Source organism: Enterobacter sp. 01-M-03-SI-ECC (genome assembly GCF_047530215.1).
GTDB classification, from domain to species: Bacteria; Pseudomonadota; Gammaproteobacteria; order Enterobacterales; family Enterobacteriaceae; genus Enterobacter; species Enterobacter chengduensis.
Genome location: NZ_JBLKDA010000003.1, coordinates 1 through 114288, shown reverse-complemented (window position 1 = coordinate 114288; position 114288 = coordinate 1). Strand labels below are relative to the sequence as shown.

The 114288-nt window shown below is 58.3% G+C and carries 102 protein-coding genes and 3 pseudogenes (1 of these 105 only partly in view); 54 read left to right on the top strand and 51 right to left on the bottom strand.

What is annotated here, in order from left to right:
* Both ansP and ACMWKK_RS04155 read right to left on the bottom strand, forming a co-directional pair.
* A protein-coding gene (gene ansP, locus ACMWKK_RS04160) for an L-asparagine permease (RefSeq protein ID WP_112780165.1) crosses the window boundary here: on the bottom strand, window positions 1-616 show its 5' end (the start). The gene continues 881 nt to the left of window position 1, outside the view; only the first 616 of its 1497 coding nucleotides appear in the window; it begins with the start codon at window positions 614-616; its stop codon lies beyond the left edge, outside the window.
* A 304-nt stretch (window positions 617-920) separates the two neighbouring features.
* Window positions 921-1835 carry a LysR family transcriptional regulator gene (locus ACMWKK_RS04155; protein WP_161656300.1) on the bottom strand — a complete coding sequence of 305 codons (915 nt, stop codon included), beginning with the start codon at window positions 1833-1835 and terminating at the stop codon, window positions 921-923.
* Window positions 1836-1943: 108 nt separating this feature from the next.
* On the opposite strand from ACMWKK_RS04155, the gene ACMWKK_RS04150 reads away from it, so the two are divergent.
* Window positions 1944-2342, top strand: coding sequence for a cupin domain-containing protein (locus ACMWKK_RS04150; RefSeq protein WP_032643255.1), 399 nt, complete (start codon window positions 1944-1946; stop codon window positions 2340-2342).
* Here the strand turns inward: ACMWKK_RS04150 and ACMWKK_RS04145 are convergent.
* Window positions 2339-2638, bottom strand: a complete 300-nt coding sequence (locus ACMWKK_RS04145; protein ID WP_406542750.1) for a hypothetical protein — start codon at window positions 2636-2638, stop codon at window positions 2339-2341. The two genes, ACMWKK_RS04150 and ACMWKK_RS04145, sit on opposite strands and share 4 nt — an antisense overlap.
* Before the next feature lie 363 nt (window positions 2639-3001).
* Here ACMWKK_RS04145 and ACMWKK_RS04140 point away from each other — a divergent pair, with 363 nt between their 5' ends.
* The 12 genes and pseudogenes from ACMWKK_RS04140 (at window position 3002) to ACMWKK_RS04085 (ending at window position 14089) form a co-directional block, all read left to right on the top strand.
* The gene (locus ACMWKK_RS04140; RefSeq protein WP_112780167.1) at window positions 3002-3541 is read left to right on the top strand and encodes an AAA family ATPase; all 540 of its coding nucleotides are present in this window, start codon (window positions 3002-3004) and stop codon (window positions 3539-3541) included.
* 110 nt (window positions 3542-3651) lie between these two features.
* Window positions 3652-4653 (top strand): LLM class flavin-dependent oxidoreductase, encoded by a 1002-nt coding sequence (locus ACMWKK_RS04135; protein WP_112780168.1) that lies wholly within the window; start codon window positions 3652-3654, stop codon window positions 4651-4653.
* A complete protein-coding gene (locus ACMWKK_RS04130) occupies window positions 4650-5771 on the top strand; it encodes an amidohydrolase (RefSeq protein WP_045326529.1) in 1122 nt (373 codons plus the stop codon). Before ACMWKK_RS04135 ends, ACMWKK_RS04130 begins: the two co-directional genes overlap by 4 nt.
* A gap of 16 nt (window positions 5772-5787) precedes the next feature.
* Window positions 5788-8051 (top strand): annotated as a pseudogene (locus ACMWKK_RS04125) (NtaA/DmoA family FMN-dependent monooxygenase).
* A gap of 9 nt (window positions 8052-8060) precedes the next feature.
* Window positions 8061-8570 carry a GNAT family N-acetyltransferase gene (locus ACMWKK_RS04120; protein ID WP_045326525.1) on the top strand — a complete coding sequence of 170 codons (510 nt, stop codon included), beginning with the start codon at window positions 8061-8063 and terminating at the stop codon, window positions 8568-8570.
* 9 nt (window positions 8571-8579) lie between these two features.
* Entirely contained in the window at window positions 8580-9506 is a 927-nt protein-coding gene (locus ACMWKK_RS04115; protein ID WP_112780170.1) for an amino acid ABC transporter permease, read from the top strand.
* Window positions 9490-10263, top strand: coding sequence for an amino acid ABC transporter ATP-binding protein (locus tag ACMWKK_RS04110; RefSeq protein WP_112780171.1), 774 nt, complete (start codon window positions 9490-9492; stop codon window positions 10261-10263). The genes ACMWKK_RS04115 and ACMWKK_RS04110 overlap by 17 nt, the downstream gene beginning before the upstream one ends.
* 9 nt (window positions 10264-10272) lie before the next feature.
* Complete coding sequence (locus ACMWKK_RS04105; RefSeq protein WP_045326519.1) at window positions 10273-11160, top strand: ABC transporter substrate-binding protein; 888 nt, start codon at window positions 10273-10275, stop codon at window positions 11158-11160.
* 41 nt (window positions 11161-11201) lie between these two features.
* A complete protein-coding gene (locus tag ACMWKK_RS04100) occupies window positions 11202-11819 on the top strand; it encodes a glutathione S-transferase family protein (RefSeq protein ID WP_112780172.1) in 618 nt (205 codons plus the stop codon).
* A 37-nt stretch (window positions 11820-11856) separates the two neighbouring features.
* A complete protein-coding gene (gene pptA, locus ACMWKK_RS04095; protein ID WP_112780173.1) occupies window positions 11857-12087 on the top strand; it encodes a tautomerase PptA in 231 nt (76 codons plus the stop codon).
* A 190-nt stretch (window positions 12088-12277) separates the two neighbouring features.
* Window positions 12278-13279: a Kdo(2)-lipid IV(A) acyltransferase gene (locus ACMWKK_RS04090; protein WP_112780174.1), complete on the top strand. Its 1002-nt coding sequence runs from the start codon at window positions 12278-12280 to the stop codon at window positions 13277-13279.
* 168 nt (window positions 13280-13447) lie between these two features.
* Window positions 13448-14089, top strand: a complete 642-nt coding sequence (locus ACMWKK_RS04085; RefSeq protein WP_112780175.1) for a helix-turn-helix domain-containing protein — start codon at window positions 13448-13450, stop codon at window positions 14087-14089.
* Here ACMWKK_RS04085 and ACMWKK_RS04080 read toward each other — a convergent pair.
* The gene (locus ACMWKK_RS04080; RefSeq protein ID WP_045326510.1) at window positions 14082-14381 is read right to left on the bottom strand and encodes an ArsR/SmtB family transcription factor; all 300 of its coding nucleotides are present in this window, start codon (window positions 14379-14381) and stop codon (window positions 14082-14084) included. The genes ACMWKK_RS04085 and ACMWKK_RS04080 overlap by 8 nt on opposite strands.
* A 160-nt stretch (window positions 14382-14541) precedes the next feature.
* Here ACMWKK_RS04080 and fusA point away from each other — a divergent pair, with 160 nt between their 5' ends.
* Window positions 14542-16644 carry an elongation factor G gene (gene fusA / locus ACMWKK_RS04075; protein WP_045326508.1) on the top strand — a complete coding sequence of 701 codons (2103 nt, stop codon included), beginning with the start codon at window positions 14542-14544 and terminating at the stop codon, window positions 16642-16644.
* 55 nt (window positions 16645-16699) lie between these two features.
* Here fusA and ACMWKK_RS04070 read toward each other — a convergent pair whose 3' ends face one another.
* The 3 genes from ACMWKK_RS04070 to ACMWKK_RS04060 form a co-directional block, all read right to left on the bottom strand.
* Complete coding sequence (locus ACMWKK_RS04070) at window positions 16700-17125, bottom strand: DUF3828 domain-containing protein (protein WP_112780176.1); 426 nt, start codon at window positions 17123-17125, stop codon at window positions 16700-16702.
* Window positions 17125-17487 (bottom strand): hypothetical protein, encoded by a 363-nt coding sequence (locus tag ACMWKK_RS04065; protein ID WP_045326505.1) that lies wholly within the window; start codon window positions 17485-17487, stop codon window positions 17125-17127. The genes ACMWKK_RS04070 and ACMWKK_RS04065 overlap by 1 nt, the downstream gene beginning before the upstream one ends.
* 126 nt (window positions 17488-17613) lie before the next feature.
* A complete protein-coding gene (locus ACMWKK_RS04060) occupies window positions 17614-18186 on the bottom strand; it encodes a flavin reductase family protein (RefSeq protein WP_112780177.1) in 573 nt (190 codons plus the stop codon).
* Window positions 18187-18294: 108 nt separating this feature from the next.
* On the opposite strand from ACMWKK_RS04060, the gene nhoA reads away from it, so the two are divergent.
* The gene (nhoA, locus tag ACMWKK_RS04055; RefSeq protein ID WP_112780178.1) at window positions 18295-19140 is read left to right on the top strand and encodes an N-hydroxyarylamine O-acetyltransferase; all 846 of its coding nucleotides are present in this window, start codon (window positions 18295-18297) and stop codon (window positions 19138-19140) included.
* Window positions 19141-19270: 130 nt separating this feature from the next.
* Here the strand turns inward: nhoA and ACMWKK_RS04050 are convergent, their stop codons facing one another.
* Window positions 19271-19846 carry a TetR family transcriptional regulator gene (locus ACMWKK_RS04050; protein ID WP_045326500.1) on the bottom strand — a complete coding sequence of 192 codons (576 nt, stop codon included), beginning with the start codon at window positions 19844-19846 and terminating at the stop codon, window positions 19271-19273.
* A gap of 116 nt (window positions 19847-19962) precedes the next feature.
* Between ACMWKK_RS04050 and ACMWKK_RS04045 the strand changes: the two genes are divergently transcribed.
* Window positions 19963-21450: an MFS transporter gene (locus ACMWKK_RS04045; protein WP_406542749.1), complete on the top strand. Its 1488-nt coding sequence runs from the start codon at window positions 19963-19965 to the stop codon at window positions 21448-21450.
* 77 nt (window positions 21451-21527) lie between these two features.
* Window positions 21528-23411 carry a potassium transporter Kup gene (locus tag ACMWKK_RS04040; protein WP_112780179.1) on the top strand — a complete coding sequence of 628 codons (1884 nt, stop codon included), beginning with the start codon at window positions 21528-21530 and terminating at the stop codon, window positions 23409-23411.
* Window positions 23412-23450: 39 nt separating this feature from the next.
* On the opposite strand, the gene ACMWKK_RS04035 is transcribed toward ACMWKK_RS04040, so the two are convergent.
* From ACMWKK_RS04035 to ACMWKK_RS04005, 7 genes are read right to left on the bottom strand one after another with little or no spacing between them, the layout of a single operon-like run.
* Entirely contained in the window at window positions 23451-24677 is a 1227-nt protein-coding gene (locus ACMWKK_RS04035; protein WP_161656405.1) for a Zn-dependent hydrolase, read from the bottom strand.
* Window positions 24674-25156 carry an L-2-amino-thiazoline-4-carboxylic acid hydrolase gene (locus ACMWKK_RS04030; protein ID WP_032640754.1) on the bottom strand — a complete coding sequence of 161 codons (483 nt, stop codon included), beginning with the start codon at window positions 25154-25156 and terminating at the stop codon, window positions 24674-24676. The genes ACMWKK_RS04035 and ACMWKK_RS04030 overlap by 4 nt, the downstream gene beginning before the upstream one ends.
* A 17-nt stretch (window positions 25157-25173) precedes the next feature.
* Window positions 25174-26331, bottom strand: a complete 1158-nt coding sequence (locus ACMWKK_RS04025; RefSeq protein WP_112780181.1) for a branched-chain amino acid ABC transporter substrate-binding protein — start codon at window positions 26329-26331, stop codon at window positions 25174-25176.
* Between the two features lie 28 nt (window positions 26332-26359).
* Entirely contained in the window at window positions 26360-27079 is a 720-nt protein-coding gene (locus ACMWKK_RS04020; protein WP_112780182.1) for an ABC transporter ATP-binding protein, read from the bottom strand.
* Window positions 27072-27839 (bottom strand): ABC transporter ATP-binding protein, encoded by a 768-nt coding sequence (locus ACMWKK_RS04015; protein ID WP_112780183.1) that lies wholly within the window; start codon window positions 27837-27839, stop codon window positions 27072-27074. Before ACMWKK_RS04015 ends, ACMWKK_RS04020 begins: the two co-directional genes overlap by 8 nt.
* Window positions 27836-28942, bottom strand: a complete 1107-nt coding sequence (locus ACMWKK_RS04010; protein WP_032640746.1) for a branched-chain amino acid ABC transporter permease — start codon at window positions 28940-28942, stop codon at window positions 27836-27838. Before ACMWKK_RS04010 ends, ACMWKK_RS04015 begins: the two co-directional genes overlap by 4 nt.
* A 7-nt stretch (window positions 28943-28949) precedes the next feature.
* Entirely contained in the window at window positions 28950-29900 is a 951-nt protein-coding gene (locus ACMWKK_RS04005; RefSeq protein ID WP_112780184.1) for a branched-chain amino acid ABC transporter permease, read from the bottom strand.
* 170 nt (window positions 29901-30070) lie between these two features.
* On the opposite strand from ACMWKK_RS04005, the gene ACMWKK_RS04000 reads away from it, so the two are divergent.
* Entirely contained in the window at window positions 30071-31015 is a 945-nt protein-coding gene (locus tag ACMWKK_RS04000; protein ID WP_112780185.1) for a LysR substrate-binding domain-containing protein, read from the top strand.
* Here the strand turns inward: ACMWKK_RS04000 and ACMWKK_RS03995 are convergent.
* From ACMWKK_RS03995 to yddG, 3 genes are all read right to left on the bottom strand, one after another.
* The gene (locus ACMWKK_RS03995; RefSeq protein WP_045326477.1) at window positions 31005-31445 is read right to left on the bottom strand and encodes a GFA family protein; all 441 of its coding nucleotides are present in this window, start codon (window positions 31443-31445) and stop codon (window positions 31005-31007) included. The genes ACMWKK_RS04000 and ACMWKK_RS03995 overlap by 11 nt on opposite strands.
* Window positions 31446-31522: 77 nt before the next feature.
* Window positions 31523-32605 (bottom strand): porin OmpC, encoded by a 1083-nt coding sequence (ompC, locus tag ACMWKK_RS03990; protein ID WP_045326475.1) that lies wholly within the window; start codon window positions 32603-32605, stop codon window positions 31523-31525.
* A gap of 619 nt (window positions 32606-33224) precedes the next feature.
* Window positions 33225-34103 carry an aromatic amino acid DMT transporter YddG gene (gene yddG / locus ACMWKK_RS03985; protein WP_112780186.1) on the bottom strand — a complete coding sequence of 293 codons (879 nt, stop codon included), beginning with the start codon at window positions 34101-34103 and terminating at the stop codon, window positions 33225-33227.
* A gap of 221 nt (window positions 34104-34324) precedes the next feature.
* On the opposite strand from yddG, the gene fdnG reads away from it, so the two are divergent.
* From fdnG to fdnI, 3 genes are read left to right on the top strand one after another with little or no spacing between them, the layout of a single operon-like run.
* Entirely contained in the window at window positions 34325-37372 is a 3048-nt protein-coding gene (gene fdnG / locus ACMWKK_RS03980) for a formate dehydrogenase-N subunit alpha (RefSeq protein ID WP_406542748.1), read from the top strand.
* 11 nt (window positions 37373-37383) lie between these two features.
* Window positions 37384-38268 (top strand): formate dehydrogenase subunit beta, encoded by an 885-nt coding sequence (fdxH, locus tag ACMWKK_RS03975; RefSeq protein WP_045326467.1) that lies wholly within the window; start codon window positions 37384-37386, stop codon window positions 38266-38268.
* Entirely contained in the window at window positions 38261-38917 is a 657-nt protein-coding gene (gene fdnI / locus ACMWKK_RS03970) for a formate dehydrogenase-N subunit gamma (RefSeq protein ID WP_112780188.1), read from the top strand. Before fdxH ends, fdnI begins: the two co-directional genes overlap by 8 nt.
* A 71-nt stretch (window positions 38918-38988) precedes the next feature.
* On the opposite strand, the pseudogene ACMWKK_RS03965 reads toward fdnI, so the two are convergent.
* The 3 genes and pseudogenes from ACMWKK_RS03965 to ppk2 form a co-directional block, all read right to left on the bottom strand.
* Window positions 38989-39311 (bottom strand): annotated as a pseudogene (locus ACMWKK_RS03965) (CcdB family protein).
* Window positions 39311-39502, bottom strand: coding sequence for a hypothetical protein (locus ACMWKK_RS03960; protein ID WP_139156879.1), 192 nt, complete (start codon window positions 39500-39502; stop codon window positions 39311-39313). The pseudogene ACMWKK_RS03965 and the gene ACMWKK_RS03960 overlap by 1 nt, the downstream one beginning before the upstream one ends.
* A 99-nt stretch (window positions 39503-39601) precedes the next feature.
* Window positions 39602-40420, bottom strand: coding sequence for a polyphosphate kinase 2 (gene ppk2, locus ACMWKK_RS03955; protein ID WP_045326459.1), 819 nt, complete (start codon window positions 40418-40420; stop codon window positions 39602-39604).
* A 165-nt stretch (window positions 40421-40585) separates the two neighbouring features.
* Here ppk2 and araJ point away from each other — a divergent pair, with 165 nt between their 5' ends.
* Window positions 40586-41761 (top strand): MFS transporter AraJ, encoded by a 1176-nt coding sequence (araJ, locus tag ACMWKK_RS03950; RefSeq protein WP_112780190.1) that lies wholly within the window; start codon window positions 40586-40588, stop codon window positions 41759-41761.
* Window positions 41762-41767: 6 nt separating this feature from the next.
* Here the strand turns inward: araJ and ACMWKK_RS03945 are convergent, their stop codons facing one another.
* The 12 genes from ACMWKK_RS03945 to ACMWKK_RS03890 form a co-directional block, all read right to left on the bottom strand.
* Complete coding sequence (locus ACMWKK_RS03945) at window positions 41768-42859, bottom strand: alkylhydroperoxidase domain protein (protein WP_112780191.1); 1092 nt, start codon at window positions 42857-42859, stop codon at window positions 41768-41770.
* 10 nt (window positions 42860-42869) lie between these two features.
* The gene (locus tag ACMWKK_RS03940; RefSeq protein WP_112780192.1) at window positions 42870-43859 is read right to left on the bottom strand and encodes a putative FMN-dependent luciferase-like monooxygenase; all 990 of its coding nucleotides are present in this window, start codon (window positions 43857-43859) and stop codon (window positions 42870-42872) included.
* A complete protein-coding gene (locus ACMWKK_RS03935; RefSeq protein WP_112780193.1) occupies window positions 43856-45463 on the bottom strand; it encodes a dipeptide ABC transporter ATP-binding protein in 1608 nt (535 codons plus the stop codon). Before ACMWKK_RS03935 ends, ACMWKK_RS03940 begins: the two co-directional genes overlap by 4 nt.
* Entirely contained in the window at window positions 45460-46311 is an 852-nt protein-coding gene (locus ACMWKK_RS03930) for an ABC transporter permease (RefSeq protein WP_112780194.1), read from the bottom strand. The genes ACMWKK_RS03935 and ACMWKK_RS03930 overlap by 4 nt, the downstream gene beginning before the upstream one ends.
* On the bottom strand, window positions 46308-47252 hold the full coding sequence (locus ACMWKK_RS03925) for an ABC transporter permease (protein WP_112780195.1): 945 nt from the start codon (window positions 47250-47252) through the stop codon (window positions 46308-46310). The genes ACMWKK_RS03930 and ACMWKK_RS03925 overlap by 4 nt, the downstream gene beginning before the upstream one ends.
* A 10-nt stretch (window positions 47253-47262) precedes the next feature.
* Entirely contained in the window at window positions 47263-48882 is a 1620-nt protein-coding gene (locus ACMWKK_RS03920) for a TIGR04028 family ABC transporter substrate-binding protein (RefSeq protein WP_112780196.1), read from the bottom strand.
* A 149-nt stretch (window positions 48883-49031) separates the two neighbouring features.
* A complete protein-coding gene (gene adhP / locus ACMWKK_RS03915) occupies window positions 49032-50042 on the bottom strand; it encodes an alcohol dehydrogenase AdhP (protein ID WP_045326441.1) in 1011 nt (336 codons plus the stop codon).
* Window positions 50043-50238: 196 nt separating this feature from the next.
* The gene (locus ACMWKK_RS03910) at window positions 50239-51951 is read right to left on the bottom strand and encodes an ABC-F family ATP-binding cassette domain-containing protein (RefSeq protein ID WP_045326440.1); all 1713 of its coding nucleotides are present in this window, start codon (window positions 51949-51951) and stop codon (window positions 50239-50241) included.
* A 377-nt stretch (window positions 51952-52328) separates the two neighbouring features.
* A complete protein-coding gene (locus ACMWKK_RS03905) occupies window positions 52329-54026 on the bottom strand; it encodes an NAD-dependent malic enzyme (protein WP_045326435.1) in 1698 nt (565 codons plus the stop codon).
* Between the two features lie 176 nt (window positions 54027-54202).
* Window positions 54203-54340, bottom strand: a complete 138-nt coding sequence (gene sra / locus ACMWKK_RS03900) for a stationary-phase-induced ribosome-associated protein (RefSeq protein WP_008501714.1) — start codon at window positions 54338-54340, stop codon at window positions 54203-54205.
* A gap of 95 nt (window positions 54341-54435) precedes the next feature.
* On the bottom strand, window positions 54436-54651 hold the full coding sequence (gene bdm, locus ACMWKK_RS03895; protein WP_045326433.1) for a biofilm-dependent modulation protein: 216 nt from the start codon (window positions 54649-54651) through the stop codon (window positions 54436-54438).
* 233 nt (window positions 54652-54884) lie between these two features.
* A complete protein-coding gene (locus tag ACMWKK_RS03890) occupies window positions 54885-55736 on the bottom strand; it encodes a Vmh family MBL fold metallo-hydrolase (RefSeq protein ID WP_112780197.1) in 852 nt (283 codons plus the stop codon).
* A gap of 110 nt (window positions 55737-55846) precedes the next feature.
* Here ACMWKK_RS03890 and ACMWKK_RS03885 point away from each other — a divergent pair, with 110 nt between their 5' ends.
* Together ACMWKK_RS03885 and ACMWKK_RS03880 are read left to right on the top strand one after the other, a co-directional pair.
* A complete protein-coding gene (locus tag ACMWKK_RS03885) occupies window positions 55847-56728 on the top strand; it encodes a LysR family transcriptional regulator (protein WP_112780198.1) in 882 nt (293 codons plus the stop codon).
* 75 nt (window positions 56729-56803) lie between these two features.
* Window positions 56804-57232: an OsmC family protein gene (locus ACMWKK_RS03880; protein ID WP_112780199.1), complete on the top strand. Its 429-nt coding sequence runs from the start codon at window positions 56804-56806 to the stop codon at window positions 57230-57232.
* Here the strand turns inward: ACMWKK_RS03880 and ACMWKK_RS03875 are convergent.
* Window positions 57229-58161 carry a LysR family transcriptional regulator gene (locus tag ACMWKK_RS03875; RefSeq protein WP_112780200.1) on the bottom strand — a complete coding sequence of 311 codons (933 nt, stop codon included), beginning with the start codon at window positions 58159-58161 and terminating at the stop codon, window positions 57229-57231. The genes ACMWKK_RS03880 and ACMWKK_RS03875 overlap by 4 nt on opposite strands.
* Before the next feature lie 115 nt (window positions 58162-58276).
* Between ACMWKK_RS03875 and ACMWKK_RS03870 the strand changes: the two genes are divergently transcribed.
* From ACMWKK_RS03870 to dsbG, 15 genes and pseudogenes are all read left to right on the top strand, one after another.
* Window positions 58277-59026, top strand: a complete 750-nt coding sequence (locus ACMWKK_RS03870) for an SDR family NAD(P)-dependent oxidoreductase (RefSeq protein ID WP_112780201.1) — start codon at window positions 58277-58279, stop codon at window positions 59024-59026.
* A 128-nt stretch (window positions 59027-59154) separates the two neighbouring features.
* Window positions 59155-60635 (top strand): annotated as a pseudogene (locus ACMWKK_RS03865) (alpha/beta hydrolase).
* A 93-nt stretch (window positions 60636-60728) separates the two neighbouring features.
* Window positions 60729-61940: a diguanylate phosphodiesterase gene (locus ACMWKK_RS03860; protein ID WP_161656408.1), complete on the top strand. Its 1212-nt coding sequence runs from the start codon at window positions 60729-60731 to the stop codon at window positions 61938-61940.
* Between the two features lie 88 nt (window positions 61941-62028).
* Window positions 62029-62919 (top strand): aminoimidazole riboside kinase, encoded by an 891-nt coding sequence (locus ACMWKK_RS03855; RefSeq protein ID WP_112780306.1) that lies wholly within the window; start codon window positions 62029-62031, stop codon window positions 62917-62919.
* A gap of 173 nt (window positions 62920-63092) precedes the next feature.
* The gene (locus tag ACMWKK_RS03850) at window positions 63093-64610 is read left to right on the top strand and encodes a carbohydrate porin (RefSeq protein WP_112780203.1); all 1518 of its coding nucleotides are present in this window, start codon (window positions 63093-63095) and stop codon (window positions 64608-64610) included.
* A gap of 66 nt (window positions 64611-64676) precedes the next feature.
* Window positions 64677-66050 (top strand): sucrose-specific PTS transporter subunit IIBC, encoded by a 1374-nt coding sequence (locus ACMWKK_RS03845; protein ID WP_406542747.1) that lies wholly within the window; start codon window positions 64677-64679, stop codon window positions 66048-66050.
* Entirely contained in the window at window positions 66047-67453 is a 1407-nt protein-coding gene (locus tag ACMWKK_RS03840) for a sucrose-6-phosphate hydrolase (RefSeq protein ID WP_112780205.1), read from the top strand. The genes ACMWKK_RS03845 and ACMWKK_RS03840 overlap by 4 nt, the downstream gene beginning before the upstream one ends.
* Before the next feature lie 28 nt (window positions 67454-67481).
* A complete protein-coding gene (locus ACMWKK_RS03835) occupies window positions 67482-68498 on the top strand; it encodes a LacI family DNA-binding transcriptional regulator (RefSeq protein ID WP_406542746.1) in 1017 nt (338 codons plus the stop codon).
* Window positions 68499-68587: 89 nt separating this feature from the next.
* Window positions 68588-70138 carry a methyl-accepting chemotaxis protein gene (locus ACMWKK_RS03830; RefSeq protein WP_161656409.1) on the top strand — a complete coding sequence of 517 codons (1551 nt, stop codon included), beginning with the start codon at window positions 68588-68590 and terminating at the stop codon, window positions 70136-70138.
* A gap of 188 nt (window positions 70139-70326) precedes the next feature.
* On the top strand, window positions 70327-70746 hold the full coding sequence (locus tag ACMWKK_RS03825; RefSeq protein WP_112780208.1) for a hypothetical protein: 420 nt from the start codon (window positions 70327-70329) through the stop codon (window positions 70744-70746).
* 5 nt (window positions 70747-70751) lie between these two features.
* Window positions 70752-71312 (top strand): RNA polymerase sigma factor, encoded by a 561-nt coding sequence (locus ACMWKK_RS03820; protein WP_112780307.1) that lies wholly within the window; start codon window positions 70752-70754, stop codon window positions 71310-71312.
* Between the two features lie 87 nt (window positions 71313-71399).
* Complete coding sequence (locus ACMWKK_RS03815) at window positions 71400-71771, top strand: hypothetical protein (protein WP_112780209.1); 372 nt, start codon at window positions 71400-71402, stop codon at window positions 71769-71771.
* 48 nt (window positions 71772-71819) lie between these two features.
* Entirely contained in the window at window positions 71820-73844 is a 2025-nt protein-coding gene (locus tag ACMWKK_RS03810; RefSeq protein WP_112780210.1) for a protein-disulfide reductase DsbD family protein, read from the top strand.
* Between the two features lie 7 nt (window positions 73845-73851).
* Window positions 73852-74463, top strand: coding sequence for a DsbA family protein (locus tag ACMWKK_RS03805; RefSeq protein ID WP_112780211.1), 612 nt, complete (start codon window positions 73852-73854; stop codon window positions 74461-74463).
* A gap of 41 nt (window positions 74464-74504) precedes the next feature.
* Window positions 74505-75263 carry a thiol:disulfide interchange protein DsbG gene (gene dsbG, locus ACMWKK_RS03800; protein WP_112780212.1) on the top strand — a complete coding sequence of 253 codons (759 nt, stop codon included), beginning with the start codon at window positions 74505-74507 and terminating at the stop codon, window positions 75261-75263.
* A gap of 39 nt (window positions 75264-75302) precedes the next feature.
* Here the strand turns inward: dsbG and ACMWKK_RS03795 are convergent, their stop codons facing one another.
* The 9 genes from ACMWKK_RS03795 to ACMWKK_RS03755 all read right to left on the bottom strand — a co-directional run bounded on the left by ACMWKK_RS03795 (window position 75303) and on the right by ACMWKK_RS03755 (window position 88323).
* Window positions 75303-76595: a glycoside hydrolase family 10 protein gene (locus ACMWKK_RS03795; RefSeq protein ID WP_112780213.1), complete on the bottom strand. Its 1293-nt coding sequence runs from the start codon at window positions 76593-76595 to the stop codon at window positions 75303-75305.
* Between the two features lie 7 nt (window positions 76596-76602).
* A complete protein-coding gene (locus ACMWKK_RS03790; protein ID WP_045326398.1) occupies window positions 76603-76890 on the bottom strand; it encodes a VF530 family DNA-binding protein in 288 nt (95 codons plus the stop codon).
* 93 nt (window positions 76891-76983) lie between these two features.
* Window positions 76984-79155 (bottom strand): glycoside hydrolase family 2 protein, encoded by a 2172-nt coding sequence (locus ACMWKK_RS03785; protein WP_112780214.1) that lies wholly within the window; start codon window positions 79153-79155, stop codon window positions 76984-76986.
* Window positions 79152-81821 (bottom strand): PAS domain-containing hybrid sensor histidine kinase/response regulator, encoded by a 2670-nt coding sequence (locus tag ACMWKK_RS03780; RefSeq protein WP_112780215.1) that lies wholly within the window; start codon window positions 81819-81821, stop codon window positions 79152-79154. Before ACMWKK_RS03780 ends, ACMWKK_RS03785 begins: the two co-directional genes overlap by 4 nt.
* 11 nt (window positions 81822-81832) lie before the next feature.
* Window positions 81833-82258 carry a globin gene (locus ACMWKK_RS03775; RefSeq protein WP_112780216.1) on the bottom strand — a complete coding sequence of 142 codons (426 nt, stop codon included), beginning with the start codon at window positions 82256-82258 and terminating at the stop codon, window positions 81833-81835.
* Window positions 82255-83649: a DUF3131 domain-containing protein gene (locus ACMWKK_RS03770; protein ID WP_112780217.1), complete on the bottom strand. Its 1395-nt coding sequence runs from the start codon at window positions 83647-83649 to the stop codon at window positions 82255-82257. The genes ACMWKK_RS03775 and ACMWKK_RS03770 overlap by 4 nt, the downstream gene beginning before the upstream one ends.
* Window positions 83634-85181: a DUF3131 domain-containing protein gene (locus tag ACMWKK_RS03765; RefSeq protein WP_112780218.1), complete on the bottom strand. Its 1548-nt coding sequence runs from the start codon at window positions 85179-85181 to the stop codon at window positions 83634-83636. Before ACMWKK_RS03765 ends, ACMWKK_RS03770 begins: the two co-directional genes overlap by 16 nt.
* Entirely contained in the window at window positions 85178-86509 is a 1332-nt protein-coding gene (locus ACMWKK_RS03760) for a DUF3131 domain-containing protein (RefSeq protein ID WP_112780219.1), read from the bottom strand. The genes ACMWKK_RS03765 and ACMWKK_RS03760 overlap by 4 nt, the downstream gene beginning before the upstream one ends.
* Window positions 86506-88323 (bottom strand): glycosyltransferase, encoded by a 1818-nt coding sequence (locus ACMWKK_RS03755; RefSeq protein ID WP_045326385.1) that lies wholly within the window; start codon window positions 88321-88323, stop codon window positions 86506-86508. Before ACMWKK_RS03755 ends, ACMWKK_RS03760 begins: the two co-directional genes overlap by 4 nt.
* A gap of 282 nt (window positions 88324-88605) precedes the next feature.
* Here ACMWKK_RS03755 and opgC point away from each other — a divergent pair, with 282 nt between their 5' ends.
* The 5 genes from opgC to ACMWKK_RS03730 are packed head-to-tail and all read left to right on the top strand — an operon-like array spanning window position 88606 to window position 92697.
* Window positions 88606-89823, top strand: a complete 1218-nt coding sequence (gene opgC / locus ACMWKK_RS03750) for an OpgC domain-containing protein (protein WP_112780220.1) — start codon at window positions 88606-88608, stop codon at window positions 89821-89823.
* A gap of 11 nt (window positions 89824-89834) precedes the next feature.
* Window positions 89835-90719 (top strand): hypothetical protein, encoded by an 885-nt coding sequence (locus tag ACMWKK_RS03745; protein WP_112780221.1) that lies wholly within the window; start codon window positions 89835-89837, stop codon window positions 90717-90719.
* 9 nt (window positions 90720-90728) lie between these two features.
* Window positions 90729-91943 (top strand): PP2C family protein-serine/threonine phosphatase, encoded by a 1215-nt coding sequence (locus ACMWKK_RS03740; protein WP_112780222.1) that lies wholly within the window; start codon window positions 90729-90731, stop codon window positions 91941-91943.
* Entirely contained in the window at window positions 91933-92271 is a 339-nt protein-coding gene (locus ACMWKK_RS03735) for an STAS domain-containing protein (protein ID WP_112780223.1), read from the top strand. Before ACMWKK_RS03740 ends, ACMWKK_RS03735 begins: the two co-directional genes overlap by 11 nt.
* Window positions 92272-92697, top strand: coding sequence for an ATP-binding protein (locus ACMWKK_RS03730; RefSeq protein WP_112780224.1), 426 nt, complete (start codon window positions 92272-92274; stop codon window positions 92695-92697).
* A 21-nt stretch (window positions 92698-92718) separates the two neighbouring features.
* Here the strand turns inward: ACMWKK_RS03730 and ACMWKK_RS03725 are convergent, their stop codons facing one another.
* Complete coding sequence (locus ACMWKK_RS03725) at window positions 92719-94209, bottom strand: UbiD family decarboxylase (RefSeq protein WP_045326375.1); 1491 nt, start codon at window positions 94207-94209, stop codon at window positions 92719-92721.
* A 111-nt stretch (window positions 94210-94320) separates the two neighbouring features.
* On the opposite strand from ACMWKK_RS03725, the gene ACMWKK_RS03720 reads away from it, so the two are divergent.
* Window positions 94321-95205: a LysR substrate-binding domain-containing protein gene (locus ACMWKK_RS03720; RefSeq protein ID WP_045326373.1), complete on the top strand. Its 885-nt coding sequence runs from the start codon at window positions 94321-94323 to the stop codon at window positions 95203-95205.
* Here the strand turns inward: ACMWKK_RS03720 and ACMWKK_RS03715 are convergent.
* The 4 genes from ACMWKK_RS03715 to ACMWKK_RS03700 form a co-directional block, all read right to left on the bottom strand.
* Complete coding sequence (locus ACMWKK_RS03715) at window positions 95196-96107, bottom strand: LysR family transcriptional regulator (protein ID WP_112780225.1); 912 nt, start codon at window positions 96105-96107, stop codon at window positions 95196-95198. The genes ACMWKK_RS03720 and ACMWKK_RS03715 overlap by 10 nt on opposite strands.
* A 1-nt stretch (window position 96108) precedes the next feature.
* Complete coding sequence (locus tag ACMWKK_RS03710; RefSeq protein ID WP_112780226.1) at window positions 96109-97095, bottom strand: MBL fold metallo-hydrolase; 987 nt, start codon at window positions 97093-97095, stop codon at window positions 96109-96111.
* 141 nt (window positions 97096-97236) lie between these two features.
* A complete protein-coding gene (locus ACMWKK_RS03705) occupies window positions 97237-97986 on the bottom strand; it encodes a 5'-nucleotidase, lipoprotein e(P4) family (RefSeq protein ID WP_201746537.1) in 750 nt (249 codons plus the stop codon).
* A gap of 86 nt (window positions 97987-98072) precedes the next feature.
* The gene (locus ACMWKK_RS03700; protein ID WP_112780228.1) at window positions 98073-98600 is read right to left on the bottom strand and encodes a GNAT family N-acetyltransferase; all 528 of its coding nucleotides are present in this window, start codon (window positions 98598-98600) and stop codon (window positions 98073-98075) included.
* A 132-nt stretch (window positions 98601-98732) separates the two neighbouring features.
* Here ACMWKK_RS03700 and treZ point away from each other — a divergent pair, with 132 nt between their 5' ends.
* From treZ to glgX, 3 genes are read left to right on the top strand one after another with little or no spacing between them, the layout of a single operon-like run.
* On the top strand, window positions 98733-100520 hold the full coding sequence (gene treZ, locus ACMWKK_RS03695; RefSeq protein WP_112780229.1) for a malto-oligosyltrehalose trehalohydrolase: 1788 nt from the start codon (window positions 98733-98735) through the stop codon (window positions 100518-100520).
* A complete protein-coding gene (gene treY, locus ACMWKK_RS03690; RefSeq protein ID WP_406542745.1) occupies window positions 100517-102985 on the top strand; it encodes a malto-oligosyltrehalose synthase in 2469 nt (822 codons plus the stop codon). Before treZ ends, treY begins: the two co-directional genes overlap by 4 nt.
* Before the next feature lie 15 nt (window positions 102986-103000).
* Window positions 103001-105076, top strand: a complete 2076-nt coding sequence (gene glgX, locus ACMWKK_RS03685; RefSeq protein WP_112780231.1) for a glycogen debranching protein GlgX — start codon at window positions 103001-103003, stop codon at window positions 105074-105076.
* A gap of 2 nt (window positions 105077-105078) precedes the next feature.
* On the opposite strand, the gene ACMWKK_RS03680 is transcribed toward glgX, so the two are convergent.
* On the bottom strand, window positions 105079-105624 hold the full coding sequence (locus ACMWKK_RS03680) for a winged helix DNA-binding protein (RefSeq protein WP_024908533.1): 546 nt from the start codon (window positions 105622-105624) through the stop codon (window positions 105079-105081).
* 199 nt (window positions 105625-105823) lie between these two features.
* On the opposite strand from ACMWKK_RS03680, the gene ACMWKK_RS03675 reads away from it, so the two are divergent.
* From ACMWKK_RS03675 to ACMWKK_RS03665, 3 genes are read left to right on the top strand one after another with little or no spacing between them, the layout of a single operon-like run.
* Window positions 105824-106546 carry a DUF969 domain-containing protein gene (locus ACMWKK_RS03675; protein WP_112780232.1) on the top strand — a complete coding sequence of 241 codons (723 nt, stop codon included), beginning with the start codon at window positions 105824-105826 and terminating at the stop codon, window positions 106544-106546.
* Window positions 106543-107529 (top strand): DUF979 domain-containing protein, encoded by a 987-nt coding sequence (locus ACMWKK_RS03670; protein ID WP_112780233.1) that lies wholly within the window; start codon window positions 106543-106545, stop codon window positions 107527-107529. The genes ACMWKK_RS03675 and ACMWKK_RS03670 overlap by 4 nt, the downstream gene beginning before the upstream one ends.
* Before the next feature lie 9 nt (window positions 107530-107538).
* Entirely contained in the window at window positions 107539-108534 is a 996-nt protein-coding gene (locus ACMWKK_RS03665) for a DUF2891 domain-containing protein (RefSeq protein ID WP_112780234.1), read from the top strand.
* A gap of 59 nt (window positions 108535-108593) precedes the next feature.
* On the opposite strand, the gene ACMWKK_RS03660 is transcribed toward ACMWKK_RS03665, so the two are convergent.
* Window positions 108594-110006 (bottom strand): MFS transporter, encoded by a 1413-nt coding sequence (locus ACMWKK_RS03660; protein WP_112780235.1) that lies wholly within the window; start codon window positions 110004-110006, stop codon window positions 108594-108596.
* A 117-nt stretch (window positions 110007-110123) separates the two neighbouring features.
* On the opposite strand from ACMWKK_RS03660, the gene ACMWKK_RS03655 reads away from it, so the two are divergent.
* Window positions 110124-111029 carry a LysR family transcriptional regulator gene (locus ACMWKK_RS03655; protein ID WP_112780236.1) on the top strand — a complete coding sequence of 302 codons (906 nt, stop codon included), beginning with the start codon at window positions 110124-110126 and terminating at the stop codon, window positions 111027-111029.
* A 164-nt stretch (window positions 111030-111193) separates the two neighbouring features.
* On the opposite strand, the gene ACMWKK_RS03650 is transcribed toward ACMWKK_RS03655, so the two are convergent.
* Window positions 111194-112111 carry an AraC family transcriptional regulator gene (locus ACMWKK_RS03650; RefSeq protein WP_112780237.1) on the bottom strand — a complete coding sequence of 306 codons (918 nt, stop codon included), beginning with the start codon at window positions 112109-112111 and terminating at the stop codon, window positions 111194-111196.
* 245 nt (window positions 112112-112356) lie between these two features.
* Between ACMWKK_RS03650 and ACMWKK_RS03645 the strand changes: the two genes are divergently transcribed.
* Complete coding sequence (locus ACMWKK_RS03645) at window positions 112357-113454, top strand: alpha/beta hydrolase (protein WP_112780238.1); 1098 nt, start codon at window positions 112357-112359, stop codon at window positions 113452-113454.
* A gap of 126 nt (window positions 113455-113580) precedes the next feature.
* Window positions 113581-113952, top strand: a complete 372-nt coding sequence (locus ACMWKK_RS03640; RefSeq protein ID WP_112780239.1) for a DUF2255 family protein — start codon at window positions 113581-113583, stop codon at window positions 113950-113952.
* Window positions 113953-114288: the final 336 nt, after the last annotated feature.

The following is a 114288-nucleotide window of genomic DNA, read 5'->3' as shown; positions in this document are numbered from 1 at the left end:
GGAAGCCGGTAGCATTGCCGTCCAGCGGCTTGCCGCTGCCGAGGAAGACGGTACCCACGACCAGGAACACCACGATGGCCAGCACTTTTACCAGCGCAAACCAGAACTCCATCTCCGCGAACCACTTCACGCCAATCATGTTCATGGTGCCGACAATCGCCAGCGCGCCAAGCGCAAAGACCCACTGCGGCACGTCACCGAACGCGCCCCAGTAGTGCATGTACAGCGCCACGGCGGTGATATCGACGATACCGGTCATCGCCCAGTTGACGAAGTACATCCATCCCGCCACGTAAGCGGCCTTTTCACCGAGGAATTCACGGGCGTAAGAGACGAAGCTGCCGCTGGAAGGGCGATGCAGTACCAGTTCGCCCAGCGCACGAAGAATGAAGAAAGAGAAGATCCCGCACACCAGATAGACCAGGGCGAGAGCCGGGCCCGCCATCTGCAGGCGTGCACCCGCACCTAAAAACAGACCCGTTCCGATAGCGCCGCCGATGGCGATCATTTGAACCTGACGGTTGCCCATCGCCTTGTGGTAGCCCTCTTCGTGGGAGTTCAACCAGCGACGTTTAGCAGCATGATGATCGGCTGCGCTTTTATTGCTTGTTTTCATTGAGTTACCTGTTTGCCTGTCTGAACCATTATCGTGATAGTCCTGCCTGGCAGAGCGCAATACAAACGATTGCTTCTGCGCAAACACATGTCGCCTTCCCAGTCATTCTGCGTATGGATAAGGCGAAACATGGCGAGGCATCCTACCTGCAATTCATAAGCGACGCAAAATATAACCGTGCCGAAAGTGATGCACGTCGAAGGAAATCGTGTGGTCAGAGCAGACGGGGATCACAACACGCTGAATCGTGATGATTTTTTAGACAAAACAATGGCGAGGCTGATGATTTAATCATCAGATTCCCTTAATTATTACCAGATGGTATAAATTTCTGCTGCTGCAGGGCATCGAGAAGTAACCTGAACGCAGTAGTGTGCTGCCGACGGCTCGGATAATAGAGGTGATATCCCTGGAAAGTGGGGCACCACGGTTTTAGGACGCTAATCAGCCGTCCTTCACTCTGCGCCTCCAGAATCGATGCCTCCGGCACGTATGCCAGGCCGAGGCCATTCTCCGCAGCGTCGATGCGCTGCGACAGGTTGTTCAGCGTAAGCTGCCCCTCAACCCGCACGCGAAGCTCGCGCCCGTCGCGTTCAAATTCCCAGTGATACAATCCCCCGCGCGTGGGCAGGCGCATGTTGATGCAGCGGTGGTTGGCAAGCTGTTCCGGCGTCTGCGGCACGCCAAAGCGTGCAAGATAATCCGGGGAGCCGACCACCGCCATGCGCATATCCGGCGCGATGCGTACTGCAATCATATCTTTCGCCACCTGCTCACCCAGGCGCACGCCCGCGTCAAAACGGCCATCCACGATGTCCGTCAGGCCGTTGTCGATCGTCACTTCAACGTTAATGTCTGGATACTGCGCCATAAACGCCCTGAGTACCGGCCAGAGCACGGCGTCCATCGCATGCTCGCCGGCGACGAGGCGAATCGCGCCTGCCGGTTTGTCGCCCGCGCTGCGAAGCGCCGTAAGCGCCTGCTCGATCTCCAGCAAATGCGGGCTTAAGCGCGTAAAGAGCTGCTCTCCTGCCTGAGTGGGAACAACGCTGCGGGTTGTGCGGGTTAACAGGCGAACGTCCAGCCGCGCTTCAAGCTTGCGCATGGCATGGCTCAGCGCCGACTGCGAAACGCCCAGCTGCGCCGCCGCGCGCGTAAAGCTGCGCTCGCGGGCAACCACCATAAATGAAAGCAGGTCATTGACGTTTTCTTTTAGCATCGCGATTCTTTTTATGAATTTCAGTCATGTGTTTTATCTGATTATGCACTCTAATGCGCCGGGCTGCTTTGCGCTACTGTTAAGGCAACAGTAAAAGAGGAGCATAAGATGAAAATTATCCGCAGCGGTTCATTACCTTCAGCAAAGGGGCCGGAAGCCTGGTTTACCGGCACCGTCCGCATAGATGCGCCATTTCAGGCAAGCGAACCCGCCAGCGTCGGCGGAGCAACCGTCACCTTCGAGCCCGGCGCGCGTACCGCATGGCATACGCATCCCCTGGGCCAAACGCTGATTGTGACGCAGGGTCGCGGCTGGTTACAGGAGTGGGGCAAAGCGGCGGAAATATTGAATCAGGGCGATATCGCCTGGATCCCACCCGGCGTAAAACACTGGCACGGCGCAAGCGCGCAAACGGCGATGACGCATATTGCCATCGCCGAATCCGTTAACGGCAGCCCGGTAACATGGCTGGAAAAAGTCACCGACGAACAGTACCCGAACGGCTAACCGCCAAAAACGACAATCGCCTGCGCAAGTTTATCCGGGAATAAATACACCGTCAGGCAGGAGAGTAATCCCGTCGCTGTAATACCCAGGTAGATTCGTTTATCGGTGCTGAGACATTTAAAGAGCGACAAAAACGAAAATAGTCCGCTCCGCACCAGTAATCCTTTATAAAAGCGGTAATGTTTCAACGGGTTATTACGCACTTTTTCATACAGTTTTTCACTGGCCGCGATCTCGTCCCGGGCGGGTATATTTCGCACGGAAATATACCCCGTCCTGGTCTCGCCCTGCTGCAACGGGAGTGTTACGCCTCATGAGTAACTCCATGATGATGTGCAAGAATAAAAAAACGTCCGGTAAATGCGCCGGTAAGATTAATGTGATTATTTTTTATAACTGTTTGATGCTTATTCTCTCTGAAATGATGACTGCCTGAAATACCCGGCGTTAATTATTTTCAATCCCTGATCGTTATTAAATGTAATAAAAATGAAAATATTTTCAGGGCCGTTTTTCGGCGGCGCTGCAAATAAATGACATAAGCCAAATTGAAAGGGGGAGATCGTCTCCCAGTAAAAATTGCCGAGCCGAAATAGCGTTTCGTTAACAGGATGAAAACGCTATGATTTGGTCAGTTTCGTTAACACAGTGGGGCAAAGGTGAAAATTAACGTCATCGGAACCAGCGGGAGCGGGAAAAGCACGCTGGCAAAGCAGATTGCAGCCGAACTGGCCATTCCCTATATCGAGATGGACAGACTCTACTGGCAAGCTGACTGGCAGGGAACCCCGGACGATGTGTTTCAGGCAAAGCTGGAGCAGGCGCTACAGGCGTCGCCTGACTGGGTGCTGGACGGTAACTACAACCGCACGCGGCCTGTCAAATGGCGCGATGTAGATGTGGTGATCTGGGTGGATTACGGGTTTGCCCGTACCCTCTGGCAGGCGGTCACCCGAGCAGTTAAGCGCGCCTGGCATAAGCACGAGCTCTGGCCGGATACGGGGAACAGGGAGAGTTTCCGGCGCGCGTTCCTTAGCAGAGGCTCCATTATCATCTGGACAATAAAGACCTGGCGAAACAACCGCACGCGTTATGCAGCCGATCTGCAAAACCCGCAATACAGACATATTCGCTTTGTGCGTATTACCCGCCGCGAGCAGGTGCAGACGCTGATTGCCTCCTTAAAGTCTTATTCTTAGCATGGTTTTATATATCTGATTTCCGGCAAACCAAATGTAAATTAATTGTTTCTCAGTGGTGAAATGCGCCTTTAATAATGTCGACATGTTAAGTCAAACGAGAACGCAACATGTCATGGCGAATCAGCATTCTGGATAAAAGCCCCATCGCTGAAAACGAAACGGCTGCCGATGCACTGGCGCGTACCCTTACGCTGGCGCAGCAGGCAGAAAATCTGGGCTATCATCGCTTCTGGATTGCCGAACACCACAACACCCCACACCTTGCCAGCCCTTCACCAGAGCTGCTGATTGCCTGGATCCTCGGGCAAACCACGCGGATTCGCGTTGGATCCGGCGGCGTGATGCTCCAGCACTATAGCCCTTATAAAGTCGCCGAGAATTTCAACGTGCTGGCCGCGCTGGCGCCCGGCCGCGTGGATCTCGGCGTCGGGAAAGCCCCCGGCGGCCTGCCGCTCTCAACCCGCGCGCTGCAGCAGGGGCTGAATCAAGAGGAAAAGGGCAGCTTCGCTGAACAGCTGGCCCAGCTCGATCGCTGGATCGGTCCTGAACATCTCTCAACTGAGGATGCCGTCCGCGCCACGCCGCTGCCGCCTTCGCCAGCAGAACGTTTTCTGCTGGGCGCGAGCACCGACAGCGCGCTGCTGGCCGCCAGGCTCGGCTGGCAATTTGTTTTTGCCGCGCACCTGAACGGTGACCCGGACCTGCTGCGCGAGGTGGTATCAACCTGGCGCAAGAGCAGCGAACGGGACGTGATCGTGGCGGTACAGGCGATTGTCGCACCGACGCAGGCCGAAGCGGAAGCCCTCGCGCAGAAGGTTGAAGTGTGGGGCGTTGAGCTGGCAAACGGCCAGCGCGTAACCGTCGCCAGCGAAGAACAGGCCTACGCGTTTGCGCGCCAGGCGGGGAGCGAGCCGGTGCGCATTGCGCGCCGCGCCCAGTCGCTGCTGGCGGGTACGGCAGAGTCGGTACTGGGACAGCTCAACGCGCTGCATCAGCAGTGGGGCATTGACGAATTTATCATCGACACGCCGGTAGCGGAGGGGGCAACGCGCGTCGCGTCGCTGCGTCTGCTTGCCGAGGCGCGTCTTCACAAGGAGGTTACGGTATGAGTTTTGGCGAACAGTTGATTGCCTGGCGCCGCGAGCTGCACCAGAACCCGGAGCTTTCCGGTCAGGAAGTAGAGACCACCACACGCCTGCGCCAGTGGCTGACCAATGCCGGTATTACCCCTCAGCCGTACGATCTGTCTACCGGACTGGTAGCGGAAATCGGTACGGGCGAAAGGCTGATTGCGCTGCGGGCCGATATTGATGCCCTGCCGATAGAGGAGCGCAGCGGCGTGCCGTTTAGCTCGCAGCGTGCAGGCGTGATGCACGCCTGCGGACACGATATCCACACCAGCGTGATCCTCGGCGCCGCGCTAAAGCTGAAAGAGCGGGAGGCCTCGCTTAATGGTCGGGTGCGGATCCTGTTTCAGCCTGCCGAAGAGAACTTTGGCGGCGCGAAGAGCATGGTGCGGGCCGGTGCCCTGCGTGACGTTAGCGCCATCTTCGGTATGCATAACGAACCCGGCCTGCCGGTCGGCGAGTTCGCCACCCGCGGCGGGCCGTTCTATGCCAACGTCGACCGCTTTGTGATCCGCATTACCGGCAAAGGGGCGCACGCCGCACGTCCGCACGAAGGCAACGACGCCATCGTGCTGGCGAGCCAGCTGGTGACGGCGCTGCAAAGCGTCGCCAGCCGCAACGTCAATACGCTGGATTCGGTGGTGCTGAGCGTGACGCGTATTGCAGGCGGTAACACCTGGAACGTGCTGCCGGAAAGCGTCGAGCTGGAAGGCACCCTGCGCACCCATCGCACGGAGGTGCAGCAAAACGTGAAGGCCCGCGTGGGCGAAATCGCGGCCGGGTTTGCCAGCGCCTTTAGCGCGCAGATCGATATCACCTGGTATGCGGGGCCTACCGCGCTGGTAAATGACGAGCGCTGGGCCGATTTCGCCACCTCGGTCGCCCGGGAAGCCGGGTATGAAACCCGTCACGCCGAGCTGCACATGGGCGGGGAAGATTTTGCGGTCTATCTGCAGCAGATCCCGGGGGCGTTTGTCAGCATCGGCAGCAACAGCCCGTATGGTTTACATCATCCGGCCTTCAACCCGGATGAAGCCTTAATTGAGCCCGCTGCCCGCTATTTTGCACAGCTTGCGGAAAAAGCCCTGCAACACGTTTAATTCTGGAGAGGTGAATATGTCTGCACATCGTCAACTGCGGCTGGGGACCATTTTGCATGGTGCATCCGGGAATATGTCCGCCTGGCGTCACCCTGAGGCCGTCGCCGATGCCAGCATCAACTTTGATTTCGTCAAAGCGACGGCGTTAAAGGCGGAAGAGGGCAAACTCGATTTCCTGTTCGTGGCCGACGGTCTTTATATTAACGAGAAATCGATCCCGCATTTTTTAAATCGCTTTGAGCCGCTAACGGTGCTGTCCGCGCTGGCCAGCATCACCTCGCGCCTGGGGCTGGTGGGAACCTTATCCACCTCCTACAGCGAGCCCTTCACCACGGCGCGCCAGTTTGCCAGCCTGGACCACCTGAGCAACGGACGCGCGGGCTGGAACGTGGTGACCTCCCCGCTGGAAGGATCGGCGAAGAACTTTTCCCGCGAAAAACACCCGGAGCACGCGCTGCGCTACCGCATTGCGGATGAATACCTCGACGTGGTGAAAGGGCTGTGGGACTCCTGGGAAGGCGATGCGTTTATCCGCAACAAGGAGAGCGGCCAGTTTTTTGACCCGGCCAAACTGCACGCGCTGAACCACCACGGTGATTTCTTCCAGGTCGCCGGGCCGCTGAATATTGGCCGCACGCCGCAGGGTCGCCCGATTGTCTTTCAGGCCGGCGCGTCGGATGACGGGAAAAAACTGGCGGCGAAACATGCCGACGCCATTTTCACCCACCACGAGACGCTCGACGAGGCAAAAGCCTTTTACCGGGACGTAAAACAGCAGCTGGAAACAAACGGTCGCCGCGCGTCGGATCTCCATATCTTTCAGGGCGTCAGCGTGATTGTGGGTAAAGACGCCGACGACGTGGAAAACCAGTATCAAACCACGGCGGCGCTGGTGTCGATTAACGATGCTCTCAACTACCTTGGGCGTTATTTTGAACATCACGATTTCAGCCAGTATCCGCTCGACGAGCCGTTCCCCGATATCGGCGACTTAGGCAAAAACAGCTTCCGCAGCACCACCGATGAGATCAAACGCAACGCCCGCGAGCGCAGCTTAACCCTGCGCCAGGTGGCGCTGGAAGCCGCTTCGCCGCGCCCGCGCTTTTCCGGTACGCCGGAAGAGGTCGCGGACGGCCTGCAGGCCTGGTTTGAAGGCTATGCCGCAGACGGCTTCATCATTCAGGGCGGTACGCCGGACACCTTCCCGCGCTTTGTTGACCAGGTGGTACCCATTCTTCAGGCCCGCGGCCTGTTCCGTACCGACTATCCGGGCACCACGCTGCGCGAAAGCCTTGGCTTAGACCAACCGAAAAACCAGTACACACAACAATAAAAGAGAACACCGCTATGCAGAAATCATCGCTTATTCTGGCGCTCGCGCTGGCCATTACCCCTGCCGTCTGGGCAGCGAATGTGAATATTAACGGCACCGGCGTGAGCATCGAGGCCAATAAAACGCCGATCAACACCGCCAAAAACGGCGATGCGGTCGCGCAGTTACCGAAGGATTATCGCTTTGCCGTGCCGGGGAAATTTACCGTGGCGGTGGCCGCGCTGAACTCGCCGCCGCTGACGGTCTTCTCGGACGACAACAAAACGCTGCTGGGAAGTGAAGTGGACGTCGCACGCCTGGTGGCGGACAGCCTCGGGCTGGAGCTGAACGTGGTGCCCACCTCCTGGGAAGACTGGCCGCTGGGCGTGGCGTCCGGAAAATACGATGCGGCCATCAGCAACATCACCGTCACCAAAGAGCGTAAAGAGAAGTTTGACTTTGCGACCTACCGTAAGGACTCCCTCGGCTTCTACGTGAAATCCACCAGCCCGATTACGTCCATTGAGAAAGCTGAGGACATTGCCGGGCTGCGGATTATCGTTGGCTCCGGCACTAACCAGGAGGCCATCCTGCTGGCCTGGAACGCCGAGAATCTGAAGAAGGGGCTGAAGCCCTTTACCCCGATCTACACCAAAGACGATGCGGCACAAACCCTGGCGCTGCAGTCCGGGCGCGCGGATGCCTACTTCGGTCCGAACGTGATTGGTGCCTGGAAAGCGGCGCTGAACGGGAAAACCAAGCTGGTGGGCAGCGTAGACGGCGGCTGGCCGAAGGCGGCGCACATTGCGGTGACGCTGAAAAAAGGCAGCGGCCTGGTTGAGCCGGTGCAAACCGCGCTGAACGGCGTCATCAAAAACGGTGATTACGACAAAGTGCTGAACCGCTGGGGGGAAGGAGTGGAGCGCATTCCTCAGTCAGAAGTGAACCCGGCGGGCCTGGGTGATTAAGGAGGCGTGATGAGCGAACGATTTCGTGATGTTTCACCGGAAGATGCCGAACTTCAGCCCATTATCGAGGGGCTGTTCGGAGAATATGCCGCCCGTTACGGGGACTACTTCTCCAAAGATGCTGAGGTAGAACTCACCGAGTGGTATTTAGCGCCGCAGGGGCTGTTTATCGTCCTGGAGCGGGACGGAAAAATTATCGCCACCGGCGCGTACAAGCCTTTCGACGAACGCACCGCGGAAATCAAACGTATCTGGACGGACAAAACCCTGCGTCAGCAGGGGCTTGCCGGACGCGTGGTGCAGGAGCTGGAGCGCAGGGCGGTGCTGGCAGGGTATAGCCACATCTACCTGACAACCGGTTTTCGCCAGCCGGAAGCGGTCAGGCTCTATCTCAGCCAGGGCTATCAGCCGCAGTTCGATCTCAATCGGGATCCGGAAGAGTACAGCCAGCCACCGTTTGACGGTCGGCTGCGCTTCACTAAAACGCTGGTACGCGAAGCGTTCAGTAAAACCGCATGAGGAACGACGATGAGCAACGTTGAAACCATTAAGGTGGTCCCGGCGCGTTATCCGCTGCGGGCCGTCGGCGCCGCGGTGGCGCTGTTTGTCCTGGCTGTCGTGATTCAGTCCGTGGCCTTTAATCCGCGCTGGGAGTGGGCGGTGTTTGCCCGCTGGTTCTTTGACCCGGTGATTCTCGAAGGTGTTGGGCAGACCCTGCTGCTGACGCTGATCGGTACTGCGCTCAGCGTGGTGATTGGCGGCATGCTGGCCCTGGCGAGGCTCTCATCATCCTGGCTGCTGAGCAGCCTGGCGTGGGCGTACATCTGGCTGTTTCGGTCGCTGCCGCTGATCGTGGTGCTGATAATCCTCTACAACTTCTCCTATCTCTACGACACCCTCTCGCTCGGGGTGCCGTTCACCGGCATCACCTGGGGCCGCTTCGAAACCATCAACGTGTTCGGGCAGTTTTCTACCGCCGTGGTGGGGCTCACCCTGGTGCAGAGCGCCTATACCGCCGAAATCATTCGCGGCGGATTCCTCGGGGTCGATCACGGACAGTATGAGGCCGCCGCCGCGCTCGGCCTGCCGGCCTGGCGCCGCACGGTGCGCATCATTTTACCGCAGGCGCTACGTACCATTCTGCCTTCCGGTTTCAATGAAATCATCAGCCTCGCCAAGGGCACGGCGATGGTGTACGTCCTGGCGATGCCGGAGCTGTTCTATACCATCCAGATGATTTACAACCGCACGCAGGAGGTGATCCCGCTGCTGATGGTGGGCGCGGCCTGGTATCTGGTCATCACCACCGTCTTATCCGCTATTCAATATGGCGTTGAACGCGCGCTTGCCCGCAGCGAACGCCGATCTGCCGTTAATCAGAACCGGGCCACCCGTCGCACCCGTTCTGTCGCGACCACGCCAGCACAGGAGCCTATCCATGCAAGCCTCTCCTGAAGGACATATCTCAATAACCGGCGTCAGCAAGTATTTTGGCCGACACAAGGCGCTCGACAACGTTTCGCTTGAGATCCCGCCGGGATCCGTGACGGTGATCCTCGGCCCGTCCGGGTCGGGCAAATCGACGCTGCTGCGCACCATCAACCATCTGGAGCGCGTGGACGAAGGCTTCATTCAGATCGACGGGGATTACATTGGCTACCGTCGTCAGGGAGACAGGCTCTACGAGCTGAAGGAGAAAGAGATCCTCAAGCAGCGCGTTAACGTGGGCTATGTGTTTCAGAACTTCAATCTCTTTCCGCACCTCACGGTGCTGGAAAACCTGATTGAGGCGCCCATCGCGCATAAAAAGCTCAGCAAAAAAGAGGCGGTCGGAAGGGCGTACAGCCTGCTGGATGTGGTCGGGCTGCGGGATAAAGCCGATGCCTGGTCTCGCCATCTCTCCGGTGGGCAGCAGCAGCGCATTGCCATTGCCCGCGCGCTGGCGCTGCGTCCTCGCGTGATGCTGTTTGATGAACCCACCTCGGCGCTGGATCCGGAGCTGGTGGGGGAAGTGCTGGACGTCATTAAAAAACTGGCCAGGTCCGGCACCACGCTGGTGGTGGTCACTCACGAGATCGGCTTTGCCCGGGAGGTAGCGGATCAGGTGGTATTTATGGTCGACGGGAAAATTGTGGAGCAGGGCAGCAGCGACGCGGTGTTAAACCGTCCGTCGCACGCGCGAACGCGCCAGTTCCTGTCAAAAGTGCTGTAAGGAGCGCAGATGAAATATGGACTTCTGGCAGGGCTGCTTTTTACCACCGCGAGCCATGCCAGCATCGATCTCAACGCCAACGAGCAGCCGCTGCCGGTGACGGTGGATCGCCAGGCCGTGGCGAAGATCCCCGCCAGTTACAAATTTGTTGAGCCGGGAACGCTGACGGTCGCCATCTCGATGCTTAACTCCCCGCCGCTGGCGCTGCTGGCCAGCGATAACCGCACGCGGATTGGCAGCGACCCGGATATCGCCCGCCTGCTGGCGGGCAGTCTGGGGCTGAAGCTAAAGCTGGTGCCGACGGCGTGGGAAGACTGGCCGCTGGGGATCGCCTCCGGGCGCTACGACGTGGCGCTGGTGAACATTGCGGTGACCGAACAGCGAAAAGAGAAGTTTGATTTTGCGACCTACCGCGTCGATTCGCTGGCGTTTTCGGTGAAATCCTCCAGCGAGATCCAGTCAATCACGAGCGCGGAAGATCTGGCCGGGAAAAAGGTGATCGTCGGCTCGGGGACCAATCAGGAGCGCATCCTGCTGGGCTGGAACGAAGAGAACAAAAAGGCGGGGCGGGCACCTGCGCTGCCTGTATATCTTCACGATGATGCTTCGGGCAATCTCTATATCCAGTCCGGCAGGGCAGACGTGTTCTTTGGTCCTCAGTCGGTTTCAGCCTACAAGGCGGCGCTCACCGGCACGACCCGCGTGGTTGGCTTAGGGCCGAAAAAAGCCTTTGTCGCGACCACCACAAAAAAAGGCAACGAGCTGGTCTACGCCCTGCAGGCCGCGCTTAACGGTGCGATTAAGCGCGGAGAGTACCAGAAGGTGCTGGCGCGCTGGGGTGAACAGGGGGAAGGGGTGGAACAGTCGGAGGTCAACCCGCCTGGGATAACCTACTAATGGTGCTCTACACTTAGGGTTTTCATCCCGCAGGGGGCAACATGATTAAACTCTATGGCGTACCCGGCTGGGGCTCGGCGATCGGTGAAGTGATGCTGACCCTGGCCGATATCCCTTATCAATTCATCAATGTGGACGGGTTTGACCAGCCCGGTCCACAGCGTGAGCTGCTGCAAAAGCTTAACCCACTGTGTCAGGTCCCCACGCTGGAGCTGGAAAATGGTGCCATCATGACCGAAACGGCGGCAATCGCCCTGATGGTGCTCGACAGATGTCCCGATCTCGCCCCGCCCGTGGGGCAGGGTGAACGCCAGCAGTTTCAGCGTTTGCTGATCTGGTTTGTAGCCAACGTCTATCCCACGTTTACCTATGCGGACTATCCCGAACGCTGGGTGCCGGATGCGCCGGAACAGCTGCAGAAAAACTGCATCGAATACCGGAAATCGCTCTATCTATGGTTCGAAAGCCAGCTCAGGGCGGCCCCGTTTGCGCTGGGGGATAGGCTGACGCTGCTGGATGTATATATTGCGGTAGCGCGCACCTGGGGGCCGCGCCATGACTGGTTTGCGACAAATACGCCGAGGTTTACGGCTATTGCGGACACCGTCTGCCAGCTGCCGGAACTGCACAAGGTGTTAAAGGCCAACGGTATTATCTGATAACGTGGAACTCTTATTCACAAACGGAAGCCTGCACATGCCACACGTCGATATTAAATGTTTTCCCCGTGATTTGAACGATGAACAAAAAACGGCCCTGGCGGCGGATATTGCCGGGGTCATTATTCGTCATCTCAACAGTAAAGACAGCTCAATATCCGTTGCGCTGAATCAGGTGGATCCTGAGGAGTGGAAGGCGCAGGTCTGGGACACCGAAATAGGACCGAAGCTGGACGAGTTAATTAAAAAACCAGGCTATTCAATGTAAGCGCGTATGCCGGGGCGATCGCCTCTCCCCGGTTTTTCCCTTCTTGTTTTCCCGCTTTTCGCAAAAATCGATAAAAAAATATTTTATTTTATCCGCTACACTTTACGTTTATGGCTATATTTCATACCTCTTTAGGAAAGATGTTCAACAGAATCAGTTAAGGACAGATACGTTAAAGGATAATTTTCTGATGACAAAATTACCCCGTTTTTCACCCGCCTTTCTTCACCCGCGTTACTGGCTCAGCTGGGTCGGCATTGCCACGCTGTGGCTGATTATGCTCCTGCCTTATCCGCTGCTGTTCCGTATCGGCCACGGGCTTGGACGGCTGGCGATGCGCCTGCTTCCCCGCCGCGTCGCGATTGCCCGCCGCAACCTCGAGCTATGCTTTCCCGAGATGGATGCCAACGAGCGTGAGGCGTTGCTGCAGCGTAATTTTGAATCGGTAGGAATGGGGGTGATCGAAACCGGAATGGCATGGTTCTGGCCTGCATGGCGGGTGCGGAAATGCTTTACCGTGACGGGTTATGAGCACATGGAAAAGGCGCGGGCGAAAGGCAATGGCGTGGTGCTCGTTGGTATGCACTTTCTCACCCTTGAGCTGGGCGCACGGATCTTTGGCATGCTGAACCCCGGCATTGGGGTGTATCGTCCTAACAATAACGCGCTGTTGGACTGGCTGCAGACGCGCGGGCGCCTGCGCTCCAATAAAACCATGCTCGATCGTCATGATTTAAAGGGCATGATCCGCTCGCTGAAGCAGAATGAGATTTTGTGGTACGCCCCGGACCATGACTATGGCAAAACCAATAGCGTCTTTGTGCCGTTTTTTGCGGTGCCGAATGCGGCCACGACCGCGGGAAGCTATATGCTGGTCAAAAGCGCTAAGCCTGCCGTGATCCCCTTTGTGCCGCGCCGCAGGGCGGATGGCACCGGCTACGAGCTGATTATTCTGGAGGATATTAGCGAGGCGCTGCAGGGAGGAGATAAAGAAACCGTTGCGACGCAGATGAACAGGGCGATTGAGCAAGCGGTACGGATGGCGCCAGAACAGTATATGTGGCTGCACCGGCGCTTCAAAACGCGTCCTGAAGGCGTACCTGACCGATATGCCCGTCCGAAACAGGCGGCAACACGGGATGACATTCTCTCCGCCGGCGATTTATCTGACCGCTCAGGCATACAGCACTAAACCTTAGTTTCGCCGCGCCGCTGATGGGCTGGCTGATGGCGCACCGATCGGAAACGTAAGGATACTGAATCGCAACGACATTTTCAGGATGTCGCTGCGGTTCAGTGCTTTATAAAACTCACCGCGCTGTATAGAATTGCCGCATCCACAGCGACGGGATACCACACGATGACCGCGAGAGTTGATTATCAGATTGAAAAATACCTCCTTACCGAAGCCGCCGAACCGGCGCGCCTGACGCGCCAGTGGGCAGAGGTCATGGAGGAGTGTCGTGAGCAACAATCCGGCGCAGAGGAGCGGCTGCGTCTCGCGTTGCTTAATGTGGATTATGTCACCAGCTTCGAGCTGCCCTTCAGGCTGCTCCTCACCCGTGCGCCGCAGCTGATTGACGTTGTCAGAAAAGAGCTGCCGCTCAGCCAGAAAAACGTTCTGTTTAACGGCAAGCGCTTTGGCTGCGTTTATAGCCTTAAACAGGATCTGGCCGGAATACCTGACGAGTTTACCTACCAGCTGAAAACGCGTATCCAGCGCAGTGACGCAACGGGATGTAATGAAGTCCCTTACAGGCAAATTGCCCAGCAGGTAAAAGCGCCAAAGGAACGCCTCAGGCTGGCTCTGGAAAGCGGGCTGTCCGTGACGGCACTCGACGGGCTTTTCTGGTTTGGCATTCAGCGCATCGCGGCGGATGTGCAAAGGTTACGTAAAACAGGGATGCGGATTGTGACCTCCAACGCCGAGGTGTTCGATACGCTGACCAAAACAACCCGGCAAATCCCTGTCTATCGCCTGGAAGGAATGGACATTACTTAACCTGCAGCAGGATCGCCATCAGCCCTGGAAAACGGGCATCCAGATCGTCTCTTCGCAATGAAATCATGTTTTCGCGTCCCTGCGGGCGCTGCCAGATGACCCCGCTGTCGCGCAGTACGCGCCAGTGATGGGTCATGGTGGACTTCACCACATCTTCCGGACGCAGCGCGTTGCAGCTCAGTTCCTCGCCATCGGCGAGCCGGCGAACGATCGACAGCCGCAGCGGGTTGCCGAGTGCAAACAGCACATTTTCCAGCAGTATTTGTTCAGTTTCAGGGTGGTTTGGGATCATCGTTTTCCTGCGTATGTCGTCGGATTGAGCTATATCAACAATAGGTCAATACTCAAAAAATAGTTCGATAATACTCGTACAATAGGACTATTATAGCAAACGAACGAATGCACGACCATCCTGGTCGTCACAGACAAGTCATAAGACTTAAGGAAATATCATGCCCCGACCCATCCCTCTCGAACGTTATCGCAACATCGGTATCTCCGCGCATATCGATGCCGGTAAAACCACCACCACTGAGCGCATCCTTTTTTATACCGGGATGAGCCACAAGCTGGGTGAAGTACACGATGGCGCGGCAACCACTGACTGGATGGCGCAGGAGCAAGAGCGCGGGATCACGATTACCTCCGCGGCGGTGAGCTGCTTCTGGCCAGGTATGGACAGAGGGTTTGAACCTCACCGGATCAACATCATCGACACCCCGGGGCACGTGGACTTCACCATTGAGGTTGAACGTTCCATGCGCGTTCTCGACGGTGCCGTAATGGTATATGACTCCGTGGGCGGCGTGCAGCCGCAGTCGGAGACCGTCTGGCGTCAGGCCAATAAATACCACGTTCCGCGGCTGGCCTTCGTCAACAAAATGGACCGTCCGGGTGCCGATTTCTTCCGCGTGGTGCGGATGATGCAGGAGCGCCTGAAGGCCAACCCGGTGCCGATTGTCATCCCGGTTGGCGCGGAAGAACACTTCACCGGCGTGGTGGATCTGATCAAGATGCGCACCATTTTGTGGGACGACGCGACTCAGGGCATGGTGTTTACCTATGCGCCCGTGCCGGATGATTTAGTGAGCACCGCCCGGGAATGGCGGGAAAAAATGGTCTCTGCGGCGGCGGAAGCCAGCGACGATCTGATGGATAAGTACCTGGAAACCGGCGACCTGACGGAAGCGGAAATTATCAAAGGGCTGCGTATTCGCACCATTTCTGGCGAAATCCAGCCGATGCTGTGCGGCAGCGCGTTCAAAAACAAGGGCGTGCAGCGCATGCTGGATGCGGTGATTGAGCTCATGCCGTCGCCGCTGGACGTGCCGGCCATTGACGGTGTGGATGAAAAAGGGCAGCACGCGGAGCGTCACCCAAGCGATGATGAGCCGTTCTCCGCCCTGGCGTTCAAGCTGATGAGCGACCCGTACGTCGGGCAGCTAACCTTTATCCGCGTCTACTCCGGCGTGCTGCGCAAAGGCGACGCGGTGTATAACCCGGTAAAAGGGAAGAAAGAGCGTATCGGGCGTATCGTGCTGATGCATGCCAACGATCGTCACGAGGTGGATGAACTGCGCGCCGGGGATATCGCGGCCTGCGTCGGTCTGAAAGACGTGACCACCGGTGACACGCTCACCGACCCGAACGCGGTGATCACGCTTGAACGGATGGAGTTCCCGGACCCGGTGATCTCGCTGGCAATCGAGCCGAAAACCAAAGGCGATCAGGAGAAAATGGGCATCGCGCTGCAGCGCCTGGCGGCGGAAGACCCGTCGTTCCGCCTGCACACTGACGAGGAGTCCGGCCAGACCATTATCTCCGGGATGGGTGAGCTACATCTGGAGATTATTGTCGACCGCATGAAGCGTGAGTTTGGCGTGGAGGCGAACATCGGTCGTCCGCAGGTGACCTACCGAGAAACCCTGCGTAAAACGGTGAAGGATATCGAAGGCAAGTTTGTTCGTCAGTCCGGCGGTAAAGGACAGTACGGCCATGTGGTGCTGAGCCTGGAGCCGCTTGAGCCCGGAAGTGGTTTTAAATTTGAAGATGCCACTAAGGGCGGCGTGGTGCCGCGCGAGTATATTCCGTCCGTTGAGAAAGGGCTGCGGGAAGCGATGAACAGCGGGGTGCTGGCGGGCTATCCGGTGGTTGACGTTAAAGCAACGCTGACGTTTGGTTCGTACCACGACGTCGACTCCTCGGAGATGGCGTTCCGCATGGCGGCAATCCTCGGCTTCAAAGAGGGCGCGCGCAGGGCAGATCCGGTGATTCTTGAGCCGATCATGCACGTGGAGGTGGAAACGCCGGAAGAGTACGCCGGGAACATCATGGGCGATCTCTCTTCTCGTCGCGGCATGGTGCAGGGAATGGAGGAGCAGTACGGCAGCCAGATTATCCGCGCTGACGTGCCGCTGGCCGAGATGTTTGGCTACGCCACAACGCTGCGCTCGATGTCCCAGGGGCGCGCTACGTATACGATGGAGTTCCACCATTTTGCGGAAGCCCCGCGAAATGTTGCGGATGAGATTATTTCGAAGCGCGCGAAGAGTTAATGAAGTGCACATGGTAGCCTCTGGGCTACCATGTGTTTTTTGGCATATCATCCTTTTACTTAATTAGCGTTGCGGATCGAATTTTCCATTTCCCTTTTTCCTGAATGAGGCAATCTGCCACAACGTGATCTTGTTTTTTGCCAAACGCGATATACACATTTGTGCAAACCGCATCAAAGTCAGAATTCAAGACCGCGATCTGAGCCCAGTCTTCGTCCCAATCCTGAGATTTGATGAACATATCCGCATCGGGCATATCTTTTTCGTTACTGTCTCCAGAATACATTTCCTTAATTGCAGCAATTGTTCCCGAGGCAACGTAATCTTTCATGATGTCGGGGTTTAATACTGGCGGTTTATTCTGATTTAACTGTGCGATATACCATTGATTAAATTTGAGTGCCACCTGGCCTGGTGCAGAGCTGCTATGCGCGACCGCGTAAGGAAACAGAGCGAAAAGAACGAAGCAGAGTATTTTCATTAGTCATGCCTGAACAGTTCGTAATGAGGATGTATGTTTCGGTAGGCTTGCCCTGGATACAGGGTGCGTTGTACAAAATCGCTGATCCATTGCTGACCGTCGTAGATGCAAACGTGCCCGCTATCGTGACCCACAATATTTTGTATAACGGCAACGTCACCGGCATGGGGTTGATCATATACCAGGCGGAAACCAGCGTTAACCAATGTTCGTCCCATATCTTTTGCCAGACGAGTATTAGGGATCTTTAATCTCCCACCGGTTCTGATCGCTTCGGTGACGTAGTGAGCACAATACCCCGTACTCTTCGGTTGAGCATGTGTTTTGGCATACGAGATTGCGCCATTTTTATTCCATGTCATTGATATTTCCTTAAGGCGAGATTGCTAATACAGCAACTCCGGAAATATCCTCCGTTTAACAACGCAATATTAAACATAAAATGCCATAGAAATTTACTATAATTCAGGAAGATATAATTTAGATAATCAATCCGGTGCCTTCACCATCTTCCCGCTCGCCACAAACGTTCCGGCTCCCAGGTGATGCAGCGTATTCAGCTTATCCCCGTCAAACTGCCAGCGTCCGGCGATAAACGCGCGTTCATCTGCCGCCGCTGAAACCACTTCACCAAACAGCGTATCGTATTTTTCTGCCGCAGGAGTGACGGGCAGTAACCGACACTCCATCCACGCCAGACACTTTTCTTCAATCACCGGCAGGCCAAGCTCAGGACCGTTGACGACCGGGATCCCGTAGCAGTTGAATTTGTCCTCATCGCGTCCGCTGACGCTGCCGACCGCGTAAGTCCAGCTGGCCGCCGCTACGCCAGGGATGACGATGCCAAACTTCCCGCTGCGTTCAATCAGCTCGCGCGACCAGGTACTTTTGTCCACCACGATTGCGACGCGCGGCGGTTCAAACTCAACGGGCATTGACCATGCTGCGGCCATCACGTTGCGTCTGTCCTGGCTTTCATCGTGGCTGGTGATCAGCACGGTAGGGCCGTGGTTCAGAAGACGGCTGGCATGACGTAATTCAACAGGGCGAAAGTGGCTCATAGGATCTCCTCATCTACTCCGATGAGTATGACGAAAAAGCACGTAAATCAAAGTGAGCGCGTAAAATTAGTTTATAACCAGAACACCACAATCAAAGGAAAATGATGCATGTCCCCATTCCTGACCGCCTATTTTGCTCGTATCGCCTGGACACATCCGGCGCGGGTGGATATTGATACCCTTCGCGCGCTGCATTTACACCACAACTGTGCGATCCCTTTCGAAAATATTGATGTCGTGCTGCCGCGAGAAATTCATCTTGAAGATCAATGCCTGGAGGACAAACTGGTGACGGCGCGCCGCGGGGGATACTGCTTTGAGCAAAACGGCCTGCTTGAGCGCGTCTTGCGTGAGATTGGGTTTACGGTGCGCAGCGTGCTCGGGCGAGTGGTTCTGGCGAATCCGTCGCAGATGCCGCCGCGTACGCATCGTCTGCTGCTGGTGGAGCTTAACGGTGAACGCTGGATTGCCGACGTGGGGTTTGGCGGCCAGACGCTGACGGCGCCGATTCGCCTGCTGGCTAACGAAGAACAGGCGACGCCGCACGGGCTGTATCGTCTGCTGAGCGAGGGCAACGACTGGGTGCTGCAGTTCCGTCACCACGAGCACTGGCAGTCGATGTACTATTTTGACCTGACGACGCAGTATTTCAGTGATTACGTGATGGGGAATTTCTGGTCCGCACACTGGCCGCAGTCGCATTTTCGCCACCATCTGCTGATGTGCCGCCATCTGCCTGACGGCGGCAAGCTGACGCTGACCAACTTCAACTTTACCCACTGGCAGAATGGTCATGTGGAGGAGCAGATCCACTTGCCGGATGCGGAGGCTCTGTATCAGCTCATGCAGGAACGTTTTGGCCTTGGGGTTGACGATCCGAAGCACGGCTTTACGCTGGCAGAATTGACGGCGGTGATGGCAGGCTTTGATACGCATCCGCAGGCCGGAAAATAGCCCGGTGGCGGCTACGCCTTACCGGGCCTACAACGGCTCAAACGTAGGTCGGGTAAGGCGTAGCCGCCACCCGACACAGTCAGCGGCGCTGCCTGGCTTGAGGCCGTGCCCGCACTCATTGTACACGCTGTTAAAATAACTCGAGCGAAATAAGCTTATCGAGATGCTTATTAAATGCCGCGTCGTCCATTTCTGGCATATTCAATACCGTAATCCCATCCAGGCCACATACCAGGCCTATCAAACGCCAGGCAATATTTTCCGGCCGGTCGGTGAGCGTAAAGGTCCCGGCTTCAGCTCCGCCACGAATAATCGCCACGGTTTCCTGGTGCCACATCTCCATCGTCATGACATAGGCACCCTTTATGTCATCATCGCGGCTGGCCAGGATCTGCGCTTCGCGCCAAAGACGAATATAGGGCTCAAATCTGCCGTCATCGCTGCCGAGCATGCCATGAAGCTGTTCGCGCCATCCGGCCTGTACCCTGGCGACGTCAGCATCCAGCAGTTCGCGGATTAACCGCACGAAGGCCAGCGATTTTAGCTCTCCGCCGGAGGCAAAGTGATGGTGTACCTGTCCGGTTGCCACGCCCGCTTCCGCCGCAACGCGCCGCACCGTCATGGCCCCCAGCCCCTCGGCCAGCGCCACGCGCATAGCGGCCTGTAAGATGGCTTCCCGCCGTTCGTCCTTGCTCAGATATCGCATGTTTACTCACTCTCAATGGGACTGAAACGAGTGTAACAAAAAGCTGGACATGTGTTCAACTTTACGTAGGATCGCATCCTGGACATGTGTCCATGTTTTAGAAAAAAAGGAAATTTATGTTTCGTCAGTGGTTAGCGTTAGTGATTATCGTGCTGGTGTATATCCCGGTGGCGATCGACGCGACGGTGCTGCACGTGGCGGCGCCGACATTGAGCATGACGCTCGGCGCCAGCGGCAATGAATTGCTGTGGATCATCGATATTTACTCGCTGGTGATGGCGGGAATGGTGCTGCCGATGGGCGCGCTGGGTGACCGCATTGGTTTTAAACGATTGCTCATGATTGGCAGCACGCTGTTTGGCCTGTCGTCTCTGTCGGCAGCGTTTGCGCCGTCAGCAGGGTGGCTGATTGCGGCACGCGCCTCGCTGGCAATTGGTGCGGCGATGATTATTCCGGCGACGCTTGCAGGGATCCGCACGCTGTTTACCGACGCGCGGGATCGTAATATCGCTCTGGGCGTTTGGGCTGCGGTGGGCTCCGGCGGGGCGGCGTTTGGCCCGTTAATCGGCGGTATGCTGCTCGAGCATTTTTACTGGGGCTCGGTGTTTTTGATCAACGTGCCGATCGTGCTGGTGGTGGTGTCGCTGGCCGCGCGCTTCGTGCCGCCTCAGCAGGGGCGTCCGGAGCAGCCGCTGAATATCAGCCATGCCGTAATGCTGATTGTGGCGATATTGTTGCTGGTCTACAGTGCCAAAACCGCCCTGAAAGGCGTCCTGTCACCGTGGATCGTCGCGTCTGCGCTGGTTACCGGTGCGGTGCTGCTGTTCATTTTCGTGCGTATTCAGCTCCGCGCTCGCGTACCGATGATCGACATGCGCCTGTTTTGCCATCGCATCATCCTGAGCGGCGTGGTCATGGCGATGACCGCCATGATTGCCCTCGTCGGGTTTGAGCTTTTGATGGCCCAGGAGCTGCAGTTTGTTCATGGCTTTACGCCGTTTGAAGCGGGCATGTTTATGCTGCCGGTGATGGTTGCCAGCGGGTTCAGTGGGCCAATCGCGGGCGTGCTGGTCGGGCGTTTAGGGCTTCGCATCGTCGCGGCGGGTGGAATGGGGCTCAGCGCCGTGAGCTTTATCGGGCTGTCGACGCTCGACTTCAGCACGCAGCAGTGGCAGGCGTGGGGGCTGATGGTGCTGCTGGGCTTCAGCGCCGCCAGCGCGCTGCTGGCCTCGACCTCGGCCATTATGGCCGCCGCGCCAAAAGAGAAAGCCGCCGCCGCAGGCGCAATTGAAACCATGTCCTATGAGCTGGGCGCCGGGCTGGGGATCGCCATCTTTGGCCTGCTGTTGACCCGCAGCTTCTCGGCGTCGATTGAGCTGCCGCAGGGGCTGGATGCCTCACTCGTCGATAAAGCCTCGTCATCCATCGGTGAGGCGATGAAGGTGGCACAGGATCTGACGCCGGGCCTGGCGGAACCGGTGATTGAGGCAGCGAAAAGCGCGTTTATCACCTCACACAGCGTGGCGCTGGGCAGCGCGGGGGGAATGCTGCTGTTGCTGGCGGTGGGGATCTGGTTCAGCCTGGCGAAGGTCAATCCGCAGTAAAACAGGGCGCGCGGTTGGCGCGGGTGGGGCAGATGCGCTATGTTTTTTATAGGATTATCTGACTCTTGCTGGAAAATATGAGCCCTCGCCACAGCAGTGAAGCGTCCCAACCGCTCTCCCGGTTAACCCTGCTTGCAGGAGGGGCGCTGGGCGTCGTTTTTGGTGATATTGGCACCAGCCCGCTTTATACCTTCCGGACGGTGCTTTCGCTCTCTGAGCATGACCCGACGCCCGGCGTTATACTCGGCCTGCTCTCCCTGATAACCTGGACACTCATCCTGGTGACGTCCATAAAATATGCCGCCTTTGCCATGCGAATTGATAACCATGGCGAAGGGGGCATCATGGCCCTGATGTCGCTTCTGGTGGAAAAGGGCAAAGGCGGACGCTGGGTCATTTTTTCTGCCCTCATCGGCGCCGCGCTGATATACGGTGACGGCGCAATAACCCCGGCCATCTCCGTCCTGTCTGCCCTCGAAGGGCTGGAAATGGTGTTCCCGGCGTCCCAGCCGTACATACTACCCCTCACGGTGGCGGTTCTGCTGGCGCTGTTTCTTATCCAGCCTTTTGGTACCGCCCGCATAGGGAAAATATTTGGCCCGGTGATGGCGGTGTGGTTTTTGGCGATTGCGGCTCTTGGCGTGCGGGGGATCGTGCAACACCCCTCGGTACTCTTGGCCCTCAATCCCGCGTATGGCATCGCGTTTCTGTTTTCGAACGGGTACACCAGCTTCCTGGTCCTGGGCGGCGTGTTTCTCTGCGTGACGGGTGCCGAAGCCCTGTATGCCGACATGGGGCATTTTGGTAAAAAGCCCATCTGGCTTGCCTGGTACGGCGTCGTCTTTCCTTCGCTGCTGCTCAACTACGCCGGTCAGTCAGCGCTGATTCTGGCGGGTGCCGACAGCAAACAGAATCTTTTCTATACACTGTGTCCGCCTGCGCTGCAGGTTCCGCTCATCATTCTTGCCGCGCTGGCGACAATCATCGCCAGCCAGGCGATTATTACCGGCGCTTTTTCGATGACGCGCCAGGCCATTCAGCTTGGCTGGTTGCCCCGGTTACGCATCAAACAGACGGCGGCAGAAAGCTACGGCCAGATTTACATCGGGATAATAAACTGGCTGCTGATGGGGGTGACCATCGGGCTGGTGGTGTTCTTTAAATCCTCTGACAAGCTTGCCGCGGCGTACGGCATCGCCGTGTCATTAACCATGCTGATGACCACGGGCCTGCTGTTTGTCGCTATGCGGGAAGTGTGGCGCTGGAGCCTGGTCAGCAGCGCGGTCATTGCCTTCTGTTTCCTGGTGATTGATGCCACCTTCCTGTTTGCCAATCTGATTAAGGTGCTGGAAGGCGGCTATATTCCGCTGCTGATGGCCGCCGCTATTTGTACGGTGATGCTGATCTGGCACCGGGGCGTTAAGGCGGTATCGGCATCGGTGGGCGAGATGGGCGTCAGCGTGGACGCGTTCTTTGCCCAGCTTCAGCAAACGACGGTGCCCAGAGTGGCGGGCTCCGCCATCTTTTTGACCCGAACCCAGAACAATATCCCGCCGGTCATGCGCTGGCACGTCGCGCGCAACCGGGCGCTACAGCAGGACGTGTTGTCGCTGACCATTGATATTCTCAACGTGCCCTACGTGGGGGAAGAACAGCGTATAAGAGTGGTGCAGCGCGCGCCGGGCTACTGGCACGGCGTGGCGCAGTATGGCTTTATGGAACACCCGGACATCCCGCGGTTGCTGCAGGGCGTCAGCGAGGTCAACGCCATTTTTGCCACGGATGACGCCACCTGGTATGTCGGGCATGAAACCATTGTGGCAGGTGAAGGTGAGGCGGGCATGGCGGCCTGGCAGCGGCACATCTTTGCTTTTATGAAGCGCAACTGCACGCACGTCATCAACCACTATCACCTTCCCAGCGATCGCGTCGTCGAAATCAGCCGACGCGTTGCCGTGTAGATTCAGGCGAAAGCAGAGATCTTCTGCTTTCGCTCCGCTCTATCGCTCAAGCGCCGCAGACAGGACGCTGTGCAATAACACATTCGCGCCTTTCTCTGACCACTCCGGCAGGATCCTTTCCGCTTCGTTATGGCTAACGCCCTTCACGCAGGGGATAAAAATCATGCTGGCAGGTGCCACCTTACTGACGTAGCAGGTATCGTGTCCGGCACCGGAGACCATCGATTTTGACGAATAGCCCAGCGCGGCGACGGCGTTTTCCGTACGGGCCAGACAGGCTTCGTTAAAGTCGATCGGCGCATAGTCGAAGATGCGCTCGACGTTGGCCGTCACGCCGCGTGCGGCCAGGTTTTTTGTGGCTACGTGCAGCGCGGCTTCCATGGCTTCAAGTGCGTCCTGTGAAGGGTGGCGAAACTCCACGCTGCATTCCACTCGCGAAGGGACAACGTTACGCGAGTTCGGCGTAACCTGCGCCATGCCGATGGTGGCGCGTCCGTCCGGCGCAAATTGATACCCAATCTCCTCCACGTTCAGCGCCAGCCCGGCGAAGGCGATAACCGCATCGCGGCGGCTGTGCATCGGTGTCGTTCCCGCATGGGCGGCAAAACCGTCGAGCGTTACCGTAAACCAGCGCTGGCCCATGGCCGCCCGCACCAGCCCGATGTCGATCTCTTCCTCTTCGAGTATCGGCCCCTGCTCAATATGCAGCTCATAGCAGGCGTGAACCGGAAATGCGCGGGCAGGGCGTTCGCCGCGATAGCCAATCGCTTCCAGCGCCTCGCGAACGGTTATCCGTTGGTTGTCCATCCTGGCGTATGCAAAGTCTTCCGTGAGCAGGCCTGCCCAGACGCCGGAGGCCAGCATCGCCGGGGCAAAGCGCGCGCCTTCTTCGTTGGTCCAGTTGACCAGCACGACGTCGCGCTCGGTTTCAATCGCGTTATCGTTCAGCGTGCGCAGCAGCTCCAGCCCGGCCAGCACGCCGTAGACCCCGTCGTAGTTTCCGCCCAGCGGCTGGGTATCCAAATGGGACCCCGTCATGACTGGGGCAAGCTGCGGGTATTTCCCCGCGCGACGGATAAACATATTGCCCATGCTGTCGATATCGCAGGTGAATCCTGCCTCCAGCGCCCAGTCGCGCAGCAGGTTGCGCGCAATACGATCTTCCTCGCTCAGTGCCAGACGGGTGACGCCACCGGCGGGGGTGCCGCCAATCTGCGCCATCATCTCTAGCGTTGTCCACAGCCGTTCGGCGTTGACGCGGATCATGTCTTGTCCTTAGCGCTGCGGTAACGGAAATCACAGCACGCACCGCCCTGCATGATGGTGGTCGTGCGGGTCAGCTTCACGTCCGGCGCATAGCCAACGATGAACTTTTCATCGCGCGCGCAGGAGAGAAGATGACCAATCTCGCCCAGCCCCATTTCATGATACATCTCCGCGTAGCGGCAGCGGGTCACGTTGTAGTTGTACTGCTGGTCGTCGGCGTCGAGCACCTTCACCTCCAGCGCGTTATCTTTCTCCCACAGATACTGCAGGGCGATAAAGCTCTTTACGTCCGCGCCGTTGGGCTCTTTGCTGGCAAACGCTTTGCCTGCGTCAATTGCCGCCTGTTCAATCGCCTCGCCGATGACCGCCTGGGCGCGGGTTTTCCCTATCTCGCGCACCAGGATCTCATAAATTGGCTTAATAATTTCTGCTTCAATTTTGCGGCGGGCGAGAATGCCCAGCTCGTTATTATCACTCATCACATTGCCTCGCTGCGTTACTTCGCTTTTGCGCCGCCCACCACGGTCTGCGGCAGCCATTTACCCTCGACAACTTTGTAGACGGTGAACGACGGCGACTTCAGGTTGCCTTCTTTATCAAACGCGATCTGTCCGGTGACGCCGGAGTAGCTAATGCCGCGCAGGGCCGGCAGATACTCGGACGGATCGACGGAGTCTGCTTTTTCCATCGCCGCAACCAGCACGCGGGTGGCGTCATAGGCGAACGGCGCGTGCAGTTCGATATGGGTGTGGTAGCGGGACTGATAGGCCTGCTCGAAAGCCTTTCCACCCGGCATCTGGTCGACGGGCAGACCCGGCTCCAGCGCGACCACGCCTTCGCCTTCTTTCTGCGCCAGCTTCAGGAACGTCTGGCTGACAAATCCGCCCGCGCCCATCAGCGTGGCGTTCATGCCCAGCTGTTTGATGCGGCGCGCCAGCGGTGCGGCCTGGCTGTCGACGCCGCCGAAGAAGATCAGATCGGCGTTTTTGCTGCGGATGGCGGTCAGCACCGCGCTGAAGTCCACCGTTTTGTCATCCACGTACTGACGGTCGACAACCTTCACGCCCTGCGCTTCAAGCGACTTAATAAACTGGTCCGCCAGGCCCTGACCGAAGGCGGTACGGTCGTCGATCACCGCAATGCGCTTGGCTTTCAGGGTATTCACCGCGTACTGGCCTGCGAGCTGGCCGCCGTCGTCATCGTGGCCCATCACGCGGAAGCTGGTATCAAAACCCTGTTGCGTATAGGCATGACCGGTCGCGACCGGTGCGACCTGCGCGATGCCGGCATCGTGATAGACGCGGGCTGCCGGAATACTGGTGCCGGTGTTCCAGTGACCCACGACGCCCGCGACGCCGCTATCCACCAGACGCTGCGCGACGGCCACGGCGGTACGCGGGTCGGACTGATCGTCCTCGGACTGCAGTTTGAAGGTCACCGCTTTGCCGCCGATGGTCGGGTGCTGCTTGTTAATGTCGTCAATGGCCAGCTGCGCGCCGTTCTCCAGATCTTTACCGATACGGGCAGACGGGCCGGTGAGCGGGCCCGCCAGGCCGATAACCACGGTTTCGCCGTCAGCGGCCCATGTGGCCGTTGAGGCAAAGCCGCTGAGCAGAATAGCGGCGCTGAGCGCACTGATTTTTACTGTTTTCATTGTATTCCCCTGATGTTGGCTGGTGTTGTTAAACGGGCATTTCGCCCAAATAAATCTGTGCAATCTGGTCGTCATTGAGCAACGCTTTCGATTCGCCGTGATGGACAATGCTGCCGCTGTCCATCACCCACGCGCTGTCGGTCACCTCCAGCGCGAGTCGGGCGTTTTGTTCGATGAGCAGCAGGGCGACGCCCCGCTCGCGCAGGCCGGCAATGACGGCAAAAATGTTCTCGACCATCTTCGGCGCAAGGCCCATTGAGGGTTCGTCGAGAATGAGCAGACGCGGCTGGCTGAGCAGGGCGCGGTTAAGGGCCAGCAGCTGTTGCTCGCCGCCGGAAAGCAGGCCGGCAAGCTGATGCTGGCGTTCGCCCAGGCGCGGAAAGCGCTCGAAAATGGCATTCATCTCCCGCCTGATGGTGACAGTGTCACGCCTGAGCCAGGCGCCCATCTGCAGGTTTTCCAGTACCGTCATGCGGGAGAAGATCCCACGGCCTTCCGGGACCATCACCAGCCCGTCGCGAAGCAGGGCTTCAGGCCTGTGCTTGCGTACCGCTTTTCCGTTGAATTCAATACGGCCGCTGAAGTTTTCCAGACCGGTAATGGCGCGCACGGTGGAGCTTTTCCCCGCGCCGTTAGCGCCAATCAGGGTAGCCTGTTCGCCCTCGCGCAGGGTAAAAGAGACATCGCGTACGGCCTGAATACCGCCGTAATGCACGTCCACACGTTCCACCTTCAATAATTCAGACATGGGCGTTGCCTCCAAGCCAGGCGGCAATCACTGCCGGGTCGCGACGGACGCTTTCCGGCGTGCCGCTGGCGAGCGTTTTGCCATAATCCAGCACCGTCAGGCGATCGCAGATGCCCATCACCAGCTTGACGTCATGCTCAATCATCAGCAGGGTTTTACCGTCATCGCGAAGGCGGATAAGCAGCTCGCCGAGCGCCACTTTTTCCGCCGCGTTCATCCCGGCGGCGGGTTCGTCCAGCGCCAGCAGCAGCGGATCGGTTGCCAGCGCGCGGGCAATTTCAAGGCGACGCTGATGACCGTAGGCCAGATCGCAGGCGCGATAGTGGGCGAATTTCGCAATCCCGGTGTACTCCAGCCAGTGCCAGGCTAGCTCCCGGGTCTGCGTCTCTTCCGCGCGAGCGCGTTTATGACGGCTCAGCGCGGCCCACAGGCCGTTACGGGTGCGCACGTGGCGACCCACCATCACGTTTTCCAGCACCGACATGTCGTTGAAGAGGCGCACGTTCTGGAAGGTTCGCGCAATCCCGGCTGCGGTCACTTTCTCAATGTGCTTTGGAAAATAGGGCCTGTCGGCAATCGAAAACTCGCCGCTGTCCGCCGGGTAAAGCCCGGTGATCAGGTTAAAGCAGGTGGTTTTCCCCGCCCCGTTAGGGCCAATCAGCCCGTAGATCTCGCCCTTGTTTACAGTAATTGAAACGTCATCCACGGCGGTAAGGCCGCCGAAGCGTTTTGACATGTTGCGAACGGTTAACAGGCTCATGCCTTCACCTCCTTGTGGCGCACCGGCCAGATCCCGGATGGGCGCACCAGCATGACCAGCACCAGCGCCAGGCCGTAGAACAGCTGGCGTAACACTTCCGGATCAATCAGCACCGTGCCGAACAGCGCCTGCTGAACCGGGGCCGCCTGGCTGCGCAGCAGTTCCGGCAGGGCGGTAAGCAGTATTGCGCCGAGGATCACCCCCGGAATGTGTCCCATCCCGCCCAGCACCACCATCGCCAGCACGGCAATGGATTCCTGCAACGTGAAGGATTCCGGGGAGACGAAGCCCTGAAACGCGCCGAACAGCGCACCCGCCACGCCGCCAAAAGAGGCTCCCATCGCAAAGGCCAGCAGCTTATAGTTGCGCACGTTGATGCCCATCGCGCGGGCCACATCCTCATCTTCACGGATGGCGTGCCAGGCGCGGCCAATGCGCGAGTGCTGCAGGCGCAGGCAGACAAAAATAATCGCCACAATCACCAGCATCAGCAGGTAGTACCACAGCCACAGCGCGGGCACCTTGAAACCGAACCAGTGGTAGACGCCGCTGAACTTCAGGCCAAACAGATTCAGCGTATCTACCCCGGTAATGCCCTTTGCACCGTTGGTGATGTTGACCGGACGGTCGAGGTTGCGCATCAGGATGCGGATGATTTCGCCAAAGCCGAGGGTCACTATCGCCAGATAGTCCCCGCGCAGCTTCAGCGTCGGGGCACCCAGCAGAATGCCGCAGACAGCCGCCACCAGCGCGGCCAGCGGAATAATCAGCAGATAGGAGGTGTGCAGCCCGCCGGGGAACCAGACGCCGAGGATCGGAAACACCTCCAGCAGGTGTGGCGAGGCCATCAGCGCCGCGAGGTAGGCGCCCACCGCGTAAAACGCGATAAACCCCATATCCAGCAGGCCGGTATAGCCCACCACAATGTTGAGCCCCAGCGCCAGCATGATGTAGAGCAGAGCGAAGTCGATAACGCGCACCCAGTAGTTGCCGCCAAGCTGCGTGGCCACCACGGGCGCAACCAGCAGCGCGAGGCAGAACAGGATCATTCCTGACCAGAATTTACGCGTTGCCGTCGGAATTTGTAGTTGAAGCGTTGTCATCATTTCCTCATGCCCTGTGCGCCACGCGCTCGCCCAGAAGTCCTGCCGGACGGAAGACCAGCACCAGAATCAGGACCATAAAGGCAAAGACGTCCTGATAGTTGCTGCCAAAGACGCCGTGGGTCAGTTCCCCCAGATAACCTGCGCCCAGCGCCTCAATTATGCCGAGCAGGATCCCGCCAATCATGGCGCCGCGAATGTTGCCAATTCCCCCCAGCACGGCGGCGGTAAAGGCTTTAATTCCGGGCAAAAAGCCCATCGAGAAGCTGGCGTTGCCGTAGTTGCTCGCCATCATGACGCCTGCCAGCGCGGCAAACACGCCGCCAATGGCGAACGTCAGCGTAATAATCGCGTTGGGGTTTACCCCCATCAGCGTGGCCACGCGCGGGTTTTCCGCCACGGCGCGCATGCCGCGGCCCAGGCGGGTGTATTCCACCAGCAGCCACAGCCCGAGCATCACCGTCAGCGCCAGCGCCACGGTAACCATGCCGGTGACGGTCACAATGGCAGGAGGATGCATGTCACTGCCTGACGTCACGGCGATCGGATCCATGGGCAGGATCTGCGGGAACATCAGCGGGTTGCGGGTCCAGATAATCATCGCCACGGTTTGCAGCAGGACCGAAACGCCAATACCCGAGATCAGCGGTGCCAGGCGCGGGGCGTTGCGCAGCCGACGGTAGGCAAAGCGCTCCACGGCCATCGCCAGCAGGGCGCAAACGGCCATGGCAATCACCAGGGCCACGCCAAGCTGCAGCAGCTGCGGCATGTGGGGGAAGGTGGCATTCAGGGCGTTAAGGGCGGATAGCGTGGTGAGCGCGCCGACCATCAGAATATCGCCGTGGGCAAAGTTAATAATGCGCAAGATGCCATACACCATGGTATAGCCCAGCGCGATCAGCGCGTAAATGCTTCCCAGCATTACGCCGTTGATCAGTTGTTGTATGAGTGTATCCAACGTCTGTACCCGCAAAGTGCTCTTTCTGCGGCTACCATCCATTAAATGAATTAAATTGTAAAATACACATATATTATTTCTTATGATAAACCGGTATTGCTTTATCTTTATGATTTATATAAACATAATAAAATCATGTTTTCTGGTAAAAAGCCTAAAGAAATCAACATATGAATAAAACAGAACAGTCGGCTGCGCTATCTGCGTATGCAGACAGTCGCCTGGCAAACGATCCGCCGCTTCGGGCCGTCCGGGCCTTTGAGGCCATCGCCCGCCTGGGCAGCGTGACGCTGGCCGCGCAGGAGCTGAATATCTCCCCGTCGGCCGTCAGTCATCAGCTCAAGGTGCTTGAAGGGTATCTGCAAATGCCGCTAACGGAGCGTCAGGGGCGCAGGCTGGCGCTGAGCCAGCATGGCCGTGAATATTACCGCTCGATCCGCGCGGCGTTTAACGTGCTGCGCCAGGCGACGGAGCATCTGGCGGAGCAGGCGCAAACGCGTCAGGTCACCATCAGCCTGATCCCGCTTTTTGGCATGGGGTGGTTTATCCCGCGTTTGCCCGCGTTTATGCGCGCCAACCCGCAGACCGAGATCAACGTGGTGTATGCCAACCATCGTAACTATTTGAGCGACGCATCGGACATGTCGATCCGTTTCGGCAACGGGCAGTGGGCGGGCTATCAGAGTGAAAAACTGATTTCCGGCAAGATGGTGCCGGTGTGCAGCCGGGCTTTTTTGCGCATTCATGGCCATATCGACACCCCGGAGCAGCTGCTGCAAATGCCGCTGCTGCACGATGAGGAGCGCACCACCTGGCCGCAGTGGTTTCAGCAGCAGGGGGAAAAACGACCTCTCCGGCGCAGCGGTCCTCTGTTTGAAGACGGGCTGTTGACGCTGGCGGGCGTGCAGGCGGGGCTGGGCTGCGCGCTGATGCGTGAGCCGCTGATTGCGCCTTATCTGGAGAGCGGCGAGCTGGTGAAGATATTTGACTTACCCATAGACGACGGGCGCGACTATTACCTCTGCGTGCGTTCAGATTCAGAAATGACCGAGGACGGCAAGCTGCTGCAAAGCTGGCTGCGTCGGGCTGCGAGCGTTGAACCGTCTACGACGTAAGCAGGCAGTGTTTATCCAGCGCTTCAATTTCCGATCCGCTGTAGCGCGCGTATTGTCCGGTCAGGCCAAAAAACGCAGGCTGGGTTTCGGTGTAGATTTCTGCGGCAAGCACCAGTCGGCGTCGTTCGTCCTCGCTCATCTCAAGCAGCGTCCAGGGAATAAAATAGCGCGATGTTGAGGTCAGCTTGAACCACAGCGGGCAGCCGCAGCCGGGACAGAACCAGCGCTCACCGCGCGCGGATGACGCAAAATGAGAGGGGGAAATGGAATCTTGCTCCACAAGCGGCTGGCCCTGCGTCTCAAGATACATGGCAATGCCACCCGACCATTTCTGGCATTGCGTGCAGTGACATGCGTATACGTCAAAATTGTTGAGGCTCGCGCTGAACTGACTCATTCCGCACAAGCAGCGTCCTTTGAATATGTGCATGGCGTACTCCTTTTTGACGCCAGAAATCCGTATAAAAAAAGCCAGCCGCAGGGGCTGGCCTTTTATCGTGACAAATCTTAGAACTGGTAGGTCAGGCCAACCGCTACGATGTTGTCGGTAGCAACGCCAGTTGCTTTGGTGAAGCTGTTGTCGTCAACCAGGTTGATTTTGTAATCAACATAGGTAGACATGTTCTTGTTGAAGTAGTAGCTCGCGCCAACGTCAATGTATTCAACCAGATCCTGGTCGCCGTATGAACCCAGGTCTTTACCTTTGGATTTCAGGTAAGCGATGGATGGACGCAGGCCGAAGTCGAACTGGTACTGAGCAACAACTTCGAAGTTCTGAGCTTTGTTCGCGATATAACCGTCACCGAAGTTGGTCATGTTGCGGGTTTCAGAATAGGTGGTTGCCAGGTAGATGTTGTTCGCATCGTATTTCAGGCCAGCAGCCCATACTTCTGCGTTCTCGCCGCCAGCGTTAACGGTGTTCGCGACGCGACCAGCAGCAACCTGACGGTCGGTACGGTCAGATTTCGCGTAGGTTGCACCAACAGCGAAGCCGTTCATTTCATAGGTAGAAGACAGACCCCAGCCGTCACCGTTCGCTTCGGTGATGTCGCGGTTGTCATTTTTACCCTGGTACTGAGCGGCAAAGTTCAGACCGTCAACCAGACCGAAGAAGTCGGTGTTACGGTAGGTTGCAACGCCAGTGGTACGGCCAGTCATGAAGCCATCGGTCTGAGTCCAGGTATCGCCACCGAACTCTGGCAGTACGTCAGTCCATGCGCCGATGTCGTAAGCAACACCGTAGTTACGACCGTAGTCGAATGAACCGAATTCGTTGAATTTGAGACCCGCGAATGCCAGACGGGTTTTGCTGCCGTCAGTACCCTGGGATTCAGAACGGTTGCCTTTGAACTCATATTCCCACTGGCCGTAACCGGTCAGCTGATCGTTGATCTGAGTTTCGCCCTTGAAGCCCAGACGAACGTAAGTTTTGTCGCCGTCGTTCTTAGCATCATCAGAGAAATAGTGCAGACCTGTAACTTTACCGTACAGATCCAGCTTGTTACCGTCTTTGTTATAAATTTCAGCCGCGTTTACAACGCCTGCTGCCAACATGGAAGTCACTGCCACTGCAACTAATTTAAGTTTCATCTTAAATATTCCTTATAATTTTCTTTGGTATTTCCTGAGCCACTTTGAACGATTTCTAAACGAGGCTTATCGTCAATGGCATGGTATTTTTAAAAATCTTGTAGTCCTATTTCAATAATAAGTTTCAAATTATTAGCAATAATTTCAGTTAGTGTGATCGGGATCGGATAAATGGCTGTGACAGAGCATGAAATGATGAATATTTAATCAATTTTGCGGCTGATTGATTGTTATGAATATAATTTCATTGCGGTTTTATAAAAAGTGGTAATTATCGGTATTTTCGTTTCTTTAAAAGGGGTTAAGCCTCATCTGAAAGTTAACTACTTGTTTTTAACTCAGCACTATGCGGAATTTCCGTTCTATCAAGCGAAATAAACAGAAACATACTATTGCACTTTGTGCTATTAATCTCGTGAGTATTCGCAGGGAACTAATCACCCATGGGTGTCAATTTATGTCAACTGAAGGAAATGGGAAATTACGAAAGGACGCTACTATAAACAGAATCTAAACGCGCGCTCCACTGGCGGGGTAAATATTTTGGCGCACGCTCACATATTAAAACTATGTTAATTTTTTGCTGCCGAAATGAATATTATCGACAGCAAAACCACAATTATTTTCGCGTGGCGTACCAGCAGAGCAACGACCCGGCGCAGACCATCAGCGCGCCTTGCCAGAATGAGAATGAGAGGGGGGAACTTAGCACTGCGGCGGCGAGCGCGGCTGAGAGGACGGGGGTAAAATAGGATACGGCAGCCAGCACCGTAACGTTACCGTGAAGAATGCCAATATTCCATGCGGCGTAACCAAACCCAAGCGCAATACCGCACATGACGAGTTTCACCACCACCGGCAGCGTAAACACCATCTCGGGCTGTTCGCTCAGGGCATATTTTACCCACAGGCTCAGCGCGGTCAGCAGTACAAACAGGGTGATGCCGTTTTGTCCTTTCGCAAATTTGCTGGTGACCGTGCAGTAGGCGGCCCAGATAAATGCCCCGGCAAACGCCAGCGCGTAGCTCAGCGGGCTCGAAACGATATTGCGGGTGATTTCATCAAGGTGTAAACCCTGTTCACCGCCCAATACCCAGCAGACGCCCAGCAATGAGATGGCTAAGCCGGGGATCACCCACAAGGTAGATTTCTGTCCGTTGAACATGATGGCAAACACAATCGTCAGGCTTGGCCAGAGGTAATTCACCATACCGACTTCAATCGCCTGAGCGCGCGTTGCGGCGTAGCCCAGCGACAGCGCCAGGCATATTTCGTAGCTGACAAACAAAACGCTGCCTGCAATAAGATAGCGGGGGGAAAACCGCCTGATATCAGGAAATCCTACCGTCACCAGACACAATAATCCGCTGAGGGTGTAGATCATCGCTGCACCGCCTACCGGGCCCATGCCCTCGCTCACGCTGCGAATAAGACCGACCATGGTGCTCCATAACACTATGGCCGCCAGCCCAATAAGCGTTGCTCTTTTTCTGTCCATTACTTAGCCATTGCGATAAAAATCAAAGGAAAAATGTATCGCATTCATCCTGACGCTGTCGCGAATTATTCTCTTAAACCGTTAATCAAAAAGGGGTATTTGAATGTGCCGGGGATGGCGATTAAGGGGGGGATGCGTGACGACCTTGATTTGACGCAAAAAAATCAGGGGTATTACTGCTACTTTGCGGCGCGAAGTCTTATTTGATAACGAGGACAACAATGGACGTCAGCCGCAGACAATTTTTTAAAATCTGCGCGGGCGGTATGGCCGGAACAACAGCCGCGATGCTGGGATTTGCTCCCAAAATGGCGCTGGCTCAGGCACGCAACTTTAAGCTGCTGCGCGCGAAAGAGATCCGTAACACCTGCACATACTGCTCCGTAGGTTGTGGGCTTTTGATGTACAGCCTGGGCGATGGCGCGAAGAACGCCAGAGAAGCGATTTACCATATCGAAGGGGATCCGGACCATCCGGTGAGCCGCGGGGCGCTGTGCCCGAAAGGGGCGGGGCTGCTGGACTATGTTCACAGCGAAAACCGCCTGCGCTACCCGGAATACCGCGCGCCGGGCTCCGATAAATGGCAGCGCATCTCCTGGGACGAAGCCTTCTCCCGCATCGCGAAACTGATGAAAGCCGACCGCGACGCTAACTTTATCGAAAAGAACGAGCAGGGCGTGACGGTTAACCGCTGGCTCTCCACCGGCATGCTTTGTGCCTCTGCGGCTAGCAATGAAACCGGCATGCTGACGCAAAAATTTGTGCGCTCTCTCGGCATGCTGGCGGTAGACAACCAGGCGCGCGTCTGACACGGACCAACGGTAGCAAGTCTTGCTCCAACATTTGGTCGCGGTGCGATGACCAACCACTGGGTTGATATCAAAAACGCTAACGTCGTAGTGGTGATGGGCGGTAACGCCGCTGAAGCCCATCCGGTGGGGTTCCGCTGGGCGATGGAAGCGAAAAACAACAACGATGCGACGCTGATCGTCGTCGATCCGCGCTTTACGCGCACGGCTTCGGTGGCGGATATCTACGCGCCGATCCGTTCCGGCACGGACATTACGTTCCTGTCTGGGGTACTGCTGTACCTGATCGAAAACAACAAAATTAACGCGGAATACGTTAAGCACTACACCAACGCGAACCTGCTGGTGCGGGATGATTTTGCCTTCGATGACGGGCTGTTCAGCGGCTATGACGCGGAAAAACGCCAGTACGACAAAACGTCCTGGAACTATCAGTTTGATGAAAACGGCTACGCGATGCGGGATGAAACCCTGACGCACCCGCGCTGCGTGTGGAACCTGCTGAAGCAGCACGTTTCCCGCTATACGCCGGACGTAGTGGAAAACATCTGCGGCACGCCGAAAGCGGACTTCCTGAAGGTGTGCGAGGTGCTGGCTTCCACCAGCGCGGCGGACAGAACCACGACCTTCCTGTATGCGCTGGGCTGGACGCAGCACACCGTGGGCGCGCAAAACATCCGCACCATGGCGATGATCCAGCTGCTGCTCGGCAACATGGGCATGGCGGGCGGCGGCGTCAACGCGCTGCGCGGCCACTCCAATATTCAGGGCCTGACCGATCTCGGTCTTCTCTCCACCAGCCTGCCGGGCTACCTGACGCTACCGTCCGACAAGCAGGCGGATCTGCAAACGTATCTAGAGGCCAATACGCCAAACGCGACGCTGCCGGACCAGGTGAACTACTGGAGCAACTATCCGAAGTTCTACGTCAGCCTGATGAAATCGTTCTACGGCGACGCGGCGCAGAAAGAAAACGACTGGGGCTTTGAGTGGCTACCGAAGTGGGACCAGGCCTACGACGTCATCAAGTATTTCAACATGATGGATAAGGGCAACGTCACGGGCTATATCTGCCAGGGCTTTAACCCGGTGGCTTCCTTCCCGGACAAGAACAAGGTCGTGCGCAGCCTCAGCAAGCTGAAGTACATGGTCGTTATCGATCCGCTGGTGACCGAAACCTCCACCTTCTGGCAGAACCACGGTGAATCCAACGACGTTGACCCGGCGTCGATTCAGACCGAGGTGTTCCGCCTGCCGTCTACCTGCTTTGCGGAAGAGGACGGCTCCATTGCCAACTCCGGGCGCTGGCTGCAGTGGCACTGGAAGGGCCAGGACGCGCCGGGGGAAGCACGCAACGACGGTGAAATTCTGGCGGGCATTTACCATCGCCTGCGCGAGATGTACCGCACCGAGGGCGGCAAGGGCGCCGAGCCGCTGCTGAAGATGAGCTGGCAGTACAAGCAGCCGGATCGCCCTGAGTCAGAGGAAGTGGCGAAAGAGAACAACGGCGTGGCGCTGGCGGATCTCTATGATGCCAACGGCAACCTGCTGGCGAAGAAAGGCCAGCTGCTGAACAGCTTCGCGCTGCTGCGCGATGACGGCACGACGGCATCGTCCTGCTGGATTTACGCCGGCAGCTGGACGGAGCAGGGGAACCAGATGGCCAACCGCGATAACGCCGATCCGTCAGGTCTCGGTAATACGCTTGGCTGGGCGTGGGCATGGCCGCTGAACCGTCGCGTGCTGTACAACCGTGCGTCCGCAGACGTGAACGGCAAGCCGTGGGATCCGAAACGCATGTTGATCCAGTGGAACGGGGCGAAATGGACGGGGAACGATATCCCGGACTATAGCACCGCCGCGCCGGGCAGCAGCACCGGGCCGTTTATCATGCAGCCGGAGGAGCTGGGACGCCTGTTTGCGCTGAACAAGCTGGCGGAAGGGCCGTTCCCGGAACATTACGAGCCGATGGAGACGCCGCTCGGCACCAACCCGCTGCACCCGAACGTCGTCTCCAGCCCGGTGGTGCGGATCTACGAAGACGACGTCCTGCGTTTAGGTAAAAAGGACAAGTTCCCGTACGTGGGAACGACCTACCGCCTGACCGAGCATTTCCACACCTGGACCAAGCACGCGCGGCTTAACGCCATCGCCCAGCCGGAGCAGTTTGTGGAGATCAGCGAGACGCTGGCGAAGGCGAAAGGCATTGCCAACGGCGATCGCGTGAAGGTGAGCAGCAAACGCGGCTTCATTCGCGCGGTGGCGGTGGTCACCCGCCGCCTGCAGTCGCTGAACGTGCACGGCCAGCAGGTGGAAACCGTCGGTATTCCGCTGCACTGGGGCTTTGAGGGCGTGGCGCAGAAAGGCTACATCGCCAACACCCTGACGCCAAACGTTGGCGATTCCAACTCGCAAACGCCGGAGTACAAGGCGTTTCTGGTCAACATCGAGAAAGCGTAAGGAGCGATTAAATGGCGATGGAAACACAAGACATTATTAAGCGCTCCGCGACCAACCCGATCACTCCCGCGCCACGCGCGCGGGACTATAAGGCAGAAGTCGCCAAGCTTATCGACGTCTCCTCCTGCGTGGGCTGCAAGGCCTGCCAGGTAGCGTGCTCGGAGTGGAACGATATCCGCGATGAGGTGGGGCACTGCGTCGGGGTCTACGATAACCCGGCAGACCTGAGCGCCAAATCCTGGACGGTGATGCGTTTTAGCGAAACCGACCAGAACGGCAGGCTGGAGTGGCTGATCCGCAAAGACGGCTGCATGCACTGCGAGGATCCGGGCTGCCTGAAGGCGTGCCCGTCCGCCGGAGCGATTATTCAGTACGCCAACGGGATCGTCGACTTCCAGCAGGACAACTGCATCGGCTGCGGCTACTGCATCGCGGGCTGTCCGTTTAATATCCCACGCCTCAATAAAGAGGATAACCGGGTCTACAAATGCACCCTGTGCGTGGACCGCGTCAGCGTCGGTCAGGAACCTGCCTGCGTGAAGACCTGTCCTACCGGGGCGATTCACTTCGGGACTAAAAAAGAGATGCTGGACGTGGCGCAGGCGCGCGTGGACAAGCTGAAAGCGCGCGGCTACCAGAATGCGGGCATTTACAACCCTCAGGGCGTGGGCGGGACGCACGTGATGTACGTGCTGCACCACAACGACCAGCCGGAGCTGTACCACAACCTGCCGAAAGATCCGGCGATCGACACCTCGATCAACCTGTGGAAAGGGGCACTCAAGCCGCTCTCAGCGGCGGGCTTTATCGCCACCTTTGCGGGGCTGATTTATCACTACATTGGTATCGGGCCAAACAAAGAGGTGGACGACGACGAGGAGGAGCACCATGAGTAAGTCGAAAATGATTGTGCGCACGAAGTTTGTTGACCGCGCCTGTCACTGGACGGTAGTCATCTGCTTCTTCCTGGTGGCGGTATCGGGAATTTCGTTTTTCTTCCCGACGCTGCAATGGCTGACCGAAACCTTCGGTACCCCGCAGATGGGGCGCATCCTGCACCCGTTCTTCGGCGTGCTGATTTTCGTGGTGCTGATGTTCATGTTCGTACGCTTCGTCCATCACAATATCCCGGACAAGCAGGACATTCCGTGGGTAAAAGGGATCGTCGAAGTCCTGAAGGGCAACGAGCATAAAGTGGCGAAGGTGGGCAAATACAATGCCGGACAAAAGATGATGTTCTGGACCATCATGAGCATGATTTTTGTGCTGCTGGTGACCGGCGTGATCATCTGGCGTCCGTATTTTGCCTCGTATTTCCCGATTCAGGTGGTGCGCTACGCGCTGCTGATCCACGCCACGTCAGCCATTATTCTAATCCACGCCATCCTGATCCATATGTATATGGCGTTCTGGGTGAAGGGTTCAATTAAAGGCATGATTGAAGGGAAGGTGAGCCGCCGCTGGGCGCAGAAACACCATCCCCGCTGGTATCGGGATGTGGAACGGCTGGAAGCGAAGCAGGAAAGTACGGAAGGGATCAAGTAAGACCTGCGCCGTCGGCTGTGCCCGGCGGCGCTGCGCTTGCGCGGGCAGGGCAAATGCCTGACCGGCTGCCGTCATGTGCTAGTCAAGAAACGATCGATTGCTGCTATAACGTCATGACGTGCATTGCGTAAATTACAAACAAAATCTTTAGGATTTATTTTATTGTTGTTAAGGTTGGTTATCATTGGCGAATAAATCAGAAACGTTTCAAAATCGATATTTACGTCTGAGCCAGATGGCTCTGCCATAACGGTAACTTATTATTTCTTGCGAGCGGTACGATGACGCGTGTTGCAAGGTCGTCGTAGCAATCATCCTGAATAAGCATGTAGTAAGGCAGCCTGTCCCGTGTTGCGAATGATGTATTCCGATAAACATTAAATTGTCTCAGCATTAAAGCACCCTGAAAAACTCATCATCAGTAATGGTTCCATTTTTTTCTACAAACTCATTCATTGCCCGTATAAATGCACGATCTTCGTCTGATGGCTGACGCCGCCTGGTTGAGTTCTGTTCTGCATGACACAAGAGCTTACGCGATGTGATGTTCTGGCCCGGTTTTGTTTCTGCGGTATGTTTCATCATTAGCTCCTTTGTTGGTGCGGTCATTATCAACCGCAGCCAACAAAAAACAATACTGTATCCCCTGGTAATCTACATTCTGCGAGGCATCTTCCAGTAATCTCAGAACCGCTCTTCCACATAGCGGAACGGGTATTTTGTGGGTTTGACTTTGCCGATTTTACGTTTCGGTAAATCTACCTTTTCAACATGTATTTCTTTATACGGGATCTGCGAAAGCAGATGCGAAATAATATTCAGGCGCACGCGCTTTTTATCTTCAGAACGCGCGACAAACCACGGTGCCCAGGCGGTGTCGGTGGCTTCAAACATGGCGTCGCGTGCACGAGTATATTCATCCCACAGGTTAAAGGATTTAATATCCATCGGCGAGAGCTTCCATATTTTACGGCCGTCGTTAATACGATCGCGTAAACGCCGTTCCTGCTCTTTCGGCGTTACCTCCAGCCAGTACTTCAGCAGAATAATTCCGGCATCGACCATTGCCTTTTCCATAACCGGCGCGCCGTCCAAAAATTTCTCTGCCTGCTCCTCCGTGCAGAACCCCATCACACGCTCCACGCCCGCGCGGTTATACCAGCTGCGATCGAATATCACTATTTCGCCCGCCGAAGGCAGGTGTGGCACATAGCGCTGGAAGTAGAGCTGGCTTTTTTCTTTTTCAGTCGGGGCAGGGAGCGCAACCACGCGAAATACGCGAGGGCTTACGCGCTCGGTGATCGCTTTAATGGTGCCGCCTTTGCCAGCCCCGTCTCGTCCTTCAAACACGATACACACTTTCAACCCTTTGGCGACGACCCACTGCTGGAGCTTAACCAGTTCAACGTGGAGGCGGCGAAGTTCTTGTTCGTACGCTTTGGTTTTCAACGGCGCATTCTTTTCGACATCAACAGCGACACTGGTTTTCTTTTTGCTTCCCATGATTGTCATCCTCAGGTTGTCCGGTGCGGAAAAAAGCGCGGCCGCACTATGAAGTGTAATCCACCTGAATTAATGGATTAATGTGTCAGCCAGCTGATTTGAACTGGCTCACCATACAAGATTATTCAATAATGCCCGTCGCGAGTGATAAACAGTGGTTGAGGAATGAAAAAAACAATCTTTTCGTTGGCGCTGGGCACGTTTGGCCTCGGAATGGCTGAATTTGGCATTATGGGCGTGCTCACCGAGCTGGCGCGTGACGCCGGTATTTCGATTCCCGCCGCCGGGAATATGATCTCGTTTTATGCGTTCGGCGTGGTCATTGGCGCCCCGATAGTGGCGCTGTTCTCCGGAAAGTTCTCGTTAAAAACGACGCTGCTGTTTTTGGTCGCCATGTGCGCGGTCGGGAACGCCCTGTTTACGTTTTCAACATCGTATTTCTGGCTGGCGATGGGGAGGCTGATTTCCGGCTTTCCGCACGGAGCCATTTTTGGCGTCGGGGCCATTATCCTGTCTAAAATAGCGCCACCCGGGAGGGTGACCGTTGCGGTAGCCGGGATGATTGCCGGGATGACCGTGGCTAACCTGCTGGGCGTCCCGCTGGGCACCTGGCTGGGGCACCAGTTCAGCTGGCGTTATACCTTTTTCCTGATTGCCGTGTTTGACGCGCTGGTGATCCTCTCAGTCCTGCTCTGGGTGCCGGACATCCGCGACACATCAAAAATCAAATTGACCGAGCAATTCCACTTTTTGAAGAAACCGGAGCCGTGGCTGATTTTTGCCGCCACCCTGTTTGGCAACGCCGGGGTGTTCGCGTGGTTCAGCTTCGTTAAGCCGTTTATGGTTAACGTTTCCGGTTTTTCGGAAGGGGTGATGACCGCTATCATGATGCTGATGGGCCTTGGCATGGTGTTGGGCAACCTGTTTAGCGGTAAACTTTCCGGTCGCTTCAGCCCGCTGCGCATTGCGGCCACCACCGACATGGTGATTGTTGCCTCGCTTCTGCTGCTTTTTACCTTTGGCGAACTGAAAACGGCCTCGCTGGTCATGGGCTTTATCTGCTGTGCCGGGCTGTTCGCGCTCTCTGCGCCGCTGCAGATCCTGCTGCTGCAAAACGCGAAGGGCGGCGAGATGCTGGGGGCGGCCGGGGGGCAGATGGCGTTTAATCTCGGCAGCGCGATCGGGGCGTACTTTGGCGGGATGATGATTACCCTTGGCTTTAGCTGGCGCTACGTCACGCTGCCTGCGGCGATACTCTCGTTCTCGGCCATGAGCGCGCTGTTGATCTACGGTTACCTGCGTGCCCGACGGGCTCAGGCTAACGCTCGCGCGCTAGCCTGACTTCATTCAGGCAAGCCAGGGCTCGCCCAGGGTCAGCATCAGGCGGTTAGCCCACGCGAAGAACGCGGCGGACTGCACCAGGTCAAGCTGGGCTAAGGTATCCAGCCCCTCTTTTTCCAGCGCGGCGAGGTGCAGCGGCGTGGCGGCAGGCGGGGTAACGGACAGCGCCGCCGCAAAGTTGATTTCCGTCTGCCAGCGTGCAGACTGCCCCTCGCTCAGGGATTGCCCCGGACGCACGGCCAGCAGGGCCTCTACCGCTGCATCATCCTTTGACAGCTGGCTGGCTTTACGCGCATGGACAGATGCGCAGTAAATGCAGCCGTTAATTTTACTGGCGACCGTTGCCGCCAGCTCGCGCTCGGCTCGCGGCAGTCCCCCCGCTGTATAAAAAATCCCTTTATCGGTCAGCGTACGCTGTTCAAGCACCGGCAGATTGCGCCCCAGCAGACGGAAATAGTCGGAATCGGTATGGCCAAACTTCGCCAGAATCGCCACCTCGTCGTCACGGAAATCCGCCAGCGGTTTGGCGGCGATCCACGGCTCCCAGCCCAGCTCCTGCTGGGTAAACGCGACCGGAGCCGCCTTTCCGGTAGCTGTGGTTGCTGTCGTGTGCCAGACGCCCGCCGCTACCGGCGCATCGCTTTTGGCGACGGGCCTGTCGTTCAGCAGACGCAGTCCGGCAATCAGTCTGCTCTGGAAGCTCACAAACGCGATGAGCTGCGCCAGGGTAACAATGCCTTCCTTGCTCCATCCTGCCTGGGTCAACGCCTTTAACGACGCCGGCGTCGCTTCGACGGGGGAGAACGTTAGCAGCCGCGCGAAGTTCAGCGCCGGGGTCAGGCGTGCTGAGGTAGGGTCGGCCAGGCCAAACCCCGCATAGTGCGCGGCCAGCGCCTCCGCGCTGTGCCACCTGGCGACTTTTGCCGCCACGGCGAAGCGCTCGTCCAGCGCAAAATCGCTATCCTGCTGGGTAAATAAGATTTCGTAGCTGCCCTGCGCGTGGCGCGTGGCGGCATCACGCGTAGCGCGCGCCTCTGCCAGAGGGGAACCGGGTTTAATTTCCGCCAGCTCGGCGAGAATGTCCTGACTTAATGACATAGGTATCTCCTCAATGGATATGGGGGGCAATATGTTCGGCGATCAGTTCGATGGACCGCAGCGTGTCCCGATGCGCGGGTTTGACCGAATGGACCTGGAATGAGATATCCGTGGCGCGCCGGAGAACGGAATCGGCCTGCAGCGAACGCAGCACCGTCTCGGGCGAACCGATATGGGCGTCGAACTGGCGACGAAAATCTGTGACAGTGTCACCTTTAACCACGTGTCCGGCTGCGCGATGCTGCTGGGCCTGCCTGGCGAGACCCGGCGTGGCGACCTTAAGCGCATAGTCATCGCTGTCTGCGACGAACGCCGTACGGGAGGCCAGAATGCGCGGTGCGATACCGGCGGGCAGTGCCTCAAGGTAGGCATCCACAATCGGGTTCTGGATCGCGTCGAGCGTGAGATCCAGCTGGTCTGCCGGGCGCGGCTGCGTGCGGGAGAGCATCAAACCGTGTCCAGCCCGCGCGGCGCGAACCGCACCGTCAACAGAGAAGGTAGCAATCCAGATACGGTCGGCCAGCTGTGGCGCAGGCGGGTAAAGGTGATTATCCGGATGGGTGAGCGAATCCCCGCGCCAGGCGCTTTGGATCGCATGCAGATGGTCAGCAAAGGCCGCGCCGCGCTGTTCAAAGGTCAGGCCAAACGGCAGGAATGAGGTCGGCGTGCCGCCGGAACCAAAACCAACTTCAAGCCGTCCATTGGCGAGTAAATCCAGCACGGCGGCATCTTCCGCCACGCGCAGCGGATTTTCCATCGGCAGGGTAATGATGGCCGTTCCCAGGCGGATGGTTTCGGTATGCGCGGCTACGTGCGCCAGAAACAGCAGCGGCGACGGCAGGCCGCCTTCACTTTCATGAAAGTGGTGCTGCGCAATCCAGGCGCTGTCAAAACCGTGGCGTTCGGCGTGGCGGATTTGCTCAGTTGCCAGGCGATAGCGCTCCTTCGGCGTGGCGTCGTCGAGCAGGCGGGTGAAAAATCCCAGGCGTTTTCGCGTCATGCGAACTCCTCCTTAGCGGGTGAAAAATGGGGAATGGCGTCAATCAGCTCGCGGGTATAGTCGTTCTGCGGCGACGTGAATAAGGTTTCGACGTTACCGTGTTCGACCACCTGACCGCTGCGCAGCACCGTGACGCTGTGGGCGATCCGGCGGACGGTAGACAGATCGTGCGTGATGAACAGGTAGGTTAATCCCAGCTGCTGCTGCAGCTGCTGAAGCAGCGCCAGGATCTGCGCCTGGACGGTGACGTCCAGCGCGGAGGTGGCTTCGTCCAGCACCAGAATGGTCGGCTCCAGGATCAGCGCCCTGGCGATGGCCACGCGCTGACGCTGTCCGCCTGAAAGCTCCCGGGCGGTGCGGCTCAGGAGCTCGACGGGCAGGGCAACCCGCTGCGCCACGGTTTCCACCCGGATCTTGCGCTCCGCCTTCGCGAGACGAGAAAAATTCTTCAGCGGCTCTTCGATGATGTCAAACAGCGTCTGACGCGGGTCGAGCGAGGCAAAGGGGTTCTGGTAAACAAACTGGATCTTCTGGCGCAGCTGACGACGGGCCTCGCGGCTGAGCGCGGTGGCATCAATATCATCAATGATCGCCTGCCCGCTGTCGGCCTGTTCAAAACCCAGCAAAATACGGGCGAGGGTGGTTTTCCCGGAGCCGGATTCCCCCACCAGCGCATGCGTGCTGCCGCGCCTGACGTCAAACGTCACATGATCCAGTGCCTGAAGCTGATGGCCTTTGCCGAGTGAGAAGTGTTTGCTGATGGCGCGAGCGCGAATGGCCGGGGACGCGAGCGGCAGACCTGCTACCGGGGCAATGGTCAGGCGCTGGCCCTGGAGGTCGCTTAACAGCTGACGGGTGTAGGCATGCTGCGGCGTGCGGACGATATCGGCAGTGTTGCCGTGCTCCTGAATCTCGCCATCGCGAAAAACCAGCAGCCTGTCGGCGCGCTGTGCGGCCAGCGCCAGATCGTGGGTGACAAACAGAACGGCGGTTCCCGATTCCCGGCGCAGGATATCCAGCAGGTCAAGAATACGTTTTTGCACCGTCACGTCCAGCGCGCTGGTGGGCTCGTCTGCAATGATGACGTCCGGGCGCAGGGCAATGGCGATAGCAATCAGCACGCGCTGTTTCATGCCGCCGGAGAGCTGATGCGGGTACTGCGTCATGCGCTGTTCAGGGTGGCTCAGGCCAACCTTTGTCAGCAGGGCGAGCACCTGCTCATCCCGCTGGGCGCGGGTCACCTTCTGGTGCAGCTGAATAATTTCACCGACCTGAGCGCCGATGGTCTTCACCGGGTTGAGGGAATTACCCGGATCCTGCGGAACCAGGCTGATCCGCGCCCCGCGCAGGGTATCAAGACGTTTAGCGGACCACCGGCCGATCTCCTCGCCGTTGAGGACGATTTTTCCCGCGTCGCGCCGTGCGTTATCGGCCAGCAGACCAATGATCGCCTGCGCCGTGGTCGTTTTGCCGGATCCGGATTCGCCAACAAAGGCCAGCATTTCCCCACGCCTGAGGGTGAAGCTCACGTTATGCACCACCTCGCGCCACTGGCGGGCGGTACGGTAGCTAATGGTCAGGTTTTCTACCGAGAGTACGGTCATTTCAGGCCTCCGCTGAACTGCTGGCTGATACGGTTGGTGGCCAGCACCACGGCGATGACCACCACGCCGGGGAAGGTGGTTAGCCACCAGGCGGTAGAGAGATAGTTACGGCCTTCGGCGATGAGTATGCCCCACTCCGGTACGGGCGGCGGAGTGCCATAGCCGAGAAAGCTCAGCGTAGAGAGCGCCAGGATCGCCTGACCAAACTGCAGCGTGGCAAAGGCGACGACGGCGGTTAAGGCGTTGGGCAGGATGTGTCGCCACAGCACGGCGAAAAACGTCCCGCCGCTGCCAAACGCCGCTTCAACATAATCCGTGTGGCGGATGCGCACGACCTCGCCGCGCGCGAGGCGGGCGAAGCTGGCAATGGAGGCGACGCCAACGGCAATCGCGGCGTTAACGGTGCCAAACCCGAGAAGAATAATCACCGTCAGCGACAGAAGCAGTGACGGGATGGAAAGCAGCACGTCGACGAAACGCATCAGCAGAGACTCGACGCGTCCGGCGAACGCGCCGGCGGTGACCCCCAGACCGGTGCCCACCACCAGCCCCATCGCGACGGCAGCGAGTGCCGCGCTCAGCGAGTGTGACGCGCCATACACAATGCGCGTATAAACGTCGCGGCCAAGCTGATCGGTGCCGAGCCAGTAGCCCGCCTGCGGTGCCAGACGCTGTGCGCCAGCAATACCCTCAATCGGGCTGAAGTGGGTTAACAGGCCGGGCGCCACGGCGGCAAAAACGGCGAGAATAATCACCGTCCATGCCAGCCACAGTCCCGGCTGCCATGCTATTCCCCGCCACGCCGGAACGCGTTTTCGCGCGGCGGCAGCGTAATCGACCAGGCTCATGATGCACCTCCGGTAACGGTTTGCAGACGGGGATCCAGCAGCGGCATCAGCAGATCCACCAGCAGATTGATCAGGACAAAACCGAGGGCGGAAATCATCACCACCGCCTGAAGCACGGCGATATCCTGGTTATTCACCGCCTGCTGGGTCAGCTGCCCGAGCCCGCTGCGGCCAAAAACGGTTTCCGTAATCAGCGCCCCGGCTATCAGCTCGCCCAGCAGCAGCCCGGCAATGTTCAGGACCGGCAGCAGGGCGTTGCCGGTGACGTGACGCCACAGGACGGCGGTTTCACTCAGCCCTTTGGCCCGTGCCACGGCGACAAACGGCTGCGTCGTCACCTGGTCCAGACTGCGCATCAGAATTTGCGCCAGCGGGGCGGAAATGGGGATCGCGACGGTCACGATTGGCAGGATCAGCCCCTGCAGCGGCGTTGGGTTAATCACCGGGATCAGCCGCAGCTGAAAAGAGAAGAGCTGGATGAGGGCAATCCCCAGCCAGAACGTCGGTAAGGAGATAAACAGGACCGGCAGAGACTGGAGGGTATTGCTCAGCCAGCGCAGGCCCGGCAGACGCGACGCAAAGGCGATCGCAAACGCCAGCAGGACCGCGAGTACAAACGCGGGCAGGGCAAGGCTCAGGGTATCCGGCAGATTGCTGGCAATCAGCTCGCTGACCGGTACGCCTGCCTGCAACGAATAGCCGAAATCCCCGCGCAGCATCGCGAGCAGCGTATGGCCATATTGCAGCCACAGCGGGCTGTCCGCGCCGTAGGCCACGCGCATCTCCTCGATTTGCGCCGGGCTTAAGCCCAGGTCCGGGTTCTGAAATTTAATCAGCACCGCGTCGCCAGGCAGCACCTGGAGCAACACGAACGAGAGGGTGAAGGCGGCCCACAGCACCAGCAGCCCGTGCCCAAAGCGTTGAAGAAGTGCGTGGCGCATCGTCAGCTCCTCAGTGTTTCTCAATCCACGCGCCGTAGAATGACGGGCGGCCTACCGCTTCAAAATTGACGCCCTTAAGCCACGGCGCGCCGGCAAAGACCTGCGGCTCCTCGAAAATCGGAATGACGTAGGCGTTATCCAGCAGGTAGCGCTGGGCGTCACCCGTCAGCTGGAGGCGTTTTTGCGGATCGACTTCGGCAGAAATGTTCACCAGCAGGGCATTCAGCTTGTCGTCACGGAAGTTTTTAACCTTGTCGCTGGAACCGCCCTTTTGCAGCAGCGCGTCTCGGTTAGCGGGGTAGAACATGCTTTTGACCACGTCCGGATCGGCGCGTCCCACTTCGGAGACGGTAAGCGGGGTTTTCAGCGGGTCAAGGTTATCCAGCGTGCGGCTGCCTGCGTCGCCGGCCTTGACGCTCAGCGCCACGCCCACCTGTCGCCACTGCTGGGCAACCAGCTGCAGTACCTCTTTGTTCTGCGGCTGCGGCAAGGACTCATACACCGTCAGCGCAAGTTGCTGGCCGTCTTTCGCGCGGATCCCGTCGCTGCCCGCTTTCCAGCCCGCCTCGTCCAGCAGCTGGTTGGCTTTTGCCGGGTCAAAGGCCAGTTTGTCGCTGAGGTCGACAAAGCCTGCGGCGGAATCGGCAATCACCGACTTCGCCTGCGGATAGTTGGCCGAGAAGAGGGTCTCGACGACCTGTTTTGCATTGGTGGCATGCAGCAGCGCCTGGCGCACGCGAATATCGGAGACCAGCGGGTTATCCGGGCGGAAGCTAATGCTGTCGTTCACCCCGCGCGTTGGGGCAGCGTAGATTTTATAGCCCCGATCGGTGGCCTGCTTTTCGTCATACGCTTGCACCTGACGAATAAAATCCGCCTGACCGGCCAGCAGGGCGCCGACGCGCACGCTGTCTTCCTGGGTCACGATAAACTTGATGCCGTCGAGATTGGCCGGCCCCTGCTGCGCCAGATTTTTGGGTCCCCACTGATAGTCTTTGCGCGCTTCCAGCGTCACTTCACGACCCAGCTTTTCGTCCTTCACCACGAACGGGCCGGAGCCGATGATATGCCGGGCATCACCCAGCTCTTCGAAGTTGCGCTTCAGCGTGCTGAGCGAGACCAGGCCCGAGCCGATGGTGGCGGTGCCTTGCAGGAACCCCGGTGACGGCTTTTTAAAGTAGAACTTTACGGTCAGCGGGTCGACCACTTCACTGCGATCGTAGTTATTGATCACTTCTGACACCGGCAGACGCTGCGCCTTATTGCCTAAGCCGTAGGTATCAAAGTTTTTCGCCACGGCGCTGGCGTCCAGCGGCGTGCCGTCGGAGAAGGTGATCCCCGGGCGAATTTTAAAGGTGTATTCGGTTTTATCGGCGTTGGTGGTCCAGCTTTCGGCCACCCACGGCTCCACCTGCAGCGTCTTTGGGTTCTGCCATGTCAGTTTGTCGGTGATTTGATTCAAAATGCCGCCGTTCGGGTAGAAGCCACCGGCAGGCGGATAGAGGTTGGTGTGCGCCTGTTGCTCCAGATAAATCAGCGTGCCGCCTTTAACCGGTGCATCCGCGGACCAGGCTGCGGTTGTCGTCATAATCAACGCCGTCAGCAGCGGCAGACGAAATGGGGTTGGCATGGTGAATTCCTTTGTTATCTTCTTGTTAGCGTCGGATTCATCATCGGGCGCAGGGGAAAACAAGGGAACAAAGGAATTAAGATAAGGATTGCCGGAAAATGGCTATAAAAAAACCGCCCCAGCGCGGAGCGGTCATGGACGGTAGGCGTTTATGAACGCAGGTCGATTACCATACGCCCACGGATCTGGCCCTGTTCCATCTCTTTAAAGATGGCGTTGATGTCCTCGATAGGACGCATCGTCACCTTCGGCACGACCTTGCCTTCCGCAGCGAACTGGAACGCTTCCTGCAGGTCCTGACGGGTGCCGACCAGCGAACCTACCACCTGAATGCCGTCCAGCACCAGACGCGGAATATCGAGGCTCATCGCTTCCGGCGGCAGGCCAACCGCGACCACGCGGCCACCGGCACGCACGGCGTCAACGGCGGAGTTGAAGGCCGCTTTTGCGACGGCAGTGACGACCGCGGCATGCGCGCCGCCGGTTTTTTCCTGCACAATTTTCGCGGCATCTTCGCTGCGGGAGTTGATGGTTAAATCAGCCCCCATGCTGGCAGCCAGCTTCAGCTGCTCGTCATTAACGTCAAGGGCGATAACTTTGGCATTAAAGACGTTTTTAGCGTACTGCAGTGCGAGGTTGCCCAGCCCGCCCAGACCATAAATGGCAATCCACTGGCCAGGTTTAATACCCGATACTTTCACCGCTTTGTAGGTGGTCACGCCCGCGCAGGTGATGCTGCTGGCTGCCGCCGAATCCAGACCGTCCGGCACTTTTACCGCGTAATCTGCGGTAACGATGCACTCTTCCGCCATGCCGCCATCTACCGAGTAACCGGCATTTTTCACGTCACGGCAGAGGGTTTCATTACCGCTATTACAGTATTCGCAGTGACCACAGCCTTCAAAGAACCAGGCTACGCTTGCGCGGTCGCCAACCTTCAACGACTTCACGCCAGGGCCGATTTCTTTCACGATGCCAATCCCTTCATGGCCGAGGATCACGCCGGTTTTATCGCCGAAATCCCCGTTCTTCACGTGGAGATCGGTATGGCATACGCCACAGCATTCCATCTTAAGCAGGGCTTCACCGTGCTTGAGCGGACGTAAGGTTTTTTCGGTGACGTTAACCTGATGATCCTGAGTAACAACAGCAGCCTTCATGTGTATCTCCTTGTTCATGATGAGTATCTGCACAGCAGGTGTAATACTCCTCAAGGATTAATTCTTTAGCGCGGTAATGCAAGGCGATCGCAACATAATGTCATCATTTAATGCGATTTCAGATTAAGAATACGGCGTTCCTCTAATAATTAAGGGGGAAAATACTGGCCCGACGAGATGCTCGCCGGGCGCAGCATTACAGCTGTGCTTCTATCTCCTCAATCTCTTTACGCCATTGGGCCTGCAGCTGCGGCTTTTGATGCTTCGGCTTGCGCGCCAGATCGTCTGCCAGCAGCGTTTCCAGCGCGACCAGCCTTTCGAGCAGATCGTCATACGGCGAGGATTGCACCGTCGCCGCAGCGACATCAGGTGCCGCGGATGTCACCAGCCCCGCGCTTTCCCGCAGGCGCTCAAACACCGCCTGGGCATCGTGCCACTCGCTCAGCGTCCCTTCTTCAATCAGCCAGAAACGGTTGCAGCTTTGGCTAATTAACTGACGGTCATGGCTGACCAGCAATACGCCGCCTTCGAACTGTTGAAGGGTTTGCGCCAGCGCCTCTTTGCCTTCCATGTCGAGATGGTTGGTTGGCTCATCCAGCATCAGCAGGCTATAGCGGGCGAGCGTCAGGCCCACGAACAGCAGGCGCGAGCGCTCGCCGCCGCTGAGCGTGCTGACCGTCTGCCCGTGACGCGCCCACGGGAAACCCGCGCTTATCAAGGCCATTTTGCGGTGCTGCGGATCCGGTGCGAACGGCTCCAGCGCGTCGAGCAGCGTGGCGTTGTCCGCAAGCTGATGAAGCGTCTGGTCGTAGTAGCCGGGCGACACGCGCGGATGGATTTTCAGCCCCGCGTCGCTCTGCTCATCGCAAAAACAGCGCCAGATAAGCTTCATCAGCGACGATTTGCCGCAGCCGTTACGACCGACAATCGCCACGCGATCGCCGCTTTTCAACCGCGCCACGTCGATGTTAAACAGCGGCGGTAGCCCGGGCGCAGGCGGGACGCTGAGGTTTTCCATCTCCAGCAGACGGTCGGCCCGCAGCGCATCGCCGCGCAGGGTTAACGTCCACGGACTGCCCGCCGTCAGCGCGGTCTGGCTCTCTTTCAGCCGTTCGACCTGTTTTTCCATCTGTTTGGCCTTGCGGGCCAGGTCTTCGTTGTCGTAAACCTTGCCCCAGGTTGCCAGCCGCTTCGCGCTGGCGGTCACGCGGTCGATCTCCTTTTGTTCCGCCCTGTGGCGCTGGGCATCGCTTTCATCTTTTGCCTCAAGCGCCCGGCGCGCGGCCGTACAGGGAAGGGCAAAGTAGTGCAGCGTTTTATCGCGCAGGATCCAGCTGCCGTTAGTGACGGCGTCCAGCAGCTGTCGGTCATGCGAGACCAGCACGAAGCTGCCTGACCAGCTCAGTAAAAAGTGTTCCAGCCAGAGCATGGTCGGCAAATCAAGGTGGTTGCTGGGTTCATCGAGCAGGAGCAGGTCCGGCTCGTGAATCAGGGCCCGCGCCAGCAGCAGGCGGGTGTGCTGCCCGCCGCTCAGCGTGGCGGATTGCAGCATCATATCCTGCGGCGTGAAGCCCATGCCCGCCAGCAGCGTTTCGGCTTTCCAGCGCAGGCTTTCGCGCTCGGCTAAGGGCAGCTGTGCGAGCACGGCATCGAGCATGGTCAGCGGGAAAATGTCGTCCGGGAGATGCTGCTCCACGCGGGCCATCAGGCAGTGCCCGGCCAGCGCTACCGTACCGGCAGCAGGGGAATCGGTGCCGTCCAGCACCTTTAGCAGCGTACTTTTTCCGCAGCCGTTATCGCCCAGCAGGCCAATGCGGTCGCCTTTTTTCAGCGTAAAGGAGAGGGAGTCGAAAAGCGTGCCAAACGCCGTATCAACGCGTAAAGATTGTGCAGTGAGTAAAGTGCTCATTGTTGCTTACCCAAGAGTTACAGGCATGTTTATGCCTCGTCAAACATCGCTGACGATAACTCAGTAAGCCCGAGAGAAGGGATTTCAGGGGTTGGTGTCTTCGCTCAAGCAGAAGTTATCGCAGCACGATACCGATAACGCTTGAGCTGGTGCGATCACCAAATGTATGTGAAACATTGAAAATTTCACAGTACAGCATAATTGGCCTCCTTATATATTCAGTGGGTTAATGGATGAAAGCAGTGTAGCGGGGGAAAGGAGGTTTGGCTAGTAGGTATTCGATGCTGCGGTTTGTTACCCTCAACTACAGGAAGAGGGTAAACTCCTGGCCCGTAGGCCCGGTAAGCGAAGCGCCACCGGGCAGTTTGAGCGCAGAATTAAATCGAAGTACGGCGATAGCTGCGGTATTCAGGCTTCCAGAAGTTGTCGTCGATGGCTTGCTGCAGCGCGTCGGCAGAGGTTTTCACCGCCACGCCCTGCTGTTGCGCCATTTTACCCACCGCAAACGCGATAGCGCGCGACACCTTATGAATATCCTTCAGCTCAGGCAGAACCAGACCTTCGCCATCGTTGACCAGCGGCGAGTGGCCCGCCAGGGTTTCGCTCGCCGACATCAGCATTTCATCGGTAATGCGGGACGCGCCGGAGGCGATCACCCCCAGACCAATGCCCGGGAAGATATAGGAGTTGTTGCACTGGGCAATCGGATAGGTTTTGTCCTTCCAGACCACCGGATCGAACGGGCTGCCGGTGGCAACCAGCGCGTTGCCTTCGGTCCAGGCGATGATGTCCTGCGGCGTCGCCTCCACGCGGGAGGTCGGGTTAGACAGCGGCATCACGATAGGGCGCTCGCAGTGCTTGTGCATCTCGCGAATGATCTCTTCGGTGAAGAGACCGGTTTGCCCGGACACGCCGATCAGAATATCCGGCTTGACGTTACGCACCACGTCCAGCAGGGAGAGGACTTCGTTGTCGGTATCCCAGTTTTTCAGGTTTTCGCGTTTCTGCACCAGCTTATTCTGGAACGGCAGCAGGTTCGGCATGCCGTCGGTCAGCAGGCCAAAACGGTCCACCATGAAGACGCGGGAGCGGGCCAGCTCTTCGCTTAAGCCTTCACGCTGCGTCTGGGCGATAATCTGCTCGGCGATTCCGCAGCCCGCGGAGCCCGCGCCCAGGAAAACGATTTTCTGGTAGCTCAGCTGGCTGCCTGCCGCGCGGCTGGCGGCGATAAGCGTACCTACCGTCACGGCTGCGGTGCCCTGAATATCGTCGTTAAAGGAGCAGATCTCATCGCGATAGCGGTTCAGCAGCGGCATCGCGTTTTTCTGCGCAAAGTCTTCAAACTGCAACAGCACGTCCGGCCAGCGGTGCTTCACGGCCTGGATGAAATCGTCGACAAACTGATAATACTCGTCGTCGGTAATGCGCGGATGACGCCAGCCCATATAGAGCGGATCGTTGAGCAACTGCTGGTTGTTGGTCCCGACGTCCAGCACCACCGGCAGGGTATAGGCCGGGCTGATGCCGCCGCAGGCGGTATAGAGAGAGAGTTTACCGATGGGGATCCCCATCCCGCCAATGCCCTGATCGCCGAGGCCGAGAATACGTTCGCCGTCGGTGACCACAATCACTTTGATGTTGTGGTTAGGCACGTTCTGCAGAATATCGTCCATGTTATGACGGTTCTGATAGGAGATGAACACCCCGCGTGAACGACGGTAGATCTCTGAGAAGCGCTCGCAGGCGGCACCCACCGTCGGGGTGTAGATCACCGGCATCATCTCTTCCAGATGGTTCTGCACCAGGCGGTAGAAGAGGGTTTCATTGGTGTCCTGAATGTTACGCAGGTAGATGTGTTTGTCGATTTCCGTTTTGAAACCCTGGTACTGGATCCACGCGCGTTCTGCCTGTTCTTCAATGGTCTCAACCACTTCCGGCAGCAGGCCGAGCAGGTTAAAGCTGCTGCGCTCTTCCATGCTGAAGGCGCTGCCTTTGTTAAGCAGGGGAAATTCGAGTAAAACCGGTCCGGCGTATGGGATGTATAAGGAACGATGTTTTTTCAGTTTGTTGTCCATGTCACTCACTCTTTTTATGAAGATCCGTCCCTGGCACTGCTGTTTGTCATCTTTCTGGCCTGTGCGATGGGGTGCGGTCCGGCGGTATTATAAAGGAGCTAAATATTAATTACCGCAACACATAAACAAAAACACCACCGGGGTTACCGATGGTGTTCTGGATCTCAGTCTGGAACTTACTTGCCCGCGTGGCGTTTTCTGCCGGTGGCGTGAGTGACCTGCGTTTCATGGTCGCCTTCAATCACCACTTTGCGCTGATTTGAAAGCTTGTAGTTCAGTCCCAGAATATGGCGTGCCTGACGGTTCGATTTCATATTAACTCCTCAATCCTGTTGATAGTTTTAAGGACCAGTTTGCTTACGCAAACGAAATGTAACCCCTTAGGTTGCAGATCCAGCTTAGCAGGTTTTTACAAGGGTGCGTTTTGCCCGCTGACGACGTAGTTAATGGTCTGCTGGTAGATGTCACTGAGGATGGCATTGTCTGTGGATTCCACCCACCTGGTCAGCTCCATCAAAATATCATCTTCAGTCACAGCACCGTGCTCGGCGTGAAGACCCTGCGCAATCGCGTTAACGAGTTCAGGTTGTGCTGCTGTGGTATTAGCCGGGTAATAAGTAAACATGCTGCCTCCGTGTCGTTGTCTGTTTAATGGTACGGCTCGCAAAAAATTGAATTCATAAACAGAATGGCAAATATTTTCCCGGTTGTGGCTCAGATTCATCTTAGAAATAAAAATGACATAAGTGCATGCTTTTATGCGCTTTTAAACGGTGTGGTTATATTGGCGGATAACGGCGGGGGATATTCCGGCAGGGCTCCTGCTATCGCGGAAATATAGCAGGAGCAGATTTTAAATTACCACTTCATTTCGCCGGTATTCACTTTGGCGCTTAATTCCAGCGAGCTCTCGTCCGCCAGGCCCGGGTACTGTTTTTTCAGGGCGCTGATAACGGCTGCGGAATCTTTATGCGCGGCCAGGGCGCTGTCGAAGCGCTGCAGATAGTCGCGAGTAAATTCAATCGCGCCCGTTCCGGCAGGCGGCGTGCCGAGATAGTGGCCCGGGATCACGCGCTCCGGTTTGCGTGCCTCCATACTCACCAGCGTTTCCTGCCACTGCTTACGGCTTTCTGCCGTCTGGGTGTCAGCCGTCCAGACGTGGATCCCCCAGGCTACCCCCGTACCGCCGAGGATCGTTTTTGCTGACGGGATCCACACATAGGCCGCGTAGCCGTCAGGCTGCTCGATATCGATCTTTTCCCCGTCTACCATAAACGTGGTGGATGCGAGGACCTGCGGGACAATCAGCTCCGTCGGCGCGCCGTCCTTCATCTGCGGGCCCCAGAAGGCGAGCTTGGCGTCTTTGGTGGCCTTAATATGGTCCACCACGTGCTGCGTGGCCACCACTTTGGCATTCGGGAACGCTTTCACCAGCGGCTGCAGGCCAAAATAGAAATCCGGATCGCCGGAGGTGATCACAATCTTATTCAGGGTTTTGCCGCTGCGGCGAATTTTCTCTACCAGCGCTTCGCCATCCTTCACGCTGAACTGCGCGTCAAACAGCACCGCCTCTTTCGGGCCGGAAACCAGGGTGGAGGAGACCGGGAAAATGCCTTTCTCTTGCGGGTTGTAGGTATCAATGGTCAACGGCGCGGCAAAAACAGCCGGAGTCAAAAGGGTGGAAAGCAGGGCAAGGTGAGTGAGTTTCATGCTGTTGTCTCTGTTGTTCAGGAATGTTTCTATTGTACGGATAATTGCATTTGCCAGAATTCCTGAAACAAGACATGCTTAGTTTCATAAATCGAGCAGATGGAGTTTTTATGGATCGCGTTATTGCCGCGCAGGTCTACAACCGGATATGCGAGCTGGGCAGTCTGAGCGCGGCGGCCCGCGCGCTGGGCATCTCACGACCGATGGTCAGCCGCTACCTGGAACAAATGGAGAAGTGGGCAGGCACGCGCCTCGTGAATCGCTCCACGCGCAAGCTGACGCTGACCGCGGCAGGGGAAAAGGTGCTGCTAAAAACGCGGACGCTCTCGCAGATCTCGCAGGAAATTGAAGGCCAGTCGGAGAAAGATCTGCCCTCCGGCACCCTGCGGGTAGCCTGCGCACACTTTACCGCCATGCACCTGATTGCGCCGATGCTGCCCGCTCTGCTCGCGCGCTACCCGCAGCTGCGCATTGAGCTGGACGTCAACAACCACCCGGTCAGCCTGGTGGGAGAGCGCATTGACGTCGCCGTGCGCATTACCGATAACCCGGAGCCGGGCATGATTGCTCGTCGCCTGGGAGTATGTCGCTCGGTACTTTGCGCCTCGCCGGACTACCTGGCACAGCACGGAACGCCCGTCAGCCCTGACGAATTAGCCCAGCACAACTGCCTGCACTACAGCTTTTTTGCCGGTCAGTCCTGGCATTTCCTGACGCCGGACGGCGAAAGCCTGAGCGTGGCCGTCAGCGGCAACCTGAGCGCCAGCATCTCGTCGCTGCTCATGGAGGCGGCGATTAAGCACTGCGGTATCGCCATGCTGCCGGAGCGTGAAGCGCGGGCCGCGCTGGAGCAGGGATTACTCGTGCCTGTGCTGGGCGCGCTGGAGCCGAAGCCGCTGGCAATTCACGGCATTTATCAGTCCCGGGAATACCAGCCTGCCGCGCTGCGCGTGTTCCTCGACGCGCTGGCGCATCATCTGCCCGGAGACTAAGACTCGTCTGTCTTCGCCGCAGAATCTGAACAGCCTTCTATACTTAAACCTTTGTAAGCCAAAAGGAGAGCAAGAATGACTATTCATAAGCACGGTTCGGCACACTGGTCTGGCGACATTAAGCGCGGGAAAGGAACGGTATCCACCGAGAGCGGCGTTCTCAATCAGCAGCCTTATGGTTTTAATACCCGCTTTGAGGGTGAAAAGGGGACCAACCCGGAAGAGTTGATTGGCGCGGCACACGCCGCCTGCTTCTCAATGGCGCTGTCCCTTATGCTCGGGGAAGCGGGCTACACCGCCGATTCGATTGATACGACGGCGGACGTCTCCCTGGACAAAATCGACGGCGGCTTTGCCATTACGAAGGTCGCTCTGAACAGCAAGGTGACCGTTCCCGGCATCGCCCCGCAGCAGTTCGACGGCATTATTCAGAAAGCCAAAGCGGGCTGTCCGGTGTCGCAGCTTCTGAAAGCTGAGATCACCCTGGACTATAAGCTTAACTAACTTCCTGCCGGGTTCGCGCCCGGCTTTCCCTTCAGCGCGGCGGGAAAGACTTCCGCCAGCCAGGCAATAAATACCTTCAGACGGTGCGTCAAATGCCGGTTCTGGGGGTAAACCACATGAAACGGATAGGCGGCAGGGCACCAGTCGCCCAGGATTGCCGTCAGCGTGCCCGCCTGCAAATACGGCTTTGCCGAATACTCAAACGTCTGCACGATCCCCAACCCTGCCACGGCTGCGGCCAGATGGGCATTACTTTCGTTGATGCCGAGATAATGCGGAATATTGATTTCCAGGACCTCGCCGTTCTGCCGGAAGCGAAACGGAAACGGCCGCCCGGTGACGGGAGAGAGATAGCTAATCAGCTTATGGCCGTTGCGCAGTTCCTGGGGATAGGCCGGGACGCCGTGGTTTTTCAGGTAACCCGGCGTCGCGCAGGTGACCATTTCAGCGTTACCGAGATGGCGAGCGATAAGGGAGGAGTCGTCCAGCGGGCCGCCGCGGATCACGCAGTCCACGTTACCGCTGATTAAGTCCACGGGCCGGTCGGCCACGCCAAGATCGATGCGGATATCCGGGTAGCGCTGCATAAAATTCGGCAGCAGGGGGATGAGCACGTCGCGGGCGGTAGAGCCGCCCACGTCGACGCGCAGTTGCCCCTTAGGCGTTGCGCGGGAGACGCGAAACGACGTGTCGATATCTTCGATATCAATCAGCACCCTGAGCGCTTTTTCATAGTATTCCATCCCTTCCGGCGTCGCGACCACCCGACGAGTCGTGCGGTGCAGGAGGCGGATCTCCAGATGCCTTTCGAGCGATTTCACCAGCTTGCTCAGCGTGGCGATGGGCATATTGAGCGAGTCCGCCGCGCGGGTAAAGCTGCCGGATTCCACCACTCGCGTAAAGGCGCGCATCGCCATCAGCTGGTCCATTATGCTCTCCCGATTATTTCCCTGCGTGAATAGTCATTTTCATTTTTGCCTGTTTTTCACTAATGCCGCAAGGGCTAAAGTTTGTTCAACGCAAACCCAACTGAAGGTAAATGACATGAACACGACTCTCTCAGGAAAAATTGCACTGGTCACCGGCGGCAGCACCGGTATTGGTCTTGCCACGGCGCAGGAGCTGGCGGCTCAGGGCGCGAAGGTTTACATCACCGGACGTCGCCAGGCCGAGCTGGACGCGGCGGTGGCTGCAATTGCTTCAACGGCAGTGGGCATTCGCGCTGACGTCTCTAAGCTTGCCGATCTGGATGAGGTCTATGCCCGCATAGCACAGGACGAAGGCCGTCTGGATATCCTTTTCGCCAATGCGGGTGGTGGCGATATGCTGCCGCTGGGCGCCATCACCGAAGAGCAGTTTGACCGGATTTTTGCTACCAACGTTCGCGGGGTGCTGTTCACGGTGCAGAAGGCGCTGCCGCTGCTGTCCGCCGGATCGTCGATTATTCTGACCGGCTCGACGGTGTCCATTAAGGGGACGGCAAACTTTAGCGTCTACAGCGCCAGCAAGGCCGCCGTGCGCAACTTTGCCCGCTCCTGGGCGCTGGATTTGCAGGGCCGCGGGATCCGCGTCAACGTGGTCAGCCCGGGCCCGATCAAAACCCCCGGTCTCGGCGACCTGGTGCCGGAAGAACACCGTCAGGGGCTGTACGACGCGCTGGCCGCGCAGGTCCCACTCGGACGTTTAGGCGCGCCGGGAGAAGTGGGGAAAGCGGTGGCGTTTCTGGCCTCCGACGCGGCCAGCTTTATTAACGCCACCGAGCTGTTTGTCGACGGCGGGATGGCGCAAATCTAACCCAGGCTGCGCCAGCAGCGAACGTGACCGCCCCCGCGAGAGGACGGTCACGATGCTATTCGCCGGGCGTCATCGTGTTCACATTTTTGATAAGATAGACGTACGGTGAATAGGAGAGGAAACGCGGCATGGCGAATTGGCCCTGGCGAGTCAGCGAGCGTCCGATCGCGCTTGCAAAGAAAACAGGGATGGTGGTGGGGATCGTCCTGTTCGTCCTGCTGGCGGTGCGGGTGTACCTCTCGCAGCAGGGGCCCGAGCTGCATCTGTGGCATACCTGGCGGGCGGACGAGATGTCCGTACGCGAGATGGATAATGCCGATTTTGCCGGGTATATCGCTCGGGAAGACGCCATTTTCGCCGATCTCGATCGCGCGGTGACGGCGAAAGCAGAGGGCGAGGAGCGCACGCCGTTAAACCGCTATTATCGCCAGAGCCTGGTGTGGCCCGGTCAGTTTACCCCCGACGCCAACCGCTCCTTTATTCTGATGCCTGCCGGGAAGCCGCGCGGCGCGGTAGTATTGCTGCACGGGCTGACGGATTCCCCCTAAGCGTCAGGCATCTTGCTCAGAATTATCAAGCCCACGGATTTATCGCCGTGGTTCCACGTCTTCCCGGGCACGGCACCGCGCCCGGCGCGCTAACGGACGTAGACTGGGAGATGTGGCTGGCGGCGACGCGCCTTGCCGTGCGGGAAGCCACGCGTCTGGCAGGTGAAAAGGTGCCCCTGCATCTGGTGGGCTACTCCAACGGCGGGGCGCTGGCGATGAAATATGCCCTCGACGCGCTCGACGCCCCTGCGCTGCGCAAGCCGCAGCAGGTGATACTGCTGTCTCCCATGATCGGCGTAACGGCCTTTGCGCGTTTTGCCGGTTTCGCCGGGCTACCGGCGCTGCTCCCGCCGTTTGCCAAAGCGGCGTGGCTGAATATTTCTCCTGAATATAATCCTTATAAATACAACTCGTTCCCGGTGAACGCCGCCCGCCAGTCGTGGCTGTTGACGAAGGCCCTGCAGGAGCAGATTGGCCGGGAAGCGCGGGAGAACAGGCTGGCCAGCTTGCCGCCTGTTCTGGCCTTCCAGTCGGTAATGGACTCCACCGTCAGCACCCGCGCGGTGGTAACCGGCCTGTTTGACCCGCTTCCGGCAAACGGCAGCGAGCTGGTGGTGTTTGACATCAACCAGGCGGCGAACTTCCGTCCGCTGTTTAAACCGTCCTCCTGGACGGCCACTACGTCACTGCTGCCAGTCGCACAGAGACGTTACAGTGTCACGATTGTCACCAATGCCAGCGAGCACAGTTTCTCTACGGTGGCGAAAATTACCCCGGCAGGCAGCACGCAGGAGACGATTTTACCGCTCGCGCAGTCCTGGCCGCAGGATGTCTATTCCCTGTCGCACGTTGCGGTGCCGTTCCCGCCGGATGACGATCTCTATGGCCGCGAGCCTGAGGTGAAAAACCGCTATGGCATTAGCCTGGGAACGATCGCGCTGTGGGGTGAAACGTCCGTATTGAGCGTCGGAAAAGAGGCGCTGATGCGCGTTAGCTCAAACCCGTTCTATGATTACATGCAGGAGAGGATCAACGGCCGGATCGCTGATGAGAAAAAGTAATCTTCATCAGTCGTGTGAATAAGTTAGGTCACAATGATTAAGTATGTTAAATAGTAGCTTTAAGGCACCTTTTACTCATCGGAACTCCTTTTTGTGCTGACCACGCTGATTTACCGAAGCCAGTTGAATTTATCCCAGCCGTCCACTGAACTGCGGGAGCTGGTGGAGCGCGCCCGGATCCGCAATGCCAATCTGAATATCACCGGGGTTCTGCTCGCAAAAGGCAGTGACGTGCTGCAAATTCTCGAAGGGTCGGAAGAGAGCGTGCTTGAGCTGTTCCATAAAATCCGCGATGACAGGCGACATAGCGGGGTGGTTGAACTGATGCGGGACTACGGCCCGCGCAGGCGTTTCGAAAACGTCGGCATGCTGCTGTTTGATTTGCAAACCCAGTCACCGAAAGAGGTTCTGCAGTCTGTTCTGAATTACAGCAAGCTTGAAAGCTATCTGACATCCGATGACCGGGTGTTCAAATTTATCCAGACGTTTATCACCGGCAAACGTCCGCTTTTGGCAGAAGGCCGTAACGATCCGACAAAGTGGACGCTCGACCCCGAAACCCTGCCTTTTGGCGCGCCGCTGGGTCTGATTGCCGGGCAAGCCTGTCAGTTTGCGCTCCAGCCGATTGTCGAGCCTTCGGAAGGGAAGATCAGCTCTCTTGAAGCCCTTATCCGCGGCAATGACGGCGGCAGCCCGGAGCAATTCTTTCGTGCTCTTGACCCGGACACCCTCTACCAGGTCGATCTCCAGACGAAAGCGTATGCCTTTGCGCTGGCCGAAAAGCTGGGCATTGGCAGCCATAAAATAGCGGTTAACCTGTTGCCGATGTCGCTGGTGAATGTTCCTGGCGCAGTGGAATTTCTGGTCGATCAAATTAAAAACCACGGGCTCCAGCCGGAGCAGGTGGTGCTTGAAATCACTGAAAACGAGATGATATCCGGCCTTAGCCAGTTCAACAGCGCCATTAAACAGCTTCGCGGTGAGGGAGTTGGCATGGCGATCGATGATTTTGGTTCCGGCTATGCCGGCCTCTCTCTGCTGACGCGCTTCCAGCCGGATAAAATTAAGATAGACCGGGAGATAATCAGCAATATCCACCTGAGTGGCCCTAAACAGGCGATTGTGCGCTCCATCATCAGCTGTTGCTCCGACCTTGAAATCACCCTGGTGGCTGAAGGTATTGAGAAAATAGAGGAGTGGTGCTGGCTTGAGTCTGCCGGAATTCGCCGCTTCCAGGGCTTTCTGTTTGCCCGCCCGCAGCTTAATGGCGTCGGCGATATCCACTGGCCGCATCTGGCGCGTTAACCCATTTTCCACCCGCGTTATTTCCCCTTCGGCTTACCTGTGCTTAAATAGCTAAAACGGTTTAACAATGTTTAGCTTTGAGGGTCACATGGAAAAAATCTGGGTACTAGGCGATGCGGTAGTGGATCTGCTGCCCGATGGAGAAGGAAGATTACTGAAATGTCCGGGCGGCGCACCGGCAAACGTCGCGGTCGGCATTGCCAGGCTGGGCGGCCAGAGCGCCTTTATCGGCAGGGTTGGCGACGATCCTTTCGGGCGCTTTATGGCCGCCACCTTAGCTGACGAGCGGGTTGACGTGAAGTCTTTGCGCCTTGACCCGGCGCACCGCACCTCAACGGTGGTGGTGGATCTCGACGACCAGGGTGAACGCTCGTTTACCTTTATGGTGCGCCCGAGCGCCGATCTGTTTCTGGAACCTGCCGATCTGCCGACGTTCAGCCAGGGTGAATGGCTGCACGTCTGCTCCATCGCCCTAAGCGCCGAGCCCAGCCGCTCTGCGGCCTTTCAGGCGATGGCCGCCATCAGGGAGGCGGGCGGTTACGTCAGCTTCGACCCGAATATTCGCCCGGATCTCTGGCCAGATGAGAACGCGCTTCGTCTCTGTCTCGAACAGGCGCTGCAAAGCGCTGACGTCGTCAAACTCTCGGTGGAAGAACTGGCGTTCTTAACCGGCGACGATCGGGTGAAGGCGGGTCTGGAGGCATTGATGCAACGCTGTCCGGCGCGCCTGGTGCTGGTCACCCAGGGTAAAGAGGGCGTTATTGCCTGGCATAACGGCGCCGTGACGCACTATCCGGCAACTCCCGTGCAGTGTGTCGATACCACCGGCGCGGGCGATGCCTTCGTGGCCGGTCTGCTCTACGGCCTGGCCGTCGGGCAGGACCTGACGTCGGTCATCGCCTTAGCCCAGCGCTGCGGGGCGTTAGCTACCACCGCCAAAGGGGCAATGACCGCCTTGCCCTGGCAGCACGAACTGTAATTCCCTCACCTACAGGCCGTCATTCGATGGCCTGAATTGTCGCCCCGATCACACTTACTAAAACGGTTTAGCAAAAAAGATTGCCGATCCAAAATTGGGCGGTTTAGTATCAGCAACCTAAACCGGTTTAGCAATTTAGCACATTTAATGACTTCTTTAAGGGATGCGACAAAATGTATAAAAAACGCAGACTTGCCGTGATGATAGGCATGCTGGCCGGAAGTACCTCTGTTTTTGCCCAAACGGATATGACGAGTATCGAAGCGCGTCTTGCCGCGATGGAGCAGCGCCTTCAGGCGGCGGAAACACGTGCCCAGGTGGCAGAGAAACGCGCCACCGAGGCAGAACAAAAAACGCAGCAGCTGGTTGCCGCGCAGCAGCAGGCGCAAACCACGACCCAGGAGGTGGCGCAGCGCACCACCGCGCTGGAGAAAAAGGCGGATCAAAGCGGCGGGTTTGAGTTTCACGGCTACGCCCGCTCTGGCCTGCTGATGAACGACGCGGCCTCCAGCAGCAAAAGCGGTCCTTACCTGACCCCGGCCGGGGAAACCGGCGGTGCGGTGGGGCGTCTGGGCAACGAAGCCGATACCTACGTTGAGCTTAACCTTGAGCACAAGCAGACGCTGGATAACGGGGCGACCACGCGCTTCAAGGCGATGCTGGCCGACGGTCAGCGAACCTATAACGACTGGTCAGCCGATACCAGCGATCTCAATATTCGCCAGGCCTTCGCGGAGCTGGGGAACCTGCCAGACTTTACCGGCGCGCTGAAGGGCAGCACCTTCTGGGCGGGGAAACGCTTCGACCGGGACAACTTTGACATCCACTGGCTGGATTCCGACGTGGTGTTCCTGGCCGGTACCGGCGGCGGCGTTTATGACGTGAAATGGAATGATTCGCTGCGCAGCAACTTCTCCATTTATGGTCGCAACTTCGGCAGCGTGGAGCAGACCGACAATAACGTTCAGAACTATATCCTCACCATGAACCACTTTACCGGACCGTTCCAGCTGATGGTGAGCGGCCTGCGGGCGAAGGATAATGACGACCGCAAAGACGCCAACGGCGATCTCATCAAAACGGATGCCGCCAATACCGGCGTTCATGCCCTGGTTGGGTTGCATAATGATAGCTTCTACGGCCTGCGCGAAGGGACCGCCAGGACGGCGCTGCTCTACGGTCACGGGCTGGGTGCAGAAGTGAAAAGCATCGGTTCCGACGGCGCGCTGCTGTCCGAAGCCGATACCTGGCGCTTTGCAAGTTACGGTGTCACGCCAATCGGCGGTGGCTGGAGCGTTGCCCCTGCCGTACTGGCGCAGAGCAGTAAGGATCGTTACGTCAAGGGCGACAGCTATGAGTGGGTGACGCTCAACACCCGCCTGATTAAAGAGGTGACCCAGAACTTTGCCCTGGCGTTTGAGGGAAGCTATCAGTACATGGATTTGAAGCCGGAGGGCTATAAGGACCGCAACGCCGTCAACGGCAGTTTCTACAAGCTGACCTTTGCGCCAACGTTAAAAGCGAGCAAAATCGGCGATTTCTTCAGCCGTCCGGAGCTGCGCCTGTTTGCCACCTGGATGGACTGGAGCAGCAAACTGGATCATTACGCCAGCGATGATGCCTTTGGCAGCAGCGGCTTCAGCGCCGGCGGGGAATGGAACTTTGGGGTCCAGATGGAAACCTGGTTTTAACCCATCACGCTCCCGCCCGGCGGGAGCGTTTCGCACATCATAAAAAGAAGTCAGGCAGAGGTGTCTATGGATTTTAATCAAATCGCCCGCGAGCTCATTCAGCTGCTCGGTGGCAAGGAAAATATCGCCAGCGCGGCGCACTGCGCAACGCGTCTTCGTCTGGTGCTGGTCGATGACGCGCTGGCCGACCAGCAGGCGATCGGCAAGGTCGACGGCGTGAAGGGCTGCTTCCGCAACGCCGGGCAGATGCAGGTGATTTTTGGCACGGGCGTGGTCAACAAGGTGTACGCCGCGTTTATTCAGGCGGCGGGGATTAGCGAATCCAGCAAGTCGGATGCCGCGGATCTGGCGGCGCGCAAGCTGAACCCGTTCCAGCGCATTGCCCGTCTGCTCTCCAACATTTTTGTGCCGATCATCCCCGCGATTGTGGCCTCCGGCCTGCTGATGGGCCTGCTTGGCATGGTGAAAACCTACGGCTGGGTCAATGCGGATAACGCCCTTTACATCATGCTGGACATGTGCAGCTCGGCGGCGTTTATCATTCTGCCTATTCTGATTGGCTTTACCGCCGCGCGGGAGTTTGGCGGTAACCCGTATCTCGGCGCGACGCTGGGCGGGATTCTGACGCACCCGGCGCTGACCAACGCCTGGGGCGTAGCCTCCGGTTTCCACACCATGAACTTCTTCGGCCTTGAGGTCGCGATGATTGGCTACCAGGGCACGGTGTTTCCGGTGCTGCTGGCCGTCTGGTTTATGAGCATCGTGGAGAAAAACCTGCGCCGCGCAATTCCGGATGCCTTAGACCTGATCCTGACGCCGTTCCTCACTGTGGTGATCTCCGGCTTTATCGCCCTGCTGATTATCGGCCCGGCGGGGCGCGCGCTGGGCGACGGGATCTCCTTTATCCTGAGCACCTTAATTGAACACGCGGGCTGGCTGGCCGGGCTGCTGTTCGGCGGACTGTATTCGGTGATTGTGATCACCGGTATTCACCACAGCTTCCACGCGATTGAGGCCGGGCTTCTGGGCAACCCGTCGATTGGCGTGAACTTCCTGCTGCCGATCTGGGCCATGGCGAACGTTGCGCAGGGCGGCGCGTGTCTGGCAGTGTGGTTCAAAACCAAAGACGCCAAAGTCAAAGCCATTACCTTGCCGTCGGCGTTTTCTGCGATGCTGGGCATCACCGAGGCGGCCATTTTTGGTATCAACCTGCGCTTCGTGAAGCCGTTCATCGCCGCGCTGATCGGCGGCGCGGCGGGCGGGGCGTGGGTGGTCTCCGTGCATGTCTACATGACCGCCGTCGGGCTGACCGCCATTCCGGGCATGGCTATCGTGCAGGCCAGCTCGCTGCTCAACTATATTATCGGCATGGTGATTGCTTTCGGCGTGGCGTTTACCGTCTCGCTGCTGCTGAAATATAAAACGGACTCTGAATCATGACGTTACCTTCCCGCTGGCCTGCGATCCTGCAGGCCGTTATGCAAGGTCAGCCGCGCGCGCTGGCGGACAGCCACTATCCGCAGTGGCACGCCGCGCCGGTAACCGGGCTGATGAACGACCCGAACGGATTTATCTGGTTTGCCGGTCGGTACCATCTTTTTTATCAGTGGAACCCGCTGGACTGCGCGCATCGTTTTAAGTGCTGGGGGCACTGGAGCTCTGCGGACCTGCTGCACTGGCGGCACGAGCCGCTGGCGCTGATGCCGGACGAAGAGTATGACCGCAACGGCTGCTACTCCGGTAGCGCCGTGGACAACCAGGGCGTGCTGACGCTGTGCTACACCGGCAACGTCAAGTTCGATGACGGCAGCCGTACGGCCTGGCAGTGCCTGGCCGTGGAACAGCCGGACGGAAGCTTTAAGAAGCTGGGTCCGGTGCTGGCGCTGCCGGAAGGCTACACCGGCCACGTGCGTGACCCGAAGGTGTGGCAGCACGACGGGCAGTGGTACATGGTGCTGGGGGCGCAGGACGTGCAGAAGCGCGGCAAGGTGCTGCTGTTTAAATCCGCCGATTTGCACGCCTGGACATCCTGCGGGGAGATCGCTGGCCACGGCGTCAACGGCCTGACGGAAGCGGGGTACATGTGGGAGTGCCCGGACCTGTTTGCCCTCGACGACACGCACGTGATGATCTGCTGTCCGCAGGGGCTGGCGCGCGAGCCGCATCGCTATCTCAACACCTATCCGGCGACCTGGATGAGCGGGGCGTTTGACTATGCCAGCGCCACATTCGATCACGGCGCGCTGCACGAGCTGGACGCGGGCTTAGAGTTCTATGCCCCGCAAACGACGCTGGCGGAAGACGGCCGCCGGATTCTGATCGGCTGGATGGGCGTCCCGGACGGGGAAGAGATGCTTCAGCCAACCCGTGCGCACGGCTGGATGCACCAGATGACCTGCCCGCGCGAACTGCGCTATCGCGACGGCAGGCTCTGGCAGACCCCGGCGCGCGAGCTGGCGGCGCTGCGTGAAGAGGAACAGCGCTGGCAGGGGCGCGCCAGCAATGCGCCTCTTCTGGACGCGGCGCGCCTGGAGTTTGAGCTTAGCGCATCGCAGGTGAGCGTCGATTTTGCGGGCGCGCTGCGCCTCACGGTCGATGAGCAGGGCGTGCGCCTGGAACGCGCGAGCCTGAACACCGGTGAAACGCTGACCCGCTACTGGCAGGGCGACGTCAGCCATTTGCGCGTGCTCTGCGACCGCTCCAGCGTCGAAATTTTCATTAACCACGGCGAAGGGGTGATGAGCAGCCGCTATTTTCCCGACCATCCGGCCCGGGTGCGATTCGAAGGTGCGTCCGATATCACATTACGCTACTGGTCGCTGCGCGCCTGCATGATAGAATGAGGGTTTTGGCAGCCGGATCTAAGTCGTTGTGAGAAAAACAAAACGCGTCACCATTAAAGACATCGCGGAGCTGGCGGGGGTATCAAAAGCCACCGCCAGCCTGGTCCTGAACGGGCGCAGCAAAGAGCTTCGCGTGGCGGAAGAGACGCGCGAGCGCGTGCTGGCGATCGCCAAAGAGCACCACTACCAGCCCAGCATTCACGCCCGGTCGCTGCGCGACAACCGCAGCCACACCGTTGGTCTGGTGGTGCCGGAGATCACCAACTACGGCTTTGCCGTCTTTTCTCACGAGCTGGAAACGCTGTGCCGCGAGGCGGGCGTCCAATTGCTGATCTCCTGCAGCGATGAAAACCCGGGGCAGGAGACGGTAGTGGTGAACAACATGGTGGCGCGTCAGGTCGACGGGCTGATTGTCGCCTCCAGCATGCTCAATGATGCGGACTACCTGAAGCTCAGCGAGCAGCTGCCCGTTGTCCTGTTTGACCGCCATATGAACGACAGCACGCTGCCGCTGGTGATCACCGACTCCATTACGCCAACGACGGAACTGGTGGCGGACATTGCGCGCCAGCATCCGGATGAATTCTATTTTCTGGGCGGGCAGCCGCGCCTTTCGCCGACGCGCGACCGTCTGGACGGGTTTAAGCAAGGTTTGCGCGAGGCTGGCGTGGAGCTGCGCCCGGAGTGGATCATTCACGGCAACTATCACCCAAGTTCCGGGTACGAGATGTTCGCAGAACTTTGCGCCCGCCTGGGGCGTCCACCGAAAGCGCTGTTCACCGCCGCCTGCGGGCTGCTGGAAGGGGTGCTGCGCTATATGGGCCAGCATAACCTGCTGCAAAGCGATATCAGGTTAGTCAGCTTTGACGATCACTATCTCTACGATTCGCTGACGATCCCGGTGGACACCATTCGCCAGGATAACCGCCAGCTGGCGTGGCACTGCTTTGATTTGATTAGCAAACTGATCGAGGGTGAGACCCCGGAACCGCTGCAGCGGAAGCTGGATGCTACCCTGCAGCGACGCTATAAGTCAGCGAAATAGCCCGACTTGATACTTCAATAACTTTAATTAATTTAAGTTTTGGAATGGCCGATAACCATAAGGAATAATTCTCCTTGAGGTATTGGTTTATGTCGTTGAAAAAGTCGTCCCTGATTGTCCTGTTCTCGCTGCTTTTCTTCTTTGTCGTCAGCACCGTCACCAGCGTTGGCCTCATCATTAAAAGTAATAATTCGCTGGATAACGTCAACAAAGAGATCCAGGTTGTGCTGTCCATTATCGACCCCATCAACCACAGCCGTACGCTGCGCGTGCGGGTGATGGAGTATGTGAAGATGGTGGAAGCGGGCAACGCGGCGGACGGAGCCGCAAAGCTTTCTGCCGTGAAAGAGGCGCTGATCAAAGCGGACCATGCCTTTGCGGCCTTTATGGCGTCGCCGCGTCTGTCGGATGAAGCGCCGCTGGTGAGCGCCTATCAGGATGCCTGGCAGAACTACCGCAACCAGGGGCTGGCGCCGCTGATCGATGCCGCCGAGGCGCACGACGTCGCCAAATTTAACGCGCTGATCCCGGAAGTCTCCCGCCTTGACCGCCAGTACGAGATCGTGCTCGACCAGGTCCTTTCCATCCACCAGAAATACGCCAAAAGCCTGAACGAAGATGCGCGCAGTAACTTCGTCTCTGGCCTGGTGATGATTGCCGTTATCGCCTGCCTGTTTGTGCTGGTGATTGCTGCCGTCAGCATCTTTATGAAGCGCTTCGTCTTTGCGCCGGTCAACCTGGCGCGCGAGCACTGCAGTCAGATTGCGGCAGGCAAGCTGGACGTTCCGGTGCCGGTGAAGGGAAGTGTACATAACGAAATCGACCAACTGATGGGCTCGATGGAGCAGATGCGTCAGGCGCTGCTGGCGACCATCGCCCAGGTGCGCGATGCGAGCCACACCGTGACGCACGCGGCCCAGGAGATTGCCTCCGGCAATATCGACCTGGCGTCACGCACCGAGCAGCAGGCGTCCGCGTTAACCCAGACGGCGGCGAGTATGGAAGAGCTGAGCGCGACGGTGGCGAACAATACCGATAACGTTTACCAGGCCGGGAAACTGGTGCAGGACGCGGTGAAAAATGCCCATACCGGCGAAGCGGTAACCCGCGAAGTTATTGATACGATGAATACCATCGCGGCAAACTCGAAGCGCATCGAAGACATTACCAGCGTGATTAACAGCATCGCCTTCCAGACCAATATTCTGGCGCTGAACGCGGCGGTTGAAGCGGCGCGCGCCGGCACGCAGGGCCGCGGCTTTGCGGTAGTGGCCAGCGAAGTGCGCACCCTGGCGCAGAAAAGCGCGGTGGCGGCCAAGGACATCGAAAGCCTGATCGCGCAGTCGGTCTCCAGCGTGAAAAACGGTGCGGACCTGGTGAGCCGCTCGGGTGAGGTGATTGACTCGATCATTTCGTCGGTGAACAAAGTGAATACGCTGATGGAGCAGATTTCCGTCGCCTCTGAAGAGCAGAGCCGCGGGATAAGCCAGGTCGGCCAGGCGGTGACCGAGATGGACGGCGTGACCCAGCAGAACGCCGCGCTGGTGCAGCAGTCCGCCGCGGCGGCGGCGTCGCTGGAAGAGCAGGCGCAGCAGCTTTCGCGGAGTATTTCGAGCTTTAGGTTGCCGGTGCAGGCGTAAGCGTTTGACATGCCGGGTGGCGCTAAAGCTTACCCGGCCTACGAAACATGCAGGCCCGTGCAAGCGTTAGCGCCGCCGGGCAATAGCCGCCCAGAACAATTATTTCATTCGCCCCAGCAATATTTCCCTTCCTCATCCGTCTACCTCATCACAAGCCATAATCAGTTACGGTAAACGAGGTAAACATCATGAGAGATTTTGAACTGCACGGCAGAGGTCACGGACGCGGATTCGGTCGCCACCGTATGGGCAAGGGCTTAGTCATCGGCGCGGTCATTTTCATCGTATTCGGCCTGCTGGTGATGTCCCTCTGGAACGCCTTGCTTCCGGCGATCCTCGGCGTGAAGGCCATCGGATTCTGGCAGGCGCTGGGCATTCTGGTGCTGAGCCGCATTCTGTTTGGCGGGCTGGGCTTCCGCCCGGGGATGTTTGGCGCGCACCGCCGGATGCACGAGCGCTGGATGAACATGACGCCCGAACAGCGCGAGGCGTTTATTCAGCAGCGCCGTGAAGGGTTTGGCCGCCACGGGCGCGGGCACTGCGGCTGGCACGGACATCGTGATGATAAACGCGATGACGCCACGCCAAAAGCGCCGGACGCAGAGTGAGCGAGATGAAAGCCGGGGAGGCGGGCGGATCCATGCTGATGTCGGCGCTCAACGCCTGCCGTGCCCGGCTGAAGGCCTTCATTCGCGGGCGGACGTCCGTTCGCGATGATGCCGACGACATTTTGCAGGAAGTGACGTATCAGCTGATGAAGGTGGAGCAGCCGGTCGAAAACGTCGCCGCCTGGCTGTTCCGCGCGGCGCGTAACGAGATGACCGACCGGGCGCGTAAAAAGCGCGAGGTGTCGCTCTCCGGCTATTTTACGGGCGAAGACGAGGAGGGTTTCCCGGAGGACGAGCTGGCCGACACCCTGTTCGGCGTCCCGCACACGCCGGAGGAGGAGTACCTCAAGACGCTGCTGTGGGAAGAGCTGGGGCAGGCGCTGTCTGAACTGCCGCCGCCGCAGCGGGAGGCATTTGAAAAAACGGAGCTTCACGGTTACAGCATAAAAATGCTGGCAGAGGAGACCGGCGCCAGCGAACAGGCGCTGTTATCCCGCAAGCACAAGGCGGTGCTGTTTCTGCGCACGCGGCTGCGGGACGTTTATGACGCCCTGACGGGCGAATAGCGGCGACAGACAAAACCTTACACTTCCGGCACTTGTAGATTCATCACTATCGTTTATGATCGGGGCGTCTTGTTACTCTGGAATGTTATGCGCAACCGTCAGCTCCTCGGAAAATGGCTTTTGATCGTCACCTGTCTCGCGATGGCGCTTTGCCTCGTGCAGCGCGCGGTGATGCTCAACCACTTTTTACAGGGTCTGGAGACGCAGATTTCCCTGAGTGCAGATGCCCCGGCTCAAACCAGCAACACTGAAGAACCCGGGCCATCGCCCTGTCAGTTAGGCGCGCACTCGCTGCTCTGCGCCCAGCCGCTGTTCTTCGACGGCGCGCTGCCGGCCATTATTATCTTCTTCGCGCTGCTGCAGCTGTTTACGCAAGGGCGGGCCCTGGCACCCGTGGAACAGCCCGTTCAGGCACCGCCTCCCCGAATACACCTCAAAAACTGCGTCTTCCGTGAATGAAAAACATCGTTACCGCACGATAATTTTTCACTGTTCACGGAGTAATACATGGTTAACCTCTTCAGGGGATTCGTCTTCCTGTGGCTGTCCTGCATCGGCATTGTCCATGCGGCAGACACCGGCTGGCTGGTCTCCCCACAAAACGATCACGCCCGCATCCGCTTTCAGGCGGAGAGGGAACAAACGCACGTTAAAGGCCTGCTCACCGTTGAGCTCAAGTCCGGCTGGAAAACCTACTGGCGATCGCCGGGCGAGGGCGGCGTCGCGCCGAAAATCCGCTGGCCGGAGGGCGTAACGGAAAGCTGGTCCTGGCCGGTGCCGTCGCGCTTTGATATCTCCGGCATGACGACGCAGGGCTATCACGACAAGGTCACCATCCCCATTACGCTCGACGGCGTGAAGGGCGACGCGCTCGACGCAACGCTCACGCTCTCTACGTGCAGCAACGTCTGCCTGCTGACGGACTACCCGCTGCGTCTCGATTTTACCCAGCCCGTGGATGAGGGCTTCCGCAGCGCCTTCGAACAGGCGATGCGCGACGTGCCCGGCACCTCCGGCGTGTCGTCGGATCTCTCCGCCTGGCTCTCGGGCGACAAGCTGGTGATTACCGGCACCACGGACGGGAAATGGGACAATCCAGGGATCTACTTTGACCCGCTGGAGGGCGACATTCTGCCCGGCGAGCCGATCATAAAGCTCGACGGCAATGCGCTTCGGGTCACGGTGTCCGTCACCGACGAATGGGGTGATAAACCCGCCTCGCTGGCAGGCAAGCGGTTGTCGTTTGTGCTGACCAATGGCGGTCACGCGCAGCAAACCACGATGACCGTTGGGACCACGCCCGCCGAGCCTTCCGCGCCCGATGGGACGGGGAAAATGGTGCTCTTTGCCCTTCTGGGTGGGCTGATCCTGAATCTGATGCCCTGCGTGCTGCCGGTGATGGGCATGAAGCTTAACAGCATCCTGCAGGCGGGATCGGACAGGCGCGCGATCAGGCTGCGCTTCCTCGCCACCAGCGCCGGGATCCTTGCCTCCTTTATGCTGCTGGCGGGGATGGTGACCGCTCTTAAGCTGACCGGGGCGTCGCTGGGGTGGGGCATTCAGTTCCAGAACCCGTGGTTTATCGGCCTGATGGTCGCCGTGACCTTCCTGTTTGCGCTGAACCTGTTTGGCGCGTTTGAGGTGCTGCTGCCTTCTGCCGCCTCAGGACGGCTGGCAACCGCAGGCGGTAGGGGGCTCGGCGGCAGCTTCTGCGAAGGCGTGTTCGCCACGCTGCTGGCCACGCCGTGCTCCGCGCCGTTCCTCGGTACCGCGGTCGCCTTTGCGCTTGGCGCGCCGCTGCACGCCCTGTGGCTGATCTTCCTGGTGCTCGGCGTGGGCATGAGCCTGCCGTGGCTGTTCGTTGCCCTGGTGCCGAAAACGGCCATGCTGCTGCCGAAGCCCGGCCGCTGGATGAACACCCTCAAGGTTATCCTGGGAATGATGATGCTGGCCTCCAGCCTCTGGCTGGCGACCCTGCTGAGCGTGCATCTGGGCGAGGCGGTTAGCCAGATGGTGATGCTGGTGCTGATGGCCGTCGCGCTGGTGCTGTTTGCGCTGAAGGGGCCAAAATCTTCACCGCTGTTTTGGGTCGTGGTCATCGCGCTGTCGGCATTCGGCGGGTATCAGGTGCGCGGGCTGCTTAACGCGCCGCCGGACGCTCCGGCACAAAACGTTGCGCAGACCATCCCGTGGCAGCCGCTCAGTGAAGAGGCTATCGAAGGCGCGCTGGCGCAGGGGAAACGGGTCTTTGTGGATATCTCGGCGGACTGGTGCGTGACGTGTAAGGTGAACGAACACCGCGTACTCAGTCAGCCGGACGTCATTGCCGCCCTGCGCCAGCCGGACGTGGTGGCCCTGCGCGGAGACTGGAGCCAGCCGTCCGCGTTTATCGCGGATTTTCTGGCGAAGCGAAACCGCTACGCCATTCCGTTTAACGCCGTGTATGGCCCCGGCCTGCCTGAGGGGGAGATTCTCTCGCCGCTGCTGGACACGCGCACCCTGGTCACTACCCTGAACAACGCAAAAGGCTAAACGTATTATGAAAAAACTGCTTATCACGCTTATGCTCCTGCTGGCCCCGGTTCAGGTATTCGCCACCCAGCCGCTGACGCCGGACCAGGAGCAGCGCGCGCAGAAGATCATCGCGGATTTTCTGTTTAACGATCCGAACTCTCCGCGCATTGGCGCTAAAAATCCGAAGCTCACCCTGGTGGTGTTTACCGACTACAACTGCCCGTACTGCAAGAAATTCGATCCGTACCTGGAGAAGATTGTTGAAAAACACCCCGACGTCGCGGTGGTATTTAAGTTTTTACCTTTTCGCTCGGAAAGCTCGCTGACCGCCGCGCGAGACGCGTTAACGCTCTGGCGTCAGGATCCCGGGCAGTTTATGAAGCTGAACCATACCCTGATGGCGAAGAAGGGGTACCACGATGACGCCAGCATTCAGGAGGCGCAAAAGCGAGCGGGCGTGAGCGTCACGACGCCGGACGAGGAGAGTTTTCTGACGATCCGGCGCAGCCTGCTCGTTGCGGAAAAAATGGGCATTCAGGGCACGCCCGCCACGCTGATTGGCGAGGGGTTACTGCCAGGCTGGGTGCCTTTCGAACAGTTCGACGAAATGGTCAGCGAGGCGCTGAAAAACCGCTAACCTGAAGGGGGCGTAATGCCCCCGATAAACCGGAGAGGGAAATGAAAAAATTACTGTTACTTTCGGCGCTGGCAACCTCAGGGCTGGTCCAGGCCGCTGACGCCATACCGGATGTGGTGAAGCACTTCAGCGAGCAGCAGGACATTAAAATCATCAAGAGGCTGGATGCGCCCGGCGGCGCGCCTGCCTGGCTGGGGCAGTATCAGGACATGGGCGTGACGCTTTTTTTAACCCCGGACGGCAAGCACGTGATTTCGGGCTATTTGTACGATGACAAAGGGAAAAACCTTAGCGAGGGGTATTTCCAGAAAGAGATCTACGCCCCGATGGGGCGCGAAATGTGGAAGAACCTCAACGCGACGCACCCTCTGAAGGAAGGGGCGGATAGCGCGCTGCGCAAGGTCTTTGTCTTTGCCGATCCGTTCTGCCCCTACTGCAAGCAGTTCTGGTCCGAGGCGCAGCCGTGGGTGAAGGCGGGCAGGGTTCAGCTCAATACGCTGCTGGTGGCGTTTCTTAACCCCAACAGCGGGCGTAACGCCTCCGCCATTCTGAATGCGAAAGATCCGGTCTCGGCCTGGCGCGACTACGAGCTTTCCGGTGGGAAGAAACTGCCGAAGCCTGAAGGGGAAACGTCACGCGAAACGGTAGCGATCCTGCAGAAGCACCAGGCGCTGATGGACAGCCTGGGCGCTAACGCCACCCCGGCCATTTACTATCTGAATGCGGAAAACGAGCTGCAGCAGGTGGTGGGGATGCCGGACGCCCAGCAGCTTGAGGCGATGTTCGGGCCGAAGCCGTAAAAAGCAGGCAGAAACGGGACGTTTCTGCCTGACGGTCTTTCAGCTACCCCAACGGCCACGCAGGTAGTTCACCGCCTGCTGCGTCTGAGGCTGGTTCAGGTAATCTTCCCGGAACAGGATGGTGCCGTTGACGTTGGGCAGCGAATCATTGAGATCGAGCTGTTTTTTCAGCTCCGGCACGCCGCCCTGAACCGTCCAGTCCGGCTCGTTTCGCGACGGCTCGCCCACCTTGTAGAACGCAATCCCGATGTACAGGCGAGTGTGGGTCGGCTTCACGACGTCGGCCCACCATTTGGTCAGCACGTCGTAGCGGGCGGCATCCCGGGCGAAGGGCCAATAGATCTGCGGGGCGATGTAGTCCAGCAGGCCCTGCTGCACCCACTGACGCGTATCGGCGTAGGACTCATCGTAGGCCGCTGCACCGCGGGTGTCGGATCCCGCCGGGTCAAAGGAGCGGTTACGCCACACGCCCGCCGGGCTGACGCCAAACTCTACGTCGGGCTTTGTCTGCTTAATCGCGCGGGAGACCTGGACGATCAGCTGCTGCGTGTTGTGTCTTCGCCAGTCGGCCTTAGAGGCAAATCCCTGGCCGTACTGGCGCCAGGTCTGCGAATCATTCAGCGCGGATCCCGGCGATTCGGTATAAAAGTAATCATCAAACTGCACGCCGTCTATCGGGTAGTTCGCCACCACTTCGGTAACCACTTTGGTTATCCAGTCCCGCACGTCGGGAATGCCCGGGTCGAGCACAAAGCGGTCGCCCGAGATGCGCACCCACTCCGGGTGCTGGACGTAGACGCTGGACGGGGACTGATATGCGGTCCGGTTCAGGGCGGCGATGGTGGACGGTTTGGTGTTGGTGGACACGCGGTACGGGTTGAACCAGGCATGCACCTTCATGCCGCGCTTGTGCGCTTCATCCAGCATAAACTGCAGCGGATCGTATCCCGGATACTCGCCGATGTTGCCCGTCAGCATGTCTGACCACGGTAAAATTTTGGATGACCAGAGCGCCGTGCTGTCCGGCTTCACCTGGAAAAATACCGTGTTGATGCCGAGGTGCTTCAGGTTGTCCAGCTTTGCAATCAGCGCCTGCTTTTGCATCGCGATGCGCTGGTCCGCGCTGCGGCCGTTCACCGAGGCCACCGGCGGCCAGTCGAGACGCGAGACCGTCGCCAGCCAGATCCCGCGCATCGGCTCGTTTGCCTGCGGCGTCGGTTTACTTACGGTGGGGAGCGGGGTAACTAATGACTTTGGTGGTTTTGAGGAGCAGCTTACAAGTAAAAGTGCGCAGGCAGCCAGCGCACCAATCCGTTTTACGTGTCGCGTCATTTGCGTATTAGCTCTTGATAATCCGACTGTTAGCCCAGGGATTAAAGGCGGGCGCCGCCTGCTCTCTGTTTCCCTCATCGTTGAGAGAGTCCAGATACAGGGCTTCCACTTCCGCGCGTGCCCACGGGGTACGGCGTAGAAATTTCAGGCTCGATTTAACGCTGGGGTCTTTTCTGAAGCAGTTAATTTTAATGCGGTCGCCCAGCTCGCTCCAGCCATATTTCGCCACCAGGGCGTTAACGATCATCTCCAGCGTCACGCCATGCAAAGGATCTTTGGAAATATGTGCAGTCATAGGCGTCCGGGTGTCTCGCTTTATTGGGATTGGGGTAAACGCTGAAAGGGTACAAGAAAGCAGGGGAAGCGGCAATTTTCCTTTTCCCCTCGCTCACTTTATGACGGGCTCCGTGCGCTGGTTTTGACCGACAATTTTTCCCGCGCCGTTTTCAATCGTATACCGAATCGACACCTCGTCCTGGCCCACGGGCGTGGCCGTAAGCGCTTTTACCATTTCTCCCGAGTCGGCGGCGATCGTCATCGTCGTCGTGCCTTTTGCCAGCACCTTATCGCCCTGGCTGATGCGCCAGGTCAGACGGCACTCGCTGCACGGTTTCCAGGTGTCGTTGATGGCCCAAAGGCGCACGGTCGCTGCCGAGCCGGATTTCCACTGGGTGGTGACCGGCTCAATGGACGGCAGAATCGGCTGGTAGGCGCGTTGTAACGCATAGTACCCGGGCTTAGGCTTACGCAGGTAGTCCACCACGCCCCAGTTGATAGAGGGCCAGGTCTCCACAAACATGAAGTGGAACAGGGCCGTCACCGGCTGGTATCGCTGTCGGCGGTAGCTTTCTGCCGCCGTGGCGACCAGATCAGACTGGTACGTCTGGGTGTTTCGAATCATCTCCTGAATAGTCTTCCCGCGCGGAATACCGGCAAACTTAAAGGTCTGGAAGGGCTGAAAGTTATGGTATTTCCAGACGGTCCAGCCGGGATCGTCAGCGGCGGTGGTTTTTGGCCACAGGTGCGACGCCGGGATGATGGTTTTTAGCGTGGACAGGCGGGGCAGCGCCTGCGCGCCAAACTCGGTAATGATCCCCGTTTTAGCCGGAGCAAGCAGGTCGTGCACGGTGCCGAAATACCAGCCCGCCCAGTAATGCTCCTCAACGGCGGAAAAGCGATGCACGATGCGGGAGGTATCTTCGGCGAGCGCATCCGCGACCCGTTGCGTAAGCGTGCGGTTCAGATCTTTATTCCAGTCCGGGAAGCGTTGTTCCATCCACGGCGAATCCCAAGGCGGCTCGTTGTGGCCGCCCCAGACGATAATGGCGGGGGAGTTCCCGAACTGTTCAACCATCTCCCGCGTCTGTCGCACCGCGTTTTCCGTAAAGGCATCGCTGCTGTCGTAGCCCCACTGTAGCGGAACGTCCTGCCAGATCATCATCCCCATCTCATCGGCCACGTCATACAGCGCGCGCCCGGCAACGTGTCCGTGCACGCGTATGGCGTTGGCGTTCATGGCTTTCACCAGCTGAAGGTCGCGACGATATTTCTCTCGCGTCATGGTGCCGAGCCAGGGAGAGCCGATGTAGTTGCTGCCCTTAATGAAAAGACGCCTGTCGTTAATGAGCCAGCCTTTATTGTCGGGCTGCTCGACGATTTTGCGCAGCCCGGTGCGGGTTGTCGCCGTGTCCATCACGCCGTTTTCATCGCGTAATGCCACGCGAATGTTATACAGGTGCGGTTTCCCCGTGCCGACCGGCCACCACAGTTTTGCCGCCGGCATGGGCAGCGTCACCTGTGCGGAATGGGCCCCGCTTTCGAGGGTAACCGGTAAATCTGCCTGGTAGCGTTTGCCGCTGAAGTTGGCGGGCGTGGCGGTGAGCCGCACGGTAGCCGGGGCCTGACCGCGCGCGCGATAGCGGATCTCGGCCTTCAGCGTTGGCTGCGTCAGCCCCCGGGACCAGTCCGGACGGAGGATAACGTCATCGATCGCCACACCCCGGCTGAGATGCAGCCTGACCGGTGCCCAGATGCCGCCAGAGTTAGCGTCCTGTCCTTCCGGCGACCAGGCGCCCCCGGGGCGCGTATCATGCTGGTTAAGGATCCCCTTCATGGCGGTCTTATGCAGCGGCCAGACCTTCTGTGGATCTTCGTAAGGGCTATCCACCCTCACCACGAGCCGGTTGTGACGTTGTAACGCTGAGCTGGCATCCAGCGAAAAGCGCTGAAAATAGCCCTCATGCCTGCCCAGCGGCTGGCCGTTCAGCGTGACGTCCGCCAGATAATCGACGCCGTCAAACACGAGGGTGCTCATCACGTCGGGCGGCTGCGCGGACACGGTAAACGCCTGCTTATACCACAGCGCCCCCTGATGATCGTATCCGGCGCTGTACCAGTTGGCCGGAACCTTGAGCGCGCGCCAGCCTGACGCGGAAGGCGTGGTGCTGTCGTTAGCGTCCTGGACCTGCCACTCTCCCGCGAGAGACCAGCTGACCGGGACCGGGTTCGCCGCCAGCGGGGGAATAAAGAGCGAAAAAAGCAGTGCGAAGCTTCTCGTCATGGTTCGTTTACCCCGCGCGCGTTGAGCCACGCCAGCAGGCGCAGCGATTCCTTACGAAGATTGTCATTCAGCGCCGCAAGCTGTTGCCCATCCAGCGCGTGCGCGTCGCTTTCCAGCACCTGAAGCTGCTGTGCGAGCGTGCTGAAGTCCAGGGTGACGGCTTCTCCGCGCAGCTTATGGGCTGCGCGTCGCAGGGCGTCGCGGTCGTTGCTGTCGATAGCCAGGGTAATGGTTTTAATCGCCTCATTGAGTCCTTCCCCAAACAGGGCCAGCAGCTCCTGCACCAGGTCGGGATCGTCAGCGCACTGTTTCAGCAGGCGCGCTTCATCCGGAAAACCGGCGGACTCATCGTGGCGCTCGAGCACGCGGGCAATCTCCTCGGCGAGACGCGCCTGGCTGATGGGTTTAGCAATGTAGCCATCGAACCCCATGTTGAGACAGCGCTCTTTATCCCCCTGCATGGCGTGAGCGGTCATGGCGACGGTGGGCTGAGCCGGGCCGGGCCGGGACCGTTCTTCTTCACGAAGCAGGCGAATGGCGGTCTCGCCGTCCATCTCTGGCATTTGAAGGTCGATCAGCAAAACGTCCCAGACGTCCGCGCGCCATCGTTCCAGCAGCGCGACGCCGTTATCGACGATCTGACAGCTGTGGCCGAGCCGCTCAAGCAGGCGCGCGGCGACCTTCTGGTTAACCAGATTATCTTCAGCCAGCAGGATCCGTAGCCCCGTAGCCCCTTGAGAGGCGGCAGGCGCGGGCGTGCTTTCACCCACGGGCACCGGCGAACGCTCAAATGCGGCGGCAATCGCCTGATGCAGCTCGTCCTGGGCGATAGGCTTATGCAGATAGCTTTTAATCCCGATTCGCTTCAGCATAGTGATATCAAAATGCCGGCTCATGGAGCTCAGCATGATGATATGGCTTTCAGCAACCTGCGGCAGTACCGAAAGCTCAAGGGCCAGGGACACGCCGTCCATCTCCGGCATCTGCGCGTCCAGCAGGATCAGCGGCCATACTGTTCCCGTTTTAACCCGGTCAATGGCCTCGCGGGCGTTGTTAACGCAGGTGGGTTTCAGCCCCATCTGGCTGAGCATGGCGGCCAGCAGCCGAAGGTTAGTCTCGTTATCATCGACCACCAGAACGGGTTCACCGTTAAAGCGATGGCTATACGGGCGTTCCCCGGACGCAAGAGCCTGTGACGACAGCGGCAGCGAGAACGAAAACTCGCTGCCTTTTCCCGGCTCGCTGGAGACCGTTAACTCGCCGCCCATCGCCGCAACCAGCCTCGCGGAGATGGTTAACCCGAGCCCTGTTCCGCCATAGCGGCGGGTGGTTGAATTATCCGCCTGGCTGAAGGCTTCAAAAATGGCCTTCTGCTTATCTGCCGGTATGCCAATGCCGCTGTCGCGCACGCAAAAACGCCATCGGTCCGCGCTTTCGCCTGGCTCCACGACCAGGATGACTTCTCCCTGATGCGTAAATTTCAGCGCGTTACCCAGCAAATTGGTCAGGATCTGGCGCAGACGCGCGCCGTCGACCAGCAGCACGTCGGGGACGTCGGGCGCTATATCTACCAGCAGCTCAATGCCTTTCTCGCTTGCCCCCGGCATGTGCGGGCGAATAAGCGACTGAATAAAGGGGCGGACAGGCACGGGGTCCGCCTCCAGCTCCACTTTGCCGGCTTCAATTCGGGAAAAATCGAGAATGTCGTTGATGATATGCAGCAGAGACTGGGCAGAGCTCATCACCAGGGTCAGATAATCGCGCTGATCGGCACTGAGAGACGTATCCAGGCACAGCTGGGTCATGCCAATAATGCCGTTCATCGGGGTACGAATTTCATGGCTCATATTCGCCAGGAACGCGCTTTTCGCCTCATTGGCTTTTTGTGCCTCAATGGCCGAGGCGAACGCCTGAATTTCAGCCTCTTTGCGCCGCGTAATATCCTGCAGCGTGCCAATCACGCGCTCGGCGTTTCCCTCAATGGAGAGGGTGACCACCTGGCCGGACAGCAGCATCCAGCGCAGACCTTCGGTAGGGTGATGCACACGAATTTCACATTCAAAGACCGGACGATGATCCTGCTTCGAAGCGTGCAGCGCCTTGCGTAGCGCTGCGCGATCGTCCTCGTGGACCTGATTGAGGAGAAAACGCACCGGATATCGCCACTGTGTGCGCGACTGGCCCAGCATGGCAAGCAGGGTGTCGTTCACCTGGAGCGTGTCGCCAGAAACCTGCCAGTCCCAGATCCCGATATGAATCGATTCCGCCGTGAGCAGAAAGTCGTCATGCAGCTGATAGCGCGCCCGCTGCGCTTCATCCAGCTCGGTGATGTCGCTGTGGAGGCTGACAATGCCGCCGTCCGCCAGCCGCTGATGCTGGACGAAGATCCGCCGCTGGCCGGCCTGCCGCACCTCGCAGTGTTTATCCTGTCGACAGTTGCGCACGATCGACTCGCGCAGCGTCTGGCGCAGGCCAGGATCGACGTTGTAAACGGCATCAATAAAGCGCTCCGCCAGCGCTTCGAGTGTCGTCCCTTCCTTCAGCCACGGTGTGATGACCGGATAAAACAGGGTCACGTTGTGATTCCAGGCCAGCAGGCGTTCGTTACGGTCATAAATCATGACGGCGGCCGGCAGCGCGTTGAGATCGTACGAGAATGCGTTCATCGTGATTCTCCCTACGCGCGGTAGTGCAGTTCTGCCTGTCGGCGCAGGTATTCCAGACCGGGCGCGATGGCCATCGCCCAGGCGGTCAGGATCTCATCGTCGCAGAGCGGATCGCGCAGGCTCACCGCGTTCAGCATGGCTTCGCGCCACAGGGCAAAAAAGCGCGGGGGAAGATGAAGACCGTCATTGCTTTGCTCCCGCGCCAGGCGCTCAAGAAAATCAGGCACGATCAGGGCGCCGTCCACCGCCAGCATGGCGAAGAAACTTTTAAACAGGGTCTGCTGACCTTCCCGTTCCGGCAGGCGAGAGAAGTGCTGCTCCGTCTCGGGCGACATATGGACAAAGGCGTCATAGAACGTCTGAAAAAACGCGGTTTTTTCATTATTCGGAAAGACGCGGTTCAGGCTGGATTCAAACAGATCGCGATAGAACTTCACGGCGTCCTCCTTACGGCGCTTTCGCCCGGCAGACAGTGACCGATGGGCGTGTATTCATCTGCCAGGCGGCGTGAAAAGTAGCTCTCTTTCTTCGACCGACGCACGTCAAACAGAGGCCCGGCGTTGTGCTTGAAGAAGAGGGCTTCCAGAACCGTGGCGTTAGTAGAGAGGGTTAACGCAGCGTTGGTATCGCCGGTGGCCTCAAGGCGGCCTTCATACCAGCCTTTCTGCGGGTCGTTAAGGTGTTTTGTCACCGACATCAGCACGTCGGTGTAAGGGGTGTCCCACAGCGCCCACAGGGCAAAAACCGCCTTGGTCGATACTTGGGCAAAACGGGTATAGTCCTGGCCATCGTCGCCGACGGTGTTCCAGGCATAGCCATTTCCCCAGACGGTATCCTGAATATGCCAGGGGGCCTGTAAAAGCGAGAAATCTGCCCTTGCCGTGAGGACCCTATCGGTCTCCCAGCGGGTCTTCTGGCTCAGCCAGAGGTTTTCGGCCTGCTTGCGCAGACGCTTTTGCAGGTCGGCGCCCACGCCCTCCGGCTCCCAGCCAAACTCCAGGCCCGGCAGCATATAGGGAAGGGTGGTAATCAGAGAGGGCTGCCACGTGGTGCGCGGATCCCGCGCATCCACGGCCAGACGCCGCTGGGCGATGATGACGTGGCGCGCCGGGGGCGTAAACGCCTTATCCGGAGAAAATCCCCACAGCTGGAACGCCGTCGCGGCATATTCGCTCTCGCCCAGGCGCAGCTCTTCCCGGACGACCGGCTGGCCGTTTTGCAGGGACGATGACCACAGTTCGCCTTCGCTATCGATGACCGGGCAGAAATTCCAGCGCAGGATAATTTTATCCAGGTATTCGCTGTACTGCGGCTCCCGCTCCGCGGTGAGGCGCAGGGCGAGCATCAGGCGCGCCATGTCGCGTGCGGACCAACCATTTTTGATGGGCTTACCGCTAAAGTCGACGGGCGTCGCCGTCTGGCTGGAATAGAGCCGACCCGGCGTCCGGGCATCGGTGAGCATCAGGCGGTTAAGGGTGCCCATCAGACGGGTCAGGCGGGCGTCATACTCGACGTCGTCAATCAGCCCCAGCTCTTTGGCCGCCAGCAGGGCGATCAGCGTATCGCCCATTTGCCAGAGCGTGACGCGGGGCTGGCTGTCGCTCCCGTTGACCAGCCCGGTTTGCGGCTGGGTATTATTGGCGAAATAGCGCCAGGCGATCGCCGCCCACTGCCGTTCTTCCGGCGTCAGGGCGGCGATACGCGCGCTGGAGTGCCAGCCGCCGTTGATGAGCCAGCGCCAGCCCGCACCCTGATGAGCAAACAGGGCAAACGCGACCCCGCCGGCGAGAAGTAATCCCGCGAGCCCTCTGGCTATGGTTTTAAGCATTGTGCAGTCACCGGAGGCAGTTTGACGGGCTCATCTATGCTGCATGACGCGCACTGACAGGCCTGACAGGCGGGTTTGGTGCGCAGCGTGACGCCGGTTCGGTCGCACCAGCTTTTTACCGACGGCGTGCTGCTCAGGAACGGACGGTTGCGCTGCGCGTTGTTCTCTTCAAACTGATCGAGCAGCTTCTGATCCCACAGAGACGGGGCAAAATCCTTGCTCTTCGGGTTGGCGGTGTTGAAGGCCAGCAGTTTTCCCTCTTTTTTGAACAGCAGGGCCTCCAGCATGATGCCGTTATTGTTCGCCGTGAACTCTTTGATCGGGCCGTCACCGTTTTCATACAGCCCCTCGTAGTAGCCTTTTCCCTCTTCGTTGGCATTTTCAATGGTGTTCAGCAGGCGGTCGGTATAAGGGGAGTTCCACAGCACCCACATGCCCAGCGCCGCCTTTAACGAAATCGCGGCAACGTCAGGGACGAACTGGCCCTTATCGGTAATGGTGTTCCAGTTGTACCCGTCGCTGAAGACGGTGTCATAGACGAAGTACGGGGCTTTATCGAGCTGGTGCTCGGAGCGCGCGGTGAGGACACCGGTAATGGTATAGCGGTTCTCCTGAGCCTGATAAACGCGGTCGGCAAAGTTTTTCATCCACGTCAGGGAGTAGTCGCCCGGGGCGTTGTCCCGGTCGGTCGGCTTATCAAAGCCGAACTCCAGCCCGTAGAGCAGGTAAGATTCCGTCACCACGTAGTTATGCTGAGAGGTGTCGCGCGGATCGCGTGAATCGTACGGGACCAGCACGCAGTAGATCTCGGCCAGCTCGTAAGGCTGTGGGCGGCTGGCTTTACAGGTATTAAAGCCCCACAGCTGGAAGCCCGCCGCGCCATACTCTTCATAGCCCAGGCGGCCCTCCTGAACATACTTCGGCTGGCCGTTTTCCAGATAGGCCCCGTACAGCGTGCCGCAGGGGTCGATCGCATGGCTGAAATCCCAGCCGAGCACCACGTTATCCACGCTGTTGCCATACTCCGGATAACGTTCCTTGATGATTTTCAGCCAGACCAGCATCCGCCCGATATCCAGCGCCGAGAAGCCAATTTCGCCGGGCTTGTTGGTGTAGTCCACCTTCTGGGCGCTGATGGTGTTATAGGCTTTGTTAGGCAGCTCGTTGCGGAACAGCACCAGGGTATTCAACGTGGCGAGAAATTTCAGCATCCGGCGATCGAATTCTGCTTTATCAATAATCCCCAGCTCGCGCGCCGCCGTCAGGGCAGCCAGATAGGAGGCGCTGTCCCACATGGTGGTGGAGGGATATTTGTTTACCGCATTTACCAGGCCCGTCGTAGGCTGATAGTTGGAGACGAAATACTGCCATGCGTTCTTCGCGATGGTCATCTCTCTGGCCGTCAGCTCGCCGCTGCGCGGAGAGTAACCCGATGCAGGCAGCTCGGTATCCGCACGCGCGGTCGAAAGCGCCAGCCAGCAGATCGTTATTCCCGCGAGCAGGTGGAAAAGGATCGTGGATCGTGGCTTCATGGCGTTGCTCCTGCAGGAGTGGATGAATAGGGAACCGTGTTAAGGCAGGCCAGACAAAGCATCTGGCCGTGCGCGATGTACGACAAACTTTCCAGCACGATGGCATTGGTATCGGCGTCCACGACGGCATTGACGCTGTTGTTGAGATTCAACCCGCGCTGCCAGCCCTTACCCGGCACCTGAAGCGGCACAACCTGCTGGCGTAGCGCTTCGCTCCAGCTATTGCGGAACAGGGCATACCAGGCAAATGCGGTGCGGGTTGAGGCTATCGCCACCTTCTCCGGCACCTCGTCGCGCAGGGCGCGTGACTGAACCGGCTGCCTGTTCGGCAGATCGTTAACGTAATCCGGCGCCGGTTCAGCATAATCCGTGCTGATCGGCGGTTTTGGGGTGCGCAGGCTATGGCGCCGCTGCTGGATCTGCATAATCCGCCACGCAATTTCAGCGCTCTGCGCATCAAAGCCCAGCTCAAGACCGGTTAGCAGATACGGGAGACTGATGAGGGAGGTTTGCTTTCCCCACGGCGTGCGTAGCCCTTCATCGGGCACCATCACGCCGTCCAGATCGACCATCTTTTGCCCTTCCGGCGGATTGGTGACCGCAAGGCCCGCCGTGCTGTCAATCAGACGTAGCGTATGGCTGGCGTAGAGACGGTAGCCAAAGCTGTCCCGCTGTTCGTCAGCGGTCAGCGCCCAGTGGTGAAGCGGCACGGCCGCCTGGCTTTGGTCGTTATTTTCTATCAGAGCGCCGGTGTTCCAGAGGCTAATCAGATCGTTGATAGCCGCCGCGTGCTGAGGATAGCGCCACAGGAGGGTTTGCAGCGCCGTCAGCAGGCGGCTCAGCCCAATTGCCGAGGCGTCGGGTTTCCCGAGGATCTTCAGGGTATCCGCATGGTAATACGCGGCAGGAAGGCCCTGCTCGTTGAGCGGCAGTTGTCCGAGCGTGAACAGGGCGGTGCCGATCCTCTCGTCGAACTCATCGGTGGAAATAATGTTGAGCTGCTCTGCGGCAGCGGTCGCAAACAGGTAGCTTCCGACGCTCCAGAGGCTCAGCCAGGGCTCGCCGTCGCTGGCGTTCGCCAGGCCGTTCGGCTGGGTATTATTCACGTAGTATTGCCAGGCGACCCGCGCCCAGATGGCTTCGTCATAGGTCAGCGCGCGCTTCGCGGGCAGCGGCGGGAAGTCTTTACTGAGCGCGATGCCGCCGCTGCTCTCCACGCGGGTAGGCATCTGTTTCTCAACCCAGACCACCACGGCAAAGCCGAGCAGAAACCCGAGCAAGATGGTGAGGTAACTGCGCGCGGAAAGCAGGGCATCACGTATCCTCATGGGGTGACCTCGTCCTCTTCAGCGGGCGTCCACATGGCCGCAAAAATCAGGGGAAGCATGGCAGCGATGTTCACCCCTCCCCAGAATATATTGATCACGTAGCCGGAAGGGTCGTCCACCTGACCGCGCGCGACCTGAATCCCACCCCAGATAAGCCCTGCGAGGGTGAGCATCACGATGGCAATCTGCGGCTTTACCAGGTAGAGAAAACGGCCCGTCTGCCGCTCTTTTGGCGTGACGTGAAATTTGATCTGCTCGCCCCGCAGCACCGTATTAAGCGCGCGCAGGTTCATGGAAAAGAAGGAGAGGTAAGAGGCCCTGCCGTCCCAGGCCGAGATCCCCCAGGTTCCGAACATAAAGGCCAGCTCCGAGACGATAAAAAACGGCAGAAAATGGAGATAGAACGGCGTCGACCAGGCGGAGACCGGTGGAATGCCGGTGAACAGATAGATAATGGGTGAGATCAAAAATACCGTGTTCCACACGCAGGCCATATAGGACCAGAAGGTGGTGGCATACATCAGCGTCTGGGGAAGCGAAAGCCTGAAGCGGCGACGGCTGAAGATATTGTCATGGAACAAAATATCCAGCGAACCGGCGGCGTACTTAAAGCGCTGGATCATCCAGGTCAGCATATCCTGCGGCGAGAGCATCTTCGACTCAACGCGCGGATGCATGACCGAGCGCCAGCGCCGGGCGGCGTCACCGTGCAGCAGCACCGAGGTGTAGATATCTTCGGAGACGTGGAATTTGTAGGGGGTGAGTTCGGTGTCGAACGCCACGTGCGGGCGCATCGCCTCCTGCAGCGCTTCCCGCGTTTCGTCATCGCGGATGTCGCGGGTATGGCGATGGATCTCCTCTTCGACGGACCAGACGTAGCTGCGCAGCGCGGCCTGCATGACCGCCTCGCGACGGTGGATGGACGCCGCGCCGCAGCAGAATGCCGCGTTGGCCCAGTTGCGCCGCCGCAGGATGACGTCATAGAACATGCGCGGATCGTTAAAAAACGGGTCGCGGCCAACGGTGACCGGTCCGACAAATTTCTGAATCAGCCAGCCCAGGCCGTAGCCCACTTTTCCGGCTTTTCGCTGCCCCCAGCGCGACAGATTTTCCCCTTCCGGGAGATCGAAGAACCACTGCGGCGTCTGGACCCAGGCGACATCCGGATCGCGAAAATAGCCCAGCGTATGGCTGAGCAAGGTGGGAAATACGCGGGTATCGGCGTCGCAGATCACAATAAAATCGCCGTCGGTTTGCTCCAGACCGTTGCGCAGGTTGCCCGCCTTAAAGCCGATGTTGGTCTGACGGCTGATATAGTTAACGCCTTCCTCTTCACAGACGGCTTTCATCTCCGGGCGGCGGCCGTCGTCGAGCACGTGGATGCGATAGTCAATCGGGAACGGGTATTCCATCTTCAGGGCGTCGCGAATGGACAGCCTGACCAGCTCGGTGTCTTCGGAGTAGGTGGCAATGAACAGATCCACCTTAACGGGACGGGGCTCTACGGCCTCGTCAGGTGCCAGGCATTCGTTAATCTCGCCAGGCGGCGGGCTCTGGGGAGGATCCTGTTCTTTCCACAAGTTGATGGTAAACAGCACGGTGCCTATCCAGGCCAGGGTTTCGGCGAGGACCAGCGGTATGGCATACCATAGCGCGTCGGTATTCAGGGAAGCGGTCCAGCGCCAGTAAATATAATTTGCGCCCAGAATAAGCGCCGCGACCGCAAGCACCTGCCAGGTCATCATGACCCAGCGCGGTGTTTTTAACGGTTCCGGAGGTCGACGTTGTTCAAAACGGGAAAAATAAAAATCCATAGTTCCGGCGTTCCTGATTCCGTGAAAAATGCAGACCCAATCTGCGGCGCAGGCAGTGGCCCGAAAGTAACAGAAAATGGCGACTAAACAAGATTTAAGGTAAGTGTAGAACGCCGAATAAAAGTGTCCAGCAACGTTTATTACTATTATTTAGTGGGCGTTAATCGAATTTAAACTTAGCTTAATTAATTTCTTCTGCCTGCGATAAATTGCGGATACTATTCCTTTAGGCTATCTACTTTATTTAGAACGTTGTTTTCATTTCCAGGCAAAGGACACCCTATGAGCCATGTTGCGCCGTCGCTTGCGCAAGAAGATGAAGTCAAATCAATATCATGGCGGTACGACGTGGCAGGTGCCCGGGACCTGAGAATCGACTTTATGCGCGGCATTGCCCTCGTCATGATGGTGGTGGCGCACACGGAGGTGATGTCGGTATTTAATATATTCTCCTGGGAGCGTTTTGGGTTAACAACCGGTGCAGAGGGCTTTGTCATTCTTTCAGGATTTATGCTGGGCATGCTGAATCGCGCGCGCCTGCAAAAAGCGGTTTTGCTCACGGTTTCCTGGGGGATTTATCTCAGGGCGTGGAAAATATATCGCGTAAATATCATTATCATAGTGTCGTTTATTTTGCTGAGCTATGTCCCGCATATTAATCTTTTCGAGGTCACCCACTTTACCGACCGCTTTTCAGGTGAAAGCTGGTCGCTTTATCCGGTTACGCCGCAAATAAAGGAGACCTGGTTCAACATTATTCTCTATTTGCAGATAGGCCCTCATCAGACGCAGATTCTGGGGCTATATATCTTTTTGCTGCTCTTTAGCCCCCTTTTTTTAGGGATGCTGCAGAAAGGAAAGGTCTGGTGGCTGCTGGGGCTGTCGCTGCTGGTGTACGGCCTGTGGCAGCAGTGGCCGGTGCGGCTCACGCCGTCGGAATTCGAGTTCGCTTTTCCGCTGCTGGTCTGGCAGTTCATCTTCGTGCTGGGCATGGCCAGCGGCTGGTACAAGGCTGAACTGATCTCTTTCGCCCGCACCCCGGCAGGAAAAGGGGTGATAGCTGCGCTGGTGATAGTGGCGCTCGTTCTGGGTTTTGTTGCCCAGAACCATACCAACCCGTTTATGCCGCCCGCACTGATGCTACACGTCATTTCACCTGACAGCTTCAATACGTTTTACCACACCTGGGCGGCGAAGAATGAGCTGGGCCCGGTGCGGGTGCTGAACGATATCGCCCTGATGGTCACCGTCTATCTGGTGCTGACGTATTGCTGGACGCCGCTTAACCGCCTGCTGGGATGGTTTCTGATCCCGCTAGGCCAGCACTCGCTTTATACCTTTATTTTGCATGTGTACGTGGTGCTGCTGGTGAGCCAGTTCATCACCTTCGACTTATGGCGTCACGCCTGGATAGAAAATACGTTAGTGCATGCGGCGGCGCTGGGCGTGTTATGGCTGATGGCAAAATACAACGTTGCCGCACGCTGGATACCTAACTAAGGATGGCGGCTATGCGCGAAAAATGGCTTCTGGCGGGCGTCCTGCTCGCCGCGATACCTGCGGCGGATGCGGCAGACACGCTGCGCGATCGGAACGGCGAACCCGTTCAGGCTGGCGTCTTTACCAGCCGCTGGGGGCGGCTGTTCTCGGGGAATGAGAAGCAATTTTCTGGTGCCCTGAGCTTTAGTTCAGGGCTGAAAGAGCAGCTGGTGAGCGTGCCTAACAGCTCGGACGGCGCCGCGCAGAAGAACACGCTTAACCAGACGGTGAACCTTAGCCTGCAGTATTCCCCCTATAGCTTCTGGTTTGCCAACATAACCTCTCGCTTGCCGATCAGAGATACCAACCGCTACACCACGGATTTTCGCTACAGTTTCGGCTATGACGACTGGCATGCCAATACGGTGAGCCTGGTTTACGGCAACTACGGCGAAAACCACTTCTGGACGTCGGGCAGCCGGAGACACACCTATTTCGAACAGGGCGCGTTTACGCTGGCCTATAAGTTTTCTTTGCCCAAGCCGGTAGAAAATTCGCTACTGATCAACAAAGGCGACTCCATTATTTGCCAGATCGGGTACAGCTGGGCTCCACGCTACTATGACCTCAGCAGTAACGATATCCGCAAAAATAAAAACGTCATGCTCGGCGGCTGCGGCTATACCTTCAGGCAAAATTTCTTCATTCGCGCAACGGCATTCTGGTTCCCGGACAGCAGCCAGCAGCAGCCCTGGAACGGCGATTACAGCTACAGCTTTGGCTACGCGGGCTATACGCCGGGGTCGTTCTCCATCCAGTATGCGAACTATGCGGGGACGCGCTATCCGGGTCATGGCAGCGGGAATTCAAAATTCAGGGAAGGGACCGTGAGCCTCATCTGGTTCTTACCGATCTAGGAGGGATGCATGTCAGCGCTGCACGTATTAATCGTCGAAGATTCACTGATTTATCGTCGCTTACTCTCCCGAATGCTCATCCAGTGGGGCTACACCGTGAGCGAAGCGGAAAATGGCATCGCCGCGCTGGAAATATTGTCCAGCCAGCCCGTCAGCATGGTCATTAGCGACTGGGAAATGCCTGAAATGGACGGACTTGCCCTCTGCAAGGCGATCCGCAGCCGGGAATGGGGCCACTACGTGTACGTCATTCTGCTGACGGCGCGTGAGAATTCGGGAGATTTGGCGCGGGGTTTTGACGCCGGAGCCGATGAATTTTTGAATAAGCCCGTCGAGCAGGACGAGCTGCGGGCGCGGCTGCACGCCGGGGGGCGCATTTTGACGCTGGAGGCGACCCTTGCGGCGCACAACAAGCGTCTGAGTGAAGCGTTACGCCAGATTGAAAAGGATCTTGAGCTGGCGGCGCGCGTTCAGCACTCGGTGCTGCCTTCGCACCGCTTACGCTTCGGCGACTATTTTTCCGACTGGCTTTTTTTACCCTCAGCGTGGGTCGCGGGTGATGTTTTCAATATTTTTGCTCTCGATTCGCATCTGGGGTTTTACTGCGTGGATGTGTCCGGCCACGGCGTGGGGGCGGCGATGATGTCCCTTGCGGTGGCGCGTCAGTTCCTGCACGGCAGAGTGGTGGATCGTTTTTTGTTTACCGAAGAGGGCGGGATTCAGTCACCTGCCGAGGTCGTCAGGATACTGAACAGCCGCTTTTGCAGCGAAGAGAGCGACATCACCAGCTATTTCACCATCATCTACGGGGTGATCGATCCAGACAGCGGTCAGGGGGTGTTGTGCCAGGCCGGACATCCTACCCCCCTTATTGTGAATGCGGCGCGTGCCGTCACCTCGGTGGGCGATGGCGGACCGCCGGTCGGGCTGATCCCGGACCTGAGCTGGGAGGACGTCACGTTTACCCTCAATCCAGGGGATCGTTTATGCTTATTCAGCGACGGTATCACGGAGTGCGAGAACGTCGGGGGGGAGCAGTTTGGCCCGCAGCGTCTTGAACGCTGGCTTCAGCAGCACGCCCGGCTGCCGGTTGACGAACTCCTGCCGCGGTTCGGTGACCACCTGACCGGCTGGCGCAACGCGAATCGTGATGAACCGACCGCCTTAACCGATGACGTTTCACTGTTAGTGATCGAGCGTCAGGGAGAACAGAATGATCGTTAATACTGAAAGACTACCGCACGCCAACATTCTTACGCCCGCAATCCGGCGGCTGGATGCCTCTGTTGCCGCCGCGTTTAAGGCCTCTGTCGCTGAAGAGATTGGCAGCGATCGTAAAGCCTTAATCGTCGACTTTAGCAAAGTGGATTTCATCGACAGCAGCGGGCTGGGGATGCTGGTGTCATTGTTTAAGCTGATGAACGGCAAAGGCGAAATGGCGCTGTGCGCCCTGAACCCGGGGATCATGAATATGTTCACCCTGACCCGAATGGATCGCATATTCCGCATCTATCCGGATAAAAGCAGCGCGCTTGCGCAGCTGGGGCCGTAGATGCCGGGGCCGGACCATGCTGAATTTCCGGCGGCGATCGATTCCCTGACGCCGCTTGCCGGCTGGCTGGGAGAGCGGCTGAGCGCGCTCGCCGTAGACGACGAGTGGCGTTTCGCCTTCGATCTCGCCGTCTGTGAAGCGGCGACGAATATCATCCGCTACGCGCTGCACGAGGATAGCTCGCGCCTCTTTAGCGTACGTTTCGACATTCGCGGCAACGATGCCTGCGTTATTTTTAGCGACGCGGGTGATGCGTTCCCGCTGGAGCGGCTTGAGGCCGCCAGGCGAGACCGTTTCAGTGAAATGTCGCCGCTGCTGGAGAGCGGCAGGGGGCTGATGCTCATTTTGCTGAGCGTCGATCGTTTCACCGTGGAACGCGTGGCGGGTGAAAATATTGCCACGCTTGAGAAGAAAATCAGCGTATGACCCGCAGGCCATACGCTGATTTTATTTCGTATTGTCAGCAAACAGCGTCGGCGCCCACGGACGCGGGTCCACCTCCATAAACGGGGCGCGCTCGAAGCGGTCCTTCAGCGCCCACGGCACCGTGCAGTCGAAGATGGTCTTGCAGGAAATGCCGTTGCCGCGAATCGAGTTGCTGTAATCCGGCGACTGGGACGGATCGAGCTGGTGGCCGCGGATCCCCGGAATATTGGTGATGCTGACATCCCCCTGCATGCGGGTGGTCATCGCCCACAGGATGTCGTCGCTGTCGAAAATATCCACGTCTTCGTCGACAAGAATGATGTTCTTGAGCTCCGAATAGGTGGCTAAGGCAATGAGCGCCGCCTGGCCCTGACGCCCTTCGTCTGACGGCTGGCGTTTTTTCACCTGCAGGATACCGAGGAACTTGCCGCCGCCCGCGGTATGGGCGTAGACGTTTTGCAGGAAGCCCGGGATCGCCTCCTCAACGGCGTTGCGGATGCTGGCCTCCGTCGGCAAACCGGCCAGGGTGGTATGTTCTTCTCCCGGTCCCACCAGCGTTTGCAGGATCGCGTGGTTTCGCATGGTCACGGCTTTCACCTTGATCACCGGCAGGGAGGGGTTCGCCTCGCCGCAGTAGCCCGGGAACTCCGGCATCGCGTGGCCGGTATTGGTGTGCTGATCTTCTCTTACGCGCACGTTAGGGAGCAGTTCACCTTCGATAATGATTTCCGCCCGCGCGATCGCTTTCTCTTTGACCGCCACGCCCTGCACCAGCTCCACCGGCTGCTGGCGCAGCGCCCCGGCCACGCCCAGCTCGTTGTAGCCAAACGGCGTCGTGGGAGCCTCAAAGCACGCGCCGATATAGATGGCGGGATCGAGCCCCATGTTGATCGTCACCGGCAGCGGTTTTCCGGCCGCTTCCGCTTTTTTGCGGAAGACTTCGATATGGCGACCGGCGGCAAGGAACATGGAAAGCTCGTCGCGCTCCTGAACGCAGAGGCGGTGAATGGTGACGTCCGTCAGCGAGCTGTCCTCCGGGTCGCTTGCCAGCACCAGCCCCAGGCAGAAGAACGGGCCCGCATCAATCGGCGTGTTGGTCGGTGCCGGAAGCAGCTTGCGCAGGTCGAAGTCCGGATCGTCAGCGTAGAAGACCTGCTCCTGGCAGGGCGCCTGCGAGGCAGGGACCACCACCGGCGCTATCGGCTTTTTCACCGCCTGGCCGACGTGTTTTGCCAGTTCAGAGGGCTCGCAGCCTAACAGGAGCGCCGCCCGCTCGCGGCTGGCGTGCATGCCCACCAGAATGCGCGAGTCCGGGTAGCCCTTCACGCTGTTGAACATCATGGCCGGGCCGATGCGGGTCGGGCGTTTTACCGTGCCGCCCGCGCCGATGTGGCGGTAAACCCCCGCCAGCTCTGCATTAGGATCGACCGGATGATGGGTTTCAATATACTGCCCTTCGTGTTGCTGCAGTAAGGCGATGGCGCTGCGGAGATCGTTAATCTGGTTTTCCATATTTTCCTCCCTCGGTTGAATACCTCCATTTTTACGGCAATAACCAATAGCATCAATTGCATCATTACTGCTAAATTGATAAGTAAATTCATATCAAAAAGGAGGCATTGCGTGCAGTTTCGTCAGATGCGCCATTTCATCGTGGTTGCCGAAGAGCTCCACATGCACCGGGCCGCCGAGCGCCTGAACATGGCGCAACCGGCGCTGAGCCAACAGATAAAGGCCCTCGAAGAACGTTTAGGCGTCACGCTCTTTAGCAGGGCGAACCGCCGCCTGACCCTGACGCCCGCGGGTGAAGCGTTTCTGGTGAAAGCCAGGCTCGCCATCTCGTTAACCGAGCAGGCGGTGCTGGACGCCAGGCAAACGGCACGGGGCGAGCAGGGGGTGTTAAACCTGGGGTGCGTGTCGAGCGCCATGTTCGACGGCAGGCTGCCCGCCGCGCTGCGCCATATGCACGCGCGCTGGCCGGCTATTACCATGTCGCTGATGACGGGAAATGTGCAGACGCTCTACGCCGCGGTGCAGAGCAACCAGCTTGACGTGGCCATCATTCGCGCGCCGCTGCCGTCGCTCCCAGACGATCTGCAAAGCCGCCCGTTCACCAGCGAAAAAACGGTGCTGGCGCTGTATCGTCAGCATCCGCTGGCCGGGTCCTCCGCGCTGACGCTGTCGTCGGTAAAAGATGAAAAATGGATCTCCCTGCGCGACCCGGAAGGCATGGGGCTGGAGCAGTACTTCTACGACGCCTGCAGCGGGGCGGGCTTTCAGCCTGAGGTAGTGCAGAATGCGACCGACGTGCCCACGGTGATAAGCCTGGTGTCGGCTGGGTTTGGCCTGGCGCTGCTGCCCGCCTCGGCAAAGGCGGTGAGCGTCGAGAACGTGGTTTACGTGGACATCCTCGACCGGCTTCGGGAAAGCGAGCTGACGCTGATTTGCCACCGGATTATTCGCTCAGAAGTGCTTAAAAAATTTCTGATTACCCTCGATCACACCTGACGCCCGGCGGCCCGCAGCAGCTGCTCGCGCAGCCAGGCATTCGCCGGATCCTGGCTGTTTTTCGGGTGCCAGTACATGTTGATGGCAATTGGCTGGAGCGGCAGCGGCGGCGGAAAAATATCCAGCGTAGAGGCGAACCGCTGCAGCATCCGTTCCGGCAGGGTGCACACCAGGTCAGTGCCGGCCACAAGCGCAGGCGCCATGGCGTAGCTCTGCGTAGACATCGCGACGCGTCTCTGATAGCCGAGTCCGGCCAGGGTTTGATCGACAAATCCGGTAAACGGATCGCCCGCCGATGACACTACCAGATGCGAAAGCGCGCAGTAGCTTTCAAGGTCTAACGGATCGGTCCCGCGCGGATGGCCTTTGCGCTGGGCGGTGGCAAAGGCGTCGTCGAGGAGCTTGCGCCTGACCCAGCCGTCATGGGCGCCCGCGCTCACGCCGATGTAAATATCCACATCGCCGTTTTCAAGCTGCTGCGGCAGTTCAGCCATCTCCGGCAGGGCGAAGCGCAGGCGGATGCCGGGGGCACCGGCTCCCACCTGGTTCAGCAGTTCGGTGCCGAGCATCAGCGCCGGGTTTTCATGCAGCGCGATAACAAAGGTCCGGCTGCTGGTTTGCGCATCAAATGCCGTAGGGGCAAACATTGCGCTGATGCCGCGCAGCACGGTCTCCACCTGCGGCTTGAGCGCTTCCGCTCGCGGCGTGGGTAACACCCCGCGTCCATGCGGGGAGGGAATAAACAGCGGTTCGCCAAACAGCGCGCGCAGACGCGCGAGACGGGCAGACAGCGCGGGCTGACTGATGCCCAGCCGCGCGGCCGCATGGGTGATATTCCTGTCCTGAAGCAGGGCGTCCAGGGTCAGGATCAGGTCAATATCCATGTCAGCAATTGGCGTCATCTTATTTCGCGCTGCTGGCGTCCCGGTTGGCGTAGGTGACGGGGACCCAGGCATAGCCGCCGTGTTCGCCTTTGGTGACATAGCCGATACCCGGGAACGGCAGATGCGGCGCGGCAATCAGGTCTCTGTTTTTCACAAAGTCCGCAAACGCCCGTTCGCGCACGCTTGCCGCTTTGTTCTGATCTTCATCATAGGTGATGGTCACGCCGGGCTGCGGGAACTGCACCGCTGCGGCATGGATGATGTCGCCAACGAAGGTGATCTTCTCGCCTTTGCTTGTCAACGTGTAGAAGGCTGAACCCGGCGTATGGCCAGGATGAACCGTGCCCGTCAGCCCCGGGAGGATCTCAGACGTGCCGCTAAACGGCACCACTTTTCCGGCGTCAAGATAGGGCTTTAAGGTCTTCTGCGCGACGTCAAAGTAGTTCTTGCCGTAGCCGGTTTTCTTCTGATTGTCGTCGTTAAAGAAAAAGTCGACGTCGGGCTTGCCAACGAAAACGCGCGCGTTGCTGAACACCACTTTTCCATCCTTCACCAGGCCACCGGCATGATCGGAGTGGGCGTGGGTCAGCAGGACTTCAGTGATGTCCTCGGGCTTTATGCCCTGCGTGTCGAGGCTTTCAACCAGGCGTCCCCCCGCATCAGGACCAAAGAGCTGGCCCGAGCCGGTATCCACCAGAATTTTGTGTCCGGGGATCGCAATCAGGAACGCGTTGATGGAGACCTCGGCCGGGTTGGTCTGGAAATTCTTCGCGAGCAGCGCATCAATGTTTTGCGGCGTTGTCCGGCGCAGCAGCGCATGCAGATCCTGCGCGACGGTCCCGTCCGTAAACGAGGTGACCACAACGTCGCCGACCTGAACGCGGTAACCGCCCGCCGGTTGTTTCACGACGTGCTGCGGCGTTTCAGCCGACGCCTGAAGCGCGGGGTAAAAAAGCAGGGAGCTGGAAATCAGCGAGGACAGAGCAAGTTTTTTTACGGTAAGCATACGAGTCTCCTTTGAAAGTGCTCATCTTACTGTTCCGTAAAAGTATAAGAACCTGCCCAGAAATGATAGGACCTATAAACACGCTGGATAGCTCAACGCAACAGCCGGGCGGCGGTGAAGCCTGGCCCGGCGCGTAAGGCGTTATTTTTTCAGCGGTGCGTTCCAGCTCTCCGGCGTGGCTTTGGACCAGGCGCCATAGGCGGCGTTAGGCAGCACAATCCAGTCGTTGCCGAAGTGCTCGGCGCTGGCTTCAACCAGCTCGCGCTGCTGCTCGCTCGGCTTTTTGTTTTTAAACTGCACGGCGAAATCCGGCAGGCTGTCGCCAAACAGCATCACGATCTGCTGCTTTTTAAGAATACTCTGGCGACGCTCTTCTTTGCTGACCGTATCCAACAGCACGCTCTCGTCGGACACCTGCGGCAGGCCGAGGGCGTTTAATGTCTTCAGCGTGTCGGCTTTGTTTTCCTGCATGCGATCCGAGACATAGTAGATCCGGACTTTGCTTTGATTCACATGGTCAAGAAACGCCTTCGCGCCCGGGATTAAGCCGGGTTTACCCTGTTTCTCCCAGTCGCTCCAGGTATCCCATTTTGTAAAGTCGTGACACTGCTCTACGTCGCGCACCAGCAGCGGGGTGTTATCCAGCACCGTTTCATCCAGGTCCATCACCACGGCGTAATTTTCAGGCGTTTTCAGCTCCTTTAACTTTTCGTTGAAACGCTCGGTGGCAAACCGATACGTCTGCAGCTGAAGCGCCATGATTTCCGCCGATTTCTGCTGATAGCGCAGCGCCATTTCGTACGCTTTGGGTTCACACAGGCCGCTCTCGGCGGCCGTCGCCGCTGCCGCTGCACTCAAAACCGGTAATGCCAGCAGTAATGCCTTAGCCATTGAATTCACACTTCTTTCCTCAACACCGTGGTTAAAATCCCGAAAGCGTAATGAAATTCAGTGACAGAAATATGAAGGCTGCGTCGCTACACCAGCATGTAATACCAGAACAGGGCCACTTCGTCTTTTTCCGGCAGGGCGTTGTACAGATAACGGTCATATCCGCCCAGGGTGAACCCGTAGTGACGGTAAAAAAGACAGGCCGTGACGTTCACATTCTGAGTTTCCAGCCGCAGCCCCGGCGCGTTTACGCTTCTGGCCCACACGTGCGCGGCTGCCATCAGCTTTTGGGCGGCGCCGGTTCTGCGCTTCGTGCGCTCCACGGCGATATAATCGACTGAGATAAATTTATTCCAGCCGATTGACGCAGTGATAAATCCCGCTATTTCACCGTCATCCGTTTCGGCGACAAGAAATATGGCGTCAGGATTGACGCAATGATTTTCCAGGGTTTGAATGTCAAGCTCGTAGATTTTTATCCAGGGTTCGGCGACGGCTTCGATATGCAAATCACAGTGGATAAAGGGCTCTCGCGCAATGCGGTTAACGGTGAAAGAAAAGTCACAGCATTCAAGACGTGGGAGGTCGGTATTTAATCCTTTTCTAATCTGCATAATTTTCCCTGTAGTGAGTTATTTCATAAAGAATAGACGAAGCGGTTAAATTCGCTGGGCTAACACACTTTTAATCCTGAACTAAGCTTGTAATTCATTCCGCGTAAAATGTGGGTCATTCGAGGACAATGAATGGAATTCAGGACATTTCAAAAGCAGTGGGGTGCTGAGTTTATTTCCGATGACGTTGTACGTTTTCGCGTCTGGGCAGAAGGACAGAAAGAGCTTACGCTACGTCTGGCCAATGCCGACGTGCCGATGACGGCAGCGGGCAACGGCTGGTTTCAGGCTGACGTATCCGGCGTCGCGCACGGTGCAGAGTATCAGTTTGTCCTGCAGGACGGCATGGCGGTACCCGATCCCGCGTCGCGCGCGCAGGCGGGAGACGTTAACGGCCCCTCCGTCGCGATCGATCCCCGCCGTTACCCGCCGCTCAACCGGGACTGGACAGGGCGTCCCTGGGAAGAGACGGTCATTTACGAGCTACACATCGGCACCTTTACCCCGGAGGGCACCTTCCGGGCGGCTGCCGACAAACTCCCTTATCTGGCAGAGCTTGGAATTACCCAGCTTGAAGTCATGCCCGTCTCCCAGTTTGGCGGTTCCCGCGGCTGGGGATATGACGGCGTGCTGCTGTATGCTCCGCACGCGGCCTACGGCACGCCGGAGGATTTCCACGCGTTTATCGACGCCGCGCACGGGCTGGGGCTTTCCGTGGTGCTGGATATCGTGCTCAACCACTTTGGGCCGGAAGGAAACTATCTGCCGCTGCTGTCGCCCGCGTTTTTCGACGCGGAGCGGATGACGCCGTGGGGTAACGGCATTGCCTACGAGCGCGAGCCGGTGAGGCAGTACATCACCGACGCGCCGCTCTACTGGCTGACGGAATACCGCCTCGATGGCCTGCGCTTTGATGCCATCGACCAGATTAAAGACGGCTCGGAGACGCATATTCTTGAGGAGATTGCCACCCGGATCCGCGAGGCTATTCCCCACCGACACGTTCACCTGACCACGGAAGACAGCCGCAACGTGATTTTCCTGCATCCGCGTGATGAACAGGGCAACGCGCCGCTGTTTACCGGCGAGTGGAATGATGACTTTCACAATGCCGCCCACGTGTTCGCCACCGGCGAGACGCACGCCTACTACCAGGATTTTGCCTTCGAGCCGGAGAAAAAGTTCGCCCGGGCGCTGGCGGAAGGGTTTGTCTACCAGGGCGAGGTCTCTTTGCAAACCGGCGAATCCCGCGGGGTGGAGTGCCGCACGCAGCCGCCCCAGTTCTTCGTCGATTTTATCCAAAACCACGATCAGATCGGCAATCGCGCCCAGGGCGAGCGGCTTATCACCCTCGCGGGTGCCTATAAGACGCGGGTGCTGCTGGCCGCGCTGCTTCTTTCCCCCCATATCCCGCTGCTGTTTATGGGCGAGGAGTATGGTGAAACGCACCCGTTCCTGTTCTTCACCGATTTTCACGGCGAACTGGCAAAGGCGGTGCGGGAAGGGCGCGCGAAGGAGTTTACCGGCCACGCCGGACACGATGAAACCGTTCCGGATCCGAATGACCTGAACACCTTTGTTCGCTCAACGCTCGACTGGCACAAGGTTGCCACCGACGAGGGTAAAACGTGGCTGCGCTACACGCGCCACCTGCTGACCCTGCGCCATCGCTATATCGTGCCGCTTCTGCATCCGCGCGGTGCCGTTGAGGGCGAGGTCATCAAAACCGCGCCCGGCATGGTGGCGGTGAGCTGGCGCTTCCCGTCGGGGACGCTTTCGCTGGCGCTCAATATCGGCATTAAGCCCGTCGCGCTGCCCGCTCTTCCAGGGGAGACGCGTTTCGCCTCGCATGAGGTTACTGACGTTTTACCCCCGAACGGTATTGTCGTTCGCTTTGCTGATGGAGAAGCAACGTTATGATCCCTTCCGCCACGTACCGTATTCAGTTTCGAAACGGCATGACCTTTGATCGCGCTGCGGCGCTGGTGCCGTATCTGAAAGATCTCGGTATCAGCCACCTCTACGCATCGCCCGTGTTTACCGCCACAGCGGGTTCCACCCACGGCTATGACGTGACCAACCCGAATGAAATCGACCCCGCTATCGGCGGACGAGCGGGTTTCGACCGCATGGCCACGGCGCTTAAGCAGGCCGGTATGGGGCTGATTCTGGACATCGTCCCGAACCACATGTCCACCTCGCTGGAAAACACCTGGTGGCGGGACGTGATTGAGTACGGACAGCAGAGCCGCTATTTTCGCTATTTCGACATCGACGGGTCGCGCCCGCTGACGCTGCCGTTCCTCGGCGACACCTTTGAGATTGAGCTGGAGAAGGGAGCCATTACGCTAAAACGTGACCCTGTCACGAAAAAGGCCGCGCTGGTTTACTATGATGCCGAGTATCCGCTCAACCCGGACACGTTCCGCGAGGACAAAAGCATTGCCGAGCTGCACGAGGCGCAAAGCTGGCGGCTGATGTCCTGGCGGGAGGCGCCGAAACAGCTCTCGTGGCGGCGTTTCTTTGAGATCACCGGGCTGGTCGGCGTTCGGGTAGAAGATGACGCGGTTTTTGACGATACGCACCGGCTGATCCTTGAGCTGGTCCACGCGGGCGTGGTGGACGGCCTGCGCATCGACCATGTCGACGGCCTGGCGGATCCGCTGGGCTATCTGCAGCGCCTGCGGCAGGCCGCCGGACCCGACTGCTATATCACGGTCGAAAAGATCCTCGCCAAAGGGGAGCAGCTCCCCGCCGGGTGGCCGATTTCGGGCACCACCGGCTACGAGTTTATCGCCTCGCTGGCGGAAGTGCTGGTCGAGGACGCCAGTCTGTCGCGCCTGGAGGCCGTTCATGACGAGACGCTGGGCGGCACGGTCGATCGCCACGCCGAACTGCGCGATGCCAAAGGCCTGATGGTCGATCGCAATTTTGAAGGCGAGTTCACCACGCTGCTGAACCTTGCCGACGATCTGGCCCGCCGCAATGAGGTTGCGCTGCCGCGCGACGATATCCGCCATGCGCTGCGCGAGCTGCTTATCGCCTTTCCGGTATACCGCACCTACGGCACCCGGGAGGGATTAACCCCGCCTGACGTGGCGCTGCTCAACCGCGTGGTCGCCAGCGTGGAGACCTCCGAAGCGGCGCTGAGCCTGATCGTGCGCATCCTCACCGGCGAGCTGCCGGAAGACTGCCGCGAGCCCGCCGCGCTGTTCAGAACCCGCTTCCAGCAGCTGACCGGGCCGCTGATGGCGAAGTCCGTTGAAGACACGCTGTTTTTCCGCCACAACCTGGAGCTGGCGCTCAATGAAGTGGGCGCCGACCCGACGCCGCGCGCGTTTTCCTTATCCCGCTTTCACCAGGAGATGCGCATTCGTCTGGCGCGTCAGCCCGACGCGCTGCTGGGCACCTCCACGCACGATACCAAGCGCGGGGAGGACGCCCGGGCGCGCCTCTACGCCCTGACGGAAGCCCCGGAACGGTGGGGCGAAAATCTTGCCCGCTGGCGGCAGATGAACCAGACCCAGGTGCGTTTTCTCAATGACGGTACCGCGCCGAACGCCGCCGATACGTGGATGATCTACCAGGCGCTGGCGGGCGTCTGGCCCGCGACGCTGTCACCGGACGACGCCGACGGGCTGAAATCACTTGCCGAGCGTTTTATCGGCTTTCTCGAAAAAGCCCTGCGCGAGGCGAAGCAGCGCACCGACTGGATCGACAGCAACGAGAGCTATGAGAGCGTGGTGCTGAGCTACGCGCGGCACCTGCTTTCGCCGGACAACAGCCTGTTCCTGCACGATTTCAGCGAGGCGATGCAGCCCTTCATTCGCGCCGGGCTGATGAACAGCCTGAGCCAGACGGTTATCAAGCTGACGGCGCCCGGCGTGCCGGACATCTATCAGGGCAGCGAGGCGCTTAACTTTAGCCTGGTTGATCCGGATAACCGACGGGAGCCGGACTTCGACGCGCTGGTACAAAACCTCAGCGCGGCGGATGCCGCGGTGTTTGACAACCCGGCATGCTGGCGAGACGGAAGCGTCAAACAGTTCGTCACCGCCACGCTGCTGCGGCTTCGGCCGCACTATGACGCGCTGTTCCGCTACGGCGACTGGCTGCCGCTTAAGGTCACCGGCGAGCGCGAGGAGAAGCTGATTGTCTATGCGCGCGTTAAGGACGACGAGGCGCTGATCGTAGCCGTGCCGCGTCTGGTTTTTGACGTTACCGATAATCAACAGCTGTGGGTCAACACCACGGTCGCGTTACCCGACGAACTGGCCGGGAAGCGCTATCGGGATCTGTTCAGCGGCGAAAGCCGCATGCTGCAAGAAACGCTGGATTTAACGTCAGAAAAGGGATCGGTACTGGTTCTGCTGACCTGCGAATAATCGTGGAGAACGACAATGGCAAAGGATACTACGTTTGAAATTCGGGCCGGTCATGGCCAGCAGCTGGGTGCAAATTATGACGGGAAAGGAGTCAACTTCGCGCTGTTCTCCGCCCACGCCGAGCGGGTGGAGCTCTGTCTGTTTGACCCGTCCGGGAAAACGGAAGTCGCCCGGCTGACGCTTCCGGAATATACCCATGAGGTCTGGCACGGCTACGTACCCGATCTGAAGCCCGGCGCGCTTTACGGCTATCGCGTCCACGGCCCTTACGACCCGGAGAACGGTCACCGCTTCAACCCGCATAAGCTGCTTATCGACCCCTACGCCCGGGAACTGGTGGGCGATATCGACTGGAACGACGCCCATTTCGGCTATGAGCTGGGACACGACGAATTAGATTTGAGCTTTGACACGCGGGACAGCGCGCCGTTCACGCCGAAATGCAGGGTCATCGACCCGAACGCCTTTGACTGGCAGGACAGCATCCGGCCGAACGTGCCCTGGCCGCATACCGTTGTCTATGAGAGCCACGTGAAAGGCTTTACCCAGATGAACCCGGCCATTCCGCCCGAGCTGCGCGGCACGTTTGAAGGCATGGGGCACAAAGCCTCGGTCGACTATATAAAAAGCCTGGGCATTACCTCGGTGGAGCTGCTGCCGGTGCACTGGTTCCCGGATGACCAGCACCTGCTCGACCGCGGCCTGAAGAACTTTTGGGGCTATAACACGCTGGGCTTTTTTGCTCCGGCGTCGCGCTACTACGGCCCGGCGGGGATCCAGGGCTTTCGCGATATGGTGCGCGCGTACCATGATGCGGGCATCGAGGTAATTCTGGACGTGGTGTATAACCACACGGCGGAGGGGAACGAGCTTGGCCCCACGCTCTCGTTTAAGGGGATCGATAACTACAGCTATTACCGCACGCTGCCCGACCAGCACCGGTATTACATCAACGACACCGGGACGGGCAACACGGTGAATACCTCGCACCCGCGCGTGCTGCAGATGGTGATGGACTCCCTGCGCTACTGGGCGGAATCCATGCACATAGACGGTTTTCGTTTTGATCTCGGGACCATTCTGGGCCGCGAGCCGGAAGGGTTTGACCCGCGCGGCGGTTTCTTCGACGCCGTGACTCAGGATCCGGTCCTGTCCCGGCTGAAGCTGATCGGTGAACCCTGGGATATTGGTCCCGGCGGGTATCAGGTCGGCGGTTTCCCGCCGGGCTGGGGAGAATGGAACGACAAATATCGCGATACCGTTCGCGAATACTGGAAGGGCGATAACGTCTCCACGGACTTTGCCGCGCGGCTGCTCGGCTCTGGCGATCTGTACGATCTGCGCGGGCGTCGCCCGTGGGCCAGCGTCAACTTCATCACCGCCCATGACGGCTTTACGCTGAATGACCTGGTGTCGTACAACGAAAAGCATAACGCCGACAACGGCGAGGACAATAACGACGGGCACAACGATAACCGTTCGTACAACTACGGCGAGGAGGGGCCGACGGAAAACCCGGATATTATGGCTACCCGCGAACGGCAAAAGCGCAATTTCCTGACCACGCTGCTGTTCTCCCACGGCACGCCGATGCTGCTGGCGGGGGATGAGTTTGGCCGCTCGCAGAAGGGCAACAACAACGGCTACTGCCAGGACAGTGAGATCTCGTGGATCGACTGGAAGGGGCTGTCCGAAAACGACGCCGCGCTGCGCGACTTTACCCGACGGCTGATTGCGCTTCGCGCGCAGCAGCCGCTGCTGCGCCGTGAAAGCTGGCGCGACGGGCTGGAGATCCGCTGGTTCAATGCCGGCGGCGGCCCGCAGCAGGCGGAGCAGTGGGATGAAGGATCGACGCTCGGGGTCTCCATCAGCAGGCCGGATCTGCGGCAGGAGGAGGGTGTCTGGCACGACGTGCTGATGCTGTTCAACCCGTTTGAAGGCACCGTGCCGTTCCAGATCCCGCAGTTTGGCGAAGGGGGATGGGTGCTGGAGCTGTCTACGGCGGATGACGCTGCCGCAGGAACAGCGATCACCGAAACCGTTGAGTACGAGCTGGCCGGACGCAGCATCTCCCTGTTCAGACGTCCTTAACCCTAGAGTGACGCCGCCGCCCGGGCGGCGGTGTCATACAACGAGGAGATCGTGCGTAACAGCTGCGCGGTCTCCCCAATCGACTTCCCGGCAATGCCGCTCTCCGCGTGGATCGCGATCAGGCACGCCTCCCGCACGTCCCGGTATTTCATGCACAGCGCTTTCCCTTCCTCGGTGGTGGAGAAAAAGAGCTCTTTTCCCGCTTTCTCGCTCGTCACGTAGCCCGCTTTGACCAGCTTTTTCAGGGCATAGGTCACCACGTGGGTATCTTCCACGTTAAGCACGAAGCAGATATCGGCCAGCTTTTTCTTGCGGTCGCGGTGGTTCACGTGATGCAGCAGCGACACGTCAAAGGCGCCCATGTCCGGCTCGCCGGCAGCCGTCATGCAGCGCACCATCCATTTATTAAACGCGTTGCTGGTCATGATCAGCGCGTACTCCAGCTCTGACAGCTCCGCGCAGCGCTCCGACACCAGATGGCGGGAAGAGACGATCCGGCCGTCGTTGATATCGTCGCGATCGGGTGAAGCACTCTTTTCTGAGGTCATAACGTTCCTTAGCCAGAAATGTAAACTCATCGATAAAATAAGAACATTTTATTGATAATTTGTTTACATGTTTTTGAGGTTCAGATATAGCTTTTTAGCGCAGGTTTTGTGAAGCCTGACGAAAAACACAACATCGCTCGCCGCAAATTAAAAAAATAGCCGTCGGCGCGCAACGCTCACTTTCGATAGGGTAAACGTTATGGACGGTACTACGCTGCTGCCGCTGATCGGGATACCGATCGTGGTTATTGGTTTTGCACTGCGCTTCAACCCGCTGCTGGTGGTCGTAGTGGCGGGGCTGGCGACGGGTCTGCTTGTCGGTATGGATTTCGGGATGCTGCTGGAGACCTTTGGCGAAAAGTTCGTTAATAGCCGCTCGCTGGCGACCTTCATCCTGATCCTTCCGGTGATTGGCCTGCTGGAATATTACGGGCTTAAAGAGCGCGCCCAGGCCTGGGTGGCGAAGATCGCCAGCGCCACCTCGGCGCGTATTCTGATGCTCTACTTTGTGGCACGGGAAGGCACTGCCGCGCTGGGGCTGATGTCGCTGGGCGGTCATGCCCAGACGGTGCGCCCGCTGCTTGCGCCGATGGCCGAAGGGGCGGCGCTGAACGAATACGGCGAGCTGCCGCAGCACATTCGCGACAAAATCAAAGCCCACGCCGCCGCGTGCGACAACATCGCGGTCTTCTTTGGGGAAGATATCTTTATTGCCTTTGGCGCGGTCCTGCTGATTGACGCGTTCCTGAAAGAGAACGGTATTCCGGGCATTGAGCCGCTGCATATCGGCCTGTGGGCTATCCCGACCGCCATTGCGGCATTGATTATTCATATGACGCGCCTGCTGCGCCTCGATGCCCGCATCCGTCGCGACGTGATGGCCTGGCGCGCGGAGCAGGATACGCAGGAGGCCGCGCAATGATGACGCTTATCACCATCAACCGCGTGTACTACCTGATTGGCTTTATCGTGATGCTGCTGGTTGTGATGACCCTGCGCGATCGCGCCAACCCTAAACGTTTTACCACGGCGCTGTTCTGGTTCTTGTTTGGCGGGATCTTCCTGTTCGGCGACCTGATGGTGCAGGAACTGGGCAAGTCGCTGGCGTACCGGATCGTTGGCGGATGCGTCATCGCCATCGCGCTGCTGGCAGGGTTTGGCCTCGTCGGGAAAGGGCACTATAAAATGTCGACCGACGAGGAGCGCGTCGCGTCGTCTAATCGGCTCAAGAACTGGCTGTTCCTGCCCGCGCTGATGATCCCCGTGGTGACGGTTATCGGGACATTGTTTCTGAAGGGCGTGTCGATTGGCGGCGTGTATCTTCTCGACCAGAAACAGCTCACCCTCGCGGCGCTGTGCGTGGCCTGCGTCGCGGCGATCCTCACCGGCTGGTGGCTCACCAAAGGCACGCCGCTGCACGCGGTTCGCCAGTCTCGCCGTCTTGTCGATACCATCGGCTGGGCGGTGATCCTGCCGCAGATGCTGGCCATGCTGGGCGGGGTGTTCGTGGCCGCCAACACCGGTGATTCGGTGCAAAAGGTGGTGAGCCTGTTCGTGAACCCGGATAGCCGCTTCATGCTGGTGGTGATTTACTGCGTGGGGATGGCGCTGTTTACCATGATCATGGGTAACGCCTTTGCGGCCTTCCCGGTGCTGAGCGCGGGGATTGCGTTGCCGTTCCTGATCAACGTGCATCACGGCAACCCGGCGCCGCTGCTGGCGATTGGCATGTACGCGGGCTACTGCGGCACGCTGATGACGCCGATGGCCGCGAACTTCAACATCGTTCCCGCCGCGCTGCTGGAGCTGAAGGACAAATATCAGGTGATCAAGATCCAGATCCCGACCGCGTTAACCCTGCTGGTGGTGAACGTGTTCCTCATGTATTTCCTCGTGTTTCGCTAAGGAGCTGTTATGGAATTAACGCAACATCAGGCCGACGCGTTTGCCCGCATGCCTTTGACCTATCTGCGCCAGGAATACCCGAACCACATCATGCACCTGCTGAATGATGATGGCGACGTTCTGCCGCCTCGTGAACTACACCCGATATTCTATGGCTGCTTCGACTGGCACTCGGCGGTGCACGGCTACTGGCTGCTGCTGCGCTGCGTGCGCCTGTACCCGGAACTGCCGAGCCGCGACGCGATCGTCGCGCTTGTCGACGAGCACCTGACGGCAGATAACGTGGCGAAGGAACTGGCCTATTTCACCGCGCCGTTCCGCGCCTCGTTTGAGCGCCCGTACGGCTACGGCTGGCTGCTGGCGCTGGCCCAGGAGCTGAAAGAGTCGTCGCTGCCGCAGGCCGCGGGCTGGTGCCAGACGCTTGAGCCGCTCACCCAGGACATTCGCAACCGGCTGGTGGATTACCTCGGCAAGCTTACCTATCCGATCCGCGTCGGGACGCACTACAACACCGCGTTTGCCCTCGCGCTGGCGATCGATTATGCCCGGGCCGTAGAAGATAATGCGCTTGAGCAGGCGATACTGACGGCGGCGGATCGCTTTTATCTCGCCGACACGCGCTATCCGGCACACTATGAACCCGGCGGAGACGAGTATATTTCCGGCGCGCTGACGGAGGCGCTGCTGATGAGCAAGGTGTCTGAAGACTTTCCGGCCTGGTTTGACGCATTCCTGCCGGAGGTGGGTTCCGTTTCGGCGCTGATGAACCCGGCGGAAGTGAGCGATCGTACCGACCCGAAAATTGCCCATCTGGACGGGTTAAATCTCAGCCGCGCCTGGTGTATGAAGCACATTGCGAAAGCGCTCCCTGCAAATCATCCGGCGCAACCGGCACTGCGCGAGGCGGTGGCAAAACATCTGGCCGCCAGCGTAGAGCATGTGGTCGGTAGCCACTACAGCGGCGGGCACTGGCTGGCGAGCTTTGCGCTGCTGGCGCTGGAGTAAACAAACGCGCCGTCTTTCTTGCCGGGTGGCGTTGCGCTTACCCGGCCTACATTCTGAAATTACCTTGTAGGCCCGTGCAAGCGCAGCGCCGCCGGGCGCAGCCTGCTCAGGCTAAACAATACCGATCCCGTTGAGGCCATCACCGCAATCCACAGCGCCAGATGCACGGCCCGGTCATGGTCTGATCCGGTCGTCGCAAGCAGAGCCCCCACCGTAGCGGCGCCGAGACACTGGCCAAATGTCCTCACAATCGACAGCACGCCAGAGGCATAGCTGGCATGTTCCCGCGCGACGTTAGCGAGCATTTCCCGATTATTGGGGCTCTGGAAACAGCCAAACCCTATCCCACATACCAGGCTGCGCAGGCAGATATTCCACACGGAAGGATTCTCCGGCAACGTGGCCAGCAGGACCAACCCACCGACAAAAACAATCAGCCCGAGGGTCGAGATCAGCGGCGCGGAAATCGTATCCGCCCAGCGCCCCGCGTGCGGGGCGATCAGCACGATGCCAATCGGCCACGGGGTGAACAGCAGCGCAGACACAACCGGGCTGTAGCCGTACACGCTCTGAAACAGGAATGGCAGCGCGACAAAGGCGATCCCCTGGCTAACAAACGAGGCCAGCGAGGTCAGCGCGGCGAGAGTGAAGCGGCCGTTTTTAAACATGACGGGTGGCAGTATGGGATGTTGCGCGCGCCGAATGCGCCAGGTAAACGCGAAGGCGCTGACCAGCGCGAGAACACCCCAGCAGACGGCCTGCCGGTTAATGTGTTGCGTCACGTGCTGAAGGCTGTCGGCCATCATGATTGCGGAACCTAACAGGACGGCGGAGAGCACGGCGCCCGGCGCGTCAAAGGGAGTGCGGTCAACGGCCGATTCCCGCGGCAAGGCCCGCCACGCCAGCAGCAGGGCGATGCTGCCCGGAATAAGGTTAATGGCGAACAGCCACTGCCAGCTCAGGGCGTCCAGTATTGTTCCGCCCAGCACCGGGGCAATCGCCGTGCTGGAGGCGATAAGCAGGGCGTGCAGCCCCAGAATGCGGCCCAGCAGCCGACCCGGAAAAACGGATCGCAGGATCGCCGGGGCGATGCTCAGGGTCGCCGCGCCGCCGATGCCCTGCAGAATGCGCATCCCGATTAACATTTCCGGCGTTGTTGCCAGCGCGCAGCCGAGCGAGGTAAGCGTAAAGGTGGCAAGCCCGGCCAGAAACACCGGGCGATAGCCCACGCGCGCCGCCAGCGCAGCAAAGATGGCGAGCGTCATTGCCGCTGACAGCAGGTAACCGTTGGCGAACCAGACCGCAATGTTTGCGGGAACCTGCATCGCCCTTGCCATAGAGGGGAGCGCGATGTTGATCATGGTACCGTCAAAAACGCCCATCAGCGTGGTGGTCATAACGGCGGCCATCACCCTGGCGCGTTCATGCCCGGGTAAACCCTCATCGCCGGGCTGGTTTGAAAAGAGCGTCATCGTCGTTACTCCGTATAAGAATCGTGATGACGAAACTATAATCATGCGCTATACAGGGCGGAAGACGCAGCATTTGCACTTAATCATTGCACGTAACGCCATATCTGAGGAGCCACCGTGTCCGATCCTGATTTTAACCTTCTGGTTGCGCTCGACGTTTTGCTGGCAGAAGCCAGCGTGGCGGGCGCGGCGCGACGTTTGAGCCTGAGCACCTCCGCCATGAGCCGCACCCTGAGTCGGCTGCGGGAGGTGACCGGCGATCCGATCCTGGTACGGGCCGGTCGTCATATGGTGCTGACGCCCTGGGCCGAAGCGACCCGGGACCGCGCCAGAAGCGCCGTGCACGAGGCGAGGGCGGTGCTGCAGCCCTCCACCGACGCGCTGAAGGTGGAAAGCCTCGAACGGCTGTTTACCATCCGTGCCAACGACGGTTTTGTGGTGGCCTTTGGGCCGCTGCTCATTGCCGCGGTGGCGAGCGCTGCGCCCGGGGTATGCATCCGCTTCGCACCAAAACCGGAAAAAACGTCGCGCTATTTGCGGGAGGGGCTTGTCGACCTGGAGATTGGCGTGCAGAGCAACATGGGGCCTGAAATACGGCTGCAGCGGCTTTTCCAGGATCGGTTTGTTGGCGCGGTGCGCAAGGGGCATCCGCTGTCATTACAGCCGGATGTCACACTTGACGATTATGTCGCGTGGGGGCATGTGGTGGCCTCGCCGGACGGCGCCTTACACGGTTTTGCCGACGAGGCGCTGGCGGAACGGGGAATGACGCGCAAGATCGCCAGCGTAGTGCCCGGCTTTCCGACGGCGCTATCCGTGGCGCTGGCCTCCGACCTGATTGCCATGGTGCCCGCGCTGTACCTGCTCAATCAGCCGATGAACGAGCGCGTGCACGCCTTTGAGCTGCCGTTTAAAACCCGAGCCATCACGGTGTCACAGATGTGGCATCCGCGCATGGAGAAGGACCCGGCGCACCGATGGCTCAGAGAGACGGTTCTGGAGGTGTGCCGCTCCGTGCGCTGAGCGCTCAGGCAACCTTTCCCGGGATGATGAGAATGAAGCGAGTGGATACCGCATCCGATTCCACGCGGACTTTTCCATGTAACCGCACGGCGCGCATGCTGCCATGTGAATCTTAACCAATGTTCATCGAGTCTGAGGTGGGTTAAGGCAGGTAGGAGAAGAATTTATTTAGTCTTACCGGCAGATTTTCTCAGCACAGTAATGTCCCTCTTGGGTGATTCCCCGAACATCCGCGTATATTCCCGGCTGAAATGGGACAGGCTTTCGTAACCGACTGCATAGGCTGCTGTGGTGACATCGTAATGTTCATTCAGCATCAGTCGCCTGGCTTCATTGAGGCGCAGCCATTTCTGATACCGTAGCGGGCTCATTCCCGCAAGCTGCCTGAAGTGTTGATGGAAAGAGGGCGTGCTCATTTGCACCCGACCTGCCAGTTCTTCCACGCGTAAAGGTGATGCAATATTGGTCTTTAACCAGTCAATAGCTTTACCGATACGGTAGCCATGGCCGTCTACTGCTGCAATCTGTCTGAGATGATCGGACTGATCGCTCATCAAAAGCCGGTAATGTATCTCTCTTTGAATCAGCGGCCCGAGAACAGGAATGGCTTCAGGCTCGTCAAGCAAAGAAAGCAGACGGCAGAAAGGCTCCAGCAAAACATCAGTAATAGTTCCTATACCGACCCCCGTTCCCGCGTCTCGTTTTTTGACCGAAGGCAGGCTTCCCTGTGCAATTAATTCCATCAGCACGCGCTGGTCAAGTTTATAAGCTACGCCCACGCAGGGACGGGATGTCGAAGCCTGTAATACTTCCGAGCTGGCTGGCAGGTCAAGAGAGGTGATCAGGAATTTTTCCGCATTGTATTCGTAAGGTTCACCACCAACCCACATGATCTTAGCGCCATCGGCCACCAGAACGATACTGGGAGGGACCAGACAGCTTACCGGAGGAGCGGGTTCGTTTCGGCGGAACAATTCGAGCCCTTCTACGGCGGTAGGGTAATCACCGGTGCCGGGTGTGCGCTGAGCAATGTTGACCGAAAGCTCACCCAGTAGTTTTTCAACAGACTTGTCAGAAATCATTCAGCAATGCCTCACATCTATTGCGTCTTTTGACGCTAACAACTTAGCAGCCATGAAAATTAAAATATACGCTTTAAGATCAGGTTCAGAGGATCAGGCAAATAATGGAGAGTATTTTAATAACACCTTCCGTAAAAGACACTCAAAATAACAACTATGAAGTTTGGTATCGCCAGTGATTATGTGCTGGAAGTTGTAACTGAAATACTCATGCATGCTGTCTGAAACATATACCTCAACATCCAATGAAAGGTTTTAATATCATGACGCTAAAATCTTCAACGCGCTTTTTTAATGGCGCACTCCTTGCCGGAGCAATGGCCCTGATTTCAACGGAGTCTGCGGTCGCCCAGCCAGCACCCGGCGCAGCAGATTCTTCAGTACGTCTTATTCAGACGTGGGATAAAACTTTCCCAAGGAGCGAAAAAGTGGATCATCAAAAAGTGACTTTTAAGAACCGTTACGGCATTACGCTGGCCGCTGATGTATATCTTCCTAAAGATCGCGGGAACAAGAAGCTTGCTGCGCTTGTGATTTCCGGGCCATTTGGCGCGGTAAAAGAGCAGGCTTCAGGTCTTTATGCTCAGACCCTGGCAGAGCGCGGATTCGTGACGCTGGCATTTGATCCGTCTTATACCGGTGAAAGCAGTGGTGAACCCCGCAATATTGCTTCACCTGATATCAATACCGAAGACTTTATGGCCGCAGTCGATTTCATTGGACTGCAACCCTATGTTGATCGTGAACGTATCGGTGTCATCGGCATCTGCGGCATGGGTGGGATTGCCCTGAACGCTGTTGCCGTGGATAAACGCGTAAAAGCGGTCGTTGCCAGCACCATGTATGATATGAGCCGCGTGATGTCGAAAGGATACAATGACAGCGTAACGCCGGAGCAACGCGAGCAGGCGCTGGAGAAGATGAGCCTCCAGCGCTGGGAAGATGCGGCAAACGGCAAACCTGCATATCAGCCAGCCTATAATAAACTGAAGGGCGGTGAAGCACAGTTCCTCGTGGACTATGCGGACTATTACATGACCAAACGCGGCTATCATCCACGAGCCGTCAACTCTGGTAACTCATGGTCCGTGACAACGCCGATGTCCTTCATGAATTTCCCGCTCATGACCTATATTAAGGAAATTTCTCCGCGCCCGATCCTGTTCATCCATGGGGAAAAAGCGCATTCGCTTTACTTCTCCAAAACGGCTTATGAAGCGGCAAGTCAACCAAAAGAGCTTCTGATTGTTAAAGATGCCACACATGTCGATTTATATGATCGTATGGATAAGATCCCGTTCGATAACATCACTGCATTTTTTAACAAAAATCTTAATAAGTAAGCCATAGCACCATCCGGTGTTTTCAGATGCAGTGTCTGTGCGACAAACGACAGACACTGTTCTCTTCATTTGTCGAGTTAATGCTGCAAGAGAAAACAGTAGCCGTATATGAAAGAGGAGAGGTTAATGTTCTGGAACGCTGAAGTACTAACAAGAATAGATGCGGCTGATGACCTTAAAATCGCACCGTATCATCCCGATATGAATACGACCGGTACGCCGACATGGATTTGGGAAGTGAAGGTGGATAACCGACTTTTCGTCCGAGCCTATAGTGGAACCCGTTCAAAATGGTATCAGGCTGCATTGTCCCAGCAGGCGGGTAAAATACTGGCTATTGGACAAGAGTTCGACGTCCTGTTCGCAAAACCATCAGACCCTGAGCTTGAAAGTAAAATAGATCAGGCTTACCAGAAAAAGTACTCCGGCAGTAGCTATGTTTCTGCAATGACAGGGACACGCGCCAGAGCGGCCACGATTGAGATTTTACCTTCGTGATTTTCTGTCAAAGTGATACTGCGTGTTCTAAACGCTCCAGGGTTTCGATATGCGCAAGATAAACGGTGTGGATATGAAAAAATAGCTCGTAAACATACCGGCCGGCAAGAAGATAGAGGGATAGGTAAGAGTATGATAAATCGTATTGAATGGCCGGTTATGAACTAAATGATCGATGGATTGAATTTAACATAATATACATTATGCGCACCAGCGTTGTTAGAACCATTTAGTAATGTCACTTTTTATCCAGATAGAAACGTCACCTTAGAGTAAGCTAAACTGAATGCAATTCTAAGGGGCTCAACGCATGTTGGTGACCATGTCAGATAAAGA

What these genes read in the sequence shown, in the direction of transcription:
- ACMWKK_RS04155 (WP_161656300.1), bottom strand. Translation starts at nt 1,835, where the DNA reads ATGCTAAAAGAAAACGTCAATGACCTGCTTTCATTTATGGTGGTTGCC.
- ACMWKK_RS04150 (WP_032643255.1), top strand. Translation starts at nt 1,944, where the DNA reads ATGAAAATTATCCGCAGCGGTTCATTACCTTCAGCAAAGGGGCCGGAA.
- ACMWKK_RS04135 (WP_112780168.1), top strand. Translation starts at nt 3,652, where the DNA reads ATGTCATGGCGAATCAGCATTCTGGATAAAAGCCCCATCGCTGAAAAC.
- ACMWKK_RS04130 (WP_045326529.1), top strand. Translation starts at nt 4,650, where the DNA reads ATGAGTTTTGGCGAACAGTTGATTGCCTGGCGCCGCGAGCTGCACCAG.
- ACMWKK_RS04120 (WP_045326525.1), top strand. Translation starts at nt 8,061, where the DNA reads ATGAGCGAACGATTTCGTGATGTTTCACCGGAAGATGCCGAACTTCAG.
- ACMWKK_RS04115 (WP_112780170.1), top strand. Translation starts at nt 8,580, where the DNA reads ATGAGCAACGTTGAAACCATTAAGGTGGTCCCGGCGCGTTATCCGCTG.
- ACMWKK_RS04110 (WP_112780171.1), top strand. Translation starts at nt 9,490, where the DNA reads ATGCAAGCCTCTCCTGAAGGACATATCTCAATAACCGGCGTCAGCAAG.
- ACMWKK_RS04105 (WP_045326519.1), top strand. Translation starts at nt 10,273, where the DNA reads ATGAAATATGGACTTCTGGCAGGGCTGCTTTTTACCACCGCGAGCCAT.
- ACMWKK_RS04100 (WP_112780172.1), top strand. Translation starts at nt 11,202, where the DNA reads ATGATTAAACTCTATGGCGTACCCGGCTGGGGCTCGGCGATCGGTGAA.
- pptA (WP_112780173.1), top strand. Translation starts at nt 11,857, where the DNA reads ATGCCACACGTCGATATTAAATGTTTTCCCCGTGATTTGAACGATGAA.
- ACMWKK_RS04090 (WP_112780174.1), top strand. Translation starts at nt 12,278, where the DNA reads ATGACAAAATTACCCCGTTTTTCACCCGCCTTTCTTCACCCGCGTTAC.
- ACMWKK_RS04085 (WP_112780175.1), top strand. Translation starts at nt 13,448, where the DNA reads ATGACCGCGAGAGTTGATTATCAGATTGAAAAATACCTCCTTACCGAA.
- ACMWKK_RS04080 (WP_045326510.1), bottom strand. Translation starts at nt 14,381, where the DNA reads ATGATCCCAAACCACCCTGAAACTGAACAAATACTGCTGGAAAATGTG.
- fusA (WP_045326508.1), top strand. Translation starts at nt 14,542, where the DNA reads ATGCCCCGACCCATCCCTCTCGAACGTTATCGCAACATCGGTATCTCC.
- ACMWKK_RS04070 (WP_112780176.1), bottom strand. Translation starts at nt 17,125, where the DNA reads ATGAAAATACTCTGCTTCGTTCTTTTCGCTCTGTTTCCTTACGCGGTC.
- ACMWKK_RS04065 (WP_045326505.1), bottom strand. Translation starts at nt 17,487, where the DNA reads ATGACATGGAATAAAAATGGCGCAATCTCGTATGCCAAAACACATGCT.
- ACMWKK_RS04060 (WP_112780177.1), bottom strand. Translation starts at nt 18,186, where the DNA reads ATGAGCCACTTTCGCCCTGTTGAATTACGTCATGCCAGCCGTCTTCTG.
- nhoA (WP_112780178.1), top strand. Translation starts at nt 18,295, where the DNA reads ATGTCCCCATTCCTGACCGCCTATTTTGCTCGTATCGCCTGGACACAT.
- ACMWKK_RS04050 (WP_045326500.1), bottom strand. Translation starts at nt 19,846, where the DNA reads ATGCGATATCTGAGCAAGGACGAACGGCGGGAAGCCATCTTACAGGCC.
- ACMWKK_RS04045 (WP_406542749.1), top strand. Translation starts at nt 19,963, where the DNA reads ATGTTTCGTCAGTGGTTAGCGTTAGTGATTATCGTGCTGGTGTATATC.
- ACMWKK_RS04040 (WP_112780179.1), top strand. Translation starts at nt 21,528, where the DNA reads ATGAGCCCTCGCCACAGCAGTGAAGCGTCCCAACCGCTCTCCCGGTTA.
- ACMWKK_RS04035 (WP_161656405.1), bottom strand. Translation starts at nt 24,677, where the DNA reads ATGATCCGCGTCAACGCCGAACGGCTGTGGACAACGCTAGAGATGATG.
- ACMWKK_RS04030 (WP_032640754.1), bottom strand. Translation starts at nt 25,156, where the DNA reads ATGAGTGATAATAACGAGCTGGGCATTCTCGCCCGCCGCAAAATTGAA.
- ACMWKK_RS04025 (WP_112780181.1), bottom strand. Translation starts at nt 26,331, where the DNA reads ATGAAAACAGTAAAAATCAGTGCGCTCAGCGCCGCTATTCTGCTCAGC.
- ACMWKK_RS04020 (WP_112780182.1), bottom strand. Translation starts at nt 27,079, where the DNA reads ATGTCTGAATTATTGAAGGTGGAACGTGTGGACGTGCATTACGGCGGT.
- ACMWKK_RS04015 (WP_112780183.1), bottom strand. Translation starts at nt 27,839, where the DNA reads ATGAGCCTGTTAACCGTTCGCAACATGTCAAAACGCTTCGGCGGCCTT.
- ACMWKK_RS04010 (WP_032640746.1), bottom strand. Translation starts at nt 28,942, where the DNA reads ATGACAACGCTTCAACTACAAATTCCGACGGCAACGCGTAAATTCTGG.
- ACMWKK_RS04000 (WP_112780185.1), top strand. Translation starts at nt 30,071, where the DNA reads ATGAATAAAACAGAACAGTCGGCTGCGCTATCTGCGTATGCAGACAGT.
- ACMWKK_RS03995 (WP_045326477.1), bottom strand. Translation starts at nt 31,445, where the DNA reads ATGCACATATTCAAAGGACGCTGCTTGTGCGGAATGAGTCAGTTCAGC.
- ompC (WP_045326475.1), bottom strand. Translation starts at nt 32,605, where the DNA reads ATGAAACTTAAATTAGTTGCAGTGGCAGTGACTTCCATGTTGGCAGCA.
- yddG (WP_112780186.1), bottom strand. Translation starts at nt 34,103, where the DNA reads ATGGACAGAAAAAGAGCAACGCTTATTGGGCTGGCGGCCATAGTGTTA.
- fdxH (WP_045326467.1), top strand. Translation starts at nt 37,384, where the DNA reads ATGGCGATGGAAACACAAGACATTATTAAGCGCTCCGCGACCAACCCG.
- fdnI (WP_112780188.1), top strand. Translation starts at nt 38,261, where the DNA reads ATGAGTAAGTCGAAAATGATTGTGCGCACGAAGTTTGTTGACCGCGCC.
- ACMWKK_RS03960 (WP_139156879.1), bottom strand. Translation starts at nt 39,502, where the DNA reads ATGATGAAACATACCGCAGAAACAAAACCGGGCCAGAACATCACATCG.
- ppk2 (WP_045326459.1), bottom strand. Translation starts at nt 40,420, where the DNA reads ATGGGAAGCAAAAAGAAAACCAGTGTCGCTGTTGATGTCGAAAAGAAT.
- araJ (WP_112780190.1), top strand. Translation starts at nt 40,586, where the DNA reads ATGAAAAAAACAATCTTTTCGTTGGCGCTGGGCACGTTTGGCCTCGGA.
- ACMWKK_RS03945 (WP_112780191.1), bottom strand. Translation starts at nt 42,859, where the DNA reads ATGTCATTAAGTCAGGACATTCTCGCCGAGCTGGCGGAAATTAAACCC.
- ACMWKK_RS03940 (WP_112780192.1), bottom strand. Translation starts at nt 43,859, where the DNA reads ATGACGCGAAAACGCCTGGGATTTTTCACCCGCCTGCTCGACGACGCC.
- ACMWKK_RS03935 (WP_112780193.1), bottom strand. Translation starts at nt 45,463, where the DNA reads ATGACCGTACTCTCGGTAGAAAACCTGACCATTAGCTACCGTACCGCC.
- ACMWKK_RS03930 (WP_112780194.1), bottom strand. Translation starts at nt 46,311, where the DNA reads ATGAGCCTGGTCGATTACGCTGCCGCCGCGCGAAAACGCGTTCCGGCG.
- ACMWKK_RS03925 (WP_112780195.1), bottom strand. Translation starts at nt 47,252, where the DNA reads ATGCGCCACGCACTTCTTCAACGCTTTGGGCACGGGCTGCTGGTGCTG.
- ACMWKK_RS03920 (WP_112780196.1), bottom strand. Translation starts at nt 48,882, where the DNA reads ATGCCAACCCCATTTCGTCTGCCGCTGCTGACGGCGTTGATTATGACG.
- adhP (WP_045326441.1), bottom strand. Translation starts at nt 50,042, where the DNA reads ATGAAGGCTGCTGTTGTTACTCAGGATCATCAGGTTAACGTCACCGAA.
- ACMWKK_RS03910 (WP_045326440.1), bottom strand. Translation starts at nt 51,951, where the DNA reads ATGAGCACTTTACTCACTGCACAATCTTTACGCGTTGATACGGCGTTT.
- ACMWKK_RS03905 (WP_045326435.1), bottom strand. Translation starts at nt 54,026, where the DNA reads ATGGACAACAAACTGAAAAAACATCGTTCCTTATACATCCCATACGCC.
- sra (WP_008501714.1), bottom strand. Translation starts at nt 54,340, where the DNA reads ATGAAATCGAACCGTCAGGCACGCCATATTCTGGGACTGAACTACAAG.
- bdm (WP_045326433.1), bottom strand. Translation starts at nt 54,651, where the DNA reads ATGTTTACTTATTACCCGGCTAATACCACAGCAGCACAACCTGAACTC.
- ACMWKK_RS03890 (WP_112780197.1), bottom strand. Translation starts at nt 55,736, where the DNA reads ATGAAACTCACTCACCTTGCCCTGCTTTCCACCCTTTTGACTCCGGCT.
- ACMWKK_RS03885 (WP_112780198.1), top strand. Translation starts at nt 55,847, where the DNA reads ATGGATCGCGTTATTGCCGCGCAGGTCTACAACCGGATATGCGAGCTG.
- ACMWKK_RS03880 (WP_112780199.1), top strand. Translation starts at nt 56,804, where the DNA reads ATGACTATTCATAAGCACGGTTCGGCACACTGGTCTGGCGACATTAAG.
- ACMWKK_RS03875 (WP_112780200.1), bottom strand. Translation starts at nt 58,161, where the DNA reads ATGGACCAGCTGATGGCGATGCGCGCCTTTACGCGAGTGGTGGAATCC.
- ACMWKK_RS03870 (WP_112780201.1), top strand. Translation starts at nt 58,277, where the DNA reads ATGAACACGACTCTCTCAGGAAAAATTGCACTGGTCACCGGCGGCAGC.
- ACMWKK_RS03855 (WP_112780306.1), top strand. Translation starts at nt 62,029, where the DNA reads ATGGAAAAAATCTGGGTACTAGGCGATGCGGTAGTGGATCTGCTGCCC.
- ACMWKK_RS03850 (WP_112780203.1), top strand. Translation starts at nt 63,093, where the DNA reads ATGTATAAAAAACGCAGACTTGCCGTGATGATAGGCATGCTGGCCGGA.
- ACMWKK_RS03845 (WP_406542747.1), top strand. Translation starts at nt 64,677, where the DNA reads ATGGATTTTAATCAAATCGCCCGCGAGCTCATTCAGCTGCTCGGTGGC.
- ACMWKK_RS03840 (WP_112780205.1), top strand. Translation starts at nt 66,047, where the DNA reads ATGACGTTACCTTCCCGCTGGCCTGCGATCCTGCAGGCCGTTATGCAA.
- ACMWKK_RS03830 (WP_161656409.1), top strand. Translation starts at nt 68,588, where the DNA reads ATGTCGTTGAAAAAGTCGTCCCTGATTGTCCTGTTCTCGCTGCTTTTC.
- ACMWKK_RS03825 (WP_112780208.1), top strand. Translation starts at nt 70,327, where the DNA reads ATGAGAGATTTTGAACTGCACGGCAGAGGTCACGGACGCGGATTCGGT.
- ACMWKK_RS03820 (WP_112780307.1), top strand. Translation starts at nt 70,752, where the DNA reads ATGAAAGCCGGGGAGGCGGGCGGATCCATGCTGATGTCGGCGCTCAAC.
- ACMWKK_RS03815 (WP_112780209.1), top strand. Translation starts at nt 71,400, where the DNA reads ATGCGCAACCGTCAGCTCCTCGGAAAATGGCTTTTGATCGTCACCTGT.
- ACMWKK_RS03810 (WP_112780210.1), top strand. Translation starts at nt 71,820, where the DNA reads ATGGTTAACCTCTTCAGGGGATTCGTCTTCCTGTGGCTGTCCTGCATC.
- ACMWKK_RS03805 (WP_112780211.1), top strand. Translation starts at nt 73,852, where the DNA reads ATGAAAAAACTGCTTATCACGCTTATGCTCCTGCTGGCCCCGGTTCAG.
- dsbG (WP_112780212.1), top strand. Translation starts at nt 74,505, where the DNA reads ATGAAAAAATTACTGTTACTTTCGGCGCTGGCAACCTCAGGGCTGGTC.
- ACMWKK_RS03795 (WP_112780213.1), bottom strand. Translation starts at nt 76,595, where the DNA reads ATGACGCGACACGTAAAACGGATTGGTGCGCTGGCTGCCTGCGCACTT.
- ACMWKK_RS03790 (WP_045326398.1), bottom strand. Translation starts at nt 76,890, where the DNA reads ATGACTGCACATATTTCCAAAGATCCTTTGCATGGCGTGACGCTGGAG.
- ACMWKK_RS03785 (WP_112780214.1), bottom strand. Translation starts at nt 79,155, where the DNA reads ATGACGAGAAGCTTCGCACTGCTTTTTTCGCTCTTTATTCCCCCGCTG.
- ACMWKK_RS03780 (WP_112780215.1), bottom strand. Translation starts at nt 81,821, where the DNA reads ATGAACGCATTCTCGTACGATCTCAACGCGCTGCCGGCCGCCGTCATG.
- ACMWKK_RS03770 (WP_112780217.1), bottom strand. Translation starts at nt 83,649, where the DNA reads ATGCTTAAAACCATAGCCAGAGGGCTCGCGGGATTACTTCTCGCCGGC.
- ACMWKK_RS03765 (WP_112780218.1), bottom strand. Translation starts at nt 85,181, where the DNA reads ATGAAGCCACGATCCACGATCCTTTTCCACCTGCTCGCGGGAATAACG.
- ACMWKK_RS03760 (WP_112780219.1), bottom strand. Translation starts at nt 86,509, where the DNA reads ATGAGGATACGTGATGCCCTGCTTTCCGCGCGCAGTTACCTCACCATC.
- ACMWKK_RS03755 (WP_045326385.1), bottom strand. Translation starts at nt 88,323, where the DNA reads ATGGATTTTTATTTTTCCCGTTTTGAACAACGTCGACCTCCGGAACCG.
- opgC (WP_112780220.1), top strand. Translation starts at nt 88,606, where the DNA reads ATGAGCCATGTTGCGCCGTCGCTTGCGCAAGAAGATGAAGTCAAATCA.
- ACMWKK_RS03745 (WP_112780221.1), top strand. Translation starts at nt 89,835, where the DNA reads ATGCGCGAAAAATGGCTTCTGGCGGGCGTCCTGCTCGCCGCGATACCT.
- ACMWKK_RS03740 (WP_112780222.1), top strand. Translation starts at nt 90,729, where the DNA reads ATGTCAGCGCTGCACGTATTAATCGTCGAAGATTCACTGATTTATCGT.
- ACMWKK_RS03735 (WP_112780223.1), top strand. Translation starts at nt 91,933, where the DNA reads ATGATCGTTAATACTGAAAGACTACCGCACGCCAACATTCTTACGCCC.
- ACMWKK_RS03730 (WP_112780224.1), top strand. Translation starts at nt 92,272, where the DNA reads ATGCCGGGGCCGGACCATGCTGAATTTCCGGCGGCGATCGATTCCCTG.
- ACMWKK_RS03725 (WP_045326375.1), bottom strand. Translation starts at nt 94,209, where the DNA reads ATGGAAAACCAGATTAACGATCTCCGCAGCGCCATCGCCTTACTGCAG.
- ACMWKK_RS03715 (WP_112780225.1), bottom strand. Translation starts at nt 96,107, where the DNA reads ATGACGCCAATTGCTGACATGGATATTGACCTGATCCTGACCCTGGAC.
- ACMWKK_RS03710 (WP_112780226.1), bottom strand. Translation starts at nt 97,095, where the DNA reads ATGCTTACCGTAAAAAAACTTGCTCTGTCCTCGCTGATTTCCAGCTCC.
- ACMWKK_RS03705 (WP_201746537.1), bottom strand. Translation starts at nt 97,986, where the DNA reads ATGGCTAAGGCATTACTGCTGGCATTACCGGTTTTGAGTGCAGCGGCA.
- ACMWKK_RS03700 (WP_112780228.1), bottom strand. Translation starts at nt 98,600, where the DNA reads ATGCAGATTAGAAAAGGATTAAATACCGACCTCCCACGTCTTGAATGC.
- treZ (WP_112780229.1), top strand. Translation starts at nt 98,733, where the DNA reads ATGGAATTCAGGACATTTCAAAAGCAGTGGGGTGCTGAGTTTATTTCC.
- treY (WP_406542745.1), top strand. Translation starts at nt 100,517, where the DNA reads ATGATCCCTTCCGCCACGTACCGTATTCAGTTTCGAAACGGCATGACC.
- glgX (WP_112780231.1), top strand. Translation starts at nt 103,001, where the DNA reads ATGGCAAAGGATACTACGTTTGAAATTCGGGCCGGTCATGGCCAGCAG.
- ACMWKK_RS03680 (WP_024908533.1), bottom strand. Translation starts at nt 105,624, where the DNA reads ATGACCTCAGAAAAGAGTGCTTCACCCGATCGCGACGATATCAACGAC.
- ACMWKK_RS03675 (WP_112780232.1), top strand. Translation starts at nt 105,824, where the DNA reads ATGGACGGTACTACGCTGCTGCCGCTGATCGGGATACCGATCGTGGTT.
- ACMWKK_RS03670 (WP_112780233.1), top strand. Translation starts at nt 106,543, where the DNA reads ATGATGACGCTTATCACCATCAACCGCGTGTACTACCTGATTGGCTTT.
- ACMWKK_RS03665 (WP_112780234.1), top strand. Translation starts at nt 107,539, where the DNA reads ATGGAATTAACGCAACATCAGGCCGACGCGTTTGCCCGCATGCCTTTG.
- ACMWKK_RS03660 (WP_112780235.1), bottom strand. Translation starts at nt 110,006, where the DNA reads ATGACGCTCTTTTCAAACCAGCCCGGCGATGAGGGTTTACCCGGGCAT.
- ACMWKK_RS03650 (WP_112780237.1), bottom strand. Translation starts at nt 112,111, where the DNA reads ATGATTTCTGACAAGTCTGTTGAAAAACTACTGGGTGAGCTTTCGGTC.
- ACMWKK_RS03645 (WP_112780238.1), top strand. Translation starts at nt 112,357, where the DNA reads ATGAAAGGTTTTAATATCATGACGCTAAAATCTTCAACGCGCTTTTTT.
- ACMWKK_RS03640 (WP_112780239.1), top strand. Translation starts at nt 113,581, where the DNA reads ATGTTCTGGAACGCTGAAGTACTAACAAGAATAGATGCGGCTGATGAC.